Annotated in this window: 112 protein-coding genes and 1 pseudogene (2 of these 113 only partly in view); 46 read left to right on the top strand and 67 right to left on the bottom strand. The window is 68.2% G+C overall.

Annotated elements, in window-relative coordinates; translation table 11 throughout:
• Positions 1-1,180: the 5' end (the start) of an RHS repeat-associated core domain-containing protein gene (locus EV651_RS43410; RefSeq protein ID WP_370353586.1), read on the bottom strand. Its footprint begins 1,316 nt before the window's first position; 1,180 of the gene's 2,496 nt are visible here — the first part of the coding sequence; the start codon lies at positions 1,178-1,180; its stop codon lies off the left edge, out of view.
• Positions 1,181-1,735: 555 nt separating this feature from the next.
• Positions 1,736-1,909: pseudogene (locus tag EV651_RS43045) on the bottom strand (hypothetical protein); the annotation flags it as partial.
• 292 nt (positions 1,910-2,201) lie between these two features.
• Here EV651_RS43045 and EV651_RS30015 point away from each other — a divergent pair.
• The gene (locus EV651_RS30015; RefSeq protein ID WP_133788622.1) at positions 2,202-4,466 is read left to right on the top strand and encodes a N,N-dimethylformamidase beta subunit family domain-containing protein; all 2,265 of its coding nucleotides are present in this window, start codon (positions 2,202-2,204) and stop codon (positions 4,464-4,466) included.
• 9 nt (positions 4,467-4,475) lie between these two features.
• Here the strand turns inward: EV651_RS30015 and EV651_RS30010 are convergent, their stop codons facing one another.
• Complete coding sequence (locus EV651_RS30010) at positions 4,476-5,285, bottom strand: endonuclease/exonuclease/phosphatase family protein (RefSeq protein ID WP_133788621.1); 810 nt, start codon at positions 5,283-5,285, stop codon at positions 4,476-4,478.
• A 41-nt stretch (positions 5,286-5,326) separates the two neighbouring features.
• Between EV651_RS30010 and EV651_RS30005 the strand changes: the two genes are divergently transcribed.
• On the top strand, positions 5,327-5,680 hold the full coding sequence (locus tag EV651_RS30005; RefSeq protein ID WP_133788620.1) for a hypothetical protein: 354 nt from the start codon (positions 5,327-5,329) through the stop codon (positions 5,678-5,680).
• Positions 5,681-5,690: 10 nt separating this feature from the next.
• On the opposite strand, the gene EV651_RS30000 is transcribed toward EV651_RS30005, so the two are convergent.
• The gene (locus EV651_RS30000) at positions 5,691-6,707 is read right to left on the bottom strand and encodes a DNA topoisomerase IB (protein WP_133788619.1); all 1,017 of its coding nucleotides are present in this window, start codon (positions 6,705-6,707) and stop codon (positions 5,691-5,693) included.
• Positions 6,691-8,283 (bottom strand): alpha-amylase family glycosyl hydrolase, encoded by a 1,593-nt coding sequence (locus tag EV651_RS29995; RefSeq protein ID WP_133788618.1) that lies wholly within the window; start codon positions 8,281-8,283, stop codon positions 6,691-6,693. Before EV651_RS29995 ends, EV651_RS30000 begins: the two co-directional genes overlap by 17 nt.
• Before the next feature lie 87 nt (positions 8,284-8,370).
• Between EV651_RS29995 and EV651_RS29990 the strand changes: the two genes are divergently transcribed.
• Positions 8,371-9,681 (top strand): cytochrome P450, encoded by a 1,311-nt coding sequence (locus EV651_RS29990; RefSeq protein ID WP_133788617.1) that lies wholly within the window; start codon positions 8,371-8,373, stop codon positions 9,679-9,681.
• Positions 9,682-9,696: 15 nt separating this feature from the next.
• On the opposite strand, the gene EV651_RS29985 is transcribed toward EV651_RS29990, so the two are convergent.
• The gene (locus EV651_RS29985; RefSeq protein ID WP_133788616.1) at positions 9,697-11,484 is read right to left on the bottom strand and encodes a thiamine pyrophosphate-requiring protein; all 1,788 of its coding nucleotides are present in this window, start codon (positions 11,482-11,484) and stop codon (positions 9,697-9,699) included.
• Between the two features lie 137 nt (positions 11,485-11,621).
• Here EV651_RS29985 and EV651_RS29980 point away from each other — a divergent pair, with 137 nt between their 5' ends.
• The 3 genes from EV651_RS29980 to EV651_RS29970 all read left to right on the top strand — a co-directional run bounded on the left by EV651_RS29980 (position 11,622) and on the right by EV651_RS29970 (position 14,092).
• A complete protein-coding gene (locus EV651_RS29980; protein WP_202870567.1) occupies positions 11,622-12,611 on the top strand; it encodes an SDR family oxidoreductase in 990 nt (329 codons plus the stop codon).
• Between the two features lie 66 nt (positions 12,612-12,677).
• The gene (locus EV651_RS29975; protein ID WP_133788614.1) at positions 12,678-13,649 is read left to right on the top strand and encodes a TIGR03557 family F420-dependent LLM class oxidoreductase; all 972 of its coding nucleotides are present in this window, start codon (positions 12,678-12,680) and stop codon (positions 13,647-13,649) included.
• Positions 13,646-14,092: an SRPBCC family protein gene (locus EV651_RS29970; protein ID WP_133788613.1), complete on the top strand. Its 447-nt coding sequence runs from the start codon at positions 13,646-13,648 to the stop codon at positions 14,090-14,092. Before EV651_RS29975 ends, EV651_RS29970 begins: the two co-directional genes overlap by 4 nt.
• 9 nt (positions 14,093-14,101) lie before the next feature.
• Here the strand turns inward: EV651_RS29970 and EV651_RS29965 are convergent, their stop codons facing one another.
• Positions 14,102-14,539, bottom strand: coding sequence for an SRPBCC family protein (locus EV651_RS29965; RefSeq protein WP_202870566.1), 438 nt, complete (start codon positions 14,537-14,539; stop codon positions 14,102-14,104).
• Between the two features lie 166 nt (positions 14,540-14,705).
• Between EV651_RS29965 and EV651_RS29960 the strand changes: the two genes are divergently transcribed.
• The 4 genes from EV651_RS29960 to EV651_RS29945 all read left to right on the top strand — a co-directional run bounded on the left by EV651_RS29960 (position 14,706) and on the right by EV651_RS29945 (position 17,408).
• Positions 14,706-15,647, top strand: a complete 942-nt coding sequence (locus tag EV651_RS29960) for a fatty acid desaturase (protein WP_133788612.1) — start codon at positions 14,706-14,708, stop codon at positions 15,645-15,647.
• A gap of 151 nt (positions 15,648-15,798) precedes the next feature.
• Positions 15,799-16,116 (top strand): MerR family transcriptional regulator, encoded by a 318-nt coding sequence (locus EV651_RS29955; protein WP_133788640.1) that lies wholly within the window; start codon positions 15,799-15,801, stop codon positions 16,114-16,116.
• Between the two features lie 75 nt (positions 16,117-16,191).
• The gene (locus EV651_RS29950; protein ID WP_133788611.1) at positions 16,192-16,884 is read left to right on the top strand and encodes a GAF and ANTAR domain-containing protein; all 693 of its coding nucleotides are present in this window, start codon (positions 16,192-16,194) and stop codon (positions 16,882-16,884) included.
• A 287-nt stretch (positions 16,885-17,171) separates the two neighbouring features.
• The gene (locus EV651_RS29945) at positions 17,172-17,408 is read left to right on the top strand and encodes a hypothetical protein (RefSeq protein WP_133788610.1); all 237 of its coding nucleotides are present in this window, start codon (positions 17,172-17,174) and stop codon (positions 17,406-17,408) included.
• On the opposite strand, the gene EV651_RS29940 is transcribed toward EV651_RS29945, so the two are convergent.
• Positions 17,351-18,028 (bottom strand): lysoplasmalogenase, encoded by a 678-nt coding sequence (locus EV651_RS29940; RefSeq protein WP_133788609.1) that lies wholly within the window; start codon positions 18,026-18,028, stop codon positions 17,351-17,353. The two genes, EV651_RS29945 and EV651_RS29940, sit on opposite strands and share 58 nt — an antisense overlap.
• Positions 18,029-18,061: 33 nt before the next feature.
• Positions 18,062-19,039 (bottom strand): iron-containing redox enzyme family protein, encoded by a 978-nt coding sequence (locus EV651_RS29935; protein WP_133788608.1) that lies wholly within the window; start codon positions 19,037-19,039, stop codon positions 18,062-18,064.
• Positions 19,040-19,098: 59 nt separating this feature from the next.
• Between EV651_RS29935 and EV651_RS29930 the strand changes: the two genes are divergently transcribed.
• Positions 19,099-19,305: a CDGSH iron-sulfur domain-containing protein gene (locus EV651_RS29930; protein WP_133788607.1), complete on the top strand. Its 207-nt coding sequence runs from the start codon at positions 19,099-19,101 to the stop codon at positions 19,303-19,305.
• A gap of 53 nt (positions 19,306-19,358) precedes the next feature.
• On the opposite strand, the gene EV651_RS29925 is transcribed toward EV651_RS29930, so the two are convergent.
• Positions 19,359-20,726 (bottom strand): amidohydrolase, encoded by a 1,368-nt coding sequence (locus EV651_RS29925; protein ID WP_238157277.1) that lies wholly within the window; start codon positions 20,724-20,726, stop codon positions 19,359-19,361.
• 56 nt (positions 20,727-20,782) lie between these two features.
• A complete protein-coding gene (locus tag EV651_RS29920) occupies positions 20,783-21,010 on the bottom strand; it encodes a hypothetical protein (RefSeq protein WP_133788606.1) in 228 nt (75 codons plus the stop codon).
• 111 nt (positions 21,011-21,121) lie between these two features.
• Here EV651_RS29920 and EV651_RS29915 point away from each other — a divergent pair, with 111 nt between their 5' ends.
• Genes EV651_RS29915 through EV651_RS29905 form a run of 3 tightly spaced genes read left to right on the top strand, consistent with a single transcriptional unit; the run spans position 21,122 to position 25,265 of the window.
• The gene (locus EV651_RS29915; RefSeq protein WP_166658834.1) at positions 21,122-22,180 is read left to right on the top strand and encodes a lysylphosphatidylglycerol synthase domain-containing protein; all 1,059 of its coding nucleotides are present in this window, start codon (positions 21,122-21,124) and stop codon (positions 22,178-22,180) included.
• 57 nt (positions 22,181-22,237) lie between these two features.
• Positions 22,238-24,136 (top strand): hypothetical protein, encoded by a 1,899-nt coding sequence (locus EV651_RS29910; RefSeq protein ID WP_133788604.1) that lies wholly within the window; start codon positions 22,238-22,240, stop codon positions 24,134-24,136.
• A gap of 19 nt (positions 24,137-24,155) precedes the next feature.
• Positions 24,156-25,265 carry a S1C family serine protease gene (locus tag EV651_RS29905; RefSeq protein WP_133788603.1) on the top strand — a complete coding sequence of 370 codons (1,110 nt, stop codon included), beginning with the start codon at positions 24,156-24,158 and terminating at the stop codon, positions 25,263-25,265.
• Between the two features lie 3 nt (positions 25,266-25,268).
• On the opposite strand, the gene glsA is transcribed toward EV651_RS29905, so the two are convergent.
• The 13 genes from glsA to EV651_RS29840 form a co-directional block, all read right to left on the bottom strand.
• Positions 25,269-26,258 carry a glutaminase A gene (gene glsA, locus EV651_RS29900; protein ID WP_133788602.1) on the bottom strand — a complete coding sequence of 330 codons (990 nt, stop codon included), beginning with the start codon at positions 26,256-26,258 and terminating at the stop codon, positions 25,269-25,271.
• Position 26,259: 1 nt separating this feature from the next.
• Positions 26,260-28,056: an SLC13 family permease gene (locus tag EV651_RS29895; protein WP_133788601.1), complete on the bottom strand. Its 1,797-nt coding sequence runs from the start codon at positions 28,054-28,056 to the stop codon at positions 26,260-26,262.
• A gap of 18 nt (positions 28,057-28,074) precedes the next feature.
• Positions 28,075-29,739, bottom strand: a complete 1,665-nt coding sequence (locus EV651_RS29890; protein ID WP_133788600.1) for an AbgT family transporter — start codon at positions 29,737-29,739, stop codon at positions 28,075-28,077.
• Entirely contained in the window at positions 29,736-31,247 is a 1,512-nt protein-coding gene (locus EV651_RS29885) for a M17 family metallopeptidase (RefSeq protein ID WP_202870565.1), read from the bottom strand. Before EV651_RS29885 ends, EV651_RS29890 begins: the two co-directional genes overlap by 4 nt.
• A gap of 69 nt (positions 31,248-31,316) precedes the next feature.
• Positions 31,317-31,799 (bottom strand): DUF1269 domain-containing protein, encoded by a 483-nt coding sequence (locus EV651_RS29880; protein ID WP_133788599.1) that lies wholly within the window; start codon positions 31,797-31,799, stop codon positions 31,317-31,319.
• An 83-nt stretch (positions 31,800-31,882) separates the two neighbouring features.
• Positions 31,883-32,392, bottom strand: coding sequence for an RDD family protein (locus EV651_RS29875; RefSeq protein WP_133788598.1), 510 nt, complete (start codon positions 32,390-32,392; stop codon positions 31,883-31,885).
• On the bottom strand, positions 32,377-32,850 hold the full coding sequence (locus EV651_RS29870; protein WP_133788597.1) for a hypothetical protein: 474 nt from the start codon (positions 32,848-32,850) through the stop codon (positions 32,377-32,379). The genes EV651_RS29875 and EV651_RS29870 overlap by 16 nt, the downstream gene beginning before the upstream one ends.
• A 168-nt stretch (positions 32,851-33,018) precedes the next feature.
• Positions 33,019-35,706 (bottom strand): LuxR C-terminal-related transcriptional regulator, encoded by a 2,688-nt coding sequence (locus tag EV651_RS29865; RefSeq protein WP_133788596.1) that lies wholly within the window; start codon positions 35,704-35,706, stop codon positions 33,019-33,021.
• 109 nt (positions 35,707-35,815) lie between these two features.
• Positions 35,816-36,658, bottom strand: a complete 843-nt coding sequence (locus EV651_RS29860) for a c-type cytochrome (protein ID WP_133788595.1) — start codon at positions 36,656-36,658, stop codon at positions 35,816-35,818.
• A 115-nt stretch (positions 36,659-36,773) separates the two neighbouring features.
• Positions 36,774-37,307 carry a hypothetical protein gene (locus EV651_RS29855; protein WP_133788594.1) on the bottom strand — a complete coding sequence of 178 codons (534 nt, stop codon included), beginning with the start codon at positions 37,305-37,307 and terminating at the stop codon, positions 36,774-36,776.
• Between the two features lie 131 nt (positions 37,308-37,438).
• Positions 37,439-38,296 carry a carbohydrate ABC transporter permease gene (locus EV651_RS29850; protein ID WP_133788593.1) on the bottom strand — a complete coding sequence of 286 codons (858 nt, stop codon included), beginning with the start codon at positions 38,294-38,296 and terminating at the stop codon, positions 37,439-37,441.
• Positions 38,293-39,189 carry a carbohydrate ABC transporter permease gene (locus EV651_RS29845; protein ID WP_166658833.1) on the bottom strand — a complete coding sequence of 299 codons (897 nt, stop codon included), beginning with the start codon at positions 39,187-39,189 and terminating at the stop codon, positions 38,293-38,295. The genes EV651_RS29850 and EV651_RS29845 overlap by 4 nt, the downstream gene beginning before the upstream one ends.
• 65 nt (positions 39,190-39,254) lie before the next feature.
• Entirely contained in the window at positions 39,255-40,517 is a 1,263-nt protein-coding gene (locus EV651_RS29840) for an ABC transporter substrate-binding protein (RefSeq protein ID WP_202870564.1), read from the bottom strand.
• A gap of 151 nt (positions 40,518-40,668) precedes the next feature.
• Here EV651_RS29840 and EV651_RS29835 point away from each other — a divergent pair, with 151 nt between their 5' ends.
• Complete coding sequence (locus EV651_RS29835; RefSeq protein WP_133788590.1) at positions 40,669-41,703, top strand: LacI family DNA-binding transcriptional regulator; 1,035 nt, start codon at positions 40,669-40,671, stop codon at positions 41,701-41,703.
• Here the strand turns inward: EV651_RS29835 and EV651_RS29830 are convergent.
• From EV651_RS29830 to EV651_RS29815, 4 genes are read right to left on the bottom strand one after another with little or no spacing between them, the layout of a single operon-like run.
• Entirely contained in the window at positions 41,698-42,177 is a 480-nt protein-coding gene (locus EV651_RS29830; RefSeq protein WP_133788589.1) for an anthrone oxygenase family protein, read from the bottom strand. The two genes, EV651_RS29835 and EV651_RS29830, sit on opposite strands and share 6 nt — an antisense overlap.
• Before the next feature lie 17 nt (positions 42,178-42,194).
• Complete coding sequence (locus EV651_RS29825) at positions 42,195-43,070, bottom strand: carbohydrate ABC transporter permease (protein ID WP_202870563.1); 876 nt, start codon at positions 43,068-43,070, stop codon at positions 42,195-42,197.
• An 11-nt stretch (positions 43,071-43,081) separates the two neighbouring features.
• On the bottom strand, positions 43,082-44,005 hold the full coding sequence (locus tag EV651_RS29820) for a carbohydrate ABC transporter permease (protein WP_133788588.1): 924 nt from the start codon (positions 44,003-44,005) through the stop codon (positions 43,082-43,084).
• A 7-nt stretch (positions 44,006-44,012) separates the two neighbouring features.
• Complete coding sequence (locus tag EV651_RS29815) at positions 44,013-45,383, bottom strand: sugar ABC transporter substrate-binding protein (protein ID WP_133788587.1); 1,371 nt, start codon at positions 45,381-45,383, stop codon at positions 44,013-44,015.
• A gap of 145 nt (positions 45,384-45,528) precedes the next feature.
• Between EV651_RS29815 and EV651_RS29810 the strand changes: the two genes are divergently transcribed.
• The 4 genes from EV651_RS29810 to EV651_RS29795 are packed head-to-tail and all read left to right on the top strand — an operon-like array spanning position 45,529 to position 49,924.
• Entirely contained in the window at positions 45,529-47,562 is a 2,034-nt protein-coding gene (locus EV651_RS29810; protein ID WP_133788586.1) for a beta-galactosidase, read from the top strand.
• 2 nt (positions 47,563-47,564) lie between these two features.
• Positions 47,565-48,575 carry a LacI family DNA-binding transcriptional regulator gene (locus EV651_RS29805; protein ID WP_202870562.1) on the top strand — a complete coding sequence of 337 codons (1,011 nt, stop codon included), beginning with the start codon at positions 47,565-47,567 and terminating at the stop codon, positions 48,573-48,575.
• A gap of 39 nt (positions 48,576-48,614) precedes the next feature.
• Complete coding sequence (locus EV651_RS29800; protein ID WP_133788584.1) at positions 48,615-49,151, top strand: RNA polymerase sigma factor; 537 nt, start codon at positions 48,615-48,617, stop codon at positions 49,149-49,151.
• A complete protein-coding gene (locus EV651_RS29795) occupies positions 49,148-49,924 on the top strand; it encodes a hypothetical protein (RefSeq protein ID WP_133788583.1) in 777 nt (258 codons plus the stop codon). Before EV651_RS29800 ends, EV651_RS29795 begins: the two co-directional genes overlap by 4 nt.
• 63 nt (positions 49,925-49,987) lie before the next feature.
• Here EV651_RS29795 and EV651_RS29790 read toward each other — a convergent pair whose 3' ends face one another.
• Positions 49,988-53,443, bottom strand: coding sequence for a putative Ig domain-containing protein (locus EV651_RS29790; protein WP_166658832.1), 3,456 nt, complete (start codon positions 53,441-53,443; stop codon positions 49,988-49,990).
• Between the two features lie 240 nt (positions 53,444-53,683).
• On the opposite strand from EV651_RS29790, the gene EV651_RS29785 reads away from it, so the two are divergent.
• Genes EV651_RS29785 through EV651_RS29765 form a run of 5 tightly spaced genes read left to right on the top strand, consistent with a single transcriptional unit; the run spans position 53,684 to position 59,040 of the window.
• Positions 53,684-54,994: an ABC transporter substrate-binding protein gene (locus EV651_RS29785; RefSeq protein ID WP_133788581.1), complete on the top strand. Its 1,311-nt coding sequence runs from the start codon at positions 53,684-53,686 to the stop codon at positions 54,992-54,994.
• Positions 54,995-55,022: 28 nt separating this feature from the next.
• Entirely contained in the window at positions 55,023-55,988 is a 966-nt protein-coding gene (locus tag EV651_RS29780; RefSeq protein WP_133788580.1) for a carbohydrate ABC transporter permease, read from the top strand.
• Positions 55,985-56,881: a carbohydrate ABC transporter permease gene (locus EV651_RS29775; protein WP_133788579.1), complete on the top strand. Its 897-nt coding sequence runs from the start codon at positions 55,985-55,987 to the stop codon at positions 56,879-56,881. Before EV651_RS29780 ends, EV651_RS29775 begins: the two co-directional genes overlap by 4 nt.
• A 27-nt stretch (positions 56,882-56,908) precedes the next feature.
• Positions 56,909-57,916: a hydroxyacid dehydrogenase gene (locus EV651_RS29770; protein WP_133788578.1), complete on the top strand. Its 1,008-nt coding sequence runs from the start codon at positions 56,909-56,911 to the stop codon at positions 57,914-57,916.
• 41 nt (positions 57,917-57,957) lie between these two features.
• Positions 57,958-59,040, top strand: coding sequence for a LacI family DNA-binding transcriptional regulator (locus EV651_RS29765; RefSeq protein ID WP_133788577.1), 1,083 nt, complete (start codon positions 57,958-57,960; stop codon positions 59,038-59,040).
• A 7-nt stretch (positions 59,041-59,047) separates the two neighbouring features.
• Here the strand turns inward: EV651_RS29765 and msrA are convergent, their stop codons facing one another.
• Positions 59,048-59,599 carry a peptide-methionine (S)-S-oxide reductase MsrA gene (msrA, locus tag EV651_RS29760; RefSeq protein WP_133788576.1) on the bottom strand — a complete coding sequence of 184 codons (552 nt, stop codon included), beginning with the start codon at positions 59,597-59,599 and terminating at the stop codon, positions 59,048-59,050.
• Positions 59,596-60,087, bottom strand: coding sequence for a peptide-methionine (R)-S-oxide reductase MsrB (gene msrB, locus EV651_RS29755; RefSeq protein ID WP_133788575.1), 492 nt, complete (start codon positions 60,085-60,087; stop codon positions 59,596-59,598). The genes msrA and msrB overlap by 4 nt, the downstream gene beginning before the upstream one ends.
• Positions 60,088-60,316: 229 nt before the next feature.
• On the opposite strand from msrB, the gene EV651_RS29750 reads away from it, so the two are divergent.
• Together EV651_RS29750 and EV651_RS43405 are read left to right on the top strand one after the other, a co-directional pair.
• Positions 60,317-61,024 carry an SDR family NAD(P)-dependent oxidoreductase gene (locus EV651_RS29750; protein WP_133788574.1) on the top strand — a complete coding sequence of 236 codons (708 nt, stop codon included), beginning with the start codon at positions 60,317-60,319 and terminating at the stop codon, positions 61,022-61,024.
• A complete protein-coding gene (locus tag EV651_RS43405; protein WP_133788636.1) occupies positions 61,018-61,284 on the top strand; it encodes an NAD(P)-binding domain-containing protein in 267 nt (88 codons plus the stop codon). Before EV651_RS29750 ends, EV651_RS43405 begins: the two co-directional genes overlap by 7 nt.
• Here EV651_RS43405 and EV651_RS29740 read toward each other — a convergent pair.
• Complete coding sequence (locus EV651_RS29740; protein WP_133788573.1) at positions 61,223-61,420, bottom strand: hypothetical protein; 198 nt, start codon at positions 61,418-61,420, stop codon at positions 61,223-61,225. The two genes, EV651_RS43405 and EV651_RS29740, sit on opposite strands and share 62 nt — an antisense overlap.
• An 18-nt stretch (positions 61,421-61,438) precedes the next feature.
• Between EV651_RS29740 and EV651_RS29735 the strand changes: the two genes are divergently transcribed.
• Positions 61,439-62,044 (top strand): TetR/AcrR family transcriptional regulator, encoded by a 606-nt coding sequence (locus EV651_RS29735; RefSeq protein ID WP_133788572.1) that lies wholly within the window; start codon positions 61,439-61,441, stop codon positions 62,042-62,044.
• A 45-nt stretch (positions 62,045-62,089) separates the two neighbouring features.
• On the opposite strand, the gene EV651_RS29730 is transcribed toward EV651_RS29735, so the two are convergent.
• Together EV651_RS29730 and EV651_RS29725 are read right to left on the bottom strand one after the other, a co-directional pair.
• Positions 62,090-63,304: an acyl-CoA dehydrogenase family protein gene (locus EV651_RS29730; protein ID WP_133788571.1), complete on the bottom strand. Its 1,215-nt coding sequence runs from the start codon at positions 63,302-63,304 to the stop codon at positions 62,090-62,092.
• On the bottom strand, positions 63,304-64,608 hold the full coding sequence (locus EV651_RS29725) for an acyl-CoA dehydrogenase family protein (protein WP_133788570.1): 1,305 nt from the start codon (positions 64,606-64,608) through the stop codon (positions 63,304-63,306). The genes EV651_RS29730 and EV651_RS29725 overlap by 1 nt, the downstream gene beginning before the upstream one ends.
• 85 nt (positions 64,609-64,693) lie before the next feature.
• Between EV651_RS29725 and EV651_RS29720 the strand changes: the two genes are divergently transcribed.
• The 3 genes from EV651_RS29720 to EV651_RS29710 are packed head-to-tail and all read left to right on the top strand — an operon-like array spanning position 64,694 to position 67,731.
• Positions 64,694-65,707, top strand: a complete 1,014-nt coding sequence (locus EV651_RS29720; RefSeq protein WP_133788569.1) for a LacI family DNA-binding transcriptional regulator — start codon at positions 64,694-64,696, stop codon at positions 65,705-65,707.
• 60 nt (positions 65,708-65,767) lie between these two features.
• A complete protein-coding gene (locus tag EV651_RS29715) occupies positions 65,768-66,769 on the top strand; it encodes an alcohol dehydrogenase catalytic domain-containing protein (RefSeq protein WP_133788568.1) in 1,002 nt (333 codons plus the stop codon).
• On the top strand, positions 66,766-67,731 hold the full coding sequence (locus EV651_RS29710) for a Gfo/Idh/MocA family protein (protein WP_133788567.1): 966 nt from the start codon (positions 66,766-66,768) through the stop codon (positions 67,729-67,731). The genes EV651_RS29715 and EV651_RS29710 overlap by 4 nt, the downstream gene beginning before the upstream one ends.
• On the opposite strand, the gene EV651_RS29705 is transcribed toward EV651_RS29710, so the two are convergent.
• The 8 genes from EV651_RS29705 to EV651_RS29670 all read right to left on the bottom strand — a co-directional run bounded on the left by EV651_RS29705 (position 67,721) and on the right by EV651_RS29670 (position 77,296).
• Positions 67,721-68,965: an RNA polymerase sigma factor gene (locus tag EV651_RS29705; protein WP_133788566.1), complete on the bottom strand. Its 1,245-nt coding sequence runs from the start codon at positions 68,963-68,965 to the stop codon at positions 67,721-67,723. The two genes, EV651_RS29710 and EV651_RS29705, sit on opposite strands and share 11 nt — an antisense overlap.
• Positions 68,966-69,110: 145 nt before the next feature.
• The gene (locus tag EV651_RS29700; RefSeq protein WP_133788565.1) at positions 69,111-69,518 is read right to left on the bottom strand and encodes a TIGR03668 family PPOX class F420-dependent oxidoreductase; all 408 of its coding nucleotides are present in this window, start codon (positions 69,516-69,518) and stop codon (positions 69,111-69,113) included.
• On the bottom strand, positions 69,515-71,107 hold the full coding sequence (locus EV651_RS29695; RefSeq protein ID WP_133788564.1) for an NAD(P)/FAD-dependent oxidoreductase: 1,593 nt from the start codon (positions 71,105-71,107) through the stop codon (positions 69,515-69,517). The genes EV651_RS29700 and EV651_RS29695 overlap by 4 nt, the downstream gene beginning before the upstream one ends.
• 9 nt (positions 71,108-71,116) lie before the next feature.
• Positions 71,117-71,944, bottom strand: a complete 828-nt coding sequence (locus EV651_RS29690; protein WP_133788563.1) for a CoA ester lyase — start codon at positions 71,942-71,944, stop codon at positions 71,117-71,119.
• Position 71,945: 1 nt separating this feature from the next.
• Positions 71,946-73,133 (bottom strand): CaiB/BaiF CoA-transferase family protein, encoded by a 1,188-nt coding sequence (locus tag EV651_RS29685; RefSeq protein ID WP_133788562.1) that lies wholly within the window; start codon positions 73,131-73,133, stop codon positions 71,946-71,948.
• Entirely contained in the window at positions 73,130-75,118 is a 1,989-nt protein-coding gene (locus tag EV651_RS29680; protein ID WP_133788561.1) for an SUMF1/EgtB/PvdO family nonheme iron enzyme, read from the bottom strand. The genes EV651_RS29685 and EV651_RS29680 overlap by 4 nt, the downstream gene beginning before the upstream one ends.
• Positions 75,115-76,008, bottom strand: a complete 894-nt coding sequence (locus EV651_RS29675) for a ribokinase (RefSeq protein WP_133788560.1) — start codon at positions 76,006-76,008, stop codon at positions 75,115-75,117. The genes EV651_RS29680 and EV651_RS29675 overlap by 4 nt, the downstream gene beginning before the upstream one ends.
• Complete coding sequence (locus EV651_RS29670; RefSeq protein ID WP_133788559.1) at positions 75,998-77,296, bottom strand: ADP-ribosylglycohydrolase family protein; 1,299 nt, start codon at positions 77,294-77,296, stop codon at positions 75,998-76,000. The genes EV651_RS29675 and EV651_RS29670 overlap by 11 nt, the downstream gene beginning before the upstream one ends.
• Positions 77,297-77,376: 80 nt before the next feature.
• Here EV651_RS29670 and EV651_RS29665 point away from each other — a divergent pair, with 80 nt between their 5' ends.
• Positions 77,377-78,942, top strand: coding sequence for an alkaline phosphatase (locus EV651_RS29665; RefSeq protein WP_133788558.1), 1,566 nt, complete (start codon positions 77,377-77,379; stop codon positions 78,940-78,942).
• A 12-nt stretch (positions 78,943-78,954) separates the two neighbouring features.
• Positions 78,955-79,761, top strand: coding sequence for a hypothetical protein (locus tag EV651_RS29660; RefSeq protein ID WP_133788557.1), 807 nt, complete (start codon positions 78,955-78,957; stop codon positions 79,759-79,761).
• Between the two features lie 3 nt (positions 79,762-79,764).
• On the opposite strand, the gene EV651_RS29655 is transcribed toward EV651_RS29660, so the two are convergent.
• The 8 genes from EV651_RS29655 to EV651_RS29620 form a co-directional block, all read right to left on the bottom strand.
• Positions 79,765-80,898, bottom strand: a complete 1,134-nt coding sequence (locus EV651_RS29655; protein WP_133788556.1) for an ADP-ribosylglycohydrolase family protein — start codon at positions 80,896-80,898, stop codon at positions 79,765-79,767.
• Positions 80,898-82,175, bottom strand: a complete 1,278-nt coding sequence (locus EV651_RS29650) for an ABC transporter substrate-binding protein (protein WP_133788555.1) — start codon at positions 82,173-82,175, stop codon at positions 80,898-80,900. Before EV651_RS29650 ends, EV651_RS29655 begins: the two co-directional genes overlap by 1 nt.
• 8 nt (positions 82,176-82,183) lie before the next feature.
• The gene (locus EV651_RS29645) at positions 82,184-83,017 is read right to left on the bottom strand and encodes a carbohydrate ABC transporter permease (protein WP_133788554.1); all 834 of its coding nucleotides are present in this window, start codon (positions 83,015-83,017) and stop codon (positions 82,184-82,186) included.
• Complete coding sequence (locus EV651_RS29640) at positions 83,014-83,934, bottom strand: carbohydrate ABC transporter permease (protein WP_133788553.1); 921 nt, start codon at positions 83,932-83,934, stop codon at positions 83,014-83,016. The genes EV651_RS29645 and EV651_RS29640 overlap by 4 nt, the downstream gene beginning before the upstream one ends.
• Positions 83,931-84,932, bottom strand: coding sequence for a LacI family DNA-binding transcriptional regulator (locus EV651_RS29635; RefSeq protein ID WP_133788552.1), 1,002 nt, complete (start codon positions 84,930-84,932; stop codon positions 83,931-83,933). The genes EV651_RS29640 and EV651_RS29635 overlap by 4 nt, the downstream gene beginning before the upstream one ends.
• A 223-nt stretch (positions 84,933-85,155) precedes the next feature.
• The gene (locus EV651_RS29630; RefSeq protein WP_133788635.1) at positions 85,156-86,106 is read right to left on the bottom strand and encodes a TrkA family potassium uptake protein; all 951 of its coding nucleotides are present in this window, start codon (positions 86,104-86,106) and stop codon (positions 85,156-85,158) included.
• Positions 86,078-87,190, bottom strand: coding sequence for a GNAT family N-acetyltransferase (locus EV651_RS29625; RefSeq protein ID WP_133788551.1), 1,113 nt, complete (start codon positions 87,188-87,190; stop codon positions 86,078-86,080). The genes EV651_RS29630 and EV651_RS29625 overlap by 29 nt, the downstream gene beginning before the upstream one ends.
• 82 nt (positions 87,191-87,272) lie before the next feature.
• Complete coding sequence (locus EV651_RS29620) at positions 87,273-87,674, bottom strand: hypothetical protein (RefSeq protein WP_238157275.1); 402 nt, start codon at positions 87,672-87,674, stop codon at positions 87,273-87,275.
• A gap of 67 nt (positions 87,675-87,741) precedes the next feature.
• On the opposite strand from EV651_RS29620, the gene EV651_RS29615 reads away from it, so the two are divergent.
• The 5 genes from EV651_RS29615 (at position 87,742) to EV651_RS29595 (ending at position 94,755) form a co-directional block, all read left to right on the top strand.
• Positions 87,742-88,347 carry a hypothetical protein gene (locus tag EV651_RS29615; protein WP_133788550.1) on the top strand — a complete coding sequence of 202 codons (606 nt, stop codon included), beginning with the start codon at positions 87,742-87,744 and terminating at the stop codon, positions 88,345-88,347.
• Between the two features lie 344 nt (positions 88,348-88,691).
• A complete protein-coding gene (locus tag EV651_RS29610; RefSeq protein WP_133788549.1) occupies positions 88,692-89,429 on the top strand; it encodes an ABC transporter ATP-binding protein in 738 nt (245 codons plus the stop codon).
• Positions 89,426-92,083 (top strand): ABC transporter permease, encoded by a 2,658-nt coding sequence (locus tag EV651_RS29605; RefSeq protein WP_133788548.1) that lies wholly within the window; start codon positions 89,426-89,428, stop codon positions 92,081-92,083. Before EV651_RS29610 ends, EV651_RS29605 begins: the two co-directional genes overlap by 4 nt.
• A 46-nt stretch (positions 92,084-92,129) precedes the next feature.
• The gene (locus EV651_RS29600) at positions 92,130-92,852 is read left to right on the top strand and encodes a hypothetical protein (RefSeq protein ID WP_133788547.1); all 723 of its coding nucleotides are present in this window, start codon (positions 92,130-92,132) and stop codon (positions 92,850-92,852) included.
• A gap of 124 nt (positions 92,853-92,976) precedes the next feature.
• Positions 92,977-94,755, top strand: a complete 1,779-nt coding sequence (locus EV651_RS29595; protein WP_133788546.1) for a glycerophosphodiester phosphodiesterase family protein — start codon at positions 92,977-92,979, stop codon at positions 94,753-94,755.
• Here EV651_RS29595 and EV651_RS29590 read toward each other — a convergent pair.
• Entirely contained in the window at positions 94,709-95,809 is a 1,101-nt protein-coding gene (locus tag EV651_RS29590) for a glutamate--cysteine ligase (protein ID WP_133788545.1), read from the bottom strand. The genes EV651_RS29595 and EV651_RS29590 overlap by 47 nt on opposite strands.
• Positions 95,810-95,851: 42 nt before the next feature.
• Between EV651_RS29590 and EV651_RS29585 the strand changes: the two genes are divergently transcribed.
• Both EV651_RS29585 and EV651_RS29580 read left to right on the top strand, forming a co-directional pair.
• A complete protein-coding gene (locus EV651_RS29585) occupies positions 95,852-96,589 on the top strand; it encodes a HipA family kinase (protein WP_133788544.1) in 738 nt (245 codons plus the stop codon).
• On the top strand, positions 96,586-96,960 hold the full coding sequence (locus tag EV651_RS29580) for a DUF3037 domain-containing protein (RefSeq protein ID WP_133788543.1): 375 nt from the start codon (positions 96,586-96,588) through the stop codon (positions 96,958-96,960). The genes EV651_RS29585 and EV651_RS29580 overlap by 4 nt, the downstream gene beginning before the upstream one ends.
• Here EV651_RS29580 and pgm read toward each other — a convergent pair.
• Genes pgm through EV651_RS29550 form a run of 6 tightly spaced genes read right to left on the bottom strand, consistent with a single transcriptional unit; the run spans position 96,957 to position 102,866 of the window.
• Entirely contained in the window at positions 96,957-98,579 is a 1,623-nt protein-coding gene (gene pgm, locus EV651_RS29575) for a phosphoglucomutase (alpha-D-glucose-1,6-bisphosphate-dependent) (protein WP_133788542.1), read from the bottom strand. The two genes, EV651_RS29580 and pgm, sit on opposite strands and share 4 nt — an antisense overlap.
• A gap of 23 nt (positions 98,580-98,602) precedes the next feature.
• Complete coding sequence (locus EV651_RS29570; protein ID WP_133788633.1) at positions 98,603-100,072, bottom strand: fused MFS/spermidine synthase; 1,470 nt, start codon at positions 100,070-100,072, stop codon at positions 98,603-98,605.
• 27 nt (positions 100,073-100,099) lie between these two features.
• Positions 100,100-100,456: an MmcQ/YjbR family DNA-binding protein gene (locus EV651_RS29565; RefSeq protein WP_133788541.1), complete on the bottom strand. Its 357-nt coding sequence runs from the start codon at positions 100,454-100,456 to the stop codon at positions 100,100-100,102.
• 17 nt (positions 100,457-100,473) lie between these two features.
• The gene (locus EV651_RS29560; RefSeq protein WP_133788540.1) at positions 100,474-101,139 is read right to left on the bottom strand and encodes a response regulator transcription factor; all 666 of its coding nucleotides are present in this window, start codon (positions 101,137-101,139) and stop codon (positions 100,474-100,476) included.
• Complete coding sequence (locus EV651_RS29555) at positions 101,114-102,283, bottom strand: sensor histidine kinase (RefSeq protein ID WP_133788539.1); 1,170 nt, start codon at positions 102,281-102,283, stop codon at positions 101,114-101,116. The genes EV651_RS29560 and EV651_RS29555 overlap by 26 nt, the downstream gene beginning before the upstream one ends.
• 25 nt (positions 102,284-102,308) lie before the next feature.
• A complete protein-coding gene (locus EV651_RS29550; RefSeq protein ID WP_133788538.1) occupies positions 102,309-102,866 on the bottom strand; it encodes a hypothetical protein in 558 nt (185 codons plus the stop codon).
• Positions 102,867-103,097: 231 nt separating this feature from the next.
• On the opposite strand from EV651_RS29550, the gene EV651_RS29545 reads away from it, so the two are divergent.
• On the top strand, positions 103,098-103,631 hold the full coding sequence (locus EV651_RS29545) for a hypothetical protein (RefSeq protein WP_238157273.1): 534 nt from the start codon (positions 103,098-103,100) through the stop codon (positions 103,629-103,631).
• A 110-nt stretch (positions 103,632-103,741) separates the two neighbouring features.
• Complete coding sequence (locus EV651_RS29540; protein ID WP_133788536.1) at positions 103,742-104,230, top strand: hypothetical protein; 489 nt, start codon at positions 103,742-103,744, stop codon at positions 104,228-104,230.
• Between the two features lie 78 nt (positions 104,231-104,308).
• On the opposite strand, the gene EV651_RS29535 is transcribed toward EV651_RS29540, so the two are convergent.
• Positions 104,309-104,860, bottom strand: a complete 552-nt coding sequence (locus tag EV651_RS29535; RefSeq protein ID WP_133788535.1) for a YceI family protein — start codon at positions 104,858-104,860, stop codon at positions 104,309-104,311.
• Positions 104,861-105,084: 224 nt separating this feature from the next.
• On the opposite strand from EV651_RS29535, the gene EV651_RS29530 reads away from it, so the two are divergent.
• From EV651_RS29530 to EV651_RS29520, 3 genes are all read left to right on the top strand, one after another.
• Positions 105,085-105,573: an FBP domain-containing protein gene (locus EV651_RS29530; RefSeq protein WP_133788534.1), complete on the top strand. Its 489-nt coding sequence runs from the start codon at positions 105,085-105,087 to the stop codon at positions 105,571-105,573.
• A gap of 71 nt (positions 105,574-105,644) precedes the next feature.
• A complete protein-coding gene (locus EV651_RS29525) occupies positions 105,645-105,899 on the top strand; it encodes a hypothetical protein (protein ID WP_133788533.1) in 255 nt (84 codons plus the stop codon).
• 47 nt (positions 105,900-105,946) lie between these two features.
• Positions 105,947-106,471, top strand: a complete 525-nt coding sequence (locus EV651_RS29520) for an orotate phosphoribosyltransferase (RefSeq protein WP_133788532.1) — start codon at positions 105,947-105,949, stop codon at positions 106,469-106,471.
• Between the two features lie 227 nt (positions 106,472-106,698).
• Here the strand turns inward: EV651_RS29520 and EV651_RS29515 are convergent, their stop codons facing one another.
• Positions 106,699-107,928, bottom strand: coding sequence for an exonuclease domain-containing protein (locus tag EV651_RS29515; RefSeq protein WP_133788531.1), 1,230 nt, complete (start codon positions 107,926-107,928; stop codon positions 106,699-106,701).
• Positions 107,929-107,997: 69 nt separating this feature from the next.
• Positions 107,998-108,633, bottom strand: a complete 636-nt coding sequence (locus EV651_RS29510; protein ID WP_133788530.1) for a hypothetical protein — start codon at positions 108,631-108,633, stop codon at positions 107,998-108,000.
• A gap of 18 nt (positions 108,634-108,651) precedes the next feature.
• Between EV651_RS29510 and EV651_RS41605 the strand changes: the two genes are divergently transcribed.
• Positions 108,652-108,807, top strand: a complete 156-nt coding sequence (locus EV651_RS41605; protein ID WP_165546543.1) for a hypothetical protein — start codon at positions 108,652-108,654, stop codon at positions 108,805-108,807.
• Positions 108,808-108,904: 97 nt separating this feature from the next.
• Here the strand turns inward: EV651_RS41605 and EV651_RS29505 are convergent, their stop codons facing one another.
• On the bottom strand, positions 108,905-109,396 hold the full coding sequence (locus EV651_RS29505) for a metallophosphoesterase (RefSeq protein ID WP_133788529.1): 492 nt from the start codon (positions 109,394-109,396) through the stop codon (positions 108,905-108,907).
• 11 nt (positions 109,397-109,407) lie between these two features.
• Positions 109,408-110,397 carry an oxidoreductase gene (locus EV651_RS29500; protein WP_133788528.1) on the bottom strand — a complete coding sequence of 330 codons (990 nt, stop codon included), beginning with the start codon at positions 110,395-110,397 and terminating at the stop codon, positions 109,408-109,410.
• A gap of 190 nt (positions 110,398-110,587) precedes the next feature.
• Here EV651_RS29500 and EV651_RS29495 point away from each other — a divergent pair, with 190 nt between their 5' ends.
• Positions 110,588-110,893: a hypothetical protein gene (locus EV651_RS29495; RefSeq protein ID WP_133788527.1), complete on the top strand. Its 306-nt coding sequence runs from the start codon at positions 110,588-110,590 to the stop codon at positions 110,891-110,893.
• 98 nt (positions 110,894-110,991) lie between these two features.
• Here the strand turns inward: EV651_RS29495 and EV651_RS29490 are convergent, their stop codons facing one another.
• From EV651_RS29490 to EV651_RS29470, 5 genes are all read right to left on the bottom strand, one after another.
• Positions 110,992-111,387, bottom strand: coding sequence for a hypothetical protein (locus EV651_RS29490; RefSeq protein WP_238157271.1), 396 nt, complete (start codon positions 111,385-111,387; stop codon positions 110,992-110,994).
• Positions 111,384-111,629 (bottom strand): hypothetical protein, encoded by a 246-nt coding sequence (locus tag EV651_RS29485; RefSeq protein ID WP_133788526.1) that lies wholly within the window; start codon positions 111,627-111,629, stop codon positions 111,384-111,386. Before EV651_RS29485 ends, EV651_RS29490 begins: the two co-directional genes overlap by 4 nt.
• Before the next feature lie 192 nt (positions 111,630-111,821).
• Positions 111,822-112,298 carry a hypothetical protein gene (locus tag EV651_RS29480; protein WP_133788525.1) on the bottom strand — a complete coding sequence of 159 codons (477 nt, stop codon included), beginning with the start codon at positions 112,296-112,298 and terminating at the stop codon, positions 111,822-111,824.
• Positions 112,298-112,777 carry a hypothetical protein gene (locus EV651_RS29475; RefSeq protein WP_133788524.1) on the bottom strand — a complete coding sequence of 160 codons (480 nt, stop codon included), beginning with the start codon at positions 112,775-112,777 and terminating at the stop codon, positions 112,298-112,300. Before EV651_RS29475 ends, EV651_RS29480 begins: the two co-directional genes overlap by 1 nt.
• Positions 112,777-113,442, bottom strand: partial view of a hypothetical protein gene (locus EV651_RS29470; RefSeq protein ID WP_133788523.1) — the 3' portion only. 576 nt of this gene lie beyond the right edge of the window; only the last 666 of its 1,242 coding nucleotides appear in the window; its start codon lies off the right edge, out of view; the stop codon is at positions 112,777-112,779. Before EV651_RS29470 ends, EV651_RS29475 begins: the two co-directional genes overlap by 1 nt.

The raw sequence follows: 113,442 nt of genomic DNA, 5'->3' as shown, positions 1-113,442 counted from the left end.
GGTCGTAGGTCTGGTTGCGGGTGAACGTCGGGTTGCCGGCGGTGTCGAACTTCTGTTGCCGGACCAGGCGGTCGTAGCCGTCGTAGGCGTTCTGCTCCACCACCTGGGTGCCCACGTCGGTGGTGGTGGAGCGGCCGAACGGGTCGTAGCGCTGGTTCAGGGTCGTGCCACCGGTAACCGTTTTGGTCAGGCGGTTGCGGTCGTAGGTCATCGTCGACGTCGTCGCGCCGATCTTCTGCAAGGTGGTGTTGCCGGCGGCGTCGTACTCGTAGGACTCGGACTCGCCCTTCTCGACACCGGTCTTCACCACTGCCTCGAGCTGCCGCGCCGGGGTGTAGGTGTAGTTCGAGGCCTGGTCCAGGTACTCCGACGAGTTCGCCTTCAGAAGCTTCTCGACATCCTGGGAGCGGTCGCCATCGGAGTTGAAGCGCAGCGAATGCGACGACACCAACTTCCCGCCGCTGGTCTTTTCAGACTGAATCCGCGGCAGCCCGTCCTCGTGATACGTGAACGTCGCCAGATTGCCATTGGGCTTGGTGATCGTCGAACGCAGACCGCGCCCGTCGTAGGTGTAACTCCACGTATCCAACGTGCCCGTCGGCGAGGCACCAGCCTTGACCGTGGCCACCAGATTCCGGACATCCCACGTGTAGCCGGTGTAGCGCGACACACCCACCGTGTTCGCATCCGCGCCACGCTGGGCGTTGGTCGACAAGACGTTGGAGTCGAGGTCGTAGGTGTAGTCGGTCTTCGCCTTCTCCACACCAGCCTTCAACTCCTGCACCTGCGTGGTGCGGGCCAGACCATCAGTAGTGATCTTGAACGTGTCTGTCGGAGCGTTGGGATTGTTGTCCTTGACCTCGGTCTGCTGCCCGTTCAGGTCGTAGTTGTAGGTGAACGACCGGGATTCAACCGGACTGGTCGAGACCAGCTTGATCGCGTCCGCGACCACCACGCCAGTCGCGGACGGCTTCAACGTGATCGTCTTCGCGACACCGTTCGGGAACGAATAGTTACCGAGGCTCACCCACGGGGTAGCCGCGGTGCAGGCCTTCTGGTCGACCGTCTTCGTAGCCGCGCCGGTGGAGTGGTTGATCGTGTACGTCGCCGCAGTCGTGGCGCCGGTCGCGACCGGGCAGGAGGCGTAGACGTCGAACGAGCCCGCGACATCGGGCAGCACCCGCCAGTTGAACGTGTCGCTGGCTTGCGGCGTACCAACAGCCGCAGCAGCGTGGGTTTGATAGTCCGCGCCTTGGGTGTTGGTGCCACCGGCAACGGGCGTCCACGTGCCCGTCGAGCTGGTTTGCCAGGTGTCGGCGTTGTCGATGATGTCGACCGGCTGCTGGGCGGCGGTGTCGGAGCGCGACTGCAGCGCACCGTCGGGGTAGTAGCCCCACGCCTGGGTCCGCTTCGCGTCGTCACCCGGCACCGTCAGCGTCCGGTCGGTCTGCTGACCCAATGCGTTGTAGCCGTACGTCGCGGTGATCTGCCACGGATCCGTCGACGTCTTGATGTCACCAGACCCGTAGTAGCTGAAGTTCGTCCACTGCGACGCCGGCGGCGCCGTAGCGGCGAAGGTTGGCTCGGACTGGGCCTTGATCTCGCCGGTCGGGTAGTACTGGATGAACGTGCTCGACGGCGTCTTGTACAAATCCGTCGCCGTGTCGAACGCAGACTTGTTCTGCACCGGCCGGTTGTTCTTGTCGTACACCGTCTCGGAGTACCGGCCACTGGGCCGGGTCTGACGAGTCACGTTGCCGGCCTCGTCGTAGTTCAGCTTGGTGACCCGGTCTTCTTGGTGCGCGCCGATCGGCGTGTGCGGGACGTGGATCTCGATCGGCTGGCCGGCTTCGTCGTACTTCGTCGTCTTCGTGTTCCCGGCCTGGTTGATCTCGGCTGTGACCAAACCATCGGCGTCGTAGACCGTCTTGCTGGTGTGACCCGCCGCGTCGGTGACGCGGTAGGCCGGCCCTTAGCAACAAGGGGAAACGACGACTCGTTGGTTCGTCCTACATGACCGGTGAGTAGCGTGTATGGTCCCGGCGAGTGAGACGTCCTGCGATCTGCGCACAGCGACCGGACGACCACTTAAAGTTTTGATCTAGGCCAATTCAGTCACTGATCGGCAACATTTTCACTGCGCCGGCGGTTGATCTCGTAGTCTCCCTTCGGGGATTCATTTGAAACGACCTGGGGGACCCATGCTTCGGAGGCTTCTGGCCTCAGCTGCCGCATTGCTTGTCGCGGCCGCGGCGATCGTGTTCATCGATCGCGCGGCCGACGCGGCCGCGGCCGGTGTCAGCATCACCGCGACGCAGGCGTCGAACGGCACCACCACGCTGACCTACCGCGCGACCGTGCTCAAGGCGGGCGCGATCCGCGAGGTCACGATGGCGATCCCGGCCGGGACCACAGGCCGGGTCACGTCGATCAACGGCACGGTCAGCTCGGTCACGAGGACAGTGCTGCGCTGGCGACCGGCCCGCGTCACGAACGTTGCAGTCGGCGCACGGCTCGCGATCCCGCTGTACGGTCTGAAGCTGCCCGCCGGCGGCCCGTGGACGCTGGGATTCAAGTCGATCGGCACGGCGGGCCAGGTGATCACGTCCGGCGCCGGCGTACTGCAGCCGTTGAAGACCTACACGGCCGCTGTCGCGGTCAAGGCGACGAACCCGATTCCCGCCCAGACGACGAACCTGACGTACCAGGCCACGATCACCAAAGCGGGCACCCTAGGCGCCGTACGCATGCAGTTGCCCACCGGCGCCACCGGCACGTACAGCACCATCAACGGCACGCTCTCCGTCGACGGCGGCTACGCGACCTGGAAACCGAAGTCACCGCTCAACGTCGCACTCGGCGCACGACTGGCGATCCCGGTGAACGGCGTCCAGCTGTCCCGGTACGGCGCAACGATGAGCCTCACCGTCTCCGCGACCACCCCCACCGGCACCGTCCTGAGCTCCGGCGCCGGAAGCATCGCGTTCATCGCACCGCCTGCCGAGATGCCCGTCGTCGCCGCCGCGGACTTCGTCGCGCCGCCTGCCGGATGTCCCGACACCTGGCCGACGACAACCGTCGAGAACGCCAAGCCGGGTATTGGCGACTGGGTCATCCCGACCAGCATGAACGGCGCCCTGGCCGGCTACCTGGCGCAGGTCTCGGCCAGCTGCGGCGACTCCGTCGACCTCAAGGTCACCTCCGGCAATCCGGTCAGCGTCGTCGCCTACCGGATGGGGTACTACGCCGGCCTCGGCGCGCGAGAGGTCTGGCGGCAGGACGACGTACCGACCGTACTTCAGGAGGCGCCGACAACCGGCGGAGCGTCGGTCGACGGCAAACCGCTGCGGATGACGTCGGCGGCGACCTGGTCCAAGACGCTCAGCATCCCTGTGGACAAGGACTGGATCCCGGGAACGTACCTGATCAAGATCAGCGACGGCACCTCCGCGACCTATGCGCCACTGACGGTCCGCGACGACACCGGCACCAAGCACGACCTGATGATCCAGCAGGCGACCGCGACCTGGCAGGCGTACAACAGCTACGGCGGCGTGAGCTTCTACACCGGCCTCGACACCGGCTCCGGCCGGCTGACGTTCGACCGGCCGTACAACGAGGGCCAGGGCTCCGGGCAGTACCTCACACTCGAGCAGGGACTGGTGTTCTGGGCCGAGTCGAAGGGACTCGACGTCACCTACTGGACCGACAACGACCTCGACCGGTACGGCGGTCAACTGCCGACACGAGCCCGGACGCTCTTCCTGCCCGGACATGACGAGTACTACTCGCTGCGGATGCGGGCCGCGCTCAGCCAGGGGATCGCCCGCGGTGTCAACGTCGCCAACCTCGGCGCGAACACGGCGTACCGCTTGATCACCTTCACCGACGAGACGCGGCGGGCCTGGGACATCGACCGGTACACCGACGGCTACAACTCCACGACGTGGCGCTACCAGGGTGACGCCTACGCCTCGCAGCCGCTGCTCGGCGCGGACTACATCTGCCCGGTGCTGGGCAACACGCTGACGACCGACAGCGGATGGATCTTCGATGGTGTCCCCAACGGGACGACGCTGCCCGGGTTCATCGCCGGCGAGGTCGACTACGTCTGGCCGGATCTCTACAAGCAGCCAGGCCAGACAACGCTCGCCAGCGGCACCGGAGCGTGCCGCTCGAACGGTCGCGCCGCGCCCATGCACGTCACGGCGTACACCGCCCCATCAGGTGCCCGGGTCCTGAACGGCTCCACGTTCGCCTATGGCTGCTTCCTCGTCGGCCGGTGCCCGTCGAACTGGACAGTCCCCTCCCCCGATGCGGCGTCGCAGAAGGCAGTCGCGACGATTGTCGCCAACATCGCTGAGTGGGTCTCCCGCGGCACCATCGCCGTACCGTCCGAAACCACAGCCGCCAAGATCCGCGTCGCCGTACCGAAGCACCCGCTGCAGACCAACACCCAGCCCTGACCGTCGAGGTCAGCTGACGGGTACGTCGGTGACGACAGCGTAGTGGTCCGAGGGCGGCCGGCCGTGGTCTTCGTCGAATCCCACGAGGTGGGAGTCGGTCGGGACCAGGCCGTCGTTGGCCAGGATGTAGTCGATCCGTTGGTCCTCGAGCCACTCGCCGTGCCCGAGGTAGGGATTGCGGGAGCTGTAGGTGACGCCGTCGTACGCCTGTTGCCAGCAGTCGTCGAGTACGGCGAGCAGAGGGTCGAGCTCGGGGCAGTCGGGTGGCGCGTTCAAGTCACCGGCCACGACGACGTCGTCACCGCGGGCCTTGAGTTCGGACACGAGCGACGCCAGCGAACTCGCCTGCGCGAAGCGTTCCCGCTGATGGTCCTCTTCCCAGTCCAGGCAGCTGGTGATGAAGTGCAGACTGTCCTCGCCGAGCCGGATCTCCGCCCGGAGCGCGACCGTGCCGGTCGACAACGTGTGCTGCTCGACCGCCCGCAACGGGAAGCGGCTCAGAATGCCCAGCCCGAGCCGTACGCCGGGATCCGGGTCACGCGGCATCCGCGACGGCGCGAACACCGACGACATCCCCAACTCGAACCCGAGCAGATCGGTCTGGGACTGTCCGTCGTCGCGCCAGGTCTCTTGCAGGGCAAGGAAATCGGGTCGTTGCGCCCGCACCGTTTCGGCGATCGCCCGCTGGCGCCGGAGCCAGTGGTCGCCGAACCGCCCCCACACGTTCCACGTCATGAACCTCACTGCTACTTCACCTTCCTCGTATCGCGCCGTACCGGTACCCGCAACGACCGAGGACACGCCGACGAGTCTGCTCATCCGCCGGGGTTACCCGACGCCCGGCGGGGAACCGGGCGGGTATGACTGTGAAGCTGAACAAGAAGGCGTTCGAGCACGCGAAGAGCCTTGTGGAGAAGGGACAAACGACCAAGGACGAGCGGGACGACTGGAGCGAGCATGCCCCGACCGCGGCCGAACAGAACGCGTATTTGGACAAGCACGGCTGGAGCGACTACGGCCTGTGGTTCCTCGGTATCGACACCGACATGGACGAGGAGACCAAGGGACACTACGAGTTCCCGTACGGCGACTTCCAACGGGTACACCGCTGCGGTGTCATCAGCGCCGAGTCCCGCGCCGCGCAGTACGACCACCCCGATATCCAGGACGCACTGAAGAAGATCCACGAACTCCTGGACGGCGAACACAGCTAAGACTCACGCGCTACTCCCGGGCGCCCTTGTCGAGGACCTTGTTCACGGAGCGTTCCAGGCGTGCTCTCGCTTCCTCGTCGGCGAGGTCGTCGCCGACGCGGTCGACGGCGTCCGCGATCGTGCGCCCGTGCTCGTACTGCTCCACGACGCGTGGATCGACGTACGACGCCCTGGCCACCGCCGGCGTGTTACCGAGGTGCTCGGACACCTCCTCGAGCATCTCCTTCACCGCCGCGTTCAGCGCCTTTTTCGTGGTCGGCGGCTCCGCCTCGGCCAGATCGACCGCGGCGTGCACGGTCGCGGTCCAGGTCCGCAGGTCCTTCACGGTGAAGTCGTCACCGACCAGCTCGCGGAACCGGTCGTTGATCATCCCGGCATCGATCTCGTGATACTCGTCGCCGTCGCGATACACCAGCAGCTGCTTCTTCTTGTGCCGGCTTCGCCTCAGCGAACGCACCGCTGCCACCAGGTTGGCGTCTTCCAGCTCGAACGTCCGCCGCTGCCCGCCCTTCGCCCGAAAGTCGAACACCAGCTTCCCGCGACTGATCCGCACGTCGTCACGCAGCAATGTGGCCGCACCCCGGCTGCCGTACTCCTCGGCGTACTGCGTGTTGCCGGTCCGGAAGACGCCGTAGTCCAGCATCCGCAGCGCGACCGCGAGCACCCGCCGCCGCTGCAGCCCCCGCGCACACAGATCCTCGTCCACCGCCTCCCGGAACGCTGGTAGTTTGCGCGCCAGCTGCCGCACTCGATCGTGCTTGTCCGCATCCTGCGCCGACCGCCAGTCGTCGTGGTACAGATACTGACGGCGTCCGGCCTCATCGGTCCCGACGGCCTGGATGTGCCCGTTCGGGAACGGACAGATCCACACGTCCTGCCAGGCCGGCGGAATCGCCAAGGTCCGGATCCGCTCGACCGTGTCCGTGTCGTCGATGACCTTGCCATCGGCATCGAGATAACTGAACCCACGCCCTCGCCGCACGCGGGTGTACCCCGCCTGCTCCGGGTGACTACGCCGCAGCCGCATGACAGTGCACCCAGCGATAGCCGTAGCCGGCGAGTCGGACCGAGTTCTTCGACGCCGGCTCGTACTCACCGTCGGCGAGCAGGTCGGTCCGCACGTCGTACGGAAGGTCGACCTCGAGCTCGTCGGCGGACAGATTGGCCAGCATCAGTACGGCGTCGTTGCCGCGATGGTGCAGGACGGCGAAGACCGAGCGCTGCCGGAGCGCCAATGCCTCGCAGCGGTGCGGCGGGAGCTCGCCGAGCTCCCGCCGGGTGCGGACCAGCTGCGCCACTTTGCTGAACAGGGACCCGGGACGAAACTCCTGATCCGCGACATTGACCTGCGAGAACCCGTAAGGGCCGCCCTGAAGGACGGCCGGAGCAACCACCCCGGCCGGTGCCTTGCTGAACCCGCCGTTCGGTTCGGACGACCACTGCATCGGCGTCCGCACCGACATCCGGTCCGGCAGTGTCAGGTCCTCCCCCATCCCGATCTCCTCGCCGTACCGGACCACCGGTGCCCCCGGCAACGACTCCGCGACCGCATGCGCCAGCGCGGTACGCCGTACGTCACCGAGCATCGGCGCCACCCGACGGCGGATCCCACGGTCGAACACGCGCATGTTCGCGGCCGGCGCGAACGCCGCCATCACCTCGTCTCGCTCCGGCGCCGACAACCGGTCCAGGTCCAGCTCGTCGTGGTTGCGCAGCCAGTTGACGTAGGTGCAGCCGTCCGGCGGATCGGGCTGCGCGCGCAGCGCCCGCACCAGCGGCTCGGCGTCCCCGCGGGCCAGCGCGAGGAACAGCAGATTGTTCGTCCAGAAATCCAGCACCGCGTGCAGGCGGCCGCCGTTGCCGAAGTACAGGTCGTACTGGTCCGGCGGCACGTCCACCTCGCCCATCAACGGCGCGCCGTCGGCCATCTCCGCGAGCTCGGAGAGGAACCAGAAGCCGTCGTCGCGGTCATCGCTCAGGGCCGCCTGCCGGACCATGTACGGCACCGCGTCGACCCGGAACCCGTCGACTCCCTTGTCGAGCCAATGCCGGACGATGCGCGCGATCTCCGCACGAACCGCCGGACGGCCGACGTCCAGATCGGCCTGGTGCCAGTAGAACGCGTGCCGGTAATACATCCCGGCGTGCGCGTCGTATGCCCAGATCGAGTCCTCGACGCCCGCGAAGACCGGACCTTGTACGACGGGATCGTCGCGCGGTTCCGCCGCCCACACGTAGTAGTCGCGGTACGGCGAACCGGGGTCGTCCCGCGCCGCCCGGAACCATGGATGGTGGATCGACGTGTGCTGGACGATCAGTTCGACGATCACCCGCAGATCCAGCTCATGGCAGCGCTCGACGAGCTCCTCGAAGTCGGCCATCGTGCCGAACCGGGAGGAGACACCGCAGTGGTCCACGACGTCGTACCCGGCATCCAGGTACGGCGATACGTAGAACGGTTGCACCCAGATGGTGTCCGCCCCGACGGCCCGCACGTGGTCCAGCTTCCGGACAACGCCTGGCAGATCTCCGACACCGTCGTCGTCGGAGTCGAAGAACACCGCCGGGTCCAGCTGATAGATCGCCCGCCCGTCAAGTCGCATGTCCTGCCGGTACCCCGCCCCCGGACCGTAAACGCCTCGTCGCAGACCCGGCTGTTTCGGCAGCCGAACGGCGGACACCGGACGTTCATGTCGACTCTGCTGCCAACCGCTTCCGCGCCGGACACCGCGCGGATCCTGCGAGACGTCCTCGGACCGGTCGTTGCCCAGGGACCGATCCTTCGCAGACCCCGGCTGGGCATGCTCGCCGAGAAGCTGCGCGTGGACGACCGCGCGCTCCGTTGCGTCCGGCGACTCCGCGGCCGGTGCGGCGAGGGGCCCGTCCTGCTGCGGATCGCCGGGCGCACGATCGCACTCGTTCTCGCCGCCGACGACGTCCATCGACTGCTGAACGAAACGCCCGAACCGTTCGCCGCCGCAACCGGTCTGAAGATCGGCGCGCTGACGCACTTCCAGCCGCACGCGGTCCTGACGACCAACTCTGCGCTGCGGGCCGGACGTCGTGCGCTGAACGAGGATGCCCTCGACAGTCACCTCCCTGTCCATCGTCACGGCCACCGGTTCGTCGACGTGGTCCACGAGGAGCTGGACGGCCTGGACGCCCGCACTCTCGGCTGGGACGACTTCCGCAGCGTCTGGTCTCGCGTCGTACGCAGGATCGTGCTCGGGGACGCGGCCCGCAACGACGTGGAACTCACCGAGCAGCTCGACCAGCTCCGCGCCGACGCGAACTGGGCACAGCTGGGCCCGGGGCACGACGAGACGCGCGCCCGTTTCCTCGCGACGGTTTCCCAGTACGTCGACAAGGCCGAAATCGGAAGCCTCGTCGAAGCCCTCGACCGACGGTCCGAGACACTCGACCCGGCCGGTCAGGTGCCGCACTGGCTGTTTGCCTTCGACGCCGCCGGCATCGCCCTCTGGCGACTCCTCGCCGTCCTCGGCACCGACCGGTCGCGACTCGAGCCCATCGTCACCGAGGCACGTCACCCGGAGGCTTCCCCGTTGCTGGCCCACGCCGGCGCCGCGATGCAGGAGTCCCTCCGGTTGTGGCCCACCACTCTGGTCATCCTGCGGCAGTCGCACGAGGACACCGAATGGCGTGGCAAGGTCGCGCCGGCCGGAACCGAGTTCGTGATCGTGAGCTCGGTGTTCCATCGCGACGACGACGCACTTGACTTCGCGAACCGGTTCGAACCGGCTGTCTGGCTGGACGGGCGAGCCGACGGTTCCTGGCCGATCGTCCCGTTCAGCGAAGGTCCCGCAGGGTGCCCCGGACGGAACGTCGTACTGCTCACCACCAGCGCCGCGGTCAGCCACCTCGCCGACCGCTACGACCTCGATGTCGATCCGACGACCCGCGCGAAGCTGGCCGAGTCGATGCCCGGCACGTTCAACCACGCCGACGTCCGGATCGGGTTCTGGAGACGCCGCGACAGCTGAGAAACCCTGAGAACGTCAGGACCGGCCGGGCAGGAACTCCTGAACCTTGGACTTGAACCCCTGCTTGATCATCGAGGAACGGTCGCTGTCACCGCGCACGATCGACTCCGCCGCCTTCTCGATCTGGTCCCAGGTCGCATGCGGCGGGATCGGCGGCACCGCGGGATCGGTGCGGAACTCGACCACGCACGGGCGATCCGCCCGCAGCGCCTCCTCCCAGGCCGGCACGACCTCCTCGGGCTTCTCGGCCGTCACCCCGTGCAGCCCGAGCAGCCTCGCGTAGCCGGCGTACGGGAACTCCGGCAGCTCCTGCGAAGGCAGGAACTGGGGCGAGCCTCCCATCGCCCGCAGTTCCCACGTCACCTGGTTGAGGTCGTTGTTGTGCAGTACGGCGACCACCAACCGCGGATCCGCCCACTCCTGCCAGTACTTCGCGATCGTGATCAGCTCGTTGATCCCGTTCATCTGCATCGCGCCGTCACCCACCAGCGCGTAGCCGGGCCGGTCCGGGAGCCCGAACTTCGCGCCGATCACGTACGGCACGCCAGGCCCCATCGTGGCGAGCGTCCCGGACAGTGATCCCCGCATCTCTCCGCGGATCCGGATGTGCCGCGCGTACCAGTTCGCCGCCGATCCGGAGTCGGCCGCGAGGATCGCGTCGCTCGGCAGCCGCTGCGACAACTCGTGGAACACCAGCTCCGGGTTGATCGGATCCGCCGAGGTGTGCGCGCGACGCTCCATGACCTCCCACCAGCGCCTGACGTTGCTCTCGACGCCCGACCGCCACGACCGGTCCTCCTTGCGCTGCAGGAGCGGAATGAGCGCGCGCAGGGTCCGGGCCGCGTCCCCGACCAGGTTCACCTCGAACGGGTACCGCATCCCGACCATCGTCGGATCGAGATCGACCTGGATCGCCCGCGCCTTGCCGAACTCGGGCAGGAACTGCGAATAGGGGAAGTTCGATCCCACGATCAGCAAGGTGTCGCAATCCATCATCAGCTCGTACGACGGCCGCGTCCCGAGCAGTCCGATCGAGCCCGTCACCCAGGGCAGCTCGTCGGACAGAACGTCCTTGCCCAGCAGGGCTTTCGCGACACCGGCACCGGTGATCTCAGCGAGCTCCGTGACCTCACTGGCCGCCCCACGCGCACCTTGACCGACCAGGACCGCGACCCGCGAACCCGCGTTCAAGATCTCCGCCGCCCGCTCGAGCTGCTCGGCCGCCGGGACCGGCGCCGACCAGGTCAGGTCCAGGCTCGACGGCACCATCTTGAACGCGTGCGACGGCGCCGTGTACTCCAGCTCCTGCACGTCCGACGGGATGATCAGCGCGGTCACGGTACGCCGGGCTGCCGCGATCCGGATCGCCCGGTCGAGGACGTTCGGGAGCTGCTCCGCGACCATCACCGTCTCGCAGTAGTCGGACGCGACATCCTTGAAGAGCGTGTGCAGGTCGACCTCCTGCTGATAGCTGCCGCCCATCGCGCTGCGTGCCGTCTGCCCCACGATCGCGACCACAGGAACGTGATCGAGCTTCGCGTCGTACAACCCGTTCAGCAGGTGGATCGCGCCCGGACCGCTGGTCGCCGTACACACGCCGACGCGGCCGGTGAACTTGGCGTACCCGACCGCTTCGAAGGCCGCCATCTCCTCGTGCCGGGCCTGTACGAACCGCGGCTGGTTGTCCGCCTTCTGCCACGCGGAGAGCAGTCCGTTGATCCCGTCCCCGGCGTACCCGAAGACGTGCTCGACACCCCAGTCACGCAGCCGCTGGAGTACGTAGTCGCCAACTGTCGTGCTCATGTCCAACCTCCCGACGAGACCCGGCCGGTCCTGGCCGGTACCCGGGGTGTTCGGCAGCAAACGGGTTTCGAGCGGCCCGTCGTGGTCACCGGAGAGGCGTCCGCCCGATGGTCGGACCAGCTCCTGAGGAGGATCGCGTGGGACAGGTTGTGGTAGTGACCGGCGCCAGTGGCGGCATCGGCCGGGCGAGCGCCGTCGCCTTCGCCCGGCGCGGCGACAAGGTCGCGTTGCTTGCCCGCGGCGAGGCGGGACTCGAAGGCGCCGTCCGTGACGTCACCGCCGCCGGCGGGACCGCGCTTCCGATCGAGGTCGACGTCGCCGACTACGACAAGGTCGAGGCCGCCGCGGATCAGGTCGAGAAGGAACTCGGGCCGATCGACGTCTGGGTGAACGTCGCCTTCTCGTCGGTGTTCGCGCCGTTCCTGGAGATCGAACCCAGCGAGTTCAGGCGAACCACCGAGGTGACCTATCTCGGGTACGTCCACGGAACCCGGGCTGCGCTCCGCCGGATGAAACCGCGCGATCACGGCGCGATCGTGCAGGTGGGGTCGGCGCTCGCGTACCGCGGGATCCCGCTGCAGTCGGCGTACTGCGGGGCGAAGCACGCGATCCAGGGCTTCCATGACTCGTTGCGGTGTGAACTGCTGCACGACAAGTCCGACGTACACGTGACCATGGTCCAGATGCCGGCCGTCAACACCCCGCAGTTCTCGTGGGTGTTGTCCCGGCTGCCGAAGCACCCGCAGCCCGTGCCGCCGATCTTCCAGCCGGAAGTCGCCGCGGACGCCGTCGTCTACGCGGCCGATCACCCGCAGCGGCGCGAGTACTGGGTCGGGGCTCCGACCGTGGCCACGCTGATCGCGAACAAGTTCGCCGCCGGACTCCTGGACCGCTACCTGGCACGCACCGGCTACAAGGGACAACAGAGCGACCAACCTCCCGAGAAGGCCGCGAACCTGTGGGAACCCGCCGACGAGGAGCGCGACTACGGCGCTCACGGGGTGTTCGACAAGCGGTCGACGCCGCGCAGTCTCCAGACCTGGGCCTCCAGGCATCGCGGACTGGTCGGAGCATTCGCCGCAGGCGCTACTGCGGCAGCGGTCTCCTGGGGCCGCAACCGCCGGTAACAGACCCGGCGATTGGAGAACACGACATCGGGCACCCGATGGGTGACGAGCAACTCGGAGGTGCGCGTGAAGATCGGATACTTCTTGTCCAGCGAGGAATACACGCCCGCGGAACTGATCGAGCAGGCCCGGATGGCCGAAGAGGCCGGGTTCGACAGCTTGTGGATCAGCGACCATTTCCATCCCTGGAACGACGAGCAGGGCGAGAGCGCGTTCGTCTGGTCGACGATCGGCGCGATCTCCCAGGTGTGCGAGCTGCCGGTGACGACCGCGGTCACCTGTCCGACGGTACGGATCCATCCGGCCGTGATCGCACAGGCGGCCGCGACCAGCGCCGTACTGCTGAACGGACGGTTCACGCTCGGGGTCGGAACCGGTGAGGCGTTGAACGAGCACATCCTCGGCACGGTCTGGCCCACGCTCGACGTACGGCTGGAGATGCTCGAGGAAGCGGTCGAGATCATGCGCCGGCTGTGGACCGAGGACGGATTCGTCAGCCATCACGGCAAGCACTACACGGTCGACACCGCGCGGATCTACACCCGGCCGCAGGAGCCGTTGCCGATCTACATGTCCGGATTCGGGCCCGAGGCAACCGATGTCGCGGCGCGGATCGCCGACGGCTACATCACCACCGCACCCGACCGCGACCTGCTGCGGCGTTTCCGGGACAACGGCGGCGGGTCGAAGCCGGCGCAGGCCGGGTTCAAGGTCAGCTACGCGCCGACCGAGGACGAAGGCATCGAGCAGGCCCACCGGATCTGGGCCAACGCCGGCGTCCCCGGCGAGCTCGCCCAGGTGCTCCCGTCACCGCGGCACTTCGAGCAGGCCAGCCAGCTGGTCACCAAGGAGTCCACGGCGCAGTCGGTTGCCTGCGGCCCGAAGGCGGACGTCCACGTCGACGCGTTCACGCCGTACGTCGAGGCCGGGTTCGACGAGGTGTACGTCGCCAACATCGGCCCGCACACCGTCGACATGATGAACCTCTACCGCACCGAGATCCTGCCCGAGCTCCGCCTGCACAAGGAGCACTCATGACCAGCCACGAAGCCTGGACCACCGTCGACGTCGCGCCGAACATCCTGTTCGACCGGCTGTCGGACCTCGACCATCTGCCCGAGTACCTCCCGCAGCTGACCGCGCTGCACCGCACCAAGGCGACCCCCGTCGAAGCGCAGGGACCCGAGGCACGCCGGCCGCACCAAGCCGTGCACGAAGAGATCGACGTCACCGCCGCCGGCGGGCGCCGGGAAGGCTGGGTCGACGTCCTCGCCGAGGACCGCATCCTGCGGTGGAGCACCGAGGGCGCCCACGACTACCACGGCGAGCTCATCGTCGACTTCGTCGCCGACGGAACGTCGAAACTGACGGTCCGCCTGCACACCACCGACCCCACCCCGGTCGACGACGAACTCCAACAGACCCTGTCCGGCATCAAGACCGCCGTGGAGCAACATCTCCCCACCGAGTCCGATTCCTGACAGCGCACGTCAGGAGCGCTTCTCCGCCAGGAGTTTGAGGCGGCGAAGCGCTTCGGCGTTGCGTGGGTGCAGCATCAGGTCGGCCAGTCGCTCCGGCAACAGCGCGATCGGGCCGCTGGTGGCCCGCTCGGTCATCACCAAACGGCAGCACCCGTCCGAGGTCTTCGTCGCCCGGAACTCCACCTCGCCGTACCCCGCGGGCCAGACCCGGAGCTGCAGTCGCAGCCGCTGCAGTGGCTCGTACTCGAGGACCTTCGTGGTGTCGTCCAGCAGAAAAGGCCACGCACCCACCGAGTGATGGATCCGTCCGCCGGGTTCCGGCCACGGCGGGTCGACGTCCCGAATCCTCGACGCGCCCACCACCCACGCGGCGTACGACCAGCCGTTCGTGAGAATCGCGAACACGTCCTCGACACTCGCCTCGATCAGGCACTCGTTTTCACTCACCCCGCACGCGGTACCCCATCCACCGCACCTCCACGCCCTGCTCTTGCCGGGTGCTCTGCGGTGCGCACAACGCATGGCAGCCGACGGATGCGGGCACTTGTACTGGTATGCGTAGTGAGCCGAGGCTGCTGTGGCCATCCGCCATGCGCGGGTGCAGGAGTGGGCCATGAGTACATCAGCAAGTGCGGACGCCTCGGCTCCGATCGAGTTCCAAGCGGTCGGCGGACCCCTCGAGCGGGCGCTCATCTGGGTGTTCATCGTCGTACCGACCATCGCGCTGGTGCCGGCGATCGTCTTCGCCTGGGGCGGCTGGATCGGGTGGCACGACATCGTCGTGCTGATCGTGTTCTACGTGATCACCACCACCGGCATCGGCGCCGGCTATCACCGATGCTTCACCCACGGCTCGTTCAAGAGCAGACGCGGCCTGAAGATCGCACTCGCGATCGCCGGGAGCATGGCGCTCGAAGGGCCTGTGATCCGCTGGGTGGCCGACCACCGCAAACACCACAAGTTCTCCGATCGCGAGGGAGATCCGCACTCCCCCTGGCGCTACGGCACCAGCGCTTGGGCGGTGACCAAGGGATTCGTCTTCGCCCATGCCGGATGGGTGCTGTGGGGCCAAGATCGTGCCGACCCCAAGCACTACGCGCCGGACCTGCTGCACGACCGCGACCTGGCAGCGATCTCGCGGCACTTCCGCTGGCTGGCCGCGATCTCACTGCTCGCGCCCGCGCTCATCGGCGGCCTGTGGGACAGGTCGTGGCACGGCGCCGCCACCGGCTTCTTCTGGGGCACCCTGGTCCGTGTCGCCGTCATGCACCACGTCACGTTCTCGATCAACTCGATCTGTCACGTCTCCGGCAAGAAGCCCTTCACGGCCCGAGACAGGTCAGGCAACGTCTGGTGGCTGGCCATCCTCAGCCAGGGCGAGTCATGGCACAACCTCCATCACGCCGACCCCACCTGCGCGCGCCACGGCGTACTCAAGGGGCAGATCGACATCAACGCCTGGCTGATCAGACAGTTCGAACGGTTCGGGTGGGCGTACGACGTGCGATGGCCCGATCCCGCCCGCCTCGAGAAGAAGCGCACCGTCGTCGGCTGACCCGCCGAAGCTGTCATGGACTCGTGGCAATATCTATCGTGGCGACGATAGACATTTGGGATCGATCGATGTAGTCTTCCTGGTGTTGACAGAGAAGAACATCGAAGCTGACACACGGAGGTTCGATGATCCCAGAAAAACGGAGACTCCGATGAGTTCAGATCCGGCCGAGGGGCCGGCCAGCTTCGACGATGACGACTACCCCGCCTTCACCATGGGCCGGGCCGCCGAGATGCTCGGAACCACGCCGGGCTTCCTCCGGAGCCTGGGCGAGGCAAAACTGATCGACCCGCAGCGCTCCGACGGCGGTCACCGCCGCTACTCGCGTTACCAGCTGCGCCTCGCGGCCAGGGCGCGCGAACTCGTCGACCAGGGCACCACGCTCGAGGCGGCCTGTCGAATCATCATCTTGGAAGATCAGCTCGCAGACGCCCTGCGTATCAACGAACAAATGCGAGACCAGGGTTAAGCACCACGGCATCGGCTGGGCTCGGCGACCGGGGTGCACCACCACCACAACCACGCATCCCGCTTGGAGACCGAGATGTCCTTGACAGAGCCTGCCGAAGTGTTCGACGCAGGCAGGTTCGCGCAGTTCGCGCTGGAGTTGCACGACGCTGCCGGGGTGGAGGAGACCCTGGAGGCCGTGGTGCAGTTCGCGTTACATGCTGCCGACTGCACATCTGCGGGTGTCGCGCTCGTGGCCCGCGGTGGCCGCGCGGAGGTCGGGGCTATCACCGACCCGGTCGTGGAGACGTTGTACCGGTTCCAGATCGAGACCGGCGAGGGTCCACTGCTGACCGCCTTGTCCGGCCAGACGGTCACCATCCCCGATGTCGCGACCGACGACCGCTGGCCGTGCTGGCAGCCCGTCGCCGTGAACGCCGGGGTCGGAAGCGCAATCCACGTCCCGATGCAGGTCAACGGCCAGACCACCGGCGTGCTGTCGCTGTACCACGCCGAGCCGAACGCGTTCACTGTCGACGACGAGGCAATCGCCCACATCCTGGCCCGGCACGCCTCGATCGCGGTCGCCACCGCCCGTCACGAAGTCGACCTGGCCCAGGCCGTGGACGCCCGCAAGCTGGTCGGACAGGCGATGGGCATCCTGATGGAACGCTTCGATCTGGACGGCGATCAGGCGTTCGCCGTCCTGCGGCGCTACTCCCAGGACACCAATACCAAACTGCGCGACGTCGCGCAGCAGCTGATCGAGACCCGCAAACTCCCCCGCTGAGCCGATCCGTCAGCTCGCGAGGTCCTGTCTGCGGTAGTGGTAGGAGTTGCGTTCGGCGATCGTGCCGTCGGGGTTCGTGACGATGTGATCGACGCCGTACCACTGCGCCACCGTCGCGCCTCGGCTGACCTGTCGTTGTCTCCCAACCGTCGCATCAACACGCTCTTCTGAGATATCACGTCATCGATTCGATGACAACCCAGTTCGTCATCGAATCGCTGACACCTTCGAGGGTTGAGCGAGACTCAGCAGGGATACCGGGTCGGCATCCGAGCTAGGAGGCGACGATGAGTTTCGACCGGCCCAATCCTGATGACAAGCACAAAACAGTCAGCGACACCGAGCTCAACGAGGCGTTGGAGAACGACGAGCTTGAGAAGGGCGGCCTTGACTTCGACAAGGTCGAGCACGACGAAGGGCAGCGCTCCCCCGGCCCGGAGCCAACCGGAGACGCACGCCGTCCTCCTCAGGACGAGGACGTGACAACCGGTACAGAGGGGCGCCCCGTCGAGCCCCCGGACTGACCCGCAACACTGCCCGCGCTCAGGACGCCTAGTGCGATCTGGTACTGGCCGGCGCCGTACGCGATCTTGAGAAGCAGGTTGCGGAGCGGGAAGTCATGTCCTGCGAGTCCGGCGCCGATCAACGCGTCCGAGGTCAAGAACAACGCTCCGCCCAGGCCCACCCGGCCGCCGTACCACCACGACGTCACCGCGGTCGCCGTGAGCATGATCGCGTACGCCGTCACCGGACCGCGGTAAACACCGAGCCCGGGCCACAACGCAACCATCGACGCCAGGTACACGACCCCGTAGGCCGCGAGCACCTGCCATGATCTCCGCTGCGCTCCGTGGCTGAACAACGCCACGTAGCAGGCATGGGCGGCTGCGTACATTGCCATCCCGGGCAGCAGGAAGTCGAGCTCCATCAGGAGATCACCGGCTGCGGACGCGAGCAGCGCGGCAACGAGGAGCGGTGGACCATCGCAGGAGTGCACCCACGACGCGAGGGCCGGCATGAGAGTTGCCTTTGACAACAGTCGCAGTACGGCGGAATCGAAGGCCACGGCCGCAAGATGAATCACCGCGCTGGCCCAGTACCCGTTCGTCCAGCACCGGCCCCGATCGAGATAGGCGATGCTCACACCGGCCCGGTACCCGGTGAGAAACGATGCTCGTCAGCCGCAGCGGCGGGCTGAAGGTGTGGTTGCGTTCCACTTGGTCAGCAGGTGATCGGCCGAGAGGTCGTCCAGTGTCAGAGCGCAACGGGCGCCGAACAGTACGTCGCCGATCGCGTCGGGGTGTTCCTGTACGTAGCTGCCGCACAGGTCGTGCGCGGCAATCTGCTCGTGGACGGCGTCGGCCTCGACGTGCTCGGTGAAGTAGCGGGCCTGGTCCTCCGAGGCACCGAGCCGCGCGGCTCCGGTCGCGTATTGCCGGTTGGGAAGTGTGGAGGTCATCTCGAGCGCCGCCAAGTGACCGAGGAGTGCGGCCGTCCACCGAGAATGCAGCGCGAACAGCGACATCACGTTCGACACGGCCAGCGTGACAGCCGGTACGTCGGGAACGTACCGACCGTACGCGTCGTCGAGGCCCAGCCAGCGCATCGTCGTGCGAAACAGCTCCGAATGCATCCGCTCGCGCCGGCCACCGCCGTACTCGTCGGCCTCGATCTCGACCAGCGCGGCCTTGGCGGCACCGTCCAGGCGCGGGATACCGAAGCTGTGCGGATCGGCCTCCTTGAGTTGGTACACGGACCGGTTCAGCACGAACTCGCGGAACTGCTCGCGGGTCGCATGCCGACGCAGGTACGGCGCCAGTCGCGGACCGTCGGCGGCGTCGATCATCGTCCGTAGCTGGGTCGCGACAGGTTGCGCGCTCGGAGTGACGCGGCAGTTCGCTTCCAGCCACTCGCTCCACGGCCGCTCCATGCTGGATCGGAACGCGATGATGTCCGGATCCCATTGGCGTTCGGGATCTACGTCCTCGAAGCCGCGGTAGTACAACTCGTAGGCGACCCAGAGCGCGAGCTGAAGGTCGTCATCGGCGTACGGACACGTGGTCGCGCCGACCTCGACGGGTCGGGCCGCATCGGATTGTCTGAGACTCGTCGTCAGCCAGGTGCTGAGCGGCCCCCGTGGTGGTGGTAGCTGCATGCTGGTTCGGTACCCGCAGGTTCTTCGTAGAACCGCTCACCGGTGGGTACCGCGACTACATGACCGAGATCCGTGCCTACCCCGACGGTCCCCTGCTCGTCCGCGGCCAGTTCGACCTCCTGGACGAGAACGGCGATCCGATACCAGCCGGTCGCCGTACGATCGCGCTGTGCCGCTGCGGGCGCAGCGGCATCCCTCCGTTCTGCGACGGCACCCACACCCTGCCGATCGCCCGCCCGCCGAAGAAACCGACCAGCAATACATGATCGGGGGCTTGCGGGGCACCGGATGAGCAGGTACTGAAACACCCGCGGGTTTATCAGCTGCCGAGGTCGCGCGCGTTGAAGGTAGCAGCGCGCGCGACCGTTCCAAGCCAGGTCCGAGCGGCTCGCACCAGTGCTGTCACGCCTGTCGGCAGGGTGGGTTCGATCACCGGGGCGAACAGGGGCGAGTGATTCGACGGCAACCCCTGCACGACCCTCTGCAACGCGGCGATGTCGGTGGCACCGGCGAACGCCTTCGGCTCGGCGCCGCCGAGCAGCCAGAACACGCAGGGCGCGGCCGCCGCGGTTGCGAGCACGCCGACGTCTTCGCTGCCGGTCACCGGGCCGGGATCAACGACCGACTGAACGCCGAACTCGTCCTCGAACGCCAAGCGGGTGCGTGCCACGCCGTCCGCGTCGTTGACGACCGCCGGGAAGGACATGGTGCGCGCGATCTCCGGTGGCTTCGGCGCACCGGAGGCCGCGGCTTCTCCGTTGACGACGCGTTCGATGGCGGACAGGACGGTCTCGCGCACGTCTGGATCAAAGGTGCGGATACTCATCAGCAGCTCGGCGTCGTCGGGAATGATGTTCTCCTTCGTGCCCGCACGCAGCGCGCCGACGGTCAGTACGGCGGTGTCGGCACCGGCGACCTCCCGGGAAACCACGGTCTGGAGCCGCATGACCGTTGCCGCCGCCATCACGACCGGATCGACGGATACCTCCGGCCGCGAGCCGTGTGCGCCCCGCCCGTGCATGGTCACCTCCAAGGTGTCGGCCCCGGCGAACGACGGACCCGCACGCAGGCCGATCACTCCGGCAGGAAGCGGTGCCACATGCTGGCCGAGTACGACATCGGGGGTGCCGAACCGGTCGTACAGACCGTCGTCGACCATTGCCTGGGCGCCTCGGCCGAGCTCCTCGGCCGGCTGGAACACGAGGAGGAGGGTTCCCCGCCAGCTGCTGGTGTCCGCGGCAAGCATCTGAGCTGCGCCCAGCAGGCAGGTGACGTGCACGTCGTGCCCGCAAGCGTGCATCACCGGAACATCATGGCCGGCGTGGTCGGTCGCGCGGGCCGTGCTGGCATACGGCAAGCCGGTCTGCTCCGCTACCGGCAGTGCATCCATATCGGCGCGCAACAGCGCGACCGGGCCGGTTCCGTTGCGTAGCACGCCGACGACGCCGGTGCCGCCGACTTCACTGGTGACCTCGTAGCCGAACGAGCCGAGGTGCCTGGCAACGATGCCGGCGGTACGGGTTTCCTGCAGCGAAAGCTCCGGATGGGCGTGCAGGTCACGGTAAACCTCGGCGAGATCGAAGGAATCGCTCATCGTGGGCCTCGTCACCCGAAACGACGTGGGGTTCCCGGGCGCTGTTCGAAGGAATCGGCTCTTCGGACGGGCGATCCACGTCCCGCCCTGCATCCCAGACTCCGCATCCTTCGGTGTGCCGACCTCGCCCGATCCGGGTGATGTCGTGACTACTCCACCCCGCCGTCCGGCCGACGGGCCGGTGGGACCTGCATGACCTCGATGATGTCGACGCCGAGCATGTCCAAGTGGTTGAGGATGCCGGCCAGCGCCGCCTGGTCGGCCAGGTAGCCGTGCAGAACTGTCTGCGCCGGCTCTGCATCCGCTGCCAGTGAAGGGAACGCGTCAGTCAGTTCGCGCGACAGGTTGCCATTGACCCGGATGACGTAGTGGCCCATGGGAACGCCCCTTTCACGGCCCGGCGCCACGACTCTGCTGCGACCGGCGCGTCAGCGACTCCCCCGGATCGGGGGATGGTCGCCGTGGTTGCGGACCGCAGGCTGGTTGATGTGGCCGAGTCCCCGCAGCCGGCGCTGCCGGCCGTTCCTCCGGCACCGCGAAGGATCCCGAAGCCGCTGGTACGCCTTGGCCGGGTGGTTCTCGTCGCGGTCGTGGCCTGGTTGCTGCTCCGGCTGCTCCGCGGCGTCGACTGGCATGAGGTCTGGCATGCCCTCACCCACCTGAGCCTCTGGCAGATCGCCGTACTCCTGGTCGCGATGCTGATCCGTCGCTCGGTCCTCGCCGCTCCGATCGCGCTCTTCATCGCCGGTCTGAGCTACTTGCGAGCGATGGTCAGCGATGTCGCCGCGGCGGCCGTCGCCACGATCGCTCCCTCTCCCGGCGACGTCGTGATCCGGCTGGCGATGTTGCGATCGTGGGGCATCGACGGTACGGACGCCGCGTCCGGACTGACCCTCGGGACCATCCTGTTCTACATCGCCCGGCTGGGTGCACCCGTGATGGGTTTTGCCGTCTTCTGGGCGGGCCGCGAGTTCTATGCGCCCTTCGCGTGGTCCGCCTTGGTGTTCGGCGCAGGCGCCGCCGCACTCCTCGCCGGCACGCTGTACGCCTTGCGTGCCGAGCGGACCGCCGCGATGCTCGGACGCCTGCTGGGGCGGTTGATCCGCCGAGTACGCCCAGCGCGTCCAGGACCCGAGGTGTGGGAGCAGCGGCTGGTCTCGTTCCAGTCGCACAGTGCGCATCGGATGCGGCAGCGCGGCTGGCTCGCCGTACTCAGTCAACTGGTCCTGATCGTCGTAGAGGCAGGCGTTCTCGTGCTCTGTCTGGCTTTCGTCGGCGTCCAGGTCGACGGCCCGGTCCTGCTGATCCTGTTCTGCAGCTTCCTGGTCATCTATCCGCTGACCGGTCTGCCGTTGATGGGCGCGGGAGTTCTGGATGCGACGTACGCCGCCTTCGTCTCGAACCACAGTGCGATCGAGGCGACGGATCTCGTGGCGGGACTGCTCGTCTGGCGAGTCGCCGTCCAGTTCGTGCCGGTCGCCGTAGGCCTGCTCGCGATCCTCTGCTGGCGACGCTCCAGCAGCGGCAACATCACCCGGATCGGGTGAGACGCGGTGATCTACGGGAGGCGGGCTCTGGCACTGGCACTGTCCGCCATCATCACCGTGACTATCCTCTGGCGCCCTGATCACGCCGTCGCCGCGGACGGCCCGCAAGACGCTGCCGCACGGATGTTGGCCGAGCGGTACTCGCCCGTGGTCAGGCTCCAGAAGGACTCGGCAGACTGCGCGAACGGCGAGCAGTTCCAGCCCACCGATGTCGAAGCTGTCCTGGGTGACCAGCAGGTCGCACTTCGCGGCCCGTGGCGACCACCCGACCTGGTGAAGTCGCAGCCGACCGCCGGCGACCTCGGCCGCGGGTTCCCGGGGCATTTCCTGGACTTTCCCGGCGATCCCCTCCGGCCGGGCTGCGACTATGCCGAGTGGTCCGCGCGGATCAATGCCGCGCATCCGGCGACCGTCTACGCACATGTCGCAGCGGATCCCGGTTTCCCCGGGCAGCTCTCGCTCGAATACTGGTTCTTCTACGTCTTCAACGACTACAACAACACGCACGAAGGAGACTGGGAGTCGATCCGGCTCGTGTTCGACGCGGCGACGCCTGCCGCCGCGCTGGCGACACATCCGACGGCGGTGGGCTTCAGCCAGCACGGCGGAGCGGAACGTGCCAGGTGGGGCGACGCGAAGCTCGAGCTCGTCGACGAGACGCATCCGGTCGTCTATCCCGCGGCAGGTTCGCACGCCAACAAGTACGGCCGCCGCCTGTATCTCGGCCGCGGCTCGGAGGGCCTGGGGTGCGACGACACCACCAGACCACAGCCCGCGATCCGGCCCCGCGTCGCCTACGTGCCGATGGCCCGAGCCGACTATCTGAAGCAGTATCCCTGGCTGGCCTTCGAGGGACGCTGGGGCGAACGGCAGCGGTCGTTCTTCGACGGTCCGACCGGACCGAACATGAAGACCTCCTGGACCGCGCCCATCCAGGACGCCGAGTCGACCTGGCGCGACGACAGCAACACGGTGCCGGCGGGCACCGTGCTGGGGCCGAGCGGTACCGGCGCCTTCTGTACGGCGATCGGCACCGGATCGGTCCTGCTCCGCCAGACACTCGACCGGACCTGGTTGCTCGGCCTCCTGCTCGCCGCATTGGTGGTGCTGATCTGGTTCGCGGCGAGCCGGACCCGCTGGAGCGACGCCGATCCTCTTCCGGCACGGAAGCGGCGGGCGTGGGGCCAGGCGATCGTTGCCGCGCTGCGCTTGTTCCGGCTCCGACCAGGCCTGTTCGCGGGCTTCGCCACGGCCTTCGCGGTGCTCGGCCTGGTGACCGTGCTGTTGGCAAGACTGCAAACAGCCAGGCACGACGCGCCCGCCGATCTCGGCGCTCCGACCGACAATGCGACCGGTTTCTGGGCCTCGCTGGTCGCGTTGGGTGTCACGATCCTGACCATGGCGACGTACGTCGCTCTGCTGGCGGCCGTCACGGCGACGCTCGACCAACTGGATCGAGGGGTCCCGGCGACGACCGACGCCGCGCTGCGCCGGGTGGTTGCGGACCGGCGACCGCTGACCCGCGCAGCGGGGCAGTACCTCCTGGTGATCACCGTCCTCACGATCTTCGTCGCGACGATCCCTGTCGCCATCTACTACGCGGTGAGTCGGGCCTTTGCCATACCAGCCGTCGTGGCCGAGCAGTGCTCCGGCCGTACGTCGCTCAGACGCAGCCGCATGCTGGTGAAGGGACGGTGGTGGCGAACCGCCGTACCACTGGCGATCGTCGTCGGGCTCGCGCTGGCGGTCGGGCCCGCCGCGGGTATCGCGATGCTGCTCGGCACGGACTGGCCGGCGACCTTGATCAACGTCGTGTCGTCGATCCTGTTCGCTCTGGCGATGCCGGTCGCGTCCGCCGCCGTCGCGTACCTGTACTTCGACCGGGTGGTCGCTCTGCAGTCACCCGGATCGGGTGAGCTGCCGCTCGTACCCCGAACCTACGCTCGAGAGGGCTGAAGGGAGTGTCGAGCGCGACATGCCACCGCAATCTCAAGCCCCGCCTGACCGCAGCCGGCTGCTGTGGATCGTGATCGCGGAGGGCGTGATCGTGGCCGCGCTGGTCATCGCGCTCGTCGTCGTGACCGTCCGGCGCCGCGACGGTGCCGCGGCCGCGTCGTCATCCGTCGATGCGGCGGACCCCGGTACGGCGATGTGCGCCGCGATCCCGGTCGCGAACCAGGTTCTGCCGTCGGTCGTCACGATCTCAGCTCGCCGAGGCGCCCAAGCCGGCACGGGTTCCGGGCAGATCTTCAAAGCAGGCGGGTACATCCTGACCAACGACCACGTCATCTCGGTCGCCGCGGGTGGTGGCAGCGTCTCCGTCCAGTACAGCGACGGTCAGAGCTCGGACGCCGCGATCGTGGGTCGTGATCCGAGCACCGACCTAGCCGTGCTCAAGGCCGCCGACGGCGCGAAGGACTACCCGCTGATCGCCATGGGGTCGTCAGGACCGCTGCAGGTCGGCCAGCCGGTGATCGCGCTCGGCGCTCCGCTCGGGCTGTCCAGCACTGTCACCTCCGGCATCGTCAGCGCATTGGATCGCTACGTACCGGTGCCCGGCGACGGGGTGACTCACCATCTGATCGGTGCCATCCAGACGGATGCGGCCATCAACCCCGGCAACAGCGGAGGCGCCCTCGTGGACTGCGCCGGGCGTCTGGTCGGCGTCAACGCCGCCATCGCCACAGTCCCGGATGCGGCCGGTACCAGTGGCGGCGGAAGTGTCGGCCTCGGCTTCGCAATCCCGGTCGACCTCGCGAAACCGATCGCCGACCAGCTGATCCGAACCGGGCAACCCGGCCACCCGACGACCGGCCTCCAGGTCCAGGAGATACCACCCGCGGTGGCCAAGGCCGCAGGATCCCCGACCGGGCTCTTCGTGCTCGCGGTCGACACCGGCGGCCCGGCCGCGAAGGCCGGGCTGAAGGCCGGCGACATCATCACCAAGATCGACGGCGACCCGGCCGTCAGCGCTGAGCAGATCGTCGTCGCCACGTTGACCCGTCAGGCCGGAGACACCCTCGAGCTCACCTATGTGCGGGCCGGCAAGTCCGCCACCACCACCCTCACGCTCGCCGCTCCGTAGGGCTCAGCCCGCGGGTGGGACCGGCTGCGAGGCGAGCAGGTCCAGGCCGAGTCGGCGGGCCAGGAACTGTGCCGCGAGTTGACCTTTGACGCTGTTGCCCGCCTGATCCAGCCGCGGGCCGAAGGTTCCCAGCGCGCCCTTACCGGGTGAGACCGTCACGATGCCGCCACCGATGCCGCTCTTACCGGGAACCCCGACGTCGAGCAGCCAGTCCCCCGACGTCTCGTACAGTCCGGCGATCGTCATCACCGCCAGCGTCACCCGAGCCACGTCGGAGTCGACCACGCGTTGCCGGGTCGTCGGGCACACGCCGCCGTCCGCCAGCGTCGCTCCCATCGCCGCGAGGTCCGCCGCGGTGACCGACAGGCAGCTCTGTCTGGTGTACAGCTCGGTCGCCTCGGCGGGATCCCCGGCCAGGCCGTCGACACTGCGCAGCAGCGCGGCGAGCGCCCTGTTCCGGTGGTTCGTTGCCAGAGCCGACGCCAGTACGTCGTCGTCCGTCACGAGCTCGCGCCCCGCGAACCGCGACAGACCGTCGACGAGGAACTGCCAGCGGTCCTCCACCGAGCCACCCGGCGTGAGGCTGGTTGTCGCGATCGCACCGGCGTTCACCATGGGATTCGTGCGGCCGGCCGCGGACTGCTCGACCGCCTTCACCGAGTTGAACGGCAGTCCGGTCGCGTTCACGCCGACGAGCTTGCGTACGGCGTCGACACCGATCGCGTCGCAGATCAGCGCGAACACGAACGGCTTGGCGACACTCATGACAGTGAACGGCCGGCGCGACTCACCCGCCTCGAACAGCCGGCCGTCGGTGGCCGCGACACAGACTCCGAACGAGGTCGGATCAACCCGGGCCAAGGCGGGATAGACATCACTCACCGTGCCGTCGCCGACGGCACGGAATCGCTCGTACGCCGATTGGACCAGCTCGGCGATCGTCACAGGCGCGGGCAGGCCGCCGGTCGACACGTACCGACCCGGCGCCGGCATGTCAGAACGACCAGACCAACGGGATGATGACGAGTGCCGTGAGCAACCACCACGCCATGATCGGCAGTCCCAGCTTCCAGTAGTCGGAGAAGCGATAGCCCGCCGGGCTCATGATCATCATGTTCGCCGGCGTCGAGATCGGCGTCAGCAGCGACGCCGCACCAGCGACCGCGATCAGCATCAGCACCGGCTTGACCGACGTACCGGTGCCATGGGCCGCCGCCACCGCGATCGGCGCGACGATGAGCACCGTCGCCGTGTTGCTGACCACCTGGCCGAGGACGGCGGTCAGGACGAAGAGTGCGAGCAGCAAGAGATACGGACGACCGGGACCGACCACGTCGATGACCAGATCGGCGATCCGGTCGGCGCCGCCGCTGGACTGGATCGCGGCCGACAACGGGATCAAGGCGCCGATCAGTACGACGATCTGCCAGGAGATCGCGCGATAGGCCTGGGCCGGCCGGACGACCCTGGCCAGCACCATCGCCGTGGCGGCCAGCAGACCGGCCATCGCCGGGGGCACCAGCCCCGTCGCGAGCAGCACCACCATCGCGGCCAGGATCGCGACAGCCACCGATGCCTTGGCACCCCACGGCACGGCCTGGCGCCGGACGAGCTCGGGCGAGTCCACCAGCAGCACGTCCCGGTCGCGGGTGAGCTCGTCCAGCGCGGACCACGCCCCGTGTACGAGCAGCGCGTCTCCCGGAGCCAGCTGGGTCGGCTTGTTGCCGCGGTCCTTGCCCATCCGTTGCACCGCGACGATGACCAGGTCCGGTCCGCGGTGCATCCCGGGGAAGACCGTCTCACCGACCAACGACGACCTCGGTGGGATCACCGCCTCGACCACGCCCGCCTCGCGATTCATCAGCTCGTCGAGCCGTGCCGGCGCCATGCTGACCGCGAGCCGGGAGTCGACGGTCAGGTGGCTGACCTGGTCCTTCGGGCCGGCCACGACCAGCACGTCGTCGACCGCGAGAGCAGCGTCGACGCGGTACTGACCCGCTCCGTTCTGGACGCCGACGATCGCGACCCCGGGGTACGGCGTCAGGTCGAGATCGCGCACGCCGCGGCCGAGGAACGGCGACAGTTCGCGGACACGGAGCCGGTAGAAGCCGTCAGCCCGGGCGTAGTGAAGATCGAGTGTCTCCGCGTGCAGGGCGAGGTCCACCGTCGGATGGGCGGGTCGTGCCGCCGGCAACAGCTTCGGACCGAGCAGGATCGAGATGGCGATGGTGCCGGCCACAAGCGGCACCCCGACCACGGCGAACGAGAAGAACGGGAACGCGCCCTCGCCGGCATCGGCGGCCGCCTCCGACACGATGATGTTGACGGGCGTGCCGGTCAGCATCAGGAGTGCGCCCGCGCTGCCTGCGAACGTCAGCGGCATCAGCATCCGCGACGGCGGCTGGCCGATCCGGATCGCGAGCATGACCACGAGGGGCAGCAGCGCGGCGACCGCACCGTTGAGGGTGATCAGGGCCGACAGCACCGCGCACAGGGCGGTCACGGCGATCAGCAACCGGGTCCGCGTGGTCCCGGCGTACCTCACGATCGTCTGCCCGGCCCAGGCGGTGACGCCGGTCGAGTCGATGCCTTCGCTCACCACGAACAGCGTCGCGATGAAGATCACCACCGGGTCGCCGAATCCCGCGAGTACCTCGGTGAACCCGAGCACACCGGTCGCCCACAACGCCAGACCTGTGAGTACTGCGACCACCTCGACGGGCAGCCGGTTCCACACGAACACGGCGACGGTGAGCCCGAGGATGATCAGGCTCAGCGTTCCGTCGTCCATGACCCCTGCCCACAATGCCTAACGGTGCACCGGAGCGTCCGGGCCCCACGGAATCCCGATGGCGTACCAGGCGACGTAGAACAGCGTCCACGTCACCAGAACGATGCCCGTGTAGGGCAGCATCATCGACACCACGGTGCCGATCCCCGCCTTCTTCCGGTACCGCTGGCACACGAGCACGATGAACGGCAGGTAGACCATCAGCGGGGTGATCACGTTGGCCGGCCCGTCGCCGACGCGGTACGCCGCGATCACGGTCTGCGGCGCGATGCCCAGCCGGTAGAACAGCGGCACGAAGATCGGCGCCAGGATCGCCCATTTCGGAATCACGCCCGGCATGATCAGGTCGATGACGAAGACGAGCAGGATGAAGCCGATCAGCAACGGCAGGGCTCCGATGTCGGCCCGCTCGAGCAGGTCCGCCAGGCCGGTGGCGGCCAGTGTCGAGATGTTCGTGTAGTTGAAGTAGGCAATGAACTGGGCGATCAGCAGCATCAGGAAGATCAGTCCGCCGAGGCCGTTGAAGGTCTTCACGATCGCGTTGATGACGTTCGTACTGCCGGTCAGCGACTTCGCGCCGCGACCGTATCCGAGACCGGCCGCGAGGAACAGCATCGAGATGATGAAGAGCAGGCTGCTCATGAACGGCGACGACCCGAAGATCTCACCGGTGTCCGGGTTGCGCAGCGGCGCGCCCGGGATGAACGTCAGCGCCGAGACGATGGCAACGGCTACGAGCAGGTAGTACACCGACCACCGCAGCCCGCGGGACTCCAGCGCCATCTCTTCCTCGGTGGGCTGGTGATCGACCGGCGCGTCGGACGGCGCCTCGGCCGGGTCGTACTTGCCGAGCCTGGGTTCGAGCAACCGCTCGGTGATCACCGTCATCACCAGTGCGCAGAACAGCGTCGCGGCGATGCTGAAGAAGAAGTTGTGCGTGACGTTGAGGTGGACGTCGGGGGCCACCAGCGCCACCGTCTCGTTGGTCACCTCGGTGATGATGCCGTCCGCCGGCGTGATCAGGATGTTGACGAAGAACGCGGCGCTGACCCCGGCGTACGCCGCCGCGATGCCGGCCAGCGGATGCCGCCCGAGGGACGCGAACGCGGCCGCGCCCAGCGGGATCAGGACCAGGTAGCCGGCGTCGGAGGCGACGCTGGAGATGCCGCCCAGCAGAACGATGATGAACGTGATCAGGCCCTTGGGGGCGACCTTCACCATCTTGCGGATCAGGGCGGCGATCAAACCGGCCTCCTCCGCGACCCCGACGCCGATCATCGCGACCAGGATGACGGCGACCACACCGAAGTCGTTGAAGTTCTGGACGGCGGTGGTGAAGATGAACCGGATGCCGTCACCGGTCAGCAGACTCTCTGCCGTGATGGTCTCGTGGTGGATCTTGAAGTCCGGTACGGCGGGCGCCGGAGGGGCATCGTTGCCCGGGACGCTGGTCCCCTGTGGGTACTGGGGTGCGACCTGGACCGTCGCTGGTTCGGCGACCTCCGTGGTCACGCTGGTCCCGGCCCAGGACAGGATCTGGGACAGCACGATGACGATGACGATCAGCGCGAGGAAGATCAACGCCGGATGCGGAACCTTGTTCCCCGCGCGCTCGATTCCGTCGAGGACGCGCTGCATCGCGCTCGGTTTGGCGTGCTTCTCCGCGGCCGCCTTCGCGTTCATGGCAACGACTCCGGGCGGTTGAAGGCGAGGGCGAACTCGATCAGCAGCTTCGTGCCGGAACCGGTCGCGCCCCGGTTCCGCCACGTCCGGGGCTGCGGGAGTTGCGCCGTACCGGCGATGTCGATGTGGGCCCACGGATGACCGTCCACGAACTCCTCGAGGAACAGTGCCGCGGTGATGGAGCCTGCATTGACGCCGCCCATGTTCGTGAGGTCGGCGATCGGTGAGTCGAGCTGCGAGCGGTACGAACGGTGCAGGGGAAGCTCCCAGACCGGTTCGTCGACGGCGTCGCCGGCGCGCCGCAACTGCTCCACCACGCCTCGGTCGTTGCCCATCACACCGGCGATCTCGACGCCGAAGGTCCGCAGGCATGCACCGGTCAGCGTCGCGATGTCGACGATGGCGTCAACTGGCTCCTCGGTCGCGAGGGCCAGGGCGTCGGCCATCACGAGACGCCCTTCCGCGTCGGTGTTCAGTACCTCGACCGTCGTACCGTTGCGCATCCTGAGGACGTCGCCGAGCTTCAGCGCCGACCCGGACGGCATGTTGTCGGTGCACATCAGGTAGCCGGTGACCGCCGCCGTACAGCCCAGAGCACGCAGCGCTGTCATCGACGCGAGGACCGCCGCGGCGCCGGTCATGTCGTTCTTCATCTGGGCGTGCGACTCGTCGCTCGGCTTCAGGCTGATACCGCCGGAGTCGTACATGATGCCCTTGCCGATCAGGGCGATCCGGCCGGTGGGCTGCTCCGGCCGGTAGCGGAGCCTGATCATCCGCGGCGGTTCGACGCTGCCGCGGTTGACTCCGAGCAGTCCGCCGCAGCCCAGCTCGATCAACTGGTCCTTGTCGAAGACCTCCACCTCCAGCCCGGCCGGCGGACCTACCTCGAGGGCGACCTCGGCCATCCGGACGGCCGACAGCGTGCTGGCCGGGCAGTTCGACAGATCGCGGCCGAGGCAGTAGGCCTCCGCGATGACGCGGCCGCGCTGGACCCCCGCGGCGACCTCGTCGGCCTGCTCGTCGGAGGCCACCACCAGCAACGACTCGAGCAGCGGGCGATCGGCGTCGCGGCCGACGAAGTACCGCCAGCGTGCCAGCAGCACTCCCTCGGTCGCGGCCTGCGCGTAGTCCGAGACGGAGATCCCGACGTCGCGGGAGGGAACCTCGATCGCGAGCCGGCGGTGCCAGGGGACGGCCCGGGCGAATTCGGCGGCCAGGTCACGGACGAGCGTGGTGTCGAGCTGATCCGGCGTACCGGTGCCCACGGCGACCCGGACCGGACCGTCCGCCGTGGGCCGGACGAGCGTCTGGCCGCGTTGCGCGGTGAAGCCTGCCGACGCCAGACCGGCCGCGTCGGTTCCGAGCTCCTCGGCCGGCTCCGCGCCGGCCGACACCGGGACCGCGAGCGCGTCCGCCTCTTCCATTGCCTGCTTCAGTGTTCCGATGCCGACCGAGGGGCGGTGCCGCGTCGAGGGAATCGGGTCGAAGTCGCCTGGGATTGTGTTCACGAGATCTCCTCGGGCCGGAGCCTCCGCTGTACCGCGGTCGCGCTGGAACGGTCGCCTTCGACCGCTGGGTCAGCTCTGCAGAGCTTGGACGAGCTCGTCCTCGCGCTCCTTCGTCAGGTTCGTCTGGAGGACCGTCGGTCCGAACGGTTTGAGCGCGTCGACGACCCGGTCCACGGTGGCCGAGCGGGCCAGCAGGAACACGGCGGCGTGGTCCTCCTGCAATTGCCGGCCGACATCCTTGATCAGCTGGTCGTTGATGCCGACATCCGTGAGCTTGCCGGCCAGCGCACCGCTGGCGGCGCCGACGGCGAACCCCGCGAGGGGATTGAGGAAGATGAGTCCGATCAAGGTGCCCCAGAGCGCACCGCTGGTCGCTCCGGCTCCGGTCAGGTTCATCGTCTGCTGGATGCGCACCTTGCCCTTGGCATCCTTGTAGGCGATCGCGGCGTCTTCTCGCTGCAACAGCTCCTGCTTGGCCAGCTCCTCGGTCAGCTGGACGACGCGCTCCGCGTCCTCACGACTGTCGAGGCCGAGTACCACCAAATGGGTCATGCCGGACTCCTCCCTGAGGGCGCCACGACTTTCCGCGCCGGACGCCTATCCCATCAACCGCCCGCACAGTCGTCCTCCTCCGATTAGGGTGAGTCCCCCGGGCGAGCGGCGCGGGCCAGGAAGCCGGACAACGGCGCAGGGAGCTGCGCGGGGCGGTCGCCCCAGTCGTAGACGACCGCGGTGCCCGCGATCAGGTCGTGCAGGGCACGATGTTCGCGGTGGAACACGATCGGCAGGAAACCCAGCCCGGCCGGCAGCACGCTGACCGGGAACGCCAGCACCCGGAGCAAGGCCTGGCCGGGCCGGAGCGTGGCGCCGTCGGATCGCACGACGCGCAGTCCGACGAGGCTCTGCCCCGGGGTCCGGGCCACGATCGCGAGAAAGCCGAACGCGTAACAGAACGCGAGGACTCCGAGCCCGATCGTCGACGGCGGCCGCCGTACGGACAGGCCCCAGAAGGCAGTGGTGAGCAGGTCGAGTCCGGCCAGGCCGATCGTGAACGACGAGACGACGATGAGAACGTCGAGCACGGTCGCCACGGCTCTGCTCACGGCGCCTGCGTAGTGACCGCTGACCGTCAGGCGTTGTTCCATGCCTGCTCCGCGTCTGCTAGCAGCCGTGGCGCGGTCGGCTGCGGGCCACGTCGGAGCAGCCGCACGACGAGCATGTCCAGTACGGCGTCGAGCCCGGCCAACTGCCGGCGGACAACGTCGAGCACCGATCCGGCCAGCCGTGCCTGACTCTCGACCACGATCCCGGGCAGGCCGGAGCGCCGTACCAGCCGCTCGACGTCGATGCGCTCCGCCAACGCGTCCAGGTCGACGCGCTCCAGCAACCGTTCGAGATCCACACGGTCGACCAGCCGGTCGATCTCGATGCGGTCGAGCAGCCGGTCGAGGTCGACCCGGTCGAGTACGCGGTTGACGTCGATGCGGTCCACCAAGGCGTCGACGTCGATGTGGGACAGGATCAGGTCCGGCTGGACGGTCTCGACGACCCGGCCCGTGACCTTGCCGGCGAGCCGCCCCAGCACCGCGGTCGGGCGGTTCATCGGGCCGTTCCCGTCCCAGAGCTACCGTGATACGTCCTGTCCCCCGTCCGGCGCGCCTGCCGCCCACCTTCGTTCGCGCCTCACCGGCGGTGGATCACCCGCTCCGGGTGAGCCACCCGTCCGTCAGCCGTCGAGCGATCGTCGTACGGCGCTGCGACGCCTCACCTGCTACGGGGGATGAATCGGCTGTCCGGAGGCCTGGGTCAGGCCGACGTCGCGGGCGACTCGGAGGGCCGCGGATCGCTTCTCCACGCCGAGTTTGCGGTAGAGCGCCATCAGGTGGGTCTTGACGGTGTTCTCGGTGATGTACAGCGCCTGGGCGATCTCGCTGTACGAGTTGCCGAGCGCAAGCTGATCGAGCACGTCCGCCTCGCGCGCCGTCAACCGGATCCGTGCACCGTTGACCGTCGCGTCGAGTCGACGCGGCGGCGACAGCTGCGCATCCGGCCTGGTACGGGCCAGCAATGTCCGCTCAGCGATGTCACTCCCCGCCGCCAGGTACGCGGAGAGTTGCTCGAACGCTGCGGCGGCGAAAGGTTGTGGGTTCGGGCCGGCGAGATGACTGCGCAACAGGTCGAGGAACACCGGTTCGGCGGCCCCGGCCGGGACGAGCGCATGCAGATTTCGCTGCGGAGTCACCCGGTTCAAGGTGTCGACCAGCGAGGCCTCCGCGGCCGGCCGGTCGCCCAGGCGACCCAGCAGGACCGTTCGGAACGACGCCGCCGCGGCCGCGACCAGAGGATGCGGGTTCAGCCCCTCGAGGACCCGATCGATCAGCCTCACGGTGGCTCGCGGATCGCCCTGGCCGAGCGACAGCAAGGCCCGGATCAGCTCGGCCTCGGTAGCGTTCCCGCTGCGGTCGAGCTCCCGGACCTGCACCTCGACACCGGCCTGGTCCCCGATCAGAACCGCCAGCCAGGAGCGCAACAGCGCGAGATCGCGCGACAGGAACGACGGCAGCGGTCCAGCTGCCTCCGGATCCCCGGTGAGCTCGGTGGACGCCTCGTCGAGACGGCCGGCCTCGATCAGGAGCACCGACCGCAACATCGAACGCAGCGCCGTGACCACGGTGTCGGAGCCGGCCAGGTCGGTCTCGACCACACGCTCGTACCAGGACCACGCACGCGCGAGGTCGAGCTGGTTGAGAGCCGCGAACCCGAGCACGAGCTGGGCTCGAACGGCATAGACCTGCGGTAGCCGGTCCTCGACGACGTCGAGAGCAGCCTGCGCCGACCGGGCCGCGTTCTGAATCTGGCCCCGCACGTACTGCACGATCGCCCGATGCGCGAGCCCGCCCGCAACCAGGCCCGGATGGTCGGCCATCCGGGCCGTGACGAGCGCCTCGTCCAGATGGGCGAGCGCGGCGTCGAGATCATCCGCCCAGGTCTCCGCGGCAGCGAGGTCGATGAGCAACCACGCCAGCCGCTCCGGCGCCAGTACGGCGTGCCGGCTGTCGCCGTCGGCCGAATCCGGTGCCACCAGGTTCCGGGCCCGGTCGATCGCGGCATGCACGTCGTACCAGCCGTACCGCGATTGCCACAGTCGCAGCAGTACGGCGTCCGCCGCGAGCGCGTCGTCGTCCGGTGTCGCCGGATTCATCGCACCGGCAAGATCGTCGGCCGACGCCGCGTCCATGACGGCACCGGCGACGTCCCCGGAGACGCGCCGGAGCAGACCGCGGACACCGATCAGGTGCGGGTGGTCGGCCAGATATCCGTCCGGGAGAGCGTCGAAGCCGGCCGTGACGAGGTCGAGGTCGCCGGCAGCGAGGATCTCCGGCCCGTGCCCGAGCACGATCCGGGCGACGAACTCCGGATCCGCGGCGCCCAGTGCGCTCCGCAGCGCGGTCGCGCCGTCACCGCGATTCTCGTAGTGCAGCGCCGACCGCCGCTGTGCGGCGACAACGAGCCGCGCGTCGTCCGCGCTGGCCGCGGCCCGCCGCCGGAGCAACTCGACCAGCAGCGGGTGGTACCGGTACAGTGGCTCGCCGCCGGGATCGGCGACGTACGCCGTCACCAGCAGCCCGTTGCCGGCGAGCTCCGCGAGCATCGCGCCGGCCTCCGGGTCACCGCTGAGCATCACGGCCTGCGGCCCGGTCACCGAGCCGGGCCCGAAGGTGCTCAGCAGCATCGCCTGCACCCGGTCGCCGAGGGTGCTGAGGCTCTCTCCGAGGAGGAGATCGAGCACCGGTCGCTGATTCGCGGGCGGCCACACGGCGACCCCGGAGGCGGCGAACGCCCGCGCCGCGAGAACCAGCGCGGCCGCCCAGCCCGCGGTGTGGGTCTGGAACAACTCGACGTCTTCCTCGGTGGCCTCGCTGGCGTGGGCCTGCACGAGCGCGGTGGCCTCGGCGTCGGTGAAGCGCAGATCCCGCGATCGCAAGGTCAGTGCCATCCCCCGCAGCTCGAGCTCGGACACGGGCAGCGGAAGGTCGTACCGCGTGGCGAGGACGAGCCGGACGGCCTGCGGCGACTCCCGCAGTACCTGCAGGACGTCGGCCACCATCGCCGCGGGCAGCAGCTGCGCGTCGTCGACGACGATCGGATCCGGCGGGCTCGGCACGTCACCACCGATGACGCGCCGAAGGGATTCGGCCAGCGCGCCGGGCGACTGCCCCGACACCCACATCACGGGCTCCCCGGATCGTCGTCGCCGGGCCATCCAGTCCGACAGCAGCACCGTCTTGCCGGTACCGGCCGGTGCGACCAGCATCGTCAGCGGCGCCCGTACGCCGAGGTCGAGAGCGGAATGCAAACGGTCGCGGGTCACAAGTGTCAGCGGCGGCCACGGAACTCCGCCACTGGCCGCAACCCGGAATTCGTCCCGCTCCTGCTCGGGCGTCGGGCTGATCACCATCGTCGCCCTCCCCTGGCCGACGTGCCCTGCTCTCCGCAAACTCCCGCTGGTTCGTCCCAAAAAATCGAGACTAGCCGGTTCGCTGCGCTTTGGGCAGCCCGCCCGCGCTTCAAACCTTCGTTCGGAAGCGGCGGACGCGCGGCACCTTCGCGCCGATCCAGACCGCGACAACGACCAGGAGGCCGATTCCGACGAGCCAGCCCCAGAGGCCTTCGGACACCGGCCCGAGTCTGCCGAGCGGGAAGCCACCAGGGTCGTCGGACTGTTGGAGAGCGACCAGGTAGGCGATGATCGCGCGCTTGTCCTCCGGGCGGAGCACCTGGTCCGAGAAGACCGGCATCTGCTGCGGTCCGGTCAGCATCGCCTGGTACATGTTCCTCGGTGTGGTCTGCATCAGTGACGGCGCATAGCCGCCGTTCGGCAGTGCGCCGCCGCGACCGGCGAAGTTGTGACAGGCCGTGCAGTTCGTCCGGAACAGTTCGCCACCCCGAGCGATCTCGGCCTGCGTCACGTTGCTGACGTCGTACGCCTCCTGCGCGGGTACCGCGGGTCCGGGGGCGAGCGAGGCGATGTACGCCGCCAGCGCCTCGATCTCCTCGGGGCTGTACACCGGGGGCTTCCGCGGCACCTGGGCGCCGGTCTGTGCGGCCGGCATCCGTCCCGTGCTCACCTGGAAGTCGACCGCGGCCGCCCCGACACCGATCAGGGACGGGCCGGTGACGCGACCTTCGCCGTTGGTCCCGCCCTCGGCATGCAACCCGTGGCAGCTCGAGCACCCGACCGCGAACAGCCGTCGTCCTTCGTCGATCTGCTGAGACTGCGGACTGTCCGCGCCCTGGGCCCCGTTCGGCATCAGGGCGCCGTACGCCGATCCGACGATCACGAGCGCTGCGCCGACGACCAGGGCCTTGGCGAATCCGCCACGCCGCACCAGTCGCGGGACACCGCGCATCTCCACACCTCCCGGGGCCGGGGCTGCCGCAGACCAGCAGACACGACCCGGCGCACGCCGTCATCACCCGATTCGGGCGATCCCGCGCAACGCCGTACCGATCAGCAGGTACTGGTCAGCGGGTGTCGCGTTTGGCCTGGCGGCGGGCGCCGGCGGCCCGGGTCGATGCGTCCTTCTTCAGCCCGCCCGTGGTCTTGGTCGCGCGAGGACGCCTGCTGCCTGCCGGCGCGACCGCCGCATCGGTATCGCGCACCGACGCTGCCCGGCCGGCGCCCCGCACCGGCGCCACCTCGACCCGCGCCCGCGCCGACCGCGCTGCTTCGATCCGCTCACTGCGCAGCTCCGACGACGCGCGGCTGGCCGCCGTTGCGACCTGCCGACTCACCCGCGCCAGCACGGACTCGAACAGCTCGGCCTTGTCACGATCCCGCTGGTTCCTCGGATACGACACACCCCGGCTACCGACCTCCGCGACAGCCGCGCCGGCCGCTCGCCGGTAGTTCTTCACATACTTCGTCCGAGCCCGCCGCACCCGCTGATGCAACTCCAGCAACTCGTCTTCGTCGAGGCCCTTCAACACGTCCCGCTCGGTCTCGGCCACGAGCAGCCGCTCGGCCTCACTCAACGAATTCAGCAAACCTCTGTCCATCAGAAGCACTCCCCACATCCACGGCGACGACTTCCCCTCCAATAGACCGTGCAGCAAATCCCCGAAAAACAACAGGTCCTGCAGCGAGTGGTGATGTGGCCACGCGGGCTCCTCCACACGGAGGACGTCGGTCAGCCTTTGAAGGCGCCGTCCATGATGCCGCTGACGAGGCGGCGGCCGACGAAGGCGAAGAGGATCAGGAGCGGGATGGTCGCGAGGAAGGAGCCTGCCATGGCGAGGCCGAGGTCGACGACGCGGCTGTTCTGCAGAGCTTTGATGGCGATCTGGGCGGTGTACATCTCCGGGGACTTGAGGATGATGAACGGCCAGAGGAAGTCGTTCCAGGACGTGACGAATCCCAGCAGGCCGAGCACGAACGCGGCGGGACGGACAAGCGGGAAGGCGATCTGCCAGAAGACCTGCCAGGAGTTCGCACCGTCGATCCGGGCCGCCTGGATCAGCTCGTCCGAGACGGTCGAGGCGATATGTTGCCGCATCCAGAAGATGCCGAAGGCACTGGCCAGCCCCGGCACGATCAGTGCCTGAAGGGTGTCCACCCAGCCGAGCTTCGACATGATCATGTACTGCGGAATGACGGCCAGCTGTGTCGGAACGGTCATCGTGAGTACGACGATCAGGAACAGCGTGTTCCGCCCCGGGAAGCGCAACTTGGCGAACGCGAACCCGGCCAGCGCGCAGAGCACGCCGTGGCCGGCGCCGATGGCCAGGGCGACCACAGCGCTGTTGACGAGCGAACGGACGAACGGAACCGTGGTGAAGACGAGTTCCGCGAGGTGGAAGAGGTTCCCGCCGGGGATGACGTGCGGCGGCATCTTGTAGGCGGTCGCGGAGTCGTTCGACGCAACGACGAACATCCAGTACAACGGGAAGACGGTGATCACCACTGCGGCGGTCAGCAGGACGTAGACCCACCAGGGCACTCGTTCGATCCGGCCCCCGTGCCGGAGGCGCAAAATCAACACAGTCATGGCTTCTCCCGGCGGATGCGCGTGGACAGCAGATAGTTGAGCAGCGCGAACGCGACGACGAGGACGAAGAGCGTGACGCCGATCGCCGCGCCGTACCCGAACTTGAACTGGCCGAAGCCTTGCTCGAACAGGAACAGGGTGAGGGTCTGACACTGCCGGACCGGTCCGCAGGTCAGCGGCGAATTCGTTGACACCAGCAACGGCTCGGTGAAGATCTGCAGGCCCCCGATGGTCGAGGTGACGATGGTGAAGACGATCACCGGGCGCAGCGACGGGACGGTGATGTAGCGGAACTGTTTCCAGTTGCCGGCGCCGTCGACCGAGGCCGCCTCGTAGATGTCGCGCGAGATCGCTTGCAGCGAAGCCAGGTAGAGAAGGGTCGTGTAGCCGGTCCACCGCCAGATCACCATCGTGGCGATCATCGCCTGACTGCCCCACGTGGACTGGACGAAATCGACCGGGCCGACGCCGACCAGGTGCAGCGCCCAGTTCAGCAGCCCGTAGTCCCGGTCGAAGAGCTGCGCGAAGACGACGGTCGTCGCCGCCACCGACGTGATGTACGGGACCAGCATCGACATGCGGAAGAGCGTGGCCCACCGCAGGCGCGCGTGGTTGAGCAGGTGCGCGAGTCCGAGGGCGATCAGCAACTGCGGCACGGTGGACAGCACCCAGATGCTGATCGTGTTCTGCAGCGCGTTCCAGAACCGCGGGTCGTCGAACAGCCGCGAGAAATTGGCCAGCCCGACGAACGTGTGCTCGGCCACCGGGTTCCAGTCGAACAAGGCGACGTAGAACGTGAACAGGAGCGGGAACAGGCCGAAGATCGTGAAGATCAGGAAGAACGGCGCGACGTAGGCGTACGGCGCGACGCGCTCCCCCAGGCTCTCGCGCATGCGACGCCTCGGCACGGCAGGTGGCCGTGTCGAGGCTCGCGGCGCGGTGAGGGTGCCGGTCACCGTTACTTCCCGATCGCGGTCTTGATGTTCTGCAAGGCCGTGTCCCACGCCTTCGCCGGATCACCCTTGCCCTGCTCGACATTGGTGAGGGCGTTCTGGAACTCCTGACCGATGGCCGAGCTGTCCGGGCCGATGTAGAACGGCTTGAGGCCCAGCAGAGACTCGGTGTAGATCTTGCCGGTCGGTGCGTTCGAGAAGAACGGATCCTTGTGCGAGGTCAACTGCGAATCCTTGTACACCGACGGTGTCGACGGCAGTGAGCCCGAGCCGACGTAGTGCGCAAGCTGCGACTGCGGCGACTGCATCTCCTTGATGTAGTTCCAGGCCGCCTGCGGGTTCTTGGCGTTCTTCGGGATGGCGAGGTAGCTGCCGCCCCAGTTCCCGGCGCCTCCGGGAATGGTGGCGACATCCCACTTCCCCTTGGTGGCAGGCGCGTTGGACCGGATACTGCCGAGCATCCAGGACGGCGCCGCGACGACTGCGAAGTCGCCCTTGGCCATGCCGGCCGTCCAGCCCTCCGTGAACGAGCTGAGCTTCGCGGTGATGCCTGCCTGCGCCGCCGCCAGTGTGTAATCGAAGGCGAGCTTGACCTGCGGGCTGTGATCGTAGGCCAGGTTGCGGTCGGCGTCGTAGAACTTCATCGACCCCTGGTTGACGGCCTGGTAGAACACGCTCGTCGAGGCGTTGTCGACGAAAGCCTTGCCCGTCGCGGCCTTGTACTGCTTGCCCACCTCGATGAACTTGTCCCACGTCGGCCACAGCTTGCCGACCGCCTCCCGGTCGGTCGGCAACTTGGCGGCCGCGAACAGATCCTTGCGGTACGCGATCGCCAGACCACCGACGTCGGTGGGGATGCCGAGCACCTGACCGTCCTTGGCGACGCTCTGCGACCACACCCAGTCCAGGTAGTCCTTCTTCGTGTCGTCCGCGCCGAGGCTGCGCAGGTCGACGAAGTTCTGCGGCTGCTCGACGAACTTCGGCAGGTCGTCACCCTGGATCAGCACCAGGTCCGGAACCTTGCCCCCGGCAAGCGCCGTGGTCAGCGCCTGCGCCGTCTCCACCGAGGAACCGACCTCGGTCAGCTTGACGTGGATGTCGGGATGCTTCTTCTGGTACTCGTCGACGGCGGACTTCTGGTTGATCCCGGAGAACGACCAGAAGTCGAACGACTTCTGATCGGCCGAACCACCGGAATCACTGCCCGAGCAGCCGGCGACAAGCAGCGAAGCAGCAGCGGCGACAGCGAACGCAAGACGAATTTTCACGGCAATCCTCCCAGTCCGAAAATTTCGGAATCCCCGCCGATCATTGCGGGGAACTGTAAGGGTGCGGCTGCGGAGGGTCAACAGGTCATTTCGAGATTTCCACCGAAACATCCGGAGAGGGCGGGAGGAGCCCGCGGCTAGACTCACCGCCATGACCGCTAGCAGCGACTCCGCGGCGGGCCCGACAGGCCGGGCAATGACCGTCGCCCAGATCGCCGAACTCGCCGGTGTCTCGATCCCGACCGTGTCCCGCGTGATCAACGGTCAGTCCGACGTCTCGCCCAGGACTCGCGCGATGGTCGAGGGCATCATTCGCACGCACGGGTTCCGGCGACTGAAGAAGCCCGGCACCAAGGCCGCGCTGATCGAGCTGGTGTTCCACGAGCTCGCCGGCGCCTACGCGATGGAGGTCATCAAAGGCGTCGAACGCGTCGCCGGCGACAACGGGCTGGCCGTCGTACTGTCCGAGATGCACGGCCACACACCCGGGCGCGGCTGGATCGAAGGCGTGCTGGCCCGGCGGCCCGTCGGAGTGATCGCGGTGTTCTCCGGACTCACGCCCGCGCAAAGCGACCAGATCCGTAGTCGCGACATCCCGTTCGTCCTGGTCGACCCCACCGGCGACCCCGGACACGAGTTCCCCTCGGTCGTCGCCAGCAACTGGAGTGGAGGATTCTCCGCCACCCGCCACCTGCTCGAGCTCGGGCATCGGCGGATCGCCACCATCACCGGACCGACCCGGATGCTGTCCAGCAGAGCCCGGCTCGACGGATACCGCGCGGCACTCGACGACGCGGGTACGCCGTTCGCGGCCGAACTGGTCTTCGAAGGGACGTTCCAGGCCGAGGACGGCCTGACGCACGGGCGCGCCCTGCTCGGTCGCACCGACCGGCCGACCGCGATCGTGACCCACAACGATCTGCAGGCCTTCGGCGTGTATCGCGCAGCCGCCGAGTCCGGACTGCGCATCCCCGACGACCTCAGCGTCGTCGGCTTCGACGACCTGCCGATCACAGGCTGGGTCACGCCTCCGCTGACCACGATCCGGCAACCACTCACGGACATGGCCGCCGCGGCCGCGGACATGGTGCTCACCCTCGATCGCGGCGAAGCGCTCGCCCACCACCGCCTCGAACTCGCCACCCAACTCGTCGTCCGAGGCAGCACCGCACCTCCGCAGTCATAGATTCTTTCCACGGCGCGCCCGGGCCGTGAGATATCCCAGCGCCGCGCACAGCGCGACCGTCCGTACGGCGTGTGCGATCTGCCACCGATCGCGTAGGCGCGCCCAGTCCGCCGGTGGAGCCTGTGCTGTCCATCCCTGCTGTTCCAGGTTGATCGGGCCGTTGACCACCACCGTGACGACGACCGCGACCAGGATCAGCATCAGGGCGATCAGCGCCGGCCGCAGCAGCGTCCTGTCCGTCTTGTACGCCTGAACGACCAGCGTCACAACGGCAATCAGCGTCGCCGCGAAGACCGTGCCGATGAACCAGGTGAAGTACTCGTACTCCGCCTGGCGCACAGCGACGTACTGCGGCCCGTCGAGCGACCGAAGCGCAAGCTCGAGCACGAGCACGGTGCCGGCGACCCCGACAAGGATTCCGCAGCACGTCTGGCTTGCGACTCGAGCGATCCTGGTGACCGTTCCGGTCCGCATCGCCGCCCTCCTTCGCGCTATCCCTTCACGCCTGAGGCTACGACGCTCCGGACGAAGTGGCGTTGGGCGAACAGGAAGATGAGGAGCGCGGGGAGGACGTAGAGGGCGGCGGCCGCGGCTTGCACCGTGGGGATCGCGTTGCCGTGCGGATCGCGGTACCAGGCGGTGATCGCGACCGACAATGTCGTGTGGTCGACGTCGAGCAGGAGCGCGGGCGCGATGTAGTCGCCCCAGGTCCAGATGAACGACAGCAGGAACGAGGTGATCAGCACCGGTCGCGACAACGGCAGGAAGATCCGCAGGAAGATCCGGGTCCAGCCGCACCCGTCGATGATCGCGGCGTCTTCCAGCTCGCGTGGGATCGCGGCGAAGAACTGGCGGAACAAGAAGATCAGGTACGGCGACGCCGCGAAGCCCCACAGCACCCATGGCCAGTACGTGTTCACCAACCCGAGCTTCGAGAACAGGACGTACGTCGGCAGCAGCGTCAGGATCTGCGGCAGCATCATCGTCGACAACAGAACCACGAACAGCCCACGCTTACCGCTGCCGCGGAGTCTGGCGAACCCGAATCCGACGGCGGCGCTGGAGGCTGTGACAAGTACGGCGTACATCGTCGACAGGAACAGCGAGTTGACGGCGTACGCCGGGAAGTTGATGTCGGTCAGCGCGTGGACGAAGTTCCCCCACTGCGCCTGCCGGGGCAGGATGTGCGTCGGCACGGCGGCCCACTCGTCCCGGGTCTTCAAGGCCGCGAGCAGCAACCACACGAAGGGCCCGACGAAGAGCACCGCGAGCGCCATCAGCAGGACGTAGATCGCCCCCGCACTCAAACGGACCTTGACGAGCGGCAGCCGGTGGACAGCGGCGGATGCGGTACGGCGGTCGTGCACAGCACGTTCTCCTAACGGTCCGACTCGGTGTCGACCTCGTAGTGCACCCAGAGACGGCTGGATCGCTGGATGAGCAGCGTGAAGGCCAGGATCACCAGGAAGAACACCCACAGCATCGCCGACCCGTAGCCGAACCGGTTGCTGGTGAAGAACTCCTGATACACCTGCACCATGTACAAGTGGGTGCTCCGCGGCACCTGCCCGACCCCGGCGATGCTGTTGGTCTCGGCGAGCAGCAGCGGCTGTACGACGATCTGGAACGTCGCGATCACCCCCGTCACGACCTGGAAGAAGATGACCGGAGAGATCATCGGTACCGTGATGTGCCGGAAGACCCGCCACCGGCCCGCGCCGTCGACGACCGCCGCCTCCTCCAGCTCGGCCGGAACGCCCTGCAGCGCGGCCAGCATGATGACCATGCCGCCCCCGAGACCCCACAGCGTCAGGATGATCAGCGCATAGAAGGCCATGGGATCGATCAGCCACGCGATCGCCTTGATCCCGACGATGTGCAGAAGCGCGTTCGCGATGCCGGCGTCCCGGTTCAGGACGAGCTTCCACATGATCGCCATCGCCACCGCCGGAACCACCGACGGCAGGAAGAAGATCGTCCGCCACAGGCCGAGCGCCTTCAGCCGCCGGTTCAGCAGTACGGCGAGTCCGAGGGCGGCTGCGACGCTCAGCGGTACGGCGATTGCCGTGTAGGCGATCGTCCGCAGCAGGGCATGCCACGCCTCGCTGTCGCCGAAGAGTTCGGTGTAGTTGCGGATCCCGACCCATCGCCAGCGCGGCGAGCTGCCGTCGAAGTTCGTCAAGCTCATCCCGAACGCGTAGCCCAGCGGCACCACGGTGAGCAGGAGGAAGCCGAGCACCCAGGGCGAGACGAACAGGTAGAAGGATCGGTTCGAGTACCGCGACCAGCTGGTTCGGGCCATGTCGCGGTCAGCCGATCTGCTCTTTGCCCTGCTTGAGCACCTTGTTCACGTCGTCGGTGATCGCCTTGCAGGCGGCGTCGACCGTCGCCTGCCTCTTGATCGCTCTCTGCAGGTGCTTGTCCAGCGTGAGGTTCCAGGTATCCACCGTCGCGTACGGCGAGTCCGGCAGCGGCGCGCTGAACTGCAGCTCGTTCTGCGCCGTCTTGTACGCCTGCTTCTGGTACGGCAGATCCTGCGGCAGCTTCGGCAGCAGCGACTTCAAGGCAGGCAGCCCCCAGCCGCTCTTCGCGCGCTCCTCCGCGGGCGGGCCCGCCATGAAGTACTCCATCAGTTTCCACGCCGCGTCCTTGTGCTTGGACTTGGCGGGAATCCAGGCACCCATCCCGGCGTACGTCGGACTCACGCGGTGATCCCCCATCACGGGCGCAGGCGCCATCCGGATCACCGGCTGCAGAGCGGTCTCCTTGACGAAGTTGCCGCCGTACCAGTAGCCGTCCTGGCTGATCGCCATCCGTTTCGCCATGAAGGTAGACAGGTCGGCGCCGTCCGGCAGCGGATCGAGTGAGCTCGGCCCGACGCCGGCCTGCGCGAAATCGACGTACCACGCCACCGCCCGGCGAGCAGCCGCGCTGGTGAAGTCCGTCTCGGTCAGGTCGCCGTTGTAGATCTGTCCGCCCTGCTGCAGGATCATCGTCGCGAGCGGGGCGTACAGGTTCCACGCCCACTCCACTCCGAGGCCGTAGACCTTCGTCTTGCCGCCCTGTTTGCTGGTCAGCTTCTTGCCCACGGCAAGCAAATCGTCATAGCCGATCGGTTCGGTCTCGCTGAGGTGCGGGGCCTTCGCCTGGTCGAACAGCTGGGCGTTGTACCACAGCGTCGCGTCCTGGCTCCAGTCCTTCACGATCCCGTAGTACGAGCCCTGACCGATCCTGCTGCCGTCCCAGCGGAAGCTGTCGTTGACTCCCAGCAGATCGTCCTTCTTGAGCACCTGACTCTTCTCGAGGTAAGGCGTCAGATCGGTCGCCAGTCCGCGCGCGTTGACGTTGGCGCTGCCGACGGCCGCACCGCGGACGAAGTCGGGTGGAGTGCCGGACGCGAGCATCGCGTTCAGCCGCGTGGCGTCGGTCTGCAGGAAGTTGATCTTGATCCCGGGATTCTTCGCCTCGAAGTCCGCGATGTGGTCCTTGGTCAGCTCGTTGTTGTTGTACATCACGGTCAGCGTGACGGTGCTCCCGCCGCCCCCGCCGCCGTTGCCGGACGAGCTGCCCGACGAGTTGGCGTTGCAGCCGCTCAGCAGTCCCCCGGCCGCCGCGCCGCCGACCACAGCGGATGCCCCGCCGAGCAGTCGCCGCCTGCTGATCCGCGCCGATCCGTTCATCCCGACCTCCTCAGTCCGTGCTCCTGACTGGGAGCGCTCACAGTTTGTTTGCCGTCCATACCGCTGTCAATAGCTCGAAAACCTCGGATCCTCATGTCATGATGAGTGCCGTTTCTGTTCGCGCTCCCAGATCGGACACCTGTCGATGAGCATCGTCGTACCGGTTCATTCGGGATCGGCCGGCCGCGCCGAGCCAGTCCTGCCGCAGCTGACCGGCATCGCGTTCGGGGGCGACTACTACCCCGAGCAGTGGCCCGAGCACGTGTGGTCCGAGGACGTCCGGCTGATGCAGGACGCGGGTGTCAATCTCGTCAACGTAGGGATCTTCGCCTGGGCCCTGCTGGAGCCGTCGCCGGGAACGTACGACTTCGGGTGGCTGGACCGGGTTCTCGACCTGCTCCACGACGGCGGCATCTCGGTCAACCTGGCCACGCCCACCGCGGCCCCGCCGCCCTGGTTCTTCCGGCGCCATCCGCAGGCACGCCTCGTCGACCGTGACGGAAGGTTGCTCGGCGCGGGCGGACGGCAGGCGTTCTGCCCGCATTCTCCCGAGTACCGGGAAGCCGCGATCGCCATCACCGAGCAGCTCGCGGCACGCTACGCGGGTCATCCCGCACTGGCGATGTGGCACGTCCACAACGAGTACGGCGGCGCCAACACACACTGTTACTGCGCAACGTCGGCCGAGGCGTTTCGAGGCTGGCTGCGACGCCGTTATCACCGTCTGGACAACCTGAACGACGCCTGGGGCACAACGTTCTGGGGGCAGCGCTACGGTGATTGGGCCGAGATCGAGCCCCCGCTCGCCTCCCCGATGGCGGTCAATCCGGCGCAGCAACTGGACTTCTTCCGGTTCAGCTCCGACACGCACCTTGACAACTACATCGCCGAGCGCGATCTCCTGCGCCGGCTCTCTCCCGGGGTCGCGGTGACGACCAACTTCATGATCAACAACTGCAAGTGGATCGACTACCGGCGGTGGGCCGCCGAGGTCGACGTGGTTGCCAACGACCACTATCTCTACGCCGAGCAGGCGGCCAATCACATCGAGCTGGCGATGTCGGCGGACCTGACCCGATCGGTCGCCGGCGGCCGCGGATGGTTGCTGATGGAACACTCGACGAGTGCGGTGAACTGGCAACCCCGCAACGTCGCCAAGCGTCCGGGTGAGCTGCGCCGCAACACCTTGAGTCACCTCGCTCGCGGCGCGGAGTCGGCGCTCTTCTTCCAGTGGCGGGCCTCGCGCTTCGGTGGCGAGAAGTTCCACTCCGCGATGGTCCCGCACAATGGCACCGGAACCCGGGTCTGGCGCGAGGTGCTTGCCCTGGGCACCGATCTCTCGCGGCTCGGTGAACTCCGGGGCACTCGCGTTGTCGCCGATGTCGGGATCGCCTGGGACTGGCCGTCCTGGTGGGCGCTCGAGCTCGAGTGGCGTCCCTCCGTCGACCTCTCGTACCTCGACAGAGTCTCGGCGTTCTACGAGGCGACGTGGCGCTCGCACCTGACCGCCGACTTCGTCGACCCCGAAGGCGACCTCTCGCAGTACGCCGTCGTTCTGGTACCGAGCCTCTACCTGACAACCCCGGCAGCTGCGGACAACCTGACGACGTACGTCCGCAACGGCGGCACGCTCGTGGTCTCGTACTTCTCCGGCATCGTCGACGGGAACGACGCGGTACATCCGGGCGGCCACCCCGGCGCGTTCCGCGACCTGCTCGGCCTGTCCGTCGAGGAGTTCCTGCCGCTGCGAGAAGGCGAGCGGGTCCGTCTCGACGACGGCTCCAGCGGCGACGTCTGGGCCGAAGACCTCGTTCTCGACGGCGCGGAGGCCATTCGGCACTACATCGACGGACCCGCCGCCGGGCAAGCCGCGATCACCCGTCACCGGTTCGGACGCGGTACGGCGTGGTACATCTCGACCCGCCTCAGCGCCCCCGATCTCGCCGCCGTACTGCGAGACGCCGGTCTCCCACCACACACCGACGTTCCTGAAGACCTGGAGGTCGTACGGCGCATCGGGCCGGAGCACGAGTACCTGATCGTCATCAACCACGGAGAGCGTGACGCCACGGTTCCCGGTGCCGGCGACGAACTGCTCACCGGCGCGTCCTGCTCGGGCGATCTCGTCGTACCTGCGGGTGGCGTGCGGGTGCTCCGCTCGCCTCGACGCAGAATGTGACCATGAGCTCCTCGAACGCTTCCCGCCGCCCGACCATGGAGGACGTCGCCGAAGTCGCCGGCGTGTCTCGGGGAACGGTCTCCCGCGTGCTCAACGGCGGCCACTACGTCTCCCCCGACGCGTTGACCGCCGTACAGCGCGCGATCCGCAAGACCGGGTACGTCGTGAACCAGCACGCGCGCAGCCTGGTCACCCAACGGTCGAACTCGGTCGCCTTCATCCTGTCCGACCCGCAGGACCGGCTGTTCGAGGACCCCAACTTCAACATCCTCCTGAAAGGCTGCACCCAAGCCCTGGCCGAGCGCGACATCACCTTGCTGCTCACCATCGCCGGCACCCAGGAAGACCGGCGGCGCGTCGGTCGCTGGGTCACCGCCGGGCACGTCGACGGCGTGCTGCTGGTGTCCGAGCACGCCGGCAGCCCGCTGACCGACGAACTCCGATCCCGCGGGTTGCCGATCGTGGCGGCCGGGCGGCCGATCGGGCACGAGCGCGAGATCTCCTACGTAGCGGCCGACGACCGCGACGGTGCCCGGCAGATGGTGAGCTACCTGGGCTCCCGCGGCCGCCGGCGCATCGGCATCATCACCGGACCGACCGACACCCCCGGTGGCGTCGACCGGCTGGCCGGCTACCGCGACGTGATCGACGAACCGGACCCGCGACTGATCACCCACGGCGACTACACCCAGGCGTCCGGCGAGCGGGCGATGGCGGACCTGTTGGACCGCGCCCCTGACCTCGACGCCGTCTTCGTCTGCAGTGACCTGATGGCCCTCGGCGCGATCTCGACCCTGCATCGCGTGGGCAAGCGCATCCCGCAGGATGTCGCGGTCGGCGGCTTCGACGATTCCAAGGTCGCCGTCAGCGCCGACCCGCCACTGACCACCATCCGCCAGGATTTCACCCGCGTCAGCACCGAAATGGTCCGCCTCCTGCTCGACAGCATCGGCACCAACACCCGCTCCGCCGTCATCCTCCCCACCGAACTGGTCATCCGCGAGTCCGCCTGACGGCGACACACTCCGTGCCGTGCTGGACAGGTCCGAGTCATGAGTGAGCATTCACCGCCGGAGCGAGAGGCGCGGTTCACCGGGCTGTTCGAGGCGACGTACGCCGACCTGGTCCGGTTCGCGCAGCGACGGGTACCGGACGAGCAGGCCGAGGACATCGTTGCCGAGGCGTTCCTGGTCGCCTGGCGGCGGACCGACGACGTACCGGCGAGCCTGCCGGACGCGCGGGCCTGGCTGTTCGGCATCGCGCGGAACGTCATCCTCAATGTTCATCGCGGAGCACGACGGCGGACGGCACTGGCTGTCCGGCTCAGTGAGGCACCGACCGTCACTGCCGACAACTCCGAGCTCGTGGCCCGGCAGATCGATCTCGCGCGAGCGTGGGGCAAGCTCTCCGGAGTTCATCAGGAGGCGCTGGCGCTCGCAGTACTCGACGACCTCACCGCACCCCAGGCCGCGGCTGTCCTCGGTATCTCCCCCGTTGCGTTCCGGTTGCGACTCAGCCGCGCCCGCCGAGCGTTACGTGCATTCCTCGGACCTGTGCCGGCCCATTCGCCCGAAAGGCAGCTCTCATGACCCGTATCGACGAACTCGACGTCCTCAAGAGCCTGGATCCGACGAGTACCGACGCCGAACCGAACGGCCCACGCGCGCAGGCCGACCTGCGGCGGATCCTTGCGACCGAACCCACACCGGTGCCTGCGCGCAAGCGGTCGGCTCGGCGGATTGCCGTGGCCATCGCCTCGGTTGCTGCCGCGACTGCCGCTGTCCTTGTGCTGACCTCGGCCCTCGGTGGCGATCGCGCGTTCGCCACGTGGACCGCGACGCCGACGGGCCTGTCGGCAGGCGAGCGTGCCGACGCCGCCGATTCGTGCCGCAAGGAACAGAAGTCAGGCAGCCCGGACTACCGCGATCAGTTGTCCAAGGCAACAACCGCGATCGCGGAACGTCGAGGTGTGTGGACGCTCGTCGTCCTCGCGGACCAAAGTGGGTTCGGCGCACTGTGCATCACCGACGACTCGCGACACCTCTTCCGCAGCTATATCGGTTCGATCGGCACAACGCCGACGGCCGACCGGCCGGCCCCGCGCGCCCTCACCCCTACGAGCCTCGGCACCGGCTCGATCGACAACCACAGTCTGTCGGTAGCTGCCGGGCTGGCCGGAGCGGACGTCACTGCCGTCACCTACACCAGCCCGACCCGCGGCAAGATCACCGCAACCGTCAACGCCTCCCAGTTCGCCCTCTGGCTCCCCGGCGACGACCTGACAGACGCCAACCGAACCGGTGTCCCGGTCCAGGTCTCCTACCGAGACGGCACCACCGCAACACTCACCCTGCGCCTCTGAGCCGCAATCTCTGGCTGGTGAGCAGCGCGAGTTCCTGGTCCTCGCGCTGCTCGACCTTGCCGCTCAAGCGTCGTACTTGATGTCGCCGTAGAGCTCGACCTCGGAGAGGTCGCCGTACCAGCTGGTGGCGTTGTAGATCCGCAGGTACCGGTAGTGGTCGCCGCCCGAGGTGGTCTGGTCGCTCCAGCTGTTTGCGACGGCCCCGGTGAGCGCTTTGGTGAGGTCGGTCCAGGCCTGGCCGTCATTCGACCCTTGCACGACCGTGCCGTTGGCCCTCTGCGGGTGGCTGGCCCGCGGAAGGAACAGCACCTCCTCGGGCTGCACGGTCGCGTGTACGCCGAAGTCGATGACGTAGTACGCGCCTGGTCCGCTGTTCAGGTCGCCGTACGTGTTGGGGTCGCGGTCGAAGAGCAGGTAACCGACCTTGTCGGCGCCCAGTCCGGTGCCCGGCCACTGCTTGTCGGAGGCGGTGACTGTGGCCGTCTTGGCAACGTCGATGAAACGCGCGGGGTCGCCCGCGATGTAGAGCTTCGATCCGTCGGTGGTTCCGTAGGCGGTCGGCCCGGCCTTACCGGCGGCGTCGAGGTAGTCGACCGCGACCTGGATGTCGCCGGGTGGCACGTTGTCCAGTTTGACCGCGGCGGTCCAGTTGACGCCGTCGGCCGAGTTCGCCTTCGCTGTAAGGCCTTGGACGGTGAGGGTGACTTGTCGGAGCGGCTGCTTCGCGGTGACCGCGACGTCGACGGTGTCGCCGGTCATGATCTTGCCCGCGATGGCCTGGGCGGACGTGATCGAGGTCGCCAACACCTGGTTGCCGATCTCGTGCCGTTCGCCGTAGATGTGGAACTCGGTCAGCTCGAACAGGTTGCGGACGATGCCGTAGAGCACGTCCGGCAGGGGTTTGAGCAGCTGGACCTTGAGGTAACGGAATTGTCGGTCCCGCAGCGCCGGGTCGACGTCGAGGGTGTTGAAGTCCTGGGTGAACTGGGTGACGCCGGGGGTCAACCGGGTCCAGCTCTTGCCGTCGTTCGAGCCGTAGACGGTGGAGTTCGCGAGCCGGTCGGCGAAGATGTTGCTCTGGAATCCGAAGCGGGTCGCCGAGACCCGGAAGTCGGGCCCGAAGTCGAAGGTGTGGGAGAGGTTGACCGCCTGGCCGTACGACGTCCCCGATTGGTTGTCGCCGTCGACGAGGTTGCCGATGCTGGCCCCGGTCGTGGAGCTGACCACGAGCGAGGGATAGTCGAGGCTGCCGTCCGCGGCTGTGCGCGGCGAGACGAGCGCGAGGCCGTCGACCGCTGTCACGAGGTGCGCCAGCGCCGTGAGGTACTCGTCGTTCGTACCCTTCTTGCCCAAGTCCTGTGCAGTCGTGAGCGCTTGGTCGAAGGTGGCCTTGGTGTCGGAGACGTAAATGGCGTCCGCGTCGTGGCCCTGCTCGGCGAGCGTGAGCGCATCGGTGCGGTTGCGGGCAGCGGCCAGTACGACGTGGTGGCTCGCCACCGTGGTGCCGTCGGAGACCGCCACGGCGATGGTGGTGGAGCCGGCTGCGGTGGCGGTCCAGGTCAGCTTCCCGGTGGAGGTGTCGAGGGTTGCGCCCGGCGGTAGCCCCCGCGCCGTGTAGGCGAGGTTGCCGGTGCCGGCGTAGTGCGCGGAGAGGTCGGCGGTCGCGGTCGCGCCCCTCCAGTTCACGACGCGCGCGGTCGACGTGTCGTCGAAGGTCGGTGGAGTCAGTCCGGCGGCGGCGTTCGTGTCGATCTGATCGATGTCGATCGTCGCCCCGTCACCGGTCGCCTGGACGAACAGCATGTCCCCGATCGAGCGGGGGTACATCACGTAGCGCCACTGGCCGCCGGTGTCCGGCACGAGGATCGTGCGGTCGTCGTGCCGGTCGATCCGCAGCCGCACCTCGCCGTCGGTGCGGACCCGGAAGGCGAGAAGTTGCTTGCTGGTCGAGCCGCTGAGGTAGGCGATCTCGGAGCCGTGGCCTGCGGTCGACATCCGCACGTATCCGGTGCTGCCGTCGGTTCGGCGCTCGACGTCGCCGGCGAGGCGGGTGTACTTGTTCTCGACCTCGAGGCTCGTCGGGCTGTCCGGCAGCGGCGGGACGACCTGCCCGGCCGCGGCGGCCGGCGCGAAGAGCCAGGAGTCGCCGCCGCCGTCCACGTTGTCCCAGGCGTTGTTGCGGCTGCCGCCGTAGTAGAAGAGCGGGCCGTTGCGCTTGCCGTACGCCTCGGCGAAGTACGGCGCGACCTTCTTGACGTCCTCGCCGCGGCTGAACGCGTAGTGATAGTAGACGTCCCAGAAGCTCGCGGTGTTGTAGCGCCCGCGGTAGCTGTTCGAGATGTGGTCGTAGGTGTCGCGGATCGTGCCGTCCGGCGAGATCGCGTAGGCCATCGGGGTCCACGGGGTGTCGTAGCCGAGCATGAATCGCCAGAAGTAGTCGGCGGCGGCGAGAATCCGGTCGTTCAGGAACTCGTACGGGCCGACTGCGTTCGGGGCGTCGGAGACCGTTCCGGCGACCGGATCGACCTTCGTACCCTGCGCCAGCAGCATGCGGGAAATGATCGCGGCGTTGGTGAGGTCACCGCCGCCGTGGGCCTGGTCGCGTCCCATCTCGGCGTGCTGCACGTGCGGGTCCTTGATCGGCTTGCCGGTCTTGTCGTTGTGGTCGACCCATCGGAACAACCGGGCGATCGAGCCGTTGAAGCCCTGGTCCTTGGCGCCGGCGTTGACGGTGAACCATTCGACAGACCGCTTGTAGAGGGCTGGGTCGTCCATGAAGATGGCGCCGGCCATCGCGCCCATGAGCGGGTAGCTGTGCTGGTTCATGAAGTGGTTGTTGTCGTTCTGGAAGGTCTCGACAACCGGTACGACGAGGTTGCGAGTGAAAGCCTGCGTGTCCGCGTCGGTCCAGGGGTACGCCTCGTCGGCGCACGAGGTGTAGCGCAACAGCTCCGCGGCGGAGACCATTCGGTTGAGCGGGATACCGGTGTGGATGTGCGCGTCGGTGAAGTACTCGTACTTCGCGGGGTCCATCTGCTCCCAGATGCGAATGATGTCGAGGGCGTTCTTGCGGTACACCTCCTCACCGGTGAGCACGTAGAGCACTGCCTGCGTGTAGGACTTCAGTCCGTCGGCGATGAAGCGGCCGTTGAAGCCCTGGCTGTTGAACGCATCCGAGGCGGGCTTGGTCGGATCGGCGCTGCTCCGGTTCGACGAGGTCACGCCGGTACCGGCCGCTGACGACTGCTGCATCGCACGGAAGGACGACGTCCAGGGTTCGGCGCCCGCCGCGATCTGTTGGCGGGCGTTCTGAAGGATCGGCTCGCTCAGGCCGACGCCAGGGTGGACAAACCCCTGCGCGCTGACCGTGGACCGGAACGTCACGGCACACGTGCCGAGATCCTGCGCGGCGGCCGGCCGGCCGACCGCGAAGAGCAGTCCGGTGACGAGCACGAGCGCCGCGGCGAACGCACCGAAGCGTCGGACCTGGCCGCCGGTGGCGGCTGGAGTCGGATTCACAGAGAGCACCTCTTCCATGGGCGGAGGAGTTCGGTGACGGGCAGGAGCGCTGCCGCGAACGCGACCATCAAGCCGCTGAACTCGTAGTTATCGATTTCTACGTTAGGCAGCATCCAGAGGTACGGCAAGACCACAAGGCCTTGACGCTATGGGCTTTCATCTCCTAAGTTCCGTAGAAATCGTTAACTATGACACCTCGTCATCACCCGCCGATCCCTAGCTCACCGTGGAGATACGCGCATGCCCAGAACCAGTCGTCGCGCTGTGCTGACCGGCCTCGCCCTGTGCCTGGCCGCCACCACGGCCGCCTGCAGCAACGACGCCGGCAAGAACACCTCGTCCGGCCCGGTCGAGATCGAGTACTGGGCCTGGACGGACGCCGAACCGGTGGTCGACAAGTTCAACGCCACCCACACCGACATCAAGATCAAGTTCGTCAAACAGGCGGACCTGCCCACCACCGCGACGGGGCTGCGCAACGCCGTCGCGGCCGGCAGTGCGATCCCCTGCCTGGCGCAGAACTTCGGTGACGTGCCCGCCCTGCTGTCGGAGGGCCTGCTCACCGATGTGACCGACTACGTGAAGCCCGCGGAGGCGAAGTTCAAGGCCACCGCACTCAAGGGCGCCCAGATCCAGGACAAGTACTACGGCATCCCGACCGGCACCGGGCCGACGTTCATGATGATCAACCGCGCCGCCTACGACAAGTACGGCGTACCGGTGCCGAAGACGTGGGACGACGTGATCGCCGCCGGCAAGGCGCTCAAACCGCACGGCGTCCAGGTGATGAACCTGGCCGGTGAGGACCCGAGCACGCTGGTCAACCTGATCACCCAGGCCGGCGGGACCTGGTACTCGGTGCAGAACGATGCCTGGAAGGTCGACTTCCTCTCGCCCGAGTCCGTTGCCGCCGCCAACATTCTCCAGCAACTGGTGGACAACCGTCTGGTCGCCAACCAGACGTACCAGGACCGGCCCGCCCTGATCGCGTACTTCGACGAGGGCAAGATGGTCTCGCTGCCGACGTCCACCTGGCAGCTGACCAACTACGAGCTCCACTTCAAGAAGACCATAGGAGACTGGGAGCCGGTCGACCTGCCGCAGTTCGCCGGCGCCCCGAAGTTCGCGACTCCCGCGCACGGCAACGCACTGCTCGTGCCGAAGGGATGCCAGCACCCCGAGCAGGCAACTGAGGCGGGCATCTGGATGAACACGACCAAGGACGCCATCGACGCCACCTACGACAAGGCCACCGGATCGTACGCCTGGCCGGGCGCGATGCCCGACCCGTCGCCGTGGATCGACGCCGCCGTACCGCAGAAGCTGTTCGGCAGCCACCGCTCGGAGGCCAAGGCCGTGATCAGCAAGGCTTCCCAGGCCGGCGTGGACAACTGGCTGGTCGGCCCCAACTACACCGGCGTCTTCAAGGAACTGCAGGACCAGTGGGCGCAGGCGGTCACCAAGAAGATCACGTTCCACCAGCTCCTCGAGAACATGCAGAAGTTCACCGTCGACGACCTGAAGGCCAAGGGCATCAGCGTCACGAACTGAGACCGACGACCGAGTTGGAGGAGTACGGATGTCCCTGGACCTGAAGTCCGAACCGCTGACCTCACCACCCGCCCAAGGGTCCGGGGACGTCCGCGCCTCCGTCGGGCGCTGGCGCAGTACGGTAGCCCTCAAAGGCGCGTCGTTCACGGCGCCTTTCTTCGCCGGATTCGTGCTCTTCACCGTGATCCCGGTGCTGATGGCGCTGAGCAAGAGCCTCTACACCGCGAAGAGCTCCGGCCTCGGCTTCGGCGACAAGACCGTCACGTTCAGCGGGCTCGCGAACTTCGACCGCGCCCTGCACGACGTGAAGTTCTGGGGCAGCCTCTGGCGGGTCGCGCTGTTCGCCGTCGTGGTCATCCCACTGATCCAGCTCACCAGCCTCGCGTTGGCGCTGCTGCTCGACTCGGTTCGCAGACGCGTGGCCGGAAAGCTCCGGATCGCGATGCTCGTGCCCTACATGAGCCCCGGTATCGTCGCCACCCTCATCTGGATCTACCTCTACAGCCCCGCCGTCGGTCCGCTCACGCCGTTCTTCAAGCTGTTCGGGATCGACGCGAACTTCTACAGCAGCGGGATGATCTGGGTCTCGGTCGGCAATCTCGTCGCGTGGGGCAGCATCGGTTTCAACATGCTGATCGTGTACGGCGCTCTGCAAGCGGTGCCGCGGGACATCTTCGACAGCGCACGGGTCGACGGCGCGTCCGAGTGGCGTATCGCCTGGTCGATCAAAGTCCCGTACGTACGGCGTTCGCTGGTCCTGGTCAGCGTTCTCGGCATCATCGGAACCCTGCAGATCTTCAGTGAACCGTTGCTGTTCCGCTCGATGACGCCGGAGACCGTCACCAAGGACTTCACTCCGATCATGACCATCTACAACCAGGCCTTCGCCGTCGGCGACTTCAACTACGCCGCGGCCCTGTCCATCGTCCTCGCGCTGGTGGTCGGCCTGGTCTCGGCGACCTTCTACAAACTCACGAACAAGGCCCCCACATGACAACCGTGACAGTTCCCAAGCGCCGGTACGACGACGATCTGCCGGCCGGCCACCATCCGTCCAAGTTTTCCAGGATCTTGGTCTGGACGGGCCTTGTCGTCTTCCTCGTCTACTCGATCGCGCCGGTGTGGTTCCTCATCGTCTCCGCGACCAAGAGCCAGCGTGACCTCTACTCCACCAACGGCCTGTGGTTCGCGGACTTCCACCTCTTCGACAACATCCGGGACCTCTTCACCTATCACGACAGCATCTTCCTGCGCTGGATGGCGAACACGCTCCTGTACGGCGTCGCCGGGACGGTCGGCATGACCGTCATCTGCGTCGCCTGCGGATACGCGCTGGCCATGTACCAGTTCCGCGGCCGCGGCGTTCTCATGGGTTGCATCATCGCCTCGTTCCTGATCCCGGGCGCGCTGCTGACCATCCCTTCGTTTCTTCTCTACACCCGGTTGCACCTCGTCGACACGCCCTGGGCGATCATCGTGCCCCACTTCTTCAGCGCGTTCTCCGTCTACCTGGCCAAGGTGTACGCCGAAGGCGCCATCCCGCCGGAACTGCTCGAGGCGGCCCGTGTGGACGGCGCCGGCGAGTACCGCGCCTTCTTCACCATCGGAGCACGGCTGATGACCACCGGCTCGGCGACCATCTTCCTGCTCGGGTTCGTCGGCTCCTGGAACTCGTTCTTCGGCCCACTGGTGTTCCTGCGCGGCGAACAGAAGTGGACCATCATGCTCGGCCTGTACTCCTGGCTGAACATCAAGGTCGACCAGTCCGTCGACCTGACCGGACTGGTCATGGTCGGAGCGATCGTCTCGCTCATCCCGATCGTCGCCCTGATGCTGTCCATGCAGCGGTACTGGCGCTCCGGCATCACGCTGGGCAGCGTCAAGTAACACTCCCAACCATGAACGGAGGAGCCCGTGGCCGACCGGCCCGCGGCACTTTTCGCCCTCGGTGCTCACCATCTGCCGGATCTGTACCCACCACGATCGATGCACCGCCTGCAGCAACTCGTGCGCATCGATCAGACCGTCGTCGCCGAGCGGTTCGACACCGATGACGTCCGGGCCGCCCTGGCCTCGTCCGAGTTCCTGATCACCGGATGGGGTTGCCCACCGATCACCGCGGCCGTCCTCGACGCGGCACCGAAGCTGCGGGCGATCCTGCACACCGCCGGCTCGGTCAAGTCGCTGCTGTCTCCGGCATGCTGGGAACGCGGTCTGGCGATCACCTCGGCCGCCGCGGCCAACGCCGTACCTGTCGCCGAGTACACCCTTGCTGCGATCCTCTTCGCCGGCAAGGACGTCTTCCGTCTCCGCGACCAGTACCACGCGAGCAGAAACTTCACCCTGGCCGAAGTCCAGGCAGGGATCGGAAACTACGGCCGGACGGTCGGAGTGATCGGCGCCTCGCGGATCGGCCGGCGCGTCATCGAACTGCTCCGCCCCTTCGACTTCGACGTGTACTTGTTCGACCCGTACGTCGACGCGGTCACCGCTGCCGATCTCGGCGTACGCCTGGTCGATCTGGACACCCTGCTGCGGAACTGCGACATCGTCAGCGTGCACGCGCCGGCGAACGCACAGACCGACCAGCTCGTCGGGGCCGAACAACTCGCGCTGCTGCGGGACGGAGCGACCTTGATCAACACCGCGCGCGGCAGCCTCGTCGACACCGATGCGCTGATCCACCACCTCGAGACGGGACGGCTGTACGCCGTGCTCGATGTGACGGATCCTGAGCCGTTGCCTCACACCTCCACACTCTGGGAGCTGCCCAACGTCTTCCTGACACCGCACGTCGCCGGCTCGCACGGCAACGAACTGGCGCGGATGGGCGACTGCATCGTCGACGAACTCGAGCGCGTCCTGGACGGCCGCCCGTTCCGGCACGCCATCGTGGCCACCGATCTGGACCGGGTCGCCTGACCTATCGTTGACCCATTCCAGCAGCTGCGAAGGGGGCCACGGTGGCACGCCAACCGACATCGGGCGACCGTCCGACCGTCAAGGACGTCGCCGCGTCGTCGGGGGTGTCCGCCACCACGGTGTCCCGGGTGCTCGCCGGCAACTATCCCGTCTCGACCGCAACGCGCGCGCGGGTGATGAAGGCCGTCCGCGAACTGGACTACGTCATCAACGCCCAGGCCCGGGCCCTGGGCGGCGGCGGCACCAAGACCGTGGCCTTCATCGTGCACGACCTGGTCGGCCCTGCCTTCGCGTACGTCGGTCAAGGCGTCGAGCAGCAGGCCACCGCCGAGGGCCGGCTGTGCCTGGTCTGCACCACCCACGGCGATCCCGAACGTGAGCTGGAACTGATCGAGCTCATGCGCGAGCAGCAGGCCGAGGCAGTGGTCCTGGTCGGTGGCGGCAGCAACAGCCGCAGCTACGTCGAGCGGATGACTCAGGTCGCCCGGGCGCTGGACAAGTCCGGCTCCCGCCTGGTGCTGTGCGGCCGCCCGCCGCTGGATCCCGACGTACCCGCGACAGTCGTCGAGTACGACAACGAAGGCGGCGCCTACGCCATCACGAGCTACCTCATCTCCCTCGGTCACCGTGACATCGCCTTCCTGGGCGCCGGCGAACCGGGCCATATGACCATCGACGGACGTCTGCGCGGGTTCGAGCGCGCCCACGACGCACACCACCTCCCAGTGATGCCGCAACCGGCCCGCGCGATCACCTTCGACCGCGAGTCCGGCTACCAGGCCACCCGCGAACTGCTGGGGCGCGGCCAGAAGTTCACCGCCATCTTCGCCGCGACCGACGTCGTGGCCAGCGGTGTGCTGGTCGCGCTACGAGAAGCCGGCCTGCGGGTACCCGACGACGTCTCGGTCGTCGGGTACGACGACATCCCGCTGGCGAGAGACCTCACACCGCAGCTCACCACAGTCCACGTGGACCACGAGGAACTCGGCCGCACCGCCGTACGCTATGCCCTCAACCGCGACCGGCACGCCATGAACCAGCACACCGTGATGGGCACCCACGTGGTCATCCGAAACTCCGCCGGCGCACCTCCCAAATCAACCTGGACGCGTTCCGGGAAGTAGCCTCGGATCAGGCGGTGGTGGCGCGCCGCGGCAGCACCCAGTTCGGGCGTACGAAGTGGCACGTGTACCCGGCGGGGTACTTGACCAGGTAGTCCTGGTGCTCCGGCTCGGCCTCCCAGAACGGACCCGCAGGCTCGATCGTCGTCACGGCCTTGCCCGGCCACAGGCCCGACGCGTCCACGTCGGCGATCGTGTCGCGAGCGACCTCCTCCTGCTCCGGCGTGAGCGGAAAGATCGCCGAGCGATAACTGGTGCCGACGTCGTTGCCCTGACGGTTCACCGTCGACGGGTCGTGGATCTGGAAGAAGAACGCCAGGATGTCGCGGTACGTCGTCCGCGCCGGGTCGAAGACGATCTCCACGGCTTCGGCGTGCCCGGGATGATTGCGGTACGTCGCATGCTCGTTCTGCCCGCCCGTGTACCCGACACGCGTCTCGAGTACGCCGGGCTGCCGGCGGATCAGGTCCTCCATACCCCAGAAACAGCCGCCGGCGAGGACGGCTGTCTCGGTGCCGGGCTTACGCGTGATCTGCCCGTTGTCGTCGATTCCGCTGGTCATGATGCAGGCTCCTGGGTGCTCGTGATGTCGCTGGACGTGTCGGCTGTCTCGAACAGCGACCGATACTCGCCGTACCCCTGACTCTCCAGTTCGGAGACCGGGACGAAGCGCAGGGCGGCGGAGTTCATGCAGTACCGCTGGCCGCCCGCCGCGGCGGGGCCGTCATCGAAAACATGACCGAGGTGGCTGTCGGCTCCAGTGGACCGTGCCTCCGTGCGGGTCATCCACAGCGACCTGTCGGTCACTGTGCGAACCGCGTCGTCCGCGATCGGCTTGGTGAAGCTCGGCCACCCGGTGCCGCTGTCGTACTTGTCGGTCGACGAGAACAGAGGCTGGCCGGAGACCACGTCCACATAGATCCCGGGCTCGTGGTTGTCCCAGTACTCGTTCCGGAATGCGGGTTCCGTGCCGTCCTTCTGCGTCACGCGGAACTGGCTGTCGGTGAGGCGACTGACCGCCTCCGGAGTCTTCCTGTAGTCGTGTGCCACGGTTTCTCCCTTTCTGACGTCGCTGGCTGCGCCGTCACCGGTAACAACATCGCCGGCAGCTGATTTGGTCCCGGGTTCCGCAGAACGCGCTGTGACCGCGATCTCAACTCAGATCGCAGGGCGTCCGTGGAGACGCGCTCCACTTCGGATGTAACTAACTGTTGACTTACCTGGGTGCTCGAGCTAGCTTGTAACTATCCAGTTAGATACGAGCCACAAGGAGCCAGTCATGACAACCACACTCATCACCGGAGCAAGCAAGGGTCTTGGCCACGAAACGGCCCGTCAGTTGGTGGCCGCGGGGCACACGGTCTACGTGGGAGCCCGCGATGCCGACCGCGGCCAGCAGGCCGCCGACCGCCTGGGCGCGCGATTCGTCCAGATCGATGTCACCGACGACGCCTCGGTCGCCGCCGCGGTCAAGCAGATCGAGGCGGACGGCGGACTCGACGTCCTCGTCAACAACGCCGGAATCGAGGAGCGCACGCCCGACGGCGGCTTCGTCGCGGCCGCGGACGTCACCGCCGACAGCGTCCGTACGGCGTTCGAGACGAACGTCTTCGGCCTGGTCCGGGTCACTCACGCCTTCCTGCCACTGCTCCAACGTTCGGCCGCTCCGGTCGTCGTCAACGTGAGCAGTGGACTGGGGTTGACACGAGATCTGGCCGACCCGACCGCGCCCGCGAGCTTCTACCCCGGGATCGCCTACCCGGCCTCCAAGGCCGCGGTCAACATGATCACCGTGCAGCTCGCCAAGGCCTTCCCCGGCATCCGGATCAACGCCGCGGACCCGGGCTTCACCGCCACCGACCTCAACTACCACACCGGGACCCAGACCGTCGAACAGGGCGCCGAGAGCATCGTCCGCCTCGCTCGGATCGGCCAGGACGGCCCGACTGGCGGCTTCTACGACGCCGCCGGCCCGGTGGCCTGGTAAGCCTGGTCAATCACGGCACCGGGCTGCCCCAGGCCGCCCAGACCCTGGCCGACCTCGCCAAGCCCTACGGGGTCGCCGTCCTGGACGCACCCGTCAGCGGCGGCCACGCGGTCGCACTGGCCCGGCAACTCACCACGATCGTCGGCGGCGACAAGGACGTCGTCGAACGCCTCGAGCCGGACCGGCAACGTCCACCACCTACAGCCGTTCGAACTCATCGACATGCAACTGTTCAGCCACGCTGTCGCGCCCCTCGGTGACGAAGCGGGTGACGTCATCGCCCGAGCCACCGCCGGCGCTCGCGATCTCGACGAGCTCACCGCTTTGATCCTCACCTGAGCTCCTCATCTCCGCGCCCGGCACCCCTTGCGCGCTGCCGGGCGCACGAACTACCACGCAGGTAAGGTGATCAACATGTCCGAAGCGGCGGCCGCGCGAAAACCACGTCCCCGTAACGCGGCGGCAACCAAGGCACTGCTCCTCAAAGCAGCCACCGAAGAATTCGCCGAATACGGACTCGCCGGCGCACGGATCGACCGAATCGCCGAACGCGCCGGCGCCAACAAGCGCCTCCTCTACGTCTACTTCGGCGACAAGAACCAACTGTTCGACGCAGTCGTGCAAGAACAGACTGATGCAGTCCTCAAGTCCGCGCCCATGGACGACGGCGACCTGTGCGCGTTCGCCACCGCCCGCTTCGACTACATCCTGGCCAACCCCGACTCGCGCAGAATCGCCGCCTGGCGCAGCTTCGAGCAGACCGAACCGTCCGACGCCGAGCGCGGCGCGTTCCAGGCGAGAATCGAGGCCGTGGAGAAGGCCCAACGCGCCGGGCGAATCCGCACCGACATCCCGGCCGCGGACCTGTTCGCTTTCGTTCTCCGCCTGACCGAGAGCTGGCTCAGCGCCCCGCCCGCACTCCTCGCCGCCGGCGGCAAGGACCCACTCTCACCCGACCGACTGCACCAACACCGCACCGCCCTGCAAACCGCCGTTCGCAGCCTCGTCGAACCCCCCTGACCGGCTTCAGACCGTTGCCACACGAACTGACGCCGGCAATCAAGGCTATTTGAGTTCGGCGGACGTCTTGCCCAGCAACCGGCGGGCGACGATTAGTTGTTGGATTTGTTGGGTGCCTTCGAAGATGTCGAGGATTTTGCTGTCTCGGGACCACTTTTCGAGGAGGTGGTGTTCGGAGTAGCCGAGGGAGCCGGTCAGTTCTACGCAGCGGAGGGTGATGTCGTTGGCGGAGCGCCCGGCCTTGGCTTTGGCCATGGAGGCCTGGAGGGAGTTGGGTTGGCCGTTGTCGGCCATCCAGGCGGCCTGGAGGGTGAGGAGGTAGGCGGCTTCCCAGTCGGCTTCCATGGCGAGGTACGTCGCGGCCGCGGCGGACTGCAGATGGACGGGCCGGTCGTAGTCGATCTGTACGCCGGCTTCCGACAGCAACTCGCGGGTGAGCTCCAGGGAAGCGCGGGCGCAGCCGACAGCCATCGCGGCGACCAGCGGGCGGGTGTTGTCGAAGGTCTGCATGACCCCGGCGAAGCCCTTGTCGATGTCCGCGGATCCCAGCAGGTTCTCGCGCGGGACGCGACAGTTCTCCAAGCGGATCGTCGCGGTGTCGGAGGCGCGGATCCCGAGCTTGTGCTCCAGTCGTTCGACGGTCATGCCGGGCGTGTCCTTCATGACCACGAACGACTTGATCGCGGCCCGGCCGAGCGACTTGTCGAGCGTCGCCCAGACGACGACCGCGTCGCAGCGGCCGCCGGCGGTGACGAAGATCTTCTCGCCGTCCAGCACATAGGCGTCGCCGTCGAGCCGCGCGGTGGTCCGGATGCCGGCCGAGTCCGAGCCGCAGCCCGGTTCGGTGATCGCCATCGCGGCCCACACGCCGTCGAAGCGCCGCAGCTGTTCGTCCGACGCGACGGACGCGATCGCCGAGTTGCCGAGGCCCTGGCGCGGCATCGACAGCAGCAGCCCGACGTCACCCCAGCACATCTCCATGATCGACAGCACCGACGACAGGTTCGACCCGTTCACGACGCCGTCCTCGGTGCCGTCGGAGGCGGCAGCGGTACGCCGTACGCCGGAGGCACCCGCGCCGGAACCGGTGCCTGAGGCCCCTAATCCGTCGACCATCGCGGCGAGCATGTCCAGCTCGACCGGGTACTCGTGCTCGGCCAGGTCGTAGCGGCGCGAGTTCGGGCGCAGCATCTCGGCCGCGACCTGATGCGCCTGATTGACGAAGGCCCTGAACTTGCGAGGAGTCTCGAGGTTGATCATCAGACCAGCACCGCACCTTCCATCACGCCGATCGCCCGCAGGTCGCGGTACCACCGCTCCACCGGATGCTCCTTCACGAACCCGTGCCCGCCGAGCAGCTGTACGCCGTCGGTCCCGATCTGCATGCCCTTCTCTGCGCACAACCGGCGCGCCAACGCCACCTCCCGGGCAAAGGGAAGGCCTTGTGAGGCCCGCGATCCGGCCCGGTACGTCACGAGCTTCATGCCCTCGAGCTCGATCCCGATGTTCGCGACCATGAAAGCCACCGACTGCCGATGGCTGATCGGCTCGCCGAAGGCGGTGCGTTCGTTGACGTACGGCGTGACGTAGTCGAGCACCGCCCGCGCCGTACCCAGCGACAATGCGCACCACCCGAGCCGCGACAACCGCACGCACTCGGCATAGTCCTCCACCGATCCGAGCGGGACAGCCGGAACGTCAGCGAGAATCACCCGACTCAGCGACGCGGCCCGCAAACCCATCGACGGCTCGGCCTCGATCGTGACACCGGGATGATCCGGCTCGACCACGAACAACCGCGGCCCGGCGTCGGTCTGCGCGCCGATGACGAACAGCTCCGCCTCGGCGGCGCGCGGAACCAGCGACTTCACGCCGTTCAGCAGCCCGCCGGTGAACCGCGTCTGCAGCTCGAAGGGATCGAACAACGGCCGTGGCTCGAGCAGCGCTAGCGCCGCTGCCGGCACCGACGAGCCGGTGAAGGCCGGCAGGTACGTCGCCTGCTGCGTCTCGTCGCCCCACAGCGAGATCGCCGTACTCACCGCGGACGGCGCCAGACACGCCACGGCCTGCCCGAGGTCGCCGTGCGCGAGGGCCTCGGCGACCAGTACGCCGGTCATCGCGGACCGCTCGGTGACGATGCCGCCGAGCTCCTCCGGGACCTCGATCAGGCTCAGCCCGAGCTCGGCCGACGACTCCAGGACCTCGGGGTCCGTGGTGCACGCGGTGTCCGCGGCGGCGGCAGCGGGACGCAGTACGTCGGCGGCGAACGAGCGCACGACGTCGACCATCATCTGCTGGTCCTCGGTCGGCGTCAGGTCGAACCGCCCGGTCCCCTTCGCCGCGGGCAGCCGGGACGGCGCGGTCAGCTTCGTCGCCGCCGAGAATCGCCGGGACAGCACCCCCGCCGTCCGGAAACCGGTCTTGGTCGCCTCGAACACCGCCCGCTCGGCCGGCTTGCGCAGCCCGAGCCGATCGATCGCCCGCCACTGGGCCAGCCGGTTCAGCAGGGCGACCCCGACTCCGATCGCGTCCCGCCGCCCACGCGTCCGCTCCTCGATGCTCATGCCGCTACTGTAAACCGAAGTTACAACCCAGGTCACGCTTTACCCGTTGTAACCTGACCAACCCAGGCTCAGAAGGAGTGCAGCGGTGGCGGTCAGCATGTCCGACGTGGCCCGGCACGCGGGCGTCTCGCAGCGGACCGTCTCGAACGTGGTGAACAACTACGTCCACGTCTCCCCCGCGACCCGGGCCCGGGTCCAGGCCAGCCTCGACGCCCTCGGCTACCGCCCGAACACGGCCGCCCGCAGGCTGCGCAGCGGCCGGACCGGCACCGTGACGCTGGCCGTCCCGACTTTTCGCGAGCGGTACTTCGCAGACCTCGCCGAGGCGGTCGTTTCCGCCGCGAGACAGCGCTCCACGACCGTTCTCGTCGAGACCACCGGCGGCAGCCACGAGACCGAACTCGAGCTGCTCCGGGGCGGCGGCGAGATCCTCACCGACGGCGTGATCATGAGCGCGGTCTCCCTCGGCCGCACCGATCAACGCAGTACGCACCCGGTGGTCCTGATCGGTGACCGCGAGCCGGGCAGCGCGATCGACCACGTCGGCATCAAGAACCGCGAGGCCGCCCAGGCTGCCGTCACCCATCTCCTCGACAGCGGCCGCCGGCGGATCCTGCTGCTCGGCGCGAACCACGGACCGAGGCGCTCGTACCAGCTGCGCAGGCAGGGTTACCAAGCGGCGTTGAAGAAGTACGGGATCGAACCAGATCCGGCCCTGGTGGTCGAGTGCGACTGGACGACCGCGGCGGCCGCCGACGCCGTCACCGCGCTGCTCGCCGAGAGAGCGCTGTCCACCGGGAGAGCGGGGATCCTCGCGATGGACGGGATCTTCGCGATGAACGACTCTGCCGCGCTCGGTGCCATCCGCGCCCTGGTCCGCGCCGGGATCGACGTACCGGGTCAGGTCTCGGTGATCGGCTTCGACGACATCGTCGAGGCCGGTCTGTCCACGCCGTCGCTCAGCACGGTCGCACCGCTGCTCGACGACATCGCGAGCATGGCACTCGACCTGCTCGAGGAGCAGCTGGACGAGGATCATGTCCCGCAGCACCGGATGGCCGGGTACGAGCTCCGCGTTCGGGAGAGCACCAACCGCTGACACATCGGTCACCGCCAGCCCCTTGTGGGCAGGATTTGCTACGTAGTAAATTCCGGCGGCATGACGCGTACCGCCCTCGCCCCCAGGTTCACCGGGGCCGGCACCATCGAGTTCGCGGACCACGAGTACCCGGACCCCGGACCCGGGCAGCTCCTCCTCGCCGTCCAGGCCAACGCCCTCTGCGGCACCGACCGCCACCAGTTCTACGACGGCTCGTCAGTCGTCCCCGGACACGAGGCCGCCGGCACCGTCCTGCAGACCGGCGAGGGCACCACCACACCCGTCGGCACCCGCGGCGCCGTCTTCCTGATGGACTTCTGCGGCGAATGTCGAAGCTGCAAGTACGACGCGACCAACCAGTGCCTCGCCAAGCGCGCCGACATGGGCTTCACCCACGACGGCGGCTACGGCCCGTACGAACTGGTGCACGAGTCCAACTTCTTCCCGATCACCGACGACATCGAGATCGGCAACGCGACGATGCTGCTCGACGTGATGGGCACCAGCAGCCACGCCCTCGGCCGCGCCGCGCTGGTCCGGCAGGACGTCGAGAGCGTCTACATCGCCGGCGCCGGACCGATCGGGCTCGGGCTGACCGTGATGAGCAAGCTCAAGTACGACGTACCCGTCTACATCTCCGACTTCTCCCGCTGGCGGCTCGACTTCGCCGAATCGTTCGGCGCGATCCCGCTCCTCGCCGACGACCTCACCAAGGCCGGGAACCCCGATCTCGCGTTCGACGCGTCCGGCAAGGAATCCGCCCGCCGCGCGGCGCTCGACATCCTCGGCCCGCGCGGCGCCCTGATCTGCGTAGGCCACGGCGAATCGGTCACGCTCGACGTGTCCCGCGACCTGATCAGCCCCGAGCACGCGGTCATCGGCAGCGAGTACTTCCGGTACGACGAGATGCCCGGCAACCTCGCGCTCCTCCAGAAACATCAGGAGCTCATCGGACGCGTGATCAGCCACCGCTTCCCGGTCGCGGACATTGCCGAGGCGTTCCGGCTGTTCATGGCGGGCGAAACGGGCAAGGTCGTCGTCACCCAGGACGGCGCCTCGTGAGGGTCGCCGTGGTCGGCGCCGGCGGCTGGGGCGAGCACCACGCGCGCATCTTCTGCCGCCGCGAGGACACCGACCTCGTGGCGGTCTGCGGCCGCACACCGGCCCGCACCCAGGCACGGGCCGAGAGGTACGGCGCGACGCCGTACACCGATCTCGACGAGATGCTGCGCACCGAGCACCCCGAGCTCGTCACGGTCTGCCTGCCGAACGAGGACCACTACGACGTCACGCTGAAGCTCGTGCGTACCGCCGTACCGCTGCTGGTCGAGAAGCCGCTCGTCTTCGACCTCACCGAGGCGGACACACTGCTCGCCGAAGCCGGCGACCGGTTCTTCGCGATCAACTTCAACCACCGGTACGCCGAGCCGGTACAACGCGCGAAGGCCCTCATCGACGCGGGCGAGCTGGGCGACCTGATCTTCGCGACCTGGCGCTTCGGCGGCGAGGCGAACCACGGCCGGTCCCCGCACGCCAACCTGATCGAGACCCAGTGCCACGGCTTCGACATGCTCGAACACCTCGTCGGCCCGATCTCCGCGGTCTCCGCGCACCTGACCGACAAGACGTACGGCGCGTTCAGCACGCTCGCGCTCGCGGTCGACTTCGAGAACCGTGCGGTCGGCACGATGCTCGGCACGTACGACTCGTCGTACGCCTACCCCGACACCCAACGCATCGAGATCAACGGCACGTTGGGCCGCCTCGTCATCCACGACACCGTCCGCGCGCTGACGTTCTCCAAGGCCGGCGACCCGGTCGAGCAGCGCTGGCATTCGACGTACTTCGACGACGAGGCCCGCAACTTCGCGGGCACCTTCGACCGCCACGTCGACGCGCTGCTGACCGCACTCCGCGCCGGCGACCCACCACCCGTGCACGCCCGCGCCGGCCGCCGGGCCCTCGCACTCGCCCACGCCGCCATCGAATCCCACGAGACCGGCCGCCGGGTGGTCATCCCGTGAGCGCGTCGGCCTTCGCCTGCAGGTAGCGCTGCTCCGGGAGGCTCGTCGTACGGCGGGCTGCGGCCAGGTAATGCTCGTGTGCCTTGGCCGGGTCCCCCGCGCGCTCGTACAGGTGCGCACGGACCGCGTCCAGCCGATGGGTCTCGGTGATGTTCTTGTCGTCCTCGAGCGTCGCGAGCAGGTCGAGACCCGCCTGCGGACCCTCGACCTGGGCGAGCGCGATCGCGCGGTTGAGCGTCACCATCGGGTTCGGCGCGAGCTTCTCGAGCAGCAGGTACAGCGCGAGGATCTGCCGCCAGTCGGTCTCGTCCGCGCTCGGCGCCTCCGCGTGGACGGCGGCGATCGCGGCCTGCAACTGGTACGACCCGACCGCGCCCTGCTGCAGCGTGTGCAGGATCAGGTCAGCACCTTCGGTGATCTGCGCACGGTCCCACAACGACCGGTCCTGCTCGTCGATCGGCACCAGGCCGCCGTCCGCGGTCGTCCGCGCCGCACGGCGTGAGTCGGTCAGCAACATCAACGCCAGCAGGCCCGCGACCTCACCGTCGTCGGGCAGCGCGGCGCGCAGCATCCGCGTCAGCCGGATCGCCTCCGCCGTCAGCTCGACCCGTTGCAGGTCCTCGCCCGAGCTGGCCGTGTAGCCCTCGTTGAAGATTAGGTACAGCACCTGCAGTACGACGCGCAGTCGGTCCGCTCGCTCCGACTCGGGCGGCATCACGAACCGGCTGCCGGCCGCCTTGATGCTCTTCTTCGCCCGACTGATCCGCGGCGCCATCGTTGCCTCCGGCACCATGAACGCGCGCGCGATCTCCGCGGTGGTCAGACCGCCGACCGCCCGCAACGTCAACGCGACCTGCGAGGCCGGCGTCACGGCCGGATGGCAGCACAGGAACAGCAACGTCAACGTGTCGTCGGTGTCCGGTGCCTCGCCCACATCGGCTGCAGGCGAGACCAGCTCCTCGGGCCCGGCCATCGCCGCGACGTTGTCCTCGCGCCGCCGCCGCGCGTTCTCGCTCCGGAAGGCGTCCGTGAGCCGCCGCGTCGCCACCGTGATCAGCCAGCCCCGCGGATTCGCCGGTACGCCGTCCACCGGCCACTGCGTCGCCGCCGCCAGCAACGCCTCCTGTACGGCGTCCTCACACAGGTCGAACTGCCCGTGCCGCCGAGCCAGAAACCCCAGCACCTGCGGCGCAAGCTCCCGCAGCAGCCCCTCCACACTCACGCGCTCCTCCACCCCGGCAGCCTACGCGTCGGCTCATGTACAACTCCCGCCCGCGTGCAAGCTCGACAGGATGTGTCGGACCGATCGGGCCGACTTGCGTCGATCGCCCGCCTGGCGGCTGGGATCGGAGTGCGATACGTCCTGTCGAGATTGCACGTCAACTGAACGACCAGCCCGACCATCCGTCGGCTCGGATCGTGATGACCTGACCTTGCGGTGGCTCGGCCTCGTACTGCGGGTACTTGGCTACCAGCAGCTCGACCGCCGCCGCGTGCTCGGGCACCACGCGCGCGACCCCGTCGACCCGGACCCACCACAGGTGCGTCCAGTCCTCGTCGTACTCGTCCACCAGCACGGCGACCCGCTCATGCGCCGTGATGTTCCGCAACCGCTTCAGCGCAGTCGTCGACTTCGGCTTGTGGTCGATGCCGATGAACAGTTCGTCGCCATGTACGACGTACGTCACCGGCACAATGTGCGGTCGCAGGTCCACACCCACAGTCGCCAACCGCCCCACCCGGGCAGCCGCCACCCGAGCCCTACATGCTCCTTCGTCAAGCCTCACCGTTGGAGGTGGCGGAGGGTGGCGGTGGGGAGTTTGCGGGTCAGGGGGCCCAGGAGGGAGGCGTCGCGGAGGGCGGTTCGGGCGGCGAGGTGGCCGCAGGCTCCGTGGACGCCGCCGCCGGGGTGGATGGCAGAGCTGCCCAGGTACAGGCCCTCGACGAAGGTGCGGGCGCTGCCGAGGCCGATCGTCGGGCGGAAGATCAGTTGCTGGTGGAGCTGCATCGTGCCGCCGCCGACCGCGCCGAGCCCGAGCGCGGCGTTCCCCGACTCCAGCGTGGACGGACGCTGCAGATCGCGGTCGATGACCAGATCGCCGAAGCCGGGGGCGAATCGCTCGATCGCACGTTCCATCCGGCCGGCCAGCTTCTCCGCCGAGGCGTCGTCGGCGACCCCGCGCGGCAGGTGCGCGTACGCCCAGACCGCCTCGGTTCCGTCCGGCGACCGGGTCAGATCCGACTTCGTGGTCTGGCCGATCAACAGGAACGGCTGCGACGGCACCCGCCCGGTGTCGAGATCGGCGGACAAGTGCACGAGCTCGTCGGCCGTCCCACCGAGATGCACCACGCCGGCCGACCGCGCCTCCGGAGCCAGCCACGGGATCGGGCCGTTCAGCCGGAAGTTCAGCTTGACCGTCGGGTAGTCCCACTCGAACCGGTCGTCCAGATCCCGCCGCAGCCCGCCCGGAATGAGGACCTGCGGCAACAACTCGCCGTACAGCACCGGCGCGGAGGTGTCCGCGACGACGGCGCGTTCGACGAGTACGCTCTCGCCGGATGCGGTGTGTACGGCGGTCACTCGGCCCGCGGACACCTCGAGACCGGTCACCGGCGTGCCCGAAACCAGCAACGCGCCCGCCCGCTCGGCCCGTCGTACCATCGCGCCGGAGAACGCGGAGGATCCGCCGGCGACGACCGGGAAGCCCACGTCCTGGGCCAGCATCGCGAGCAGCCAGCCCATCGTCCCGCTGACGGCGCCCGACAGCGGCGCGTCCGCGTGCAGCGAGTTCCCGGCGATGATCGCCGGGCCCTGCCGCCCGTCGAACAGCTCCTGGCCCATCCGGTGCATCGGCATCGCCATGAACCGCGCGAACCGCAGCAGCTCCCCGGCCGAACCGAGCTTCCGGGCCAGCTTCACCCCAGGACCGATGGGCGGCCAGGTCGTCAGCAGCGCCTTCAGCAACGGCTCCCGGATCGACACGTACTGCTGATACAGGCGCAACCACGCGTCACCGTCGCCCGGGTGCTCCGCGCCGATCGACTTCGCGGTGTCCTCCGGATCCGGGTGGATCGCGGCCGCGGCGCCGTCGGAGTCGAGCAGATGGACGAGCGGGAGCGGCGCATGCGCCCATTTCAGGCCGAACTTCTCGAGCTCCAGCGCCCGGAGCACCGGTGACGCTACCCCGAGCGGGTAGTTCGAACTGAAACGATCACTGATCCAGCCGCCGCCCTCGGTCGAGCGGACAGCACCGCCGAACGTGTCGGCGGCCTCCAGCACCAGCACGTCCCAGCCGGCATCGGCGAGCGTGATCGCGCTCACCAGCCCGTTCGGCCCGGAACCGATCACCACGGCATCAACACTGCGCGGCAGCATGGTTCGAGCCTAACCGGAGCGGGCTTCGATCTCTTGCATGAGGGTGGTGAGCTCGCGGGCGCGGCCGATCATGGCGGGGTCGACCATGCGACCGTCGGGGAGCACGATCACGCCGCCGTGGGCGACATCCGCCTTCTCGACGGCGGCCAGCAGCGCCTCCGCCTCGGCGACCTGGATCGCCGACGGGGTGAACGCCTCGACGATCGTGGCGAGCTGCCGCGGGTGGATCGCCGTACGGCCGACGAATCCGAGCGCGCGGCCTTCCTGCGACGTGCGGCGGAGACCGTCCTGGTCCTGCACGTTCGGGTAGACCGACATCATCGGCGCGCCGAGGCCCGCGGCCCGTGACGCCGAGACGAGCCGGCCGCGCGCCCAGGCGAGACCCTCGGGGCCGTCCACCCCGAGCGCACTGGACAGGTCCGCCTCACCGAGCGCGATCGCGATGACACGCGGATCGGCAGTCGCGATCTCGAACGCGCGCTCGAGGCCCAGCGGCGACTCGATCAGCGCTGTGATCCTTGCCGACGGCACCTTTTCCAGGACCGCCCGCACATCCGCCGCGCTCTCGACCTTCGGCACCCGGATCCGCACCCCGGGTACGGCGGAGATCGCCGCCAGGTCGTCCGCGATCCACGGTGTGCCGAGCGCGTTCACGCGAACCTCCACCGGCCGGTGGGAGTTCACCGCGATCCAGGCCACCGCCCAGCCGCGCGCGTCCGCCTTGTCGGCGACCGGTACCGCGTCCTCGAGATCGAACACCACCAGATCGGGGCCCGCGGCAACTGCCTTCGCGAACCGGTCCGGCCGGTTCGCCGGAACATACAGTGCCGTCAGCACTTCACACCACTCCAGCTGCGCGCAGCGCCGCGAGCTGATCCGGCGTGACGCCGATCTCGGCGAGCACCTCGTCGGTGTTCGCGCCGTGCGGCCGGCCCGCCCACTTGATCGCCCCCGGCGACTCGGACAGCCGGAACAGCACGTTCTGCATCTGCACCGGTCCGTCGAGCTCGTCGTCGTCCACGCTGACGATCGTCCCGAGCGCGGCGTACTGCGGATCGGTCATGATGCCGCGGATGTCGTGCACCGGCCCGACCGCGGCCTCGGCCTTCTCGAATTCCTCCATCACGAGCTCCAGCGGCCGCGCCGCGATCCACGAGCCGACCGCGTCGTCCAGCTCGTCGGCGTGCTGGGCCCGCTCACGTCCGGTCGCGAACCACGGCTGCGCGACCAGGTCCGCGCGCCCGACCAGCGTCACCACCCGCTCGGCGATGCTCTGCGAGCTCGTCGACACGGCCACCCATCGCCCGTCAAGCGTCTTGTACACGTTCCGCGGGGCGTTGTTCGACGACCGGTTCCCGAGCCGCGGCTGCACGTACCCGGTCTGCTGGTACGCCGTGATGCCGCCGCCGAGCATCATCAGGATCGGTTCGATGATCGCCATGTCGATCACCTGCCCCGTCCCGGACCTGTCGCGCTCGCGCAGCGCCACCAGGACGGCGTACGCCGTGGCGAGCGCGGTGATCCCGTCCGCGAGTCCGAACGGCGGCAGCGTCGGCGGCCCGTCCGGCTCGCCCGTGACCGCCGCGAATCCGCTCATCGCCTCGGCCAACGACCCGAAACCGGGGCGCCGGGACCACGGCCCGACCTGCCCGAACGCCGTCACCCGCGCGATCACCAGCCGCGGGTTCACGTCCAGGAGCACGTCAGGTCCGAGGCCCCACCGCTCCAACGTCCCAGGGCGGAAGTTCTCCACCAGGACGTCGTTGTCCCGAACCAGCGAGAGGAACAGCTCCCGGCCGCGGGACAGGTCCAGGGTCGCGAGCCGCTTGTTGCGGCCGAGGGTCTTGAACCACAGCCCGACGCCGTCCTTGGAAGCACCGTGCGTGCGCGCGGCGTCCGGCCGGGACGGGTGCTCGATCTTCGTGACGTCGGCGCCGAAGTCGCCGAGGAAGGTCGCCGCCAGCGGTCCCGCGAACAGCGTCGCCGCCTCCAGCACCTTCACCCCGTCGAGCGGAGCAGGCCTCATCCGGCGCACCTGAAGCCGATGTTCTCCGAGCGGTCGAGCCCGCCGCCGGTCAGCACCAGCTTGAAGCTGACGTCCGGCTCCTGCGGGCCGCCGTCGGCGTACCAGTCGGAGCCCTCGGCAACATAGTGCGAACCGCCCTTGAGAATGCAGAATCGGCTGCGGCCGTCGCGGTGCTCGCTCTCGGTCAGGTTCCACACCAGCGGCTCGCGCCGGATGAATCCCTCTTCGAGGGCGGCGATCTGCCACTCGTCCTCGGTGGGCAGCCGGCCGCCACGCCACGCGGCGTACGCCCGCGCGTCCGGGAGGTCGACGTACGTCACCGGCTGGTCCTCGGTCCCGGGGACGGGAGCACCGTCGATCCAGTGCTTCAGGAACCGGTTCGCGATCAGCGGCCGATAGCCGGTCGCCTGCACAAAGGCCAAGTACTCCGCGTTGGTCACCTCGGCAACAGCCACCGCGACGCCCGGCAACGAGACCTGACGCTCGACCGTCTGCAGGTCGTGCAGCCGAGGCGGCAGCGGCTTCCACTCCTCGACGTACGGCGCGGTGTCGTACAGCCCGGTCTCACGCCGCCGGTGCCGCACGGTCAACGTCCGCTCCCCGGCCGGCACGTCGAGCGTCGGACCGATCTCCGCCGGACCTGAAACGCCAGGCACCACAATCCGCTCCGCCGGACGCATCGGGAACGCGGACTCGTTGACGTGCGCCCGCGGCATCGTGCCCAGCTTGCGTGCGGTTGCCCGGCAGGACGCGCCGGCGGTTGCGCCGACCCGGACGATCCCGGCGACGCCGCGCCCCGGCACGGTGAGGTGTACGCCGTCGTCGTCCGCGGTGATCGGCACGCCCGAGGTGACGTCGTACCAGTCGCCGACCTGGTCCTCGGAGCGCAGCACGATGCCGTCGAAGTCCTCGTCGTGGCGGTTGATCAGCGTCCAGAACGTGATGTCGGCCAGGTCGAACCGGGACCCGTAGACGCCGTGGTCGCGGGCCTTCTCCGGGATCTCCGGCGTCAGCTGGATCCAGTCGCCGTTGATCAGCACCGGCGCAAACGCCCGCTGGGCGGCGACCATCCGGCGCAGCGTCGCGCGGTCGCGGGCGTTCCACCCGACCCACGCCGAGAACACCGACTCCCACACCAGCATGCCGACGCCGTTCACCCAGGCGGACTGCAGCTCGTCACTGTGGTCACGATTCCACCGGCGGGTGTGATGCATCATGTGCCGGCGCTCGAACAGGTGCGCCCGCAGTACGCCCGGCGCGTGCGTGTCGGCGAACCACTGCGCCCAGGACAACGCATGGTCGCTGATCCTTGCCATCGGCAACCGTGACTCGCCCTCCAGCGCGATCGCCGGGTTCGCCTGCCGGATCGCGCGGGTGAACTTCGGGTCGCCCTCCTTGAGGGTGTCCAGGAACACGCCGTCGACCGCGTAGTCCGTGACCAGGGTCGCGAACTCGTCGGCGTCCGAGCGGTCCGCCCGGCGGGTGCCGACGTCCCACGGGTTGTAGTCGAAGAACACCTTCAGGCCGAGCCGGTGCAGGTCGTCGATCAGCTCCCGCAGACCGGGTACGTCGCGGTAGAAGTCGAACTGGTTGCGGTCGTCGATCCCGATCACCGGGTACGCGTGCCAGAGCACGATCGCGTCGTACCCGCCGAACTCGGCGACCCCGTGCTCGACGAACTTCTCCGGCGTGAACTTCCCGGTCTCGACGTTGTAGAGCAGGTCGTCCCAGAGCCAGACGAGCGCCACCGAGTACGTCGTCTGGGTCCACTCGCGGCCGGGCTCGTCGTAGTGCGATCCGTCGTACCGGGTCCGTTCGATGGCGCCGAACCGCCACTCGGCCAGTTTCGCGCGCCACCGCGGCAGGTCGGCCGGGTCCTCCGGCGCGCCGACGATCTTGGCGTCGTCCAGGAAGGACAAGTCGGTCCCGAGCCCCACATCGACCCGGGCGGGTCGATCGATGGGCCGCGGTTCGAGCGGATTCACAGGTACACCTCCGCATAACGCGCGTCGATTGCATCCCCGTGAGGCACCGAGGAAATCGCCCCCGCGGCCTGAACACTCAATGAAGCAGCAACGTTAGCGCGTCGGACCGCGTTCGTCAGGTCGCTGGCCGTGATCGAGTCGTTAGCTGAGGCGGCAGCCAACGCAGCGGCCAGCACTCCACAGAACGTGTCCCCGGCGGCGGTCGTGTCGACGACCTCGACAGGTACGCCGGGAACCGTGATCTCGTCGGCGTCCCGGGTCAGGATCACCGCGCCGGCCCCGCCGAGCGTGACGACCGCGGCCGGCACCTTCTTCAGCAGCGCGGACCGGTCCGCCCCGGCGATCGCCTCGGCCTCGGTCTCGTTCACCACCAGCAGATCGACCTCGGCCAGCAGCTCGTCCGGCAGTTCGGCCGCAGGCGCCGCGTTCAGGATGAAGTACGACGAGGCAGCGGCCGCCGCCGCGACGGTCCCGAACGGGATCTCCAATTGGGAAAGCACGACTTTCGCTTGTCCGACAGCGGCCACAGCCTCGGCCGACAGCGTCAGCTCACCGTTGGCTCCGGGCGCGACCACGATCGAGTTCTCACCGCTCTCCTCGACCGTGATGATCGCCGTACCGGTCGGGGCGTCGCTGGTCGTCGCCAACGTCAGATCCACGCCCTCGAGCGCCGCCCGCAGCAGCGCACCGCCTTCGTCGTCGCCCAGGGCGACCACCATCGCGGTCCGCGCGCCGGCCCGCGCCGAGGCCACCGCCTGGTTCGCGCCCTTGCCGCCCGGGCCACGCGTCATGGCTCCCGCCAGGACCGTTTCCCCCGGCCGTGGGATCCGCTGGACAGGCAGCACCAGGTCCACGTTCGCGCTACCGACAACCACAACCTCAGGCTCCACCCCGGGCCACCTCCACAGTCCGCCGCGCCAGCTCGTCGATCGCGATCTGGTTCATCCCCGGGAGGCTGGTGGCCACCCGATTGTCCAGTGGTGCAGACCACTGTGCCGGAATCCCCCGCGTCGCGCCAAAAACCGCGCCCACCGTAGCGCCGGCCGAGTCGGTGTCCCAGCCGCCCATCACGGCACGTCCGATCGCCGTGGTGAAATCCGGAGCAGTCAGCGCGTAGGCGGTGAGCGCGGTGTTGTTCACCGCATGTACCCAATGCAGGTCGCCGTACTCCGCGTGCAAGGCGTCGAGCGCGTCGTCCAGCCCGGCATCGGCGAGGGTCAGTCCGAACCGGACCGCGCGGGCGATCGCGCCCTGTCCGCTGATCACGTCCAGGCCGGCGACCGCTGCCTCGACCGGATCGTCGAGCACGAGAGCGGCGGCCGACATCGCGGCGACCCAGAGCGCGCCGTCGACGCCGGCGCCGGTGTGACTGAGGCGGGCGTCGACGAGCGCGAGCCGCGCCGCCGCGGTCCGGTCGCCAGGATGCGCCCAGCCGTACGCGTCGGTCCGGATCTGGGCACCGATCCACTCCCGGAACGGGTTCCCGACGACGGCCGCGCGGGCCGGCTCGACCCCCTCCAGAAGGTTGCGGTAGGCAACACGTTCGGCGGTGAACACGCGGCCGGCCGGCAGGTCGTTCAACCAGCTCTGCGCCACGTCGTCCGTGGTCAGCCCGGGCCCGAACCGCTCCATCATCAACAGCGCCAGGATCGCGAAGTTGATGTCGTCGTCCTCGGGCATGCCGTCGATGACCTCGCGCAGGCTGTTCACCTTCGACCGCCGGTTCCACGGCCACCGCTGCTGCACCTCGTCCGGTACGCCGACGGCGGTGATGTACCGGGTCAACGGCCACTGCCCGGAGCTGGCCAGGATCTCCCGGATGCCCTCGCGCGGGATCTTCTCCACCGGCTTCCCGAGGAGATTCCCGGCCATCCGCCCGAGCCAGGCGTTCAACGTCCGGGTCTCGAGCTCGACCGACTCGCCCAGCGAGGGCAACTCCGGAATCGCGGGCTCGCGCCACTCCCCTGTCCTGGCGTCGAGCACGTCGAGCAGCTCGCGAGCAAGCGCACGCAGCGCGGGCGTCGCCGGCTCGTCGGAGGCACCGGACACCGGGGCGTCCGTCGTACCTCCGGCGGCGATCCAGCGGGCCTGCACGTCGGTGACGTCAACGCCCTCCGACCGCGCCTGGACCAGTTGGTGCGGGAGGAGGTCCTCCGGCTGCACCCAGGTCATTCTCATCGGACTGCTTCCTTCCCTTGTTGCGCCAGGCGAAACGCCCACCTGGATCGTTGCATCGGCGCGGGCCGATACTTCGGCCCATGGTCACCCGCCGCAGCTTTCTGACCGCCACGGGCGCTGCCGCAGCGCTCGCGATGACCGGCAACCTCCCTGATCTCGTCGATGCAGCAGGAATACCGCATCGCACCGACAAAAGGCCGCTGTTCACTCTCGGCGTCGCCTCGGGCGATCCGTTGCCGGACGCCGTGGTGATCTGGACCCGGCTCGCACCCGGTCCGCTCGAACCGTTCGGCGGCATGGACGACCGCACGGTCAACGTTGAGTGGGAGGTCGCCGAGGACGAGACGTTCCGCAGAGTGGTACGTCGCGGCACGGCGCACGCCCGAGCGGAGTACGCCCACACGGTCCACGTCGACGTACGCGGGCTGCGTCCGTGGCGGCACTACTTCTACCGTTTCCGCGCCGCCGGACAGATCAGCCCGGTGGGTCGTACGCGGACCGCACCCGCGCCGTCCGACGAGCCGGTCGTGACCATGGCGGTCGCGTCCTGCCAGGCCTACTACGACGGGTTCTACACGGCCTACCAAGACGTCGTACGCCGGGAGCACGATGTCGTGCTGTTCCTCGGTGACTACATCTACGAGGTCGGTGTCGGCGCGACCGCCGGCGTACGGAACCAGGCTGTTCCGGTCGACTTCGTCGGCGAGATCTTCACGCTCGACGAGTACCGGGCCCGCTACGCGCTGCACAAGACCGATCCCGACCTGCAGGACGCGCACGCGGCGGCACCGTGGATCGTCACCCTCGACGACCACGAGGTCGAGGGCAACTGGGCCGGGTACGTGTCCGAGGACGGCATTCCGCACGACGACTTCCTGGTACGCCGGGCCAACGGGTTCCGCGCGTACTGGGAACACATGCCCCTGCGTCTCGACCAGTCCCCCGACGGCCCGTCGATCCGCTTGCATCGCCATCTCCGGTACGGCCGTACCGCCGACCTCAGCGTCCTGGACACGCGGCAGTTCCGCGACGACCAGACCTCGACCGGTGGGTGGCTGCCGCCCGACGAGGTATCGACCGACCCGGCCCGCACGATCACCGGCGACGCCCAGGAACGCTGGCTCCTCGACACGCTCGGAAACTCCACCAGCCGCTGGAACGTCGTCGCGCAACAGGTCGCAATGGCCCAGCTCGACCGCAAGACCGGCCCGGACCTCGAGCTCCCGATGGACACCTGGAACGGGTACGCCGCATCCCGCGACCGCGTGCTCTCCGGCGTACGCGACCAGGACGTGCGGAACTTCGTCGTACTCACCGGAGACCTGCACCGCAGTGTCGCCTCCGACCTGCGGGTGAACTTCACGGACCCGTCCACTCCGGCGATCGGGACGGAGTTCGTCACCACGTCGATCTCTTCCGGCAAGGACGGTGTCGACGCGGACGCGACCGGACGCGCGTTGCTCGCCGAGAACCCGCACGTCAAGTACCAGAACGTCCAGCGCGGCTACCTCAGCTGCCGCCTCGACCGCACCGCGTGGACGTCGGAGTTCCGCATCGTCGACCGCGTCGTCACACCCGGCGGTACGGCGTCCACCCGCGCCACCCTGGTCGTCGAGGACGGCCGCCCCGGAACCCACCTCGTCTGAACGGACCGCCCCATGCTTCGACGCTTGGCCCTCGTCGCCGTCCCGTTGACACTCCTCGTTGCTACCGGCAACAACCAGATCGGGATCAGTGCCACCCCGCAACCGGTCGAGGTCGTTCCGCTGCCGTGCTTCCCGGCCGGCAAACTGACCCTCGGCATGACCAACACCGGCCGCAAACCGACGATCGCCGACATGCGCATCTCCTCGAACGATGCGCTCACGTTGTCCAGGCACCAGTTCTCCAGCTACCTGCCCGTCGACCAACTGGTGAAGGCACCGCTCGAGATCACCGTCCCGCGCGACACTGCGCCCGCGACCCACACCGTCAATCTGACCGTCGGAAAAGAACACGTCGACGTGCCGGTGGTGATCAAGCCCGTCCCGGCGCGCGACAACGTCCTGCTCGGCGAGCAGGCCGTCGCGTCGTCCACCAACGGCAACATGCGGCTGTGCGGCGGCGTCGACGGGAACGCCGACTCGACGCAGTGGGGCGCCAGCGGCTGGCACGACAACACCAAGGGCGTCTTCCCCGACACATACGGCGTCGGCTTCGTCCAACCAACCACAATCGGCCGGGTGGTCCTGCAGACCCTCGACTCGACCACCTACCCCGCCGCAGTGATGGGCATCCGCGACTTCGACCTCCAGGTCCGCACCGGGAGCGCTTGGACGACGGTCGACGAGGTCCGCGGCAATGTCCAAGGCCGCGTGACGATCACCTTCGAGTCTCGCGCCGTCGACGCCGTCCGGCTCGTCATCCACGACTCCAACGACCACGGCTACTCGCGGATCGTGGAGTTGGAGGGGTATAGCAGTTGACATTCAGACCAGCGCGTCCAACGCCGCCGTACGCCGGGCCCATCGCTCGGCGTCGGACGCTCGGATGTCCTGCGCGACCGATGCCATCACCAGACCGGGCTGTACCAGGTCGGTCTTGCTCGCCTCGGCGATCTGGTCTGCCCAGTCCGCCGGTACGCCGTTCTGTCCGCTCAACGCGCCGGTGATCGCGCCGGCCATCGACGCGATCGAGTCCGCGTCGCGGCCGTAGTTCGTGCCGCCCAGCACGGCCCGGCGTACGTCTCCCTCGGAGACGAGCACGAAGCCGAGCGCGACCGGGAGTTCCTCGATCGCCTTGGTACGGCTGGGGCGGCGGGCGTCCATCGACAGCTCGCGGTAGTTCGGGCCGACCGTGTCGTACGGCTCGATCGCCTTGCGCAGCACGGGAATCGCCTGTTCCCAATCGGTGACGCCGGCGGCCGCCTCTGCCACGGCCTCGACGGCCCTCCGAGTGCCGTCCTTGGCCAGCCGCAGCGCCGCTTCGACCGCCGACGAAGCCGTTGCCCCCGGCGCCATCGCGGCGGCGACGGCGGCCGCGAACACCGCGGCCGCCTCCCGCCCGTAGCTCGATTGATGCGCACCGGCGACGTCGAGCGCCTCGGCGTACGCACCCTCGGGATCGGCCGCGTTGGCGATCCCGACCGGCGCCATGTACATCGCCGCACCGCAGTTGACGATGTTGCCGACGCCCGCCTCGCGCGGATCGACGTGCCCGTAGTGCAGGCGGGCGACCAGCCACTTCTCGGCCAGGAAGACCCGCTGCAGCAGCAGCGCGTCCGCCTCGAGCTCAGGAATCCAGCGGGTCCCGTCGATCATCTTCGGCACCAGCGACTCGGCGACCGCGTACGCGTCCAGGTGCGACCGGCGTTCGTCGTACACCTCGACCAACGCGTGCGTCATCAAGGTGTCGTCGGTGATGTGCCCGTCGCCCTTGTGGTACGGCGCGATCGGACGAGCCGTCCGCCAGTCGTCGTACCACGGGCCGACGATGCCGGTCACCCAGCCGCCGTGCCGCTCCCGGATCGCCTCCGGGGCCCAGCCCTCGACGGCCCCACCGATCGCGTCACCGACCGCGGAGCCGACGAGAGCGCCGACCGCCTTCTCTTCCAACTGGGTCATCAGTTGTTGACCTGGCCCCATCCGTCGCTCAGTTTCTTGCCCAGCGCCGCGGCGTCGGTCTTGTTCGCCAGGTACTGCTGGAACGCCGGCGTCGCGATCTGGTCCTTCCACTGCGGGTAGTTCTCCACGCTCTGGAACGGCGCCTTGGTCAGCTCCGAGCCGCTGGCCAGGATCTGCTGCCAGCCGTTCTTGCCGCCGGTCGCCTTCTGGACCGCGTCCCGGGCCGCCTGCGTGGTCGGGATCAGCCAGTCGCCCTGACCGACCGCGGCCAGGTTCTCGGCCTTCATGAAGTAGTCGATGAACTTCGCCGACTGCTCGATGTGCTTGCCCTCGGCCGGCGCCGACAGCGTCTGCGGGTTCGCGGCTTGCTTGGTGCTGGTGCCCTTCAGCGGCGGCAGCACCTCCCACTGGAAGGTCTTCGGCGCCTCCTCGAGGATCTGCTGCGCGACGTAGTTGCCGGCCACCACCATCCCGTACTTGCCGGCGTAGAACCCGGGCAGTACGTCGGAACCGCTCTGCGTCAGCGAGGTCGGGTCGATCGACTTGTCGTCGTACGCCATCGCGTGGATCCGCTTCGGCACCTCGAGCTCGGCGTCCCCGATGGTCGCCTTGGCGTCCTTGCCGGAGCCGTCGAAGAACTTCGCGTCGAAGTTCAGGCCGAGGTTCAGCATCGTCGCGGTCGGGCTCTTCAGGCCCCAGCCGAGACCGTACTTACCGCCCGCGGTGAGCTTCTTCGCGTCGGCGGCCAGGTCGTCCCAGCTCAGCGAGTCACCGGTCGCCGTGATCCCGGCCGTCTTGAGCGCCGCCGAGTTCGCGAACACGACGTACGACTGCAGCAGGGTCGGGGCGGCGTACACCTTGCCGTCCTTGGAGACCGTGTCCCAGACGCCCTGCGAGACGGCGTCCTTGGTCTCCTGGCTCAGGTACGGCGAGAGGTCCGCGAGGTAGCCCTGGTTGATGAAACCGGTGATGTCAGCGGACTCGTCGTGGATGATGTCCGGCGCGGTCCCGCCCTGGAACTGGGTGACCAGCTGGTCGTGCACCGAGTCCCAGCTGCCCTGGACGTACTCGACCTGGATGTTCGGGTTGGCGGCGTTCCAGTCCGCGACGATCTTCTTCGTCGCGGCGACCGTCGTCTTCTGGAAGGCGAGGCTCTGGAACTTCAGCGTCACCTTCTCATCTGAATTGCTTGAGCTGTTGTTGTTGCTGTTGCCCCCACACGCCGCGAGCGCCACCAGTGCGCCCGCCGCGAACAACGCGGTCATGACCTTCTTCATTACCTCTCCTAACCTTTGACTGCGCCGCTCAGCAGGCCGGAGGTCAACCGGCGCTGGAGGAAGGCGAAGAACACGAGACTCGGCACGGTCGCAAGAACAGAGGCGGCGGCGAGCGGGCCGAACTGAACCTGGCCCTCGGCCCCGACGAAGCGGGCGAGCACCAGCGGCAGCGTCTTGAGCTGCGGGTCCTGCAACAGGACCAGGGCGAAGAAGAACTCGTTCCACGCCGAGATGAAGGTGAACATCGCGGTCGCGATCAGCCCCGGCCGGAGTAGCGGCATCACGATCGAGACGATCGTCCGGATCCGGCCGGCGCCGTCCACCGACGCCGCCTCTTCCAGTTCCCGCGGCACTGCGGCGACGTACCCCTGCAGCATCCACAACGCGAACGGGAGCGACCAGACCATGTAGACGATCACGACGCCGGGGATCGTGTTCGTCAGGTGCAGCGGGCGGAGGATCATGAACAGCGGGATCACGATCAGGATCACCGGGAACACCTGGCTGACGAGGATCCAGCCGTTCGTGAGCGGCCGCAGCCGACTGCGGAAACGGGCCAGCGCGTAGGACACCGGGAGAGCGACGATCAGCACCAGGATCGTGCTGTAGACGGAGATCTGCAGGCTGTTGCCGAGGCCGCGGACCAGGCCTTGTTCGTTCAGCGCGTCGCTGTAGTTGGACAGGTCGAAGTGCTTCGGCAGCAGGCTCGGCGTGATGCTCGCGAACTCCTGCGGCGACTTCAGCGAACTGGAGATCAGCCAGAGCAGCGGGAAGCCGAGGAACACCAGGTAGCAGACGACAGCGACGTACTGCAGGGCGCGAATCCCGGGACGAGTTCTCATGCCTCGCTCCTCAGCCGGTTCCGCAGGTAGAAGAACAGGAACGCGATGATGATGACCACCATCACGTCACCCATCGCCGCGGCCATCCCGAAGTTGCCGTAGCGGAACGCCTCGTTGTAAGCGAACAGCATCGGCAGCATCGTCTTGCCGCCCGGACCGCCGGCGGTCAGCACGTAGACCAGGCCGAACGAGTTGAAGTTCCAGATCATGTCCAGGCTGGTGATCGCGACGATCACGGTTCGCAGCTGCGGGAGCGTGATGTTCCAGAACTGGCTCCAAGTGCTCGCGCCGTCGACCGCCGCCGCCTCGTAGAGGGTGCGGTCGATACCTTGCAGGCCGGCCAGCAGGGTGATCGTCGTCATCGGCATGCCGACCCAGATCCCTACCACGATCACGGCCGGGAGCGCCGTACCGAAGTCGCCGAGGAAGTTGATCGGGTGGTCGGTGAGGTGCAGCTTCTGCAGGAGCTCGTTGACCGGGCCGTTGGTCGGGTGCAGCAGCAGGCGCCACATGATCGCAACGACCACCGGCGGCATCGCCCACGGGATCAGCGCGAGGGTGCGCGCGACGCCGCGGAACTTGAGGTTCGTGTTCAGCAGCAGCGCGAGCCCGAGCGCGGCGACAAACTGCAGGATCGTCACCGACAGGGTCCAGATCACGCCGATCCGGAACGAGTCCCAGAAGAGGTGGTTCTGCAGGAGTTTGCCGAAGTTGTCGAAGCCGACGAAGTTGGTCTCGACGTGCAGCCCGGCACGGGCATCGGTGAAGCCGAGCGCGATGCCGCGGATCAGCGGGTAGACGCTCAGTATCAGCACCGGCAGCAGCGCGGGCAGGAACAGCAGGATCGCCTCGCGATTCTGCCTCGGCCTCCCGCTCTTCTTCTTCACCGGGGCGGGCGCGGTCAACGTGGCCGTCACGGGGTCGACCTCCTGATGCTCAGGGAGGGCTGTACGACGATGCGTCGCGGGGTCCGTTCGTTGTCCTCGATCCTTGCCAAGAGCAACTCGGCCGCTCGGCGACCGCGCTCCGCGGAGCCCAGGTTCACGCTTGTCAACGGCGGGAAGCTCTGCTCGGCCAGTTCGCTGTCGTCCATCCCGACGACCGCGACGTCGGCGGGCACCTCCAGCCCGGCCGCAGCCAGCTCATGCATCACGCCCACGGCGAGCAGATCATTCGCGCAGATGACAGCATCGAACGCGCCAGCCAGCCCGCCCGCGGCCAGTAGGTCGGGAGCGGCCGCACGTCCTGCGGCGAAAGTGAAGTCTGTTGCCTCGGCGACAGCGACGGGCTGGAGCTCGTGTGCTTTGAGCGCTTCGGCGAAACCCTTGGCCCGGGCAGCTCCTGGGACCGTGTCGGCCGGGCCGTTCAGGAACGCGATGCGTCGGCGGCCTTTCGCGACCAGGTGGTCGACGGCGACCAGCATGCCCTTGGGTGAGTTCGCCCGGACGGTGTCGACGCCTGCCTTGGCGGGGACGTTACCGGCGACCACCACCGGCACCTCGCACTCGCGGATCGACTTCACCAGGTCCTCGTCGACGCGGATCGGGCTGATCAGCAAGCCGTCGGCGTACCCGCGCGCCATCCCCCGAACCAGCGCGACCTCGTCCACCACGTCCGGCCCGGTCGTCGTCACCACGAGCCGGTAGCCGGCCGCGGAGACCACCTCCTCGACCGCCCGCATCATCGTCACGTACACCGGGTTGCCGACGTCCGCGACCGCCAGCGTCAGCTGGAACGTCCGCCCGACCTTCAGCGACCGCGCCCGCGCGTCCGGCACGTAGCCGAGCTCGTCGACCGCCCGCTGGACCCGCTCGACCATCTCCTCGGTGGCCGGCAGCCCGTTCAGCACGCGCGACACCGACGCCACCGAGACCCCGGCTGCCCGGGCCACCCCAGCGATCGTCGGACGACTCACGCCGACCTCCTGTAATCGTTCTTGTAATCGTTTACAAGCCCGACACTAAACCGCCCCCCAAAACCCCGTCAACACCACGCACCCCCCAACCCCACGCCCGAAACCACACCGTGACCCGCCCAGCTCAACTTTGAGAAGCCACCAACCATCTCGGGAGCACCGAAACGGTTGGTGGCTTCACAAAGTTGGGACCGGCGGACGGCCCGGCGGGCGTGCGGAGGGGTTACTCGTCGTCCTCGTCGGCGCCGGGGCGTTCGGCCCAGGGGGTTTCCTTGGCGGGGCGGACGACGATGAGTTTGTCGCCGGCGGCCAGCACCGAGACGTTCGAGTCGTAGTAGCGGTGCACCTTGCCGTCGCGGACCACCGACACGACCCGGTCGGGTACGGCGGACGGCGGCTTGCCGACCTCGCGGCCGAGGACCGGGCGCTCGGCAACCTCGAGACCCTCGCCGTACGTGAGCAGGTCCTCCATCACCTCGCCGAGGTTCGGGCTGACGGCGGACAGGCCAAGCAGCCGGCCGACCGCCTCCGACGAGGTGACGACCGCGTCCGCGCCGCTCTGCCGCAGCAGCGGCACGTTGTCCTCCTCGCGGACCGCGACCACGATGTGCGCGTTCGGGTTCAGCTGCCGCACCGCGAGCGTCACCAGGACGGCCGAGTCGTCCCGGTCGGTCGTCACGATCACCTCGCGCGCGGTCATCACCTCGGCGCGGCGCAGTACCGTCCGGTTCGTCGCGTCGCCGTGGAACGCGGCCATCTGATCGTTGCCCGCGTCACCGATCGCCGTGGCCCGCGGGTCGATCACCACGATGCTGTCGCGCTTGATGCCGTTGCTGATCAGCGTCTGTACGGCGGACCGGCCCTTGGTGCCGTAGCCGACGACGATGGTGTGGTCCTTCATCCGTTTCCTCCAGCGCGTGTCGCGCATGATCCGGCGACCCTCGTTGGCCAGCACTTCCAGTGTCGTACCGACCAGAACCACCAGGAACGCGATCCGCAGCGGAGTCACGATGAAGGCGTTCACCAGCCGGGCGAGGGGCGTCACCGGCGTGATGTCGCCGTACCCGGTCGTGGTGAGCGTGACAGTCGCGTAGTAGATGCTGTCGATCAGGTCGACGCGGCCGTCGTAGCTGTCCTTGTACCCGTCACGGTCGACCACCACGATCAGCACCATCACGGTCAGCAGCCCCAGCGCGATCAGCACCCGGCTGAAGAGCTGATAGAGCGGCGAGCGCGTGCTCGCGGGCAGGTTGACCAGTAGGCCGTGCGGATTGCGACCGGTGGGAAGGGGTGGCACGGTTCAGACGATATTCCACCGGTGGCCGATCCACCGCATACGACAGGCTCCGGTCGGTCAGTGCGACACTCACCATCAGACTGTCGCCGTCCCGAATCACCCGGGACCGCATCCGCAGCCGCTCGAGGGTGCGGAGCATCGCCTGGTTCTCCGGCTGCACCATGCAGACCACCCGGTCGGCACCGAGCGCGCGGGCCTCCCCCACCACCTGGCGCAGCAGCCGCAGCCCGAGGCCCTGTCCCTGCCAGCCGTCCTCGACCAGTACGGCGACCTCCATCGTCGTACTGCCCAGCTCCTCCCACGGCGCCGCCGTCGCCATCCCGATCACGGCGTCGTCGACGCAGGCGACGATCGACACGCCGCCGGCCGGCGCGGACAGGTGCCGCGCGGTGCGGGCGGTGAGCTTCGGCATCGGCACGTGGTACCGCCGGGTGCGGCTCTCGTACGAGCACCGGTCATGCATCGCGACGACGGCGTCGGCGTCCTCGACGGTCGCGGTCCGCAGCTCGGGTACGCCGCCGCTCCCGGGCCGCGGGCCCTCCGGCGTATCGAACCGCTCGGCCAGCCGGCCGGCGATCTCGACCAGCACGTCCGCGCGAGCCCATTCGGCCGGCGTGTACTCGTCGAACCCCTGCAGGTTTCCCAGCTCGTCGTCGACCGACACCGGGTCGTCGATCAGCCGCAGTACGGCGCGCAGGTACCGCGTCGGCGCGTCATGGAGTACGTCGGCCTGGCACGGGCGGACCGTCGTACGGCCACAGCCGGCCTCGGCGACCAGCGCCTTCAGGTCGTCGGCGGTCCAGCCGACGCCGGTGGAGACGACCAGCTCGTCGACCGCACCGGTCTCGGAGGTGAAGACCTCCAGGTGAAGGATGTTGATGTCGTCCGCACCACACCGTGCAGCGAGTTCGGCCAGCGCACCGGGCCGGTCGGCGAGTTCGGTCCTGATCTTCCAGAGCATGCGGACGCCCTCCCTCGTGGAAACGTCCTTCCACTGTGCGTCCCACCTGTTGCCCGGCCGGGTCCGGAATGTTACGCCCGCGTCAACGTTTCCGGCGGATCTTGGGGAGGATCGTCTGCTTGTGTGCCGCCAGGACGGCGGCTGGTTCGCGCTTGTCCAGGTCCGCGTGCCGCAGCAGCTCGGGATAGCTGCTCTGCGGTACGACGGGGTACGTCGTCACGATCGCGTCCCCGGAGAACACGAAGAAGATCGCCTGACCGTCCTTGATCACCTTCAGCAAGGACCCTTCCCGCACGGTGAGAGCGTGCTCGATCGCCTTCCGGCGCGCGGTCCGTTTCGCCCACGCGGCCTGGACCGCCTGCTGCGCGGGCTCCCGACCGTGCCGGACCGCCTCGACGACGAGCGGCCCGTACCGCACGCCGTACTTCACCAAGTTCTTCGCCAGCTTGCTGCTCTTGCCCGCACCAGCCGCTCCACCCGCCATGTCTCGAGCGTACTGACCGGACCGGGTCGGCATGCGGTGGTTCGTCCGGTCAGGCACCATGGAGGCCGTGAGTACCCCGAATCCGCGCCGGCCGATCCTGCCCGGGAACAAGCTGTTCGAGTCGCTGCCCGGTGCCGCCGACCCGGCCACCGTGACCGAGGCCGCGCACCGGACCGCGGAGCTGCTGGTCCGCGGGGTGCGCAAGTCCGAGGACACCGAGGTACACGCCCGAGTGGTGAAACTCGCCGACGAGTACGGTCTCGACGAGCTCGCCGAACTGTGGTCCGACTCCCCCGCCGACTCGCTGCCCGGAGCGCTCTGGCGGCTGTACGTCCTGCGCTCCTGGGTGCACTCGAACGCCGAGGCCGTGTCCCGTGAGTTCGCCGGCGGCCGCAAGTACGCCGAGGTGCACGCGGTCGTCGCAGGTGTCGCCGAACCACCCGGTCCGGCCGAGGTGCGGGACATGGTCGACGCCGTACTGCGGGGTGTCGCGACCGGTGATTTCGCTACCACCCTGGACCGGGCGGCCGCGTTCGCGCGGATCGTGGCGACCGGGCGGGCGCACCTCGCCGACGACGGCCACGACCAGGTGCTGTCGGCGTCGAAACTGGTCGAGACCGCTGATCAGCTGCAGACCGCGGCACGCGCCGAACGCGCCGGGAGCCTGTGGTAGTTGCGGCCCGCCCTTAGTTGCATATGGCGGCGAGCGGTGTTATAGCGTCTCGCGGCCTGGATTCCCAACAGGACAAGGGGTTTGGGCACCCGCTACACTGTTCGAGGTGTCGGGCCGGTGCAAGCCCCGGGTCCCAAATTAAGCCGCTACGAGCGGCCACGCGCCGTGAGGCGCTTCCCGGTCCGGCACCCTTGACTCCCCGCTCACCGCCCTTTGAAGCTGTGCAGCTCAGGGTCCGGCCCGGGACAACCCCCTATCGGTCCAGCCCGAAGACGAGCAGACTCGGTGGAAGTTGTTGGCCGGTCTGCTGGGGGGCCGCTGATCAGCCAGGGAGGGCGATCGGCATGGAGGGGACAGACTCAGTTGTGCACGCGGAGGGTGTCGTGCGTGTGTACGGCGAAGGTGACGCTGCGGTCCGTGCGCTGCACGGAGTGGACGTGGAGATCGAATCCGGACAGCTGACGGCGGTGATGGGCCCGTCGGGGTCGGGGAAATCGACGCTGATGCACATCCTGGCCGGTCTGGACCGGCCGACGTCGGGCTCGGTCATGATCGACGGTATCGAGATCACGACGCTGGGCGACGACGCGCTCACGAAGCTCCGTCGTCAGCACATCGGCTTCATCTTCCAGTTCTTCAACCTGCTGCCGATGCTCAGCGCGCGGGACAACATGCTGCTGCCGCTGACGATCGCCGGTGTGAAGGCGGATCCGGAGTTCTTCGACAACTTGGTCGAGCGGGTCGGTCTCACCGATCGCCTCGAGCACCGGCCGGCCGAGCTGTCCGGCGGTCAGCAGCAGCGGGTCGCGATCGCGCGGGCCCTGGTGTCGCGTCCGACCGTGGTGTTCGCCGACGAACCCACCGGCAACCTCGACTCCCGGACCAGCGGCGAGATCCTCGACCTGATGCGGTCCTCGGTCGAGACGTACGGGCAGACGACGGTGATGGTGACGCACGACGCCAAGGCCGCCGCGATGGCCGACCGGGTGCTGTACCTGGCCGACGGCGAGATCGTCAAGGAGACCGGGCGGTCCAGCCAGCACGAGATCCTGCAGATCATCGACACGCTGGACCTGCAGTGATCAGGTTCGCGCTGCAGGGACTGCTCGCTCGCAAGCTACGGACGGCGCTGACCGCGATCGGCATCGTTCTCGGTGTCTCCCTGATCTCCGGCACCTACGTCCTGACCGACTCGATCTCCAGTGCGTTCGATTCGATCTTCAGCCAGAACTACAAGAACACCGACGCCGCGATCACTGGCAAGTCCGCGTTCGACCTGTCCGGCGACGGGACCCAGCAGGCACCGCCGTTCCAGGCCGACCTGCTGCAGAAGGTCCGCGACCTTCCGGAGGTCGGCGCCGCCGGCGGGGCCGTGAACGGCGAAGCGCAACTGATCGGTAAGGACGGCAAGGCGATCGTCTTCGGCGGCGCACCGAACCTCGGTTTCAGCGTCGATCCGTCGCTGCCGCAGTTCAACTCGCTCAGCCTGGTCAAGGGCGGCTGGCCCGGAGCCGGCGAAGTGGTCATCGACACGAAAACCGCGGCGGAGAAGGGCTTCCAGGCCGGCGACACGATCGGCGTCCAGGCCCGCGGCGCGGTGCAGCCGATGCGGATCTCCGGGCTGGTCAGTTTCGGCGCGGTCTCGTCCATCGGCGGCGCGACCCTGGCCGGCTTCGACCTCGGTACGGCGCAACGCCTGTTCGACAAGACCGGGAAACTCGACCAGATCCTGGTCGCCGCCAAGAAGGGTGTCGACCGGCCGCAGTTGCTCGCGGCGGTCCAGAAGATCCTGCCGCCCGCGACGCAGGTCCGCAGTGCGGAGGACCAGGCCGCCGAGGACGCCGCCGGCACGAGCGAGTTCCTGAGCTTCCTGCAGACGTTCCTGCTGGTGTTCGGCGGGATCGCGTTGTTCGTCGGATCGTTCGTGATCGCCAACTCGCTGTCGATCACGATCGCCCAGCGCACCCGCGAGTTCGCGACGCTGCGGACCCTCGGCGCCGCGCGCAAGCAGATCCTCGGCACGGTCGTGCTCGAGGCGCTGGTGACCGGCATCGTCTCGGCCGTGGCCGGGTTGTTCCTCGGGCTCGGGATCGCGACCGGGCTGTTCAAGCTGTTCGACGCGATCGGATTCACCCTCCCGAACAACGGCCTGGTGTTCCGGACGCGGACGATCATTGTCGCGCTCATCGTCGGCGTGGTCGTGACCGTGCTGGCGAGTCTGCGGCCGGCCATGCGAGCCACGCGCGTACCGCCGATCGCCGCCGTACGAGAGGGCGCGGCGCTGCCGCCTGGGCGGTTCCACAGGTATCGCTCGGCGGGTGCCGTAGCGGTGGCCATGGTGGGAATCGGCACGATCCTCGCCGGGCTCTTCGTCGACGGTCTGGCCACGAAGACGCTGCTGATCCTGCTGGGACTCGGCGTCCTGCTGCTGTTCGTCGGTATCGCGGCGTTCTCGGCGCGGCTCGTCCGGCCGATGGCCGCCGTGTCGGATCCGGTGGCGCGCTGGTCCGTCGTCGTCCTGACCGCGATCGCCTGGCCGTTCATCCTGTTGCCGCTCTGGCTGATCCGCCGGCTGTTCGGGCGGCCGGCCGAGTTCCCCGGCGTACTCCCGGACGGCCCCGCGGTCACGCTCGGTGGGCAGAACAGCCGACGCGACCCTCGCCGTACGGCGTCGACCGCCGCGGCGCTGATGATCGGGCTGGCACTGGTCACGCTCGTCGCGACCCTCGGCGCCGGGATCATCAAGCCGTTCGAGGACGCGGTCGACAAGATCTCCAGCTCCGACTACGCGCTCACCGCGCAGAACAACTTCAGCCCGTTGCCGCCGACAGTGGCCGCCGCGGCGGCGAGGATACCGTCGGTCACCGAACTGACCAGTGTTCGCGCCGGCCAGGCGCGGGCGTTCGGCAAGACGATCTCGCTCACCGCCATCGACGAGACGGCGCCCAAGCTGCTGCGGTTCGACTGGCGCTCCGGCTCCCAGGCGTCGCTGTCCGAACTGGCGGCGAACGGCGCGATCGTCGACTCCGGTTACGCGGACGAGCACTCCCTCGCTCTCGGGTCCACTTTCCAGATGCAGACGGTGACCGGGAAGCTGCTGCAGCTCACGGTGCGCGGCATCTTCAAGCCGCCGGCGGGTGGGTCGCCGTTCGGTAACGTCACGATCTCCACCGGCACCTTCGACTCCACGACCACCCAGCCGCAGAACATCTACAGCTTCCTGAACATCGAAGGCGCCGTGACGCCGGCGAACACCGCCACGCTGAACGCTGCCCTGGCCTCGTTCCCGAACGCCAAGGCCGTGACCATCGAGCAGTTCAAGGACAATCAGACCGACGGCATCAAGAGCTTGCTGAACGTGCTCTACGTGTTGCTGGCGCTGTCTGTCCTGGTGAGCCTGTTCGGCATCGTGAACACCCTGGTCCTGACCGTCTTCGAGCGAACCCGCGAACTCGGTATGCTGCGCGCGATCGGCCTGACCCGCGGGCAGGTGAAACGGATGATCCGCCAGGAGTCCGTGATGACGGCGCTGATCGGCGCGGTGATCGGCATCGTCCTCGGTCTGGTGCTCGCGTCACTGCTGGCCGCACGGCTGGACGAGATCAGCTTCACCGTCCCGGTCGGCCAGCTGGTCGCGTTCGCCGTCGTCTCGGTCGTCGTCGGCATCGTCGCCGCCATCTGGCCGGCCCGCCGCGCAGCAAAGCTCGACCCGCTCCAGGCGCTGCAGTATGAGTAGTTGTACGGACGATCCCTAACCCCTGGCGCTGCTAGCTTCGCCAGCTGTGAAGCGAATCGCGGCCCTAGCGCTCATCGTGGTACTGGCCGGATGTTCGACCGTCGAGTCCAAGGACATCCGGACCAGTGGGATCACCGCCAACTACGTCGTCTCGGTGCCTGAAACGGCTGATGCCGCGAGCGTGAGTGCGTCGTACCGCGTCGGCACGCTCACCTTCGTCGAGCTCGGCGACGGTGAGTCGGTCACGTCGTCCGGCGGCGGCAAGGACGTCAAGCTCACGCATCACCGGTCCGCCGGGGTCACCGACTACGACGGTCAACTGGACGGCGTGGTCGATGCGGGCACCGAGATCACGTTCAGCCTCACCCGCGGGAAGGACGACGACTCCGCGCCGCGGTCGACGGTGAAGCTCCCCGAGCGCGTGCGGCTCACCGCTCCCCTGGCCGGTACGACGTACTCGCGTCGCGCCGCGGTCCCGGTCCGCTTCGACAGCCGGCCGTCCGAGCAGGCGTCCCTCCTCACCTGGGCCGGCGAATGCATCCAGACCGGCAGCCTGGAGCTGGAACCCGGCCATACGTCGGCCAGCGTCCCCGCCGGCTCGATCCGTCCGGCCACGGGAACGCCGACGCCGGGAGTGAAGCCGGCCACGACCTGTCCGGTCGACGTCACACTGACCCGGCGTACCGAAGGCACGCTGGACAAGGCCTTCAAGGACGGGCACATCACTGCGGAGAGTCAGTCGGTACGGCGGATCACCTCCGCCCCCTGAGCTGCCAGTAGCCGTCTGGTAACCGGTGGTCCTTCTGGTGGCTACCTTTGCGAGGACATGGGTATGCCTGTGCACGACAGCCTCAGGCTGTGTCCGCCCATAACCCCTCCGGAAGGACCCCCTCATGCGCCGCCTTCCCCGCGCACTGCTCCCGTGCGCGCTGATCGCCGGAGTACTGCTTCCGGCCGCTCCGGCCGCCGCTACGCGCGGTGACTTCGACATCCAGGCCCACCGCGGTGGTCTCGGCCTGACCGTGGAGAGCACGATCGCGTCGTTCTCGCACGGTCTCGAGCTCGGCGTCAGCACGCTGGAGCTCGACGTGCAGATCACCCAGGACGGGTACGCCGTGGTGACCCACGACCGCAAGGTCACGGGCAGCAAGTGCCGCGACACAGCGCCGTACACGCCGGCCGACCCGGAGTACCCGTACGTCGGCAAGTTCATCAACACGCTGTCGCTGAACCAGGTGAAGCAGCTCGACTGCGGCTCGCAGACACTGCCGAACTTCCCCGGCCAGCAGCCCGACCCGGGTGCCCGGATGCCCCAGCTGCGGGACGTGTTCGCGCTCGTACACCGTTTCCACGCGTACGGCGTGAAGCTGAACGTGGAGACCAAGGTCGAGGCCGGTGCGCCGTCGGAGACCGCGCCGCGCGAGCAGTTCGTCCAGGTGGTCGCCCAGGAGATCCGCAAGGCGAACATCGCCCGGCAGGTGACGATCCAGAGCTTCGACTGGGGTTCGCTGATGCGGATGCGCCAGGTGATGCCGCAGCTGCCGCTGGTCGCGCTGACGAACTACGACTTCCTGCAGGTCGGCCAGCCGGGCAGGTCCCCGTGGCTGGGCGGTATCGACATCGACGACTTCGGCGGTGACCTGGTCAAGGCGACCAAGTCGTTCGGCGCGTCCGCGATCTCGCCGGTGCACGGTTTCCCGCAGGACGGGAAGGTCACCGACCCGACGTACCGGCCGTATGTCACCGCCGAGATGGTGAAGTCGGCGCACGCGGCAGGGATGAAGGTCATCCCGTGGACCGTGGACGACCCGGCGACGATGCAGTCGCTGATCGACAAGGGCGTCGACGGGATCATCAGCGACTACCCGGACCGGGTGCGGGACGTCGCCCGGGCCAATCACTTCAAGCTCCCGAAGTCGTACGACGCTCCGGCGGTCCGGGCGCTGCCGTCGGCGCACGCGCACAACGACTACGAGCACCGGCGGCCGCTGCAGGACGCGCTGGACCGTGGGTTCAACAGCGTCGAGGCGGACGTGTGGCTGATCGACGGTGAACTCCGCGTCGCCCACGACCTGGAGGACGCGAAGCCCGGCCGCACCCTGGAGAGCCTGTACCTGAAGCCGCTGGCGGACCGGGTCCGCGAGAACCACGGTCAGGTGTACAAGCGCGGTGGCGGGTTCCAGTTGCTGATCGACATCAAGAGCGACGGACCGTCGACGTACGCCGCGGTCGACAGGGCGCTGGCGAAGTACCGCGGGATCAGCACGATCTTCGTCGACGGACGGGTGTTCACGGGCGCTGTCACCTCGGTGATCAGCGGCAACCGCCCGCTGGACGACATGAAAGCGCAGAAGATCCGGTACGCCGGGTACGACCGACGCCTCGCCGACCTGCAGTCCGGGATGCCGGCGTCCTTGATGCCGCTCGTCAGCGACAACTGGACGAACGTGTTCACCTGGCAGGGCGTCGGGCCGATGCCCGAGAACGAGAAGACCAAGCTGCACGACATCGTGGTCGCGGCCCACCACGCCGGCTACAAGGTCCGCTTCTGGGCGACCCCCGACGTACCGGGCGCCGCTCGTGAGGCCCTGTGGCGCGAGCTCGTCGCCGCCGGCGTCGACTACCTCAACACCGACGACCTGCACGGCCTCGAGGACTTCCTTCGAGGCTAGGCGGTTTGACCTCCGTGAGGGCGACCAGGTCGTCGCCCTCACGGAACGCCTTACGCTGTTTGATCGCACCGTTGCCCTCACGCAGCGACCGTTCGACACCGTCGCGCACCAGGTCGATCGCGTCGAGCATCTTCAACGCGGGTTCGACGTGCCGCAGCAGCTTCTCGATCACCTGGGCCATCGGCATCGCCTCCGCGCTCAGGACGTCGAGCCCCTTCGCGGTGAGACCGCCTCGAGCAGCCAGCCAGTACGCGGCCCGCAGGACCTCCGGCTCGAGCGTCGGGCCTTTCGTGCCGTCCTCCAGCGCAGTCAGAACGATCGCGCGGACCAGGGTCGCGATCAGCACCGTCTCGTCCACTGTGAGCGGGATGTCGCTGACCCGGACCTCCACCGTCGGCAGGTGCGACGACGGCCGGATGTCCCAGTAGACCATCTTCTCGTCGATCAACGTGCCGGCCGCCAGGTGCATGGCGACCAGTGCGTCGTAGTGCTCGGCCGACTCCAGGTACGGCGGCGGACCGGCGCTCGGCCACCGAGTCGTCATCAACCATCGCCAGCTGGCGAATCCGGTGTCCTGACCGAGGTAGATCGGGGAATTGGCACTAAGGGCAAGCAGAACCGGCAGCCACGGCCGCAAGTGGTTGCTGACCTTGGTGGCAGCCTCCTTGTCCGGCACACCGACGTGGACGTGACAACCGCACACGCCCTGCTCTCGGGCCAGCAGCCCCCACTCACGGACCAGCGCCTGGTACCGCGGCTTCCTCGTGATCAACTGCGCCGCCCGTCCGTGCGGCGGGACTGCGATCGCCAGCAGCCGAGCGCCTTCCTCTGCGGCGGCGGAGGCCAGATGGGAGCGCATCCGGAGCAGGTGGCCGCGGAGCTCGTCAGCCGTCGTACAGACCGGCGTGTTGATCTCCACCATCGCTCTGGTCAGCTCCAGCGCAACGTCGAGTTCTCCGGCGTCCTCCACCACAGCTTTGCTCCGTGGCAGGGGGTCACCGGTCGCGGACACCAGGAGTAGTTCTTCCTCTACTCCGACAGAGGGTAGGTTCACCCTGAACCGGTACCCGGCCGCTAACGGGCTAGGCTCTCCGGCGTGAGTTTGCCTGTTGTCACCGCCACGCGGTACGTGCTGCCGTTGCGTGAAGGAGGGTCGTTGCCCGGTGTTGTCGAGGGCAACGACCTCGGCACGTACGTGATCAAGTTCCACGGCGCCGGGCAGGGCCCGAAGGCGCTGGTCGCCGAGGTGATCGTCGGTGAGCTGTTCCGCCGGCTCGGCCTGCGGGTGCCGGAGCTGAAGCTGATCGAGCTCGACCCGGCGATCGGCAAGTCCGAACCGGACTTCGAGATCCAGGAACTGCTGATCCGCAGCGCCGGGCTGAACCTCGCCGTCGACTTCCTCCCGGGCTCTTTCGGGTACGACGGATCGGCCGGCAACCCCGGTGACGAAGCGATGGCCCGCATCCTCTGGCTGGACGCGTACGTCGCCAACGTGGACCGGTCGTGGCGGAACACGAACATGCTGGTCTGGCACAAGAACCTGTGGCTGATCGACCACGGCGCCGCGCTGTACTTCCACCACTCGTGGATGTCGGCGGAGAAGTTCGCTTCGCTGCCGTACGACGCCTCCGACCACGTGTTCTCCGTTGCGGTCTCTGGCGTCGCGAAGGTGGACGCCGAGCTGACAGCGGCGATCACGCCGGAACTGTTGACCGAGGTGATCGGGCTGGTGCCGGACGAGTGGCTCGGTGAAGGCGACCGGGAGCGGTACCTGGCTCACCTGCTGGCGCGGTTGGAGAACCGGGCCGCGTGGATTCCGGGAGGTGCGCAGTGAAGCCTTTCGACTACGTGATCCTGCGGGCCGCGCCGCGCATCCAGCGGGGTGAATTCATCAACGTGGGCGCTGTCCTGTACTGCCGGGCTCTGGACTACCTGGGTGCCGGCTGGGATGTGAATCCGGAGCGTCTCAAAGCACTGGACCCTGCAGTGGACGTCGACGTTGTGTGTGCATCGCTGGATCAGATTCGAGCGATCTGTGCGGGTGACGCCGCGGGAGGGCCGGCAGCGGGCACCACAATCAGCGAACGCTTCCGGTGGCTCGCTGCACCGCGCAGTACCGTCGTACATCCCGGACCGATCCACAGCGGGATCACTGAGGATCCCGCCGCGGACCTTGAACGGCTGCTCGACTCCTTCGTGCGCTAAGCGAGGGCGGCGGACACCACGTCGCGGGCCTGTTCGAAGACCTGCTCCAGGTGCTCGGCGCCCTTGAACGACTCGCCGTAGATCTTGTAGAGGTCCTCGGTGCCTGACGGGCGAGCGGCGAACCATGCCGACTCGGTAGTGACCTTCAGCCCACCGATCGCCGCGTCGTTGCCGGGAGCGTGCGTGAGCCGATCCACGATCGGCTCACCGGCCAGCTCGGTCGCGGTGACCGCATCTGCCGACAGCGCGGCCAGCTTGGCCTTCTGGTCGCGCGTGGCCGGTGCGTCGACCCGCGAGTACGCCGACGCACCGAACCGCTCCACCAACTTGGCGTGGGCCTGTGATGGCGTCTCGCCGGTCACCGCGGTGATCTCACTCGCCAGCAACGCCAGCAGGATCCCGTCCTTGTCCGTCGTCCACACCGTGCCGTCGAAACGCAGGAAGCTCGCACCGGCCGACTCCTCTCCCCCGAAGCCGACGGAGCCGTCCACCAGACCAGGTACGAACCACTTGAAGCCGACCGGCACCTCCCACAGCCGCCGGCCCAGGTCCCCCACCACGCGGTCGATCAGCGACGACGAGACCAGTGTCTTCCCGACAGCGACGTCCGGGCCCCACTGGCGGTTGCTGAACAGGTAGGAGATCGCGACGGCCAGGTAGTGGTTCGGGTTCATCAGGCCGGCGTCCGGCGTGACGATGCCGTGCCGGTCCGCGTCCGCGTCGTTCCCGGTCGCCACGTCGTACTTGTCCCGCTGCGCGACCAGCGAGGCCATCGCGTACGGCGAGGAGCAGTCCATCCGGATCTTGCCGTCGTGGTCCAGGGTCATGAACGACCAGGCCGGGTCGACCCGCGGGTTCACGACGGTCAGGTCGAGGTCGTGCCGTTCGGCGATCGCGGCCCAGTAGTCCACGCTCGCGCCGCCGAGCGGGTCGGCGCCGATCTTCACGCCGGCGTCGCGGATCGCGGCCAGGTTCAGCACCGACGGCAGGTCGTCGACGTAATGCCCGACAAAGTCGTAGTTACCCGCCTCTTCACGGGCCTGCTCGAACGACTTGCGGCGTACCTCCCGGTTGTCGCCCGCGATCAGCTGATTGGCCCGGTTCGCGATCCAACTGGTCGCGTCGGAGTCGGCCGGGCCGCCGTGCGGCGGGTTGTACTTGATGCCGCCGTCGCGCGGCGGGTTGTGCGACGGCGTGATGACGATGCCGTCCGCGTCGGCGCCCGCGCCGCGGTTGAGCCGCAGGATCGCGTGCGACACCGCAGGCGTCGGCGTGAGCCGGTCAGCGCTGTCCACGAGCGTCTGTACGTCGTTGCCCGCCAGCACCTCGAGCACGGTGCGCCAGGCCGGCTCGGACAGACCGTGGCTGTCCCGGCCGACGAGCAGCGGACCCGTCGTACCCTGGCCGGCCCGGTACTCGCAGACGGCCTGCGTGATCGCCAGGATGTGCGCCTCGTTGAAGGCGCTGTCGAGGCTCGAGCCGCGATGTCCCGACGTACCGAAGACCACCTTCTGGGCCGGATTGTCCACGTCCGGCGTGAGGTCTCCGTACGCCGCCAGCATGGCGTCGACGTCGACGAGGTCCTCGGGCTGTGCGGGCTGGCCTGCGCGTGGATGCATGACCACATGCAATCACAAGACGGTCAGCCGCTGTACGGCGTGAGCAACTGGTCGACGGGCGCGTAGTCGTCGGTCAGCACCGGTGCGTCGCCGACGAAGCCGTCCGGCCGGTCGAGGACGCCCATCGAAGGCTCGAGATGGCTCACGATCGCCGGTACGTCGATCGGCTTGCCGGACGCCGCGACCACGAAGTTCCCGCCGCTGTGGCCGGACAGTTCGTCCTTGCGCGCGATCACCGCGACGTACGGGAAGACGGCCTGCGCCGTCTTGATCTCGGCCTTCGCGAACTTGGCGGCGCCGTAGTCGATGACGTTGATCAGGTAGAGCCCGTCGGGCCGCAGCACACGTCGTACGTCGGCCACCAACTCGCGGGTGGTGAGGTGCCAGGGCACGGACAGCCCGCTGAACGCGTCCATCAGGACCAGGTCTCGGCTGTCCGTCTCCTCGTCACGTACGCCTAGCCGGCCGTCCTGCACCTTCACCGCCAGATCCGGACCGGTTTGAACGCCGAGCTCCCGCTTGTCGAGCTCGACCACGGCCGGGTCGATCTCGTACACCTGGTGCTTGCTGCCGGGCCGCGTCGCCGTCACGTACCGCGTCATGGTCAGACCGCCACCCCCGACGTGCAGCGCGTTCAGCGGCCGTCCCTCGGCCCACGTGCCGTTGATGGCGGCCGCGAAGCTCTTGATGTACTCAAACTCCAGGTACGTCGGGTCCTTGAGGTCGACGTACGAGTGCCGCGCCTGGTCGAGGTACAGGGTCCGCCCGCTCTCCCGGTTCGGGTCGGCGACGACACGAGCGCAGTGGTACGCCGTCTCGACCTCACACGGCCGTGGCGCGACAAGAGTAAGCGTGGCGCCGACAACCGCGAGAGCGACCGGCTTCACCGCTGCCTGCACACCACGCAGCAGGAAGGTCAGCGCGGCTCCGACGACCACCAGTGCGGCGCCCAGGGTCAGAACGATCGTGCTGATCGGAACCGTCGCCACGAACACGAACCCGGTCAGCACAGTGCCGACGATGCCGCCGACCGTCGCGTACGCGGACAGCCGGCCGACGACGGTTCCGGTCTGGGCCAGTGTGGCCAGCCGTAGCTTCGTCACCATCGGCGTCACGGCCGCCAGGAGCGACGCAGGCGCGAACAGCGTGACAGCAAGTACCAGGAACACCAGCTCGCTCGCGCCACCCCGGAGCGCTTCACCCGTCCAGCGGACCACTGGGAGGATGAGCATCACCAATGCCCCACTGAGCAGGAACAGCGGACCGATCGTCCGGTGCGGCGGCACCACGTCCGCGAAACGGCCACCCAGTGCCGCACCGGTCGCGATCGCGGCCAGTGCGACTCCGATGACCGCGGTGTTCGTCTCCAGCGTCAGGCCGATGTACGGCGCCACCAGCCGGAGCGAGACGAGCTCCAGGACCATGACGGCGGCCGAACTCCCGAACGCCAGCGCAACCGCCAGCTTCTGCCCAACCGGCCCACCCTCACCCATGTACACCCGCGTAACCCTATAGAACGCTCAGACCTCGTCCAGGCGGGCGATGAGGGTCTTCGGGGCGATCTGGCGGTACGCCGTCTCGACCAGGTCCTCGAAGTGATCCCAGTCCACGTCGACGTCCAGGTACACGCCGAGCCAGCCGCGGTGACCGACGTACGGCGGTCGGTAGAAGTGCTCCGGGTCATCCGCGACGAGCGACTCCTGCACACCAGGAGGCGCCGCCATCCACACACCCAGGCGGTCGTCGTGGTGGTGGTCGGCGTACATCACGAAGGTCTTCTTGTCCCGGACGAACCAGGTCGGCTCACCATGACTCGGCCGCTCGGTCACCTCGGGCAGTGCGAGGCACAGGCTGCGTACGTGTTCCAGAACGTCCATCTGCTCAGTGTCCCTGCTCAGTGTCTTGGGCCAGGGATCACCACACCCGCCTCGTACGCGTAAACGACCGCCTGCGCGCGATCACGCAGGTCCAGCTTGGTCAGGATGTTGCTGACGTGCGTCTTGACGGTCTGCTCGGCCAGCACCAGTTCGTCGGCGATCTGCCGGTTGGACAGTCCGCGTGCGACCAGCCGCAGTACGTCGGTCTCTCGCGGCGTCAGCCGTGCCGGTGTGGTCGGTACGACGGGTTGCGCGCGAGCGAAGTCCTCTACCAGTCGACGGGTGACGGACGGTGCCAGCAGAGCGTCACCAGCCGCGACGACCCGCACTGCTGCGGCTAGCTCGTCCGGGGTGGAGTGCTTCAGCAAGAAGCCACTCGCACCGGCGCGGAGCGCTGCGTACACGTAGTCGTCCAGGTCGAACGTTGTCAGCATCACGACCCGCGGCGGCTGGCCAGGCGTCGAGTCGGCGAGGATGCGCTGAGTCGCGGCGAGCCCGTCGAGCACCGGCATCCGGACGTCCATGAGGATCACGTCAGGTATCAGCTCGGCCGCCAACTCGACCGCCCGGGCACCGTCGCCGGCCTGTCCGACGACCTCGATGTCAGGCTGCGCATCGAGCAGCGCACTGAACCCGGCCCGCACCATCTCCTGGTCGTCAACCACCAACACTGTGATCGCCACGCTCCACCTCCTCTACCACCGGAATGAACGCCCGCACCAGATAACCGCCTTCAGGGGTCGGCCCGGTGCTCACAGTCCCGTCGACGAGTGCCACCCGCTCCCGCATCCCAGTCAGCCCATGCCCGCTCCCCGGCGCCGGTACGACGGGCCGCGGCGGCTTCCCGTTCTGCACGACCACTTCCAGCTCGCCCGCAGTACGCCGTACCGCCACCTCCACGGCCGCGTGCAAGGCGTGCCGTACGGCGTTGCTGAGCCCCTCCTGCACGACGCGGTACGCCGTCAGCTCGACAGCAGGGTCCAACCCGGTTGGCACGTCACCCACCAGCCGCACGTCTGCTCCAGCCCGCCGCGTGCTCTCGACGAGCTCAGCCACCTGGTCCAGACCAGGCTGCGGTCCAGTCTGCGGTTGCTCGACCGGCTCGCGCAGTAAACGCAGTACGCGACGCATCTCGGTCAGCGAAGCCCGGGCTTCGTCAGCAATGCCTGTGAACTCCTCACGGACGGCGTCCGGTACGTCGGGCAGCCGGTGTGGCGCACTGTCCGCGCGGACCACCACGACGGACAGGTGGTGAGCCACGACGTCGTGCAGCTCGCGGGCGATCCTGGCCCGCTCCTGCAGCCGCTCGCGTTGTGCACGCTCGGCCTTGCTGATCGTCTCCTGCTCGACAAGTCGACGGTTGGTGTCGGCCCGCGAACGGAGGAGGTCGCCGACCACTCCCGCTACGCCCGACAGCACCGCCATGGTGATCAGACCGGGCCAACTGCCACGGTCCGGTGCCAGCCCGAGCGCAACGACACCCAGGGCCTGAGTCGCCACCCACCAGCCGACCAGCTCCCGGCGGCCGAGTCCACGCGCACCGGAGATCGCAATGACGAGCGAATGCCCGAACGCTGACGTCGTACCCCACGGCCACGGTTCACTCGAGCTGACTGGAGTCGTCAGCGCAGCCATGACCGCGGTCGTGACCAGCGAGACCACCACGGCCGCCCGCGGCCGCAGCCACGACAGGCTCAGCGACAGCGCCCGTGCAATCGCAAGGCTCAACACCGCCGCGAGCGGTACGTCATAGTGCTGTGCGAGATCCATGAGAGTCAGCACCAGCAGCGCAGCGACGGCCAGCCCGGCGCCCCACGGCCGCCTCATCGGTATCTGCACGGTTGGACCTTACTCACAGCTGCTGCAGCCAGGACCAGAAGAACGCCAAGCTACCGGCCGCCACCACGATAGTTGCCGGAAGCACCCACCTGTTCGTCCCCTGCACCAGGCGCATCTGGAGTGCCGCAATGCCGCGCAGCGCGAACAGGAACACGACAATGCACGGTACGGCGATCAGACCGTGCGCCACCCACGCTCCAGCTCGCGTCGGCCCGCCCCATGTCCCTGGCTGAACCGGACCGTGCTCGACGAGCCCCCAGAACGGCCCGCGCACCACTGCCAGCACCAGGAGCAGCATCACGAACCAGCTGGTCAGTCCGAGCACCGCACTGAGTAGCCCGTACCCGAAGGTCCGCGCGCTGCTCATCGACTGCACACCACGTGCACCGAGACGGCGCCATCGCCTCGCTGCGGTCTCCTCCTCGCCCAGCATCGCGTCCGCCATTACCTGTACGCCGACGGGCATCAGGAGCGCGTCGTACAGCAATGAACGGCCCAGGCGTCGCAGCGGTCGGACCCTGCGGTCGCGGCCGGCGCTGGGTGCCGTGGGGCGGGTGAGTACGTCCGTCATCGTCATCTCCTCGGTCTCAAGTCCTGAGATCGAGGCTAGGAATTCGCGGCCGCCGGCACCTCCAGCCACGGAGCCGATCCGTAACCAGTACCCGGGTAGGGGTCCGCTGTGAGCCAGGTCACAGTGACCACGATGCGTGTCGCGCCGTTACACGGTCAGTGCCGAACGGTGTGCTACGCCGCCGACGGCGCGAGCGGTGACTCCAACAGGAGGTACTCGGACACAATGCGCATGCGGAACCTGGTTTTGACCGCCACGCTGACCCCGGTTTTGCTGCTCCCCGGCTGCGGCAACGAGGCCGACAGCAATGTCGCCGCGGCGGCTCCGGCGGCGCACAAGGCGGCCCGGACCACGACCGCCGACGAGGCGGCCGGCTCCGACGACCCCGTGCTGAACGCGTACTACACGTACCGCGTCGCGCTCGACGTGATGATGCGCAGCGGGGGCGGCAAGACCAAGCAACTGGAGCCGACGATGACGCCGGCGATGTTCCAGGCGATCAGCGCCCAGGCGAAGTACTTCCGGACCCACAAGCTGCGCAACACCGGCAGCACGAAGGTGCTGTGGGCGAAGCGCACGTTGGCGGCGAACGGCGTCATCGTCAACGCCTGCTACGACACCTCCGCGGCGCGCACCGTCAACGTCCGCGGTCGCGGCGTCCTGCCGAACACCACCCCGACCCGCTGGCTCGACCAGATGCGCGTCCTCAACCAGCAGTCCCGCTGGATCGTCGACGGCGGCACCACCACTCCGAACGCGTGCTGAACACATCCCGTTTATGGCAGTGGGATCACGATTGCGCGGCCCCCGGGTTCCTCCGCCTAGGCGCGGGCAGACTCACTGACAAGTGCCGGAACAGGTCGAGGGGTCCACCGATGATCGACACGAGTCTTGGGCGTTGGCTGCCGTTCCTCGGCCGCCGCCGTACGCCGGAATCGCTGCGGCCACGCGGCACGAGCTCCCGGGTCAGCCGGCTCGCCGCGCAGTACGACGTCGACGTCGACGCCGCTCTGCAACGCCTGTGGCCGAAGGCGCGGATCTACCACGACCGCGAGTTCACCCGGGACCGCGCCGACTTCCTGCTGGTGGTCCGCGGCCGCGGCGTGATGATCGAGACCAAGGTCAAGAGCGACCCGGGCCTGTTCCGCGGCTCGACCCTTCCGCCGCTGCTCGACCGGCTGCAGCGTGACGGCCGCCGTCTCGTCGTCCTCGTGAACCAGGGCGACCCCACCCCGGCCCGCGACCTGATCACCACCAAGCTCGGCGACAAGGGCCGCATCGTGGTCTGGTCCGGTCCGCACCACGACACCGAACTCCGCCAGGCCGTCGAGTCACTCCTCCGGCAAACCACCCGCCACGCCTGACCAGCGGGGACCTGGAACAGGTAATGGGGACCTTGCACAGGCAATTGCCTGTGCAAGGTCCCCATGAGGTGTTCGCTGTCAGGCGTTCTTGATCGCCGAGACCTCGAGCTCCAGCGTGACCTTCTCGCTGACCAGTACGCCGCCGCCCTCGAGCGCCGCGTTCCAACTGACGCCGAAGTCCTTGCGGTTGATCACGACCGAGCCCTCCAGGCCGAGCCGCTGGTTGCCGAACGGGTCGGTCGCCGTCCCGGTGTACTCGAACGTGACGTCGACCGACTTGGTGACGCCGCGGATCGTCAGGTCGCCGGTCACCACGAACTCGGCGTCGCCGACCGGCTTCACGGCGGTCGACACGAAGATGATCTCCGGGTTCTCGTCCATCGCGAGGAAGTCGTTGCTGCGCAGGTGCTCGTCGCGCTGGCTGTTGCGGGTGTTGATGCTCTTCGCCTGGATCGTCACCTTCCCCGACGAGTTCGCCGGGTTCTCGCCGTCGATGTGGAACGAGCCCTCGAACTCGTCGAACGCGCCCCGAACCTTGGTCACCATCGCATGCCGGGCACTGAAGCCGATCCGGGTGTGGGAGGCGTCGAGGGTGTAGTCACCGCTGAGTGCGGCGTACTCGCTGGACATCGCGGATTCCTCCAGAAAGGTAGTTGAAGTTTAGATAGTACAGAGTTCACCCTTAACGCTCAGAAGTCCACCCCACACCCGGCGTGTCCGAGTCGTGGACCCGATCGAACCGGGAAATAGACATGCCCCGCGGGCTGACTGTTGCCTGCAGCAACGGAGTTAACCGGTTGCGCCGACCCGGGCCGGGCTTGTCTCATGGGTGGTCGAAAGATCGGAGGACAGTCGTGGAACCGCTCAGCGCCGAGGACATCAGGCGCTCGTTCGTCAATTCGTCCAAGAGCCAGGTCAAGGCGATGGCGCTGCCGCCGAGGTTCACCGAGCTGCCCTGGGAGTCGCTGGACTTCCTCGGCTGGCGTGACGGCAAGGCACCGAACCGCGGCTACCTCGTCGTACGACGGGACACGGGCGTCACCGGGATCGCGGTCAGCACCCAGACGTCGGGCGCCGCGCGCCGGTTCGCCGGGCTGTGCGACCTGTGCAACACCGCCCATCACGTCAGCGACGTCGCGCTGTTCGTGGCCCGGCGGGCGGGTTCGGCCGGGCGGGAGGGGAACACGGTCGGGATGTACATCTGCGCCGACCTGGCCTGCTCGCTGTACATCCGCGGCCTCAAGGACCTCGACCTCCCGCAGGGCGAAACCGCCGGCCCGGACGTCCGCGCGAAACGCCTCGCAACTCGCCTGGAGAGTTTCGTCCAACGCGTCCTCGCCTGACGGCGCGAAACCATCAGACACCCCCTACCCTGGTGGTGCACAATCGGCCGCGGAGTACCAGGGAGAGCGCGATGACCGAGTTCCGGATCACTCACGAGATCCACCAGACACACCCGGACATTCGCGAGCGGCTCACCGCGACCACGATCGAGGCGATCAACGAGTCCAGTGCCCGTTCCGCCGAGGACGCGGCCCGGGTGCTGCGCCACAAGCTCGGCGAGATCGGCGTCGAGATGAGCGACGAAGCCTGCCTGTCGGCGATCGAACGCATCCGCTCCGGCAAACAACTCCGCTTCGAAATCGAACCCGTCCCCGACGAAGACTGACCCGCGGCCCACCAGGAGCCCGGCGCGGTGCAGGTAGGGTGCGGGGCGTGGAGCTTGCTGAGTTGGGGCGTCGGGTTTATGCGACCGCACATCTGACCGGGGAGTTCCTGCTCCGGTCCGGGCAGACGACGACGGAGTACTTCGACAAGTATCGGTTCGAGGCCGATCCGGTGCTGCTCGACGAGCTGACCGCCGCGATGGTCCCGCTGATCCCGGACGGCACGGAAGTGCTGGCCGGGCTGGAGATGGGCGGGATCCCGGTCGTCACCGCACTCGGGCGGCACACCGGCCTGCCCTGCGCGTTCGTCCGTAAGCAGGCGAAGTCCTACGGCACCTGCCGGCTGGCCGAGGGTGCCGATACCAGGGGACGCCAGGTCACGATCGTCGAGGACGTCGTCACCACCGGCGGCCAGATCGTCCTGTCGACAAACGAACTCCGCACCCTGGGCGCCACAATCACCGACGCCCTCTGCGTCATCAACCGCAACCCCACCACTCCCAGCCAACTCACCGAAGCCGGCCTAACCCTCCACGCCCTCCTGACCCCAGAACACCTCACCCCAACAGCCTGACCCGGTCAGCTCCAGGGCACGCCCCGCCAGACATCTGAGCCAGGCTCAGCCAGCTAACCCCGCACGCCCTACTGCCCCCGGTCCACCTCGCCCCACCACCTGACCTGTTAGCCCTGGAGCGCCTCGTCCCGAGCACCTGACCCGCCGCCCCCGAAGCACCTCGTCCCGGGCACCTGATCCGGAGGGCCCGCCCGGTCCAGGCAGGCCGCGCGAACACCTGGGTCGGCTCAGCCGGCCTTGCGGTGGTCTTGTGGGAGTAGGCGGCGGAAGTCGTCGGTGGAGATGATGGGGATGTTGAACTCGCGGGCCGTGCGGGCCTTGACCGACAGGCTGTCCACGTCGGCGGCCACTAGGAACGTGGTATCGGGGCGGACCGCCTCCTGAGGCACGAATCCGGCCGCCACCGCCCGGTCCCACCACACCTCGCGCGGCTCGACCATGTCCCCGGTGAACACCAGCGTGCTCCCCGGCGGATACCCGCGCGCACCAGGACGATCGGGTACGACGTACTGCCCGGCACTCACGCGGAGCAGTGCCTCGTCGACGTCGGACACCCGCTGCCCGAGCATCACCGCGACCCGGTCGAGATCGCTGCGCTGGTCGGGTGAGATCTCGCCGGTCCCCCACGACGCGGTCGCCAGCGCGGAGACGTACCACCGGTGGAGGTGATCGACCTGCGGGCGAGTCATCCCCAGCTCGGTCGCCACCTGCACCAGTTGATCGGCGTCTGCCGCCGTGATCTCGCGCTTGCCGAGGATCGTGTCGAGCAGGACGAGATACGAGTCGGCCTGCGGCGGCTCCGGGACGCGCGGCAGCTGGTCGACGAGTCGGCTCATCCAGCCGTGCCTTCCACCGGCATGCACCGGTCGCACGGTCGGCGCGACGTCCCGGCCCGGCAGCTCCGGCCAGGGCAACCGACGTACCTCTTCGTAGGCCCACTGCCAAGGTGGCGGTGCCGCGAAAGCCCCGAGATACTGCGCGAACAGCTCCGCCGTCGCCCGGGTGTCCGCGAGCGCCGAATGCCAGCCCTCGATCGAGATCCCGGCCGCCGCGCAACAGGCGCCGAGCGTCCGTTTGGCGCCTGGATGCAGATATCCGGCCAGTGCCATCGTGCACATCGACCGCTCGGTGATCAGCGGAACGGTGACCCCGAGGCGCGCGAACTCGGCCCGCAGAAATCCGAGATCGAACTCGACGTTGTGCCCGACAACCATCCGTCCGGCGAGCAACTCCCCCAACTGCCGCGCGATATCGCGGAACTCCGGCGCCGCCAGCACGTCGGCGGTGAGGATCCCGTGGATGTGTTGCGGGCCCAGGTCGCGTTGGGGATTCAGCAACGTCACCCACTCGCGCTCGACCCGCCCGCGCGCGTCCAGCAGCACGACGGCGATCTCGATGATCCGATGCCGATGCGTCGGCAGCAGACCGGTCGTCTCGGTGTCGATGACCGCGTACATCCAGGCCTCCTCCGGCTCGCTGACCGACTGAGAAAACCCAATCACACGCCGCCGACAGTTTCGGTTCCGTCAGGTATCGGACGGAATCTCGACCTCGATCTCCGCGCCCAACCGCGCTCCGTGCGCCAACCGGAGTTCGTCGCCGCTCCAGAACCGCCCCGGGTCGTACCAGTTGAGCTTCCGCCCGCGCAGCAACCCCATCTCCTCGTACGTCACCGCGACCACCTCGGCGCAGTACGCCGACTCGAGCTCGAGCTCGCGCGATCCGCGACGTATCGCCGGCACCCGCCCGCGCACCCATCGCGATGCGAGTCGGGCCGTCGACGGGAACGGCGTACCGTCCAGGCGAGCGACCGTCCGCAGTACCGCGTCCTCCATCTCCCGCGTGACGGGATGATCGAGCTGCCGCAGCCAGGCTCGCTGACCGTACTTGCGCGCCCACACCAGCACCGCGTCACGGAGATTGTGCAACTGCGCACCACGCTGGTGCTGGCCGGTCCACATGTCCGGCAGCGAGCGCCCGAGCTCCGCGTGCCACATCAACGGCGGGAGGTCCTCGACGACGATCGCCATACCGACGTGGTTGACGGGGCTGTTGGTGGTCAGCTGAATGGCGCGATCCGCCGCGCTGCCACCGCGGAACAGCCAAATGTCACCTGTTCGTGTCAGTTCCGTAGCGTCATCCAGTGAAATCCGGCTGTTCACGTCGCTAGGTTAGTCGGCATGAAGGTATGGAAGGTGGTAGGGCTTGCGGGACTCGTCGGCGTCGCCGCGACGGGCGTCGTGATCGCCCGGGGCGAGCGGAAGCGCCGTGCGTACACGCCGGAAGAGGTCCGCGATCGCCTCAAGACCCGGGTCAAGGAAGCAGCGAACGCCTGACCCCGGACGACAATCGGCCGGGCAGTCGCGGTGCGCCGTAGCTCGGTGGTACGGCGTCGCCCACGTCTGCCCGGCCACAGTCGTTGCAATACGCAACTTAAAGGTTGTGCAGGGCAACCTGTTCCAGGCGGCCGGCGGTGATCGTCGCGGTCTGGTAGGTGCAGTACGGCTGCCGCCGCCGGTCGGTCGGCGACCCCGGGTTCAGCAGCCGAAGCCCACTTGGTGCGGTCGTGTCCCACGGGATGTGACTGTGCCCGAACACCAGCAGATCAACCCCCGGGTACGCCGCAGCGCAGCGTTCTTCACGCCCCTTGGCCGGACCTGTCTCATGCACCACGGCGACCGACAACCCGTCGAGCGTCACCCGCGCGACCTCGGGGAGTCGCGCCCGCAGCTCGGTTCCGTCGTTGTTGCCCCAGCACCCGACCAGCAGTGCCGCGCGTGACTCCAACTCGTCCAGCAGCTCGACGCTCACCCAGTCGCCCGCATGGATGACCACGTCGGCTTCGTCAACTGCGTCCCAAACCGGTGCGGGCAACCTCTTCGCCCGCACCGGCAGATGAGTGTCCGAGATCAGCACCAGGCGCATGGGCCCACTCTCTACGCCTTCAAAGCCTCGATCAACTCTTTCTCCTTGGCTGGGCTGAGGCCTGCCTTGCGCTCGCGGTTCAGGCCGAGCTCGCGCTCCCACGCGAGGGTGTCCTCGACGAACTCCCGGCGGGACCGGTGTGTGAGGCCGGCAGCGACCGCCGCCGCGCCGCTGCGGGACGACCAGCCCTCATAGCCGGCCTCGGTCAGCCACATCGCCAACGAGTCCGGCCCCATGTACTGCTCGACCTTCTGCTCCTCCAGCCACTCCCGCGGCGCGAGCACCACCGGCCCGGTGTGACCGCCGACCTCGCGCGTCAACTCGATCCACTCGCCGAACGGCACCACCGGTCCGTACGTGTCGAACGTCCCCGTGCGCCCTTCGGTCGCATTGTCCAGCAGCCATCCGGCAAGGTCCCGTACGTCGATCACTGCCGTCGGCAGCTCAGGCGTGTCGGGCACGAGCAACGGCTCCTCGGGCGCCCGCGCCGCGCGCGCGACCCAGGCACCCGCGCGATCGCTTGGGTCCCCCGGCCCGCCGATCAGCCCGGCGCGCGCGATGACCAGCCGATCCCCGACCACATCACGGGACGCAAGCTCACGCGCGACCTTCGCCTCGCCGTACTGCTCCCGATCGGCCACGTCGTCCGCACTCGGCTCCCGCAGCGCCGCGGTCTCGTCCGCGCCGGGCGTGTCGAACTTCTCGTACGCATTGCCCGAGGACACGTACGTCCAGTGCTTGGCGCGGACGCCGAACGCGGCCAGCGCACCCTTCACAAAACCTGGCTGCCACGAGAGCTCGAACACAGCGTCCCAGTCCTGCACAGGCACCGCGTCGTACGCGTCCGGGCTGCTGCGATCGGCCGCGACCAGCGTGGCGCCGTCGGCAACCGTGCCGCTCTCGCCACGGGCCACACAGGTCACCGAGTGCCCGCGCGCAATCGCCTGCGTCGCGATCTCGCGACCGAGCCACGCCGTACCACCGAGGATCAGAATCTCCATACGGGCAAGCCAATCAGGCCCGGCCGGCAATTCCCAGGCGCCTCTGCCAAGGGCAGAAACTCCCGTGCGTGATTCGTTGCCCTCGTCACGTCACTGTAATAGCCGTCCCCTTGCCAGGCAGACGATCCGGGCGCACTGTCGTACCACAAGGACACCCAGGGGTGAGTGTCTGTGGAAGCAGGGGGAAGTGATGGCTGGTTTCGTTCAGATCATCGAGTACCGGACCTCCAAGCCGGACGAGATCGCGGCGCTGATGGAGGACTTCCGCGCGAAACGCGAGGCCGAGGGCGACGGGCCGGCGCCGGCCCGCAGCATCGCCTGCGCCGACCGCGACGAGCCGGGTCGCTACTTCGCGATCGTCGAGTTCGAGTCGTACGAGTCGGCGATGGAGAACTCACAGCGTGCCGACACCACCGAGATGTCGGAGAAGATGATGGAGCTGTGCGACGGTCCCGGAAAGTTCTACAACCTCGACGTGGTCGCCTCGACGCAGTGATTCCTCAGGTACGGCGTACGCCGGCTCGCCCGGGCGTACGCCGTACCGAGGTGACCGGCGCCGGGAGGGGGATGAGCCGGCACCGGTGGATCGGGACCTCAGCCGAAGACGCGGTACGACGACCAGGTGGACGGCGGCGCCGCGCCGTTCGACCCGAGGTCGCGTTCGGAGTGCAGCGGGTCGGGGTCCTGCGGCTCGGGCGCCGAGTGCAGGTCCGGCCACGGCCGGGGCCGGAGGGACTCGCGCGGCGGCAACTGGAGGTCGGGATCGGGACCCCGTTCGGGGTCGAGCCACTCGACCGTCGTCGCCCCGCCGTGCCCGTGGATCGCGACGACCGACTCGATACCGTCCCAGACGGTCGTGGTCGGATAGTCGCCGTACCAGCGAAGCGCGACCGAGCCGTCGGTGAACTGCACACCCTCGGCGACGGGTCCGGTGCCGCTGACACCGGAGACATCTTGATGACGGATCAGCCGGAAGCGACGGGAGCTCATTTCGGCGCTACCTCCCACAGCCGCTCCCCCGGCAGCTTCCGTTCCGGTTCTGGATCATGGTCCGGAACCGGGTCGCTGGTCACCCGCAACCCGGCGAACCTGCGCGACATGGCCGCCGCGTACCGCTCGGCCAGCTCTGCTTCGGCCCGGTAGTCGGCGACCACGTGATCCCCGAACCAGACCCTCACCCGACGACGCTCCACCCGGACCGCGGCCGGGTGCGGATCACCACCGTCAGGCATCTCAATACACCCGGCGCCCACTCGAGCCGGATCCCATCAGCGACCTCGTAACACAACCCTTCACGGCAATCACTTCCACTTCCCTGTGGGGATGGGTTCACAGGTAGTGACGACCGTCTCAGCCGTTCATGACGCGATCCCCGAGAAATTTCTCACAGCCCGTGAGGACCAGCCCCGACCACGGGTCAGACCTCAGGCGACGACCCAGGGGCGCCAGGCGTCGATGTCGTCGACGTCGAGCGACGTCCGCGGTGGGAAGGTGTGGACGCCCGCGCCCGGGAGGTACGCCGCCACGATCCACGACATCGCGGTGGCCAGCACGAGAGCGACCCGAGGCTGCGTCGCGGCCAGCTCGTCGAAGACCGCACGCGCCTCCTTCGCCTGCACCGCCTCGTTCCTCGAACCGGAGATGCGGACGTTGACCGCTCCGGTGTACCGATCGATCGCGGAAACGTCTTCGGGTTCGGGGTCGGACTCACCGTAGACGTTCGGCCCGACGAAAAGCAGAACCCGTCCGTCGACGGTCCGGGCACGTCCGGCAAAGAAGTGCTCGTCCTCCTTCAGCCCGGGATCATCCCGGCGCTCGAGTTGCAGGGCGTCAGCCATCCAGTCGGCCAGCGCGTCCAGCGGCTCCTCGCCGACCACAAAGATCGTGTCGCTGTTGGACATCAGCTGACAGTCCAGTCCCGCCAGGTGTCGATGTCCTCGATGTCGGGGGTGATCGGCGGGTCGAAGGTGTGCGTGCCGGCACCGGGAAGGTGCGCGGACACCAACGTGTCGAGATTGTGAACGAGCAACGCCGGTACGTCGGGGCGCGCGGTCACGAGATCGACGAAGATGGCGGTGGTCTCGCGCAGCTGCCCTTCCTCGTCCTTCCTGCCGACGAGCCAGATACTCAGGTCGATGGGATACCGATCGATCGCCTGGATCTCGTCCGGCTCCTGCGGGTCCACGACGGCAAACCCGTTCGGACGGACCCGCACAGCCACCGTCCCCGTTTCCGTCCGCGCCGTGCGCCGGAACACGCGTTCGTCGTCCTTCGGATCCGCGTCCGCGACCGGTTCCAGCTCGAGTACGTCGGCCAACCACTCGGCCACAGCTGCGACAGGATCACCCGCAGCCACGAACACGTTGTCACTCGTCGACATCACCGCTCCTTCCTGAAGGTGACCACTCGCCCGTCACCGAGAATGACATGAATCACCGCGTCGACGGATTTGCCCGGCTGGCCGACCGCCTTCCGGAATCCCCGCAGTGCCGTGGCCTCGTCGAGATCGACCTTCCGGCCGTCGATGAAGACCTCACCAGCGGCGCCGACCTGATCGCAGGCTTCGTTGATGTTGCGCTTGACAGCCGAGAGCGAAGCCCTGTTCAAGGTTTTGAACTCGACGATCACGCCGCCGGTCGACCCACTTCTGCGGAGGGTCGCATCCGGATTCTTCTGCCCGTGAACCGTGTGGTCCTCCGGTCGAGCGTCGATGCGCCACCCTTCGCCTTCGAGGAAGTCCGCGATCTCGCGCTCCTTCGGCTCGAACCGACTCATAGGATCGTGCACTCCCGGTGCGAAGTCACCGCCGAGCGGCCGAAGGTCGACGGCTGGGTCGAACTCGAGGTCGTCCGCGGCCGGGAGATCGGGCAGCTCGATGTCGACGACGATGGGACCGGGGCGGCTCTCCTCGGGGCCGTCCAAGGTGGCTTCGATGCGGTCTGGGGTGATGGTGACGGTGGCGTGGCCCCATTGCCGGTCCTCGGAGCCGGCCATCGTCTCCAGGAGGGTCTTGACGGCTTCGGCCAGGGCAGCGTCGAGCTCGAA

The sequence above is a fragment of the Kribbella sp. VKM Ac-2571 genome, from assembly GCF_004362255.1.
Classification (GTDB): Bacteria; Actinomycetota; Actinomycetes; order Propionibacteriales; family Kribbellaceae; genus Kribbella; species Kribbella pratensis.
This window is presented reverse-complemented; position numbering and strand designations above follow the sequence as displayed.

What these genes read in the sequence shown, in the direction of transcription:
- EV651_RS29500 (WP_133788528.1), bottom strand. Translation starts at nt 110,397, where the DNA reads ATGGAGATTCTGATCCTCGGTGGTACGGCGTGGCTCGGTCGCGAGATC.
- EV651_RS29750 (WP_133788574.1), top strand. Translation starts at nt 60,317, where the DNA reads ATGACAACCACACTCATCACCGGAGCAAGCAAGGGTCTTGGCCACGAA.
- EV651_RS29570 (WP_133788633.1), bottom strand. Translation starts at nt 100,072, where the DNA reads ATGGGTGAGGGTGGGCCGGTTGGGCAGAAGCTGGCGGTTGCGCTGGCG.
- EV651_RS41605 (WP_165546543.1), top strand. Translation starts at nt 108,652, where the DNA reads ATGAAGGTATGGAAGGTGGTAGGGCTTGCGGGACTCGTCGGCGTCGCC.
- glsA (WP_133788602.1), bottom strand. Translation starts at nt 26,258, where the DNA reads ATGCCGGCGCCGGGTCGGTACGTGTCGACCGGCGGCCTGCCCGCGCCT.
- EV651_RS29565 (WP_133788541.1), bottom strand. Translation starts at nt 100,456, where the DNA reads ATGGACGTTCTGGAACACGTACGCAGCCTGTGCCTCGCACTGCCCGAG.
- EV651_RS29725 (WP_133788570.1), bottom strand. Translation starts at nt 64,608, where the DNA reads ATGAGCATCGAGGAGCGGACGCGTGGGCGGCGGGACGCGATCGGAGTC.
- EV651_RS29950 (WP_133788611.1), top strand. Translation starts at nt 16,192, where the DNA reads ATGTCCTTGACAGAGCCTGCCGAAGTGTTCGACGCAGGCAGGTTCGCG.
- EV651_RS29810 (WP_133788586.1), top strand. Translation starts at nt 45,529, where the DNA reads ATGAGCATCGTCGTACCGGTTCATTCGGGATCGGCCGGCCGCGCCGAG.
- EV651_RS29815 (WP_133788587.1), bottom strand. Translation starts at nt 45,383, where the DNA reads ATGAACGGATCGGCGCGGATCAGCAGGCGGCGACTGCTCGGCGGGGCA.
- EV651_RS29805 (WP_202870562.1), top strand. Translation starts at nt 47,565, where the DNA reads ATGAGCTCCTCGAACGCTTCCCGCCGCCCGACCATGGAGGACGTCGCC.
- EV651_RS29695 (WP_133788564.1), bottom strand. Translation starts at nt 71,107, where the DNA reads ATGCTGCCGCGCAGTGTTGATGCCGTGGTGATCGGTTCCGGGCCGAAC.
- EV651_RS29670 (WP_133788559.1), bottom strand. Translation starts at nt 77,296, where the DNA reads ATGAGAATGACCTGGGTGCAGCCGGAGGACCTCCTCCCGCACCAACTG.
- EV651_RS29855 (WP_133788594.1), bottom strand. Translation starts at nt 37,307, where the DNA reads ATGGACAGAGGTTTGCTGAATTCGTTGAGTGAGGCCGAGCGGCTGCTC.
- EV651_RS29970 (WP_133788613.1), top strand. Translation starts at nt 13,646, where the DNA reads ATGACCAGCCACGAAGCCTGGACCACCGTCGACGTCGCGCCGAACATC.
- EV651_RS29800 (WP_133788584.1), top strand. Translation starts at nt 48,615, where the DNA reads ATGAGTGAGCATTCACCGCCGGAGCGAGAGGCGCGGTTCACCGGGCTG.
- EV651_RS29850 (WP_133788593.1), bottom strand. Translation starts at nt 38,296, where the DNA reads ATGACTGTGTTGATTTTGCGCCTCCGGCACGGGGGCCGGATCGAACGA.
- EV651_RS29820 (WP_133788588.1), bottom strand. Translation starts at nt 44,005, where the DNA reads ATGGCCCGAACCAGCTGGTCGCGGTACTCGAACCGATCCTTCTACCTG.
- EV651_RS30000 (WP_133788619.1), bottom strand. Translation starts at nt 6,707, where the DNA reads ATGCGGCTGCGGCGTAGTCACCCGGAGCAGGCGGGGTACACCCGCGTG.
- EV651_RS29480 (WP_133788525.1), bottom strand. Translation starts at nt 112,298, where the DNA reads ATGTCCAACAGCGACACGATCTTTGTGGTCGGCGAGGAGCCGCTGGAC.
- EV651_RS29795 (WP_133788583.1), top strand. Translation starts at nt 49,148, where the DNA reads ATGACCCGTATCGACGAACTCGACGTCCTCAAGAGCCTGGATCCGACG.
- EV651_RS29525 (WP_133788533.1), top strand. Translation starts at nt 105,645, where the DNA reads ATGACCGAGTTCCGGATCACTCACGAGATCCACCAGACACACCCGGAC.
- EV651_RS29775 (WP_133788579.1), top strand. Translation starts at nt 55,985, where the DNA reads ATGACAACCGTGACAGTTCCCAAGCGCCGGTACGACGACGATCTGCCG.
- EV651_RS29955 (WP_133788640.1), top strand. Translation starts at nt 15,799, where the DNA reads ATGAGTTCAGATCCGGCCGAGGGGCCGGCCAGCTTCGACGATGACGAC.
- EV651_RS29650 (WP_133788555.1), bottom strand. Translation starts at nt 82,175, where the DNA reads ATGAAGAAGGTCATGACCGCGTTGTTCGCGGCGGGCGCACTGGTGGCG.
- EV651_RS29935 (WP_133788608.1), bottom strand. Translation starts at nt 19,039, where the DNA reads ATGCAGCTACCACCACCACGGGGGCCGCTCAGCACCTGGCTGACGACG.
- EV651_RS29990 (WP_133788617.1), top strand. Translation starts at nt 8,371, where the DNA reads ATGTCGACTCTGCTGCCAACCGCTTCCGCGCCGGACACCGCGCGGATC.
- EV651_RS29475 (WP_133788524.1), bottom strand. Translation starts at nt 112,777, where the DNA reads ATGTCGACGAGTGACAACGTGTTCGTGGCTGCGGGTGATCCTGTCGCA.
- EV651_RS29685 (WP_133788562.1), bottom strand. Translation starts at nt 73,133, where the DNA reads ATGAGGCCTGCTCCGCTCGACGGGGTGAAGGTGCTGGAGGCGGCGACG.
- EV651_RS29540 (WP_133788536.1), top strand. Translation starts at nt 103,742, where the DNA reads ATGATCGACACGAGTCTTGGGCGTTGGCTGCCGTTCCTCGGCCGCCGC.
- EV651_RS29625 (WP_133788551.1), bottom strand. Translation starts at nt 87,190, where the DNA reads ATGCTCTGGAAGATCAGGACCGAACTCGCCGACCGGCCCGGTGCGCTG.
- EV651_RS29960 (WP_133788612.1), top strand. Translation starts at nt 14,706, where the DNA reads ATGAGTACATCAGCAAGTGCGGACGCCTCGGCTCCGATCGAGTTCCAA.
- EV651_RS29495 (WP_133788527.1), top strand. Translation starts at nt 110,588, where the DNA reads ATGGCTGGTTTCGTTCAGATCATCGAGTACCGGACCTCCAAGCCGGAC.
- EV651_RS29945 (WP_133788610.1), top strand. Translation starts at nt 17,172, where the DNA reads ATGAGTTTCGACCGGCCCAATCCTGATGACAAGCACAAAACAGTCAGC.
- EV651_RS29545 (WP_238157273.1), top strand. Translation starts at nt 103,098, where the DNA reads ATGCGGAACCTGGTTTTGACCGCCACGCTGACCCCGGTTTTGCTGCTC.
- EV651_RS29875 (WP_133788598.1), bottom strand. Translation starts at nt 32,392, where the DNA reads ATGGAACAACGCCTGACGGTCAGCGGTCACTACGCAGGCGCCGTGAGC.
- EV651_RS29830 (WP_133788589.1), bottom strand. Translation starts at nt 42,177, where the DNA reads ATGCGGACCGGAACGGTCACCAGGATCGCTCGAGTCGCAAGCCAGACG.
- EV651_RS29620 (WP_238157275.1), bottom strand. Translation starts at nt 87,674, where the DNA reads ATGGCGGGTGGAGCGGCTGGTGCGGGCAAGAGCAGCAAGCTGGCGAAG.
- EV651_RS29550 (WP_133788538.1), bottom strand. Translation starts at nt 102,866, where the DNA reads ATGACGGACGTACTCACCCGCCCCACGGCACCCAGCGCCGGCCGCGAC.
- EV651_RS29895 (WP_133788601.1), bottom strand. Translation starts at nt 28,056, where the DNA reads ATGGACGACGGAACGCTGAGCCTGATCATCCTCGGGCTCACCGTCGCC.
- EV651_RS29665 (WP_133788558.1), top strand. Translation starts at nt 77,377, where the DNA reads ATGGTCACCCGCCGCAGCTTTCTGACCGCCACGGGCGCTGCCGCAGCG.
- EV651_RS29920 (WP_133788606.1), bottom strand. Translation starts at nt 21,010, where the DNA reads ATGGGCCACTACGTCATCCGGGTCAATGGCAACCTGTCGCGCGAACTG.
- EV651_RS29785 (WP_133788581.1), top strand. Translation starts at nt 53,684, where the DNA reads ATGCCCAGAACCAGTCGTCGCGCTGTGCTGACCGGCCTCGCCCTGTGC.
- EV651_RS30005 (WP_133788620.1), top strand. Translation starts at nt 5,327, where the DNA reads ATGACTGTGAAGCTGAACAAGAAGGCGTTCGAGCACGCGAAGAGCCTT.
- EV651_RS29515 (WP_133788531.1), bottom strand. Translation starts at nt 107,928, where the DNA reads ATGTACGCGGTCATCGACACCGAGACGACCGGTCTGCTGCCGACGCAT.
- EV651_RS29930 (WP_133788607.1), top strand. Translation starts at nt 19,099, where the DNA reads ATGACCGAGATCCGTGCCTACCCCGACGGTCCCCTGCTCGTCCGCGGC.
- EV651_RS29630 (WP_133788635.1), bottom strand. Translation starts at nt 86,106, where the DNA reads ATGGTGCTGATCGTGGTGGTCGACCGTGACGGGTACAAGGACAGCTAC.
- EV651_RS29555 (WP_133788539.1), bottom strand. Translation starts at nt 102,283, where the DNA reads ATGAGGCGGCCGTGGGGCGCCGGGCTGGCCGTCGCTGCGCTGCTGGTG.
- EV651_RS29995 (WP_133788618.1), bottom strand. Translation starts at nt 8,283, where the DNA reads ATGCGACTTGACGGGCGGGCGATCTATCAGCTGGACCCGGCGGTGTTC.
- EV651_RS29865 (WP_133788596.1), bottom strand. Translation starts at nt 35,706, where the DNA reads ATGGTGATCAGCCCGACGCCCGAGCAGGAGCGGGACGAATTCCGGGTT.
- msrA (WP_133788576.1), bottom strand. Translation starts at nt 59,599, where the DNA reads ATGACCAGCGGAATCGACGACAACGGGCAGATCACGCGTAAGCCCGGC.
- EV651_RS29730 (WP_133788571.1), bottom strand. Translation starts at nt 63,304, where the DNA reads ATGATCAACCTCGAGACTCCTCGCAAGTTCAGGGCCTTCGTCAATCAG.
- EV651_RS29505 (WP_133788529.1), bottom strand. Translation starts at nt 109,396, where the DNA reads ATGCGCCTGGTGCTGATCTCGGACACTCATCTGCCGGTGCGGGCGAAG.
- EV651_RS29610 (WP_133788549.1), top strand. Translation starts at nt 88,692, where the DNA reads ATGGAGGGGACAGACTCAGTTGTGCACGCGGAGGGTGTCGTGCGTGTG.
- EV651_RS29835 (WP_133788590.1), top strand. Translation starts at nt 40,669, where the DNA reads ATGACCGCTAGCAGCGACTCCGCGGCGGGCCCGACAGGCCGGGCAATG.
- EV651_RS29645 (WP_133788554.1), bottom strand. Translation starts at nt 83,017, where the DNA reads ATGAGAACTCGTCCCGGGATTCGCGCCCTGCAGTACGTCGCTGTCGTC.
- EV651_RS29905 (WP_133788603.1), top strand. Translation starts at nt 24,156, where the DNA reads ATGCCACCGCAATCTCAAGCCCCGCCTGACCGCAGCCGGCTGCTGTGG.
- pgm (WP_133788542.1), bottom strand. Translation starts at nt 98,579, where the DNA reads ATGCATCCACGCGCAGGCCAGCCCGCACAGCCCGAGGACCTCGTCGAC.
- EV651_RS29890 (WP_133788600.1), bottom strand. Translation starts at nt 29,739, where the DNA reads ATGAACGCGAAGGCGGCCGCGGAGAAGCACGCCAAACCGAGCGCGATG.
- EV651_RS29780 (WP_133788580.1), top strand. Translation starts at nt 55,023, where the DNA reads ATGTCCCTGGACCTGAAGTCCGAACCGCTGACCTCACCACCCGCCCAA.
- EV651_RS29660 (WP_133788557.1), top strand. Translation starts at nt 78,955, where the DNA reads ATGCTTCGACGCTTGGCCCTCGTCGCCGTCCCGTTGACACTCCTCGTT.
- EV651_RS29655 (WP_133788556.1), bottom strand. Translation starts at nt 80,898, where the DNA reads ATGACCCAGTTGGAAGAGAAGGCGGTCGGCGCTCTCGTCGGCTCCGCG.
- EV651_RS30015 (WP_133788622.1), top strand. Translation starts at nt 2,202, where the DNA reads ATGCTTCGGAGGCTTCTGGCCTCAGCTGCCGCATTGCTTGTCGCGGCC.
- EV651_RS29845 (WP_166658833.1), bottom strand. Translation starts at nt 39,189, where the DNA reads ATGCGCGAGAGCCTGGGGGAGCGCGTCGCGCCGTACGCCTACGTCGCG.
- EV651_RS29880 (WP_133788599.1), bottom strand. Translation starts at nt 31,799, where the DNA reads ATGACCCATTTGGTGGTACTCGGCCTCGACAGTCGTGAGGACGCGGAG.
- EV651_RS29860 (WP_133788595.1), bottom strand. Translation starts at nt 36,658, where the DNA reads ATGCGCGGTGTCCCGCGACTGGTGCGGCGTGGCGGATTCGCCAAGGCC.
- EV651_RS29535 (WP_133788535.1), bottom strand. Translation starts at nt 104,860, where the DNA reads ATGTCCAGCGAGTACGCCGCACTCAGCGGTGACTACACCCTCGACGCC.
- EV651_RS29870 (WP_133788597.1), bottom strand. Translation starts at nt 32,850, where the DNA reads ATGAACCGCCCGACCGCGGTGCTGGGGCGGCTCGCCGGCAAGGTCACG.
- EV651_RS29985 (WP_133788616.1), bottom strand. Translation starts at nt 11,484, where the DNA reads ATGAGCACGACAGTTGGCGACTACGTACTCCAGCGGCTGCGTGACTGG.
- EV651_RS29715 (WP_133788568.1), top strand. Translation starts at nt 65,768, where the DNA reads ATGACGCGTACCGCCCTCGCCCCCAGGTTCACCGGGGCCGGCACCATC.
- EV651_RS29485 (WP_133788526.1), bottom strand. Translation starts at nt 111,629, where the DNA reads ATGCCTGACGGTGGTGATCCGCACCCGGCCGCGGTCCGGGTGGAGCGT.
- EV651_RS30010 (WP_133788621.1), bottom strand. Translation starts at nt 5,285, where the DNA reads ATGAGCAGACTCGTCGGCGTGTCCTCGGTCGTTGCGGGTACCGGTACG.
- EV651_RS29595 (WP_133788546.1), top strand. Translation starts at nt 92,977, where the DNA reads ATGCGCCGCCTTCCCCGCGCACTGCTCCCGTGCGCGCTGATCGCCGGA.
- EV651_RS29490 (WP_238157271.1), bottom strand. Translation starts at nt 111,387, where the DNA reads ATGAGCTCCCGTCGCTTCCGGCTGATCCGTCATCAAGATGTCTCCGGT.
- EV651_RS29925 (WP_238157277.1), bottom strand. Translation starts at nt 20,726, where the DNA reads ATGCAGGGCGGGACGTGGATCGCCCGTCCGAAGAGCCGATTCCTTCGA.
- EV651_RS29735 (WP_133788572.1), top strand. Translation starts at nt 61,439, where the DNA reads ATGTCCGAAGCGGCGGCCGCGCGAAAACCACGTCCCCGTAACGCGGCG.